The 112,064-nt window shown below is 66.4% G+C and carries 103 protein-coding genes, 1 tRNA gene and 1 pseudogene (2 of these 105 only partly in view); 58 read left to right on the top strand and 47 right to left on the bottom strand.

Features of this window, described 5'->3' with window-relative positions; genetic code table 11:
* Nucleotides 1-163, bottom strand: the 5' portion of a protein-coding gene (locus AC1RB9_RS01800) for a hypothetical protein (RefSeq protein WP_003102900.1). It extends 932 nt beyond the left edge of the window; 163 of the gene's 1,095 nt are visible here — the first part of the coding sequence; it begins with the start codon at nt 161-163; its stop codon lies beyond the left edge, outside the window.
* Nucleotides 164-372: 209 nt separating this feature from the next.
* On the opposite strand from AC1RB9_RS01800, the gene AC1RB9_RS01795 reads away from it, so the two are divergent.
* Nucleotides 373-1,524, top strand: coding sequence for a glycerophosphodiester phosphodiesterase (locus AC1RB9_RS01795; protein WP_003459225.1), 1,152 nt, complete (start codon nt 373-375; stop codon nt 1,522-1,524).
* 36 nt (nt 1,525-1,560) lie between these two features.
* Here the strand turns inward: AC1RB9_RS01795 and AC1RB9_RS01790 are convergent, their stop codons facing one another.
* A complete protein-coding gene (locus AC1RB9_RS01790; RefSeq protein ID WP_003102907.1) occupies nt 1,561-1,923 on the bottom strand; it encodes a hypothetical protein in 363 nt (120 codons plus the stop codon).
* Nucleotides 1,924-2,113: 190 nt separating this feature from the next.
* Here AC1RB9_RS01790 and AC1RB9_RS01785 point away from each other — a divergent pair, with 190 nt between their 5' ends.
* Genes AC1RB9_RS01785 through AC1RB9_RS01775 form a run of 3 tightly spaced genes read left to right on the top strand, consistent with a single transcriptional unit; the run spans nt 2,114 to nt 5,703 of the window.
* Nucleotides 2,114-3,499: a DUF2868 domain-containing protein gene (locus AC1RB9_RS01785; RefSeq protein ID WP_003158453.1), complete on the top strand. Its 1,386-nt coding sequence runs from the start codon at nt 2,114-2,116 to the stop codon at nt 3,497-3,499.
* Complete coding sequence (locus AC1RB9_RS01780; protein WP_481864880.1) at nt 3,492-4,871, top strand: GTPase/DUF3482 domain-containing protein; 1,380 nt, start codon at nt 3,492-3,494, stop codon at nt 4,869-4,871. Before AC1RB9_RS01785 ends, AC1RB9_RS01780 begins: the two co-directional genes overlap by 8 nt.
* Nucleotides 4,872-4,905: 34 nt before the next feature.
* On the top strand, nt 4,906-5,703 hold the full coding sequence (locus tag AC1RB9_RS01775; RefSeq protein ID WP_003112965.1) for an FkbM family methyltransferase: 798 nt from the start codon (nt 4,906-4,908) through the stop codon (nt 5,701-5,703).
* Nucleotides 5,704-5,729: 26 nt separating this feature from the next.
* On the opposite strand, the gene AC1RB9_RS01770 is transcribed toward AC1RB9_RS01775, so the two are convergent.
* The 3 genes from AC1RB9_RS01770 to AC1RB9_RS01760 all read right to left on the bottom strand — a co-directional run bounded on the left by AC1RB9_RS01770 (nt 5,730) and on the right by AC1RB9_RS01760 (nt 8,343).
* Nucleotides 5,730-6,524 carry a thymidylate synthase gene (locus AC1RB9_RS01770; protein WP_003110588.1) on the bottom strand — a complete coding sequence of 265 codons (795 nt, stop codon included), beginning with the start codon at nt 6,522-6,524 and terminating at the stop codon, nt 5,730-5,732.
* 205 nt (nt 6,525-6,729) lie between these two features.
* Nucleotides 6,730-7,530, bottom strand: coding sequence for a prolipoprotein diacylglyceryl transferase (lgt, locus tag AC1RB9_RS01765; RefSeq protein WP_003112963.1), 801 nt, complete (start codon nt 7,528-7,530; stop codon nt 6,730-6,732).
* 9 nt (nt 7,531-7,539) lie between these two features.
* Nucleotides 7,540-8,343, bottom strand: a complete 804-nt coding sequence (locus tag AC1RB9_RS01760; protein ID WP_003110587.1) for a sulfite exporter TauE/SafE family protein — start codon at nt 8,341-8,343, stop codon at nt 7,540-7,542.
* Nucleotides 8,344-8,464: 121 nt separating this feature from the next.
* Between AC1RB9_RS01760 and AC1RB9_RS01755 the strand changes: the two genes are divergently transcribed.
* A complete protein-coding gene (locus tag AC1RB9_RS01755; RefSeq protein ID WP_003112962.1) occupies nt 8,465-9,220 on the top strand; it encodes an NRDE family protein in 756 nt (251 codons plus the stop codon).
* A gap of 3 nt (nt 9,221-9,223) precedes the next feature.
* Here AC1RB9_RS01755 and AC1RB9_RS01750 read toward each other — a convergent pair whose 3' ends face one another.
* The 3 genes from AC1RB9_RS01750 to AC1RB9_RS01740 all read right to left on the bottom strand — a co-directional run bounded on the left by AC1RB9_RS01750 (nt 9,224) and on the right by AC1RB9_RS01740 (nt 13,161).
* Nucleotides 9,224-10,261: a sensor domain-containing diguanylate cyclase gene (locus tag AC1RB9_RS01750; RefSeq protein WP_003459222.1), complete on the bottom strand. Its 1,038-nt coding sequence runs from the start codon at nt 10,259-10,261 to the stop codon at nt 9,224-9,226.
* A 118-nt stretch (nt 10,262-10,379) separates the two neighbouring features.
* Entirely contained in the window at nt 10,380-12,659 is a 2,280-nt protein-coding gene (gene ptsP, locus AC1RB9_RS01745; RefSeq protein WP_003084404.1) for a phosphoenolpyruvate--protein phosphotransferase, read from the bottom strand.
* A gap of 22 nt (nt 12,660-12,681) precedes the next feature.
* Entirely contained in the window at nt 12,682-13,161 is a 480-nt protein-coding gene (locus tag AC1RB9_RS01740; RefSeq protein ID WP_003084400.1) for an RNA pyrophosphohydrolase, read from the bottom strand.
* Between the two features lie 203 nt (nt 13,162-13,364).
* Between AC1RB9_RS01740 and AC1RB9_RS01735 the strand changes: the two genes are divergently transcribed.
* Nucleotides 13,365-14,018, top strand: coding sequence for a histidinol-phosphatase (locus tag AC1RB9_RS01735; protein ID WP_003110585.1), 654 nt, complete (start codon nt 13,365-13,367; stop codon nt 14,016-14,018).
* 49 nt (nt 14,019-14,067) lie between these two features.
* Entirely contained in the window at nt 14,068-15,309 is a 1,242-nt protein-coding gene (locus AC1RB9_RS01730; protein ID WP_003459221.1) for an MFS transporter, read from the top strand.
* Here AC1RB9_RS01730 and AC1RB9_RS01725 read toward each other — a convergent pair.
* The 4 genes from AC1RB9_RS01725 to ilvA all read right to left on the bottom strand — a co-directional run bounded on the left by AC1RB9_RS01725 (nt 15,282) and on the right by ilvA (nt 19,193).
* Nucleotides 15,282-15,749, bottom strand: a complete 468-nt coding sequence (locus AC1RB9_RS01725; RefSeq protein ID WP_003158448.1) for a DUF2269 family protein — start codon at nt 15,747-15,749, stop codon at nt 15,282-15,284. The two genes, AC1RB9_RS01730 and AC1RB9_RS01725, sit on opposite strands and share 28 nt — an antisense overlap.
* Nucleotides 15,746-17,017, bottom strand: coding sequence for an SDR family oxidoreductase (locus AC1RB9_RS01720; RefSeq protein WP_003142610.1), 1,272 nt, complete (start codon nt 17,015-17,017; stop codon nt 15,746-15,748). Before AC1RB9_RS01720 ends, AC1RB9_RS01725 begins: the two co-directional genes overlap by 4 nt.
* A gap of 50 nt (nt 17,018-17,067) precedes the next feature.
* On the bottom strand, nt 17,068-17,535 hold the full coding sequence (locus AC1RB9_RS01715; RefSeq protein WP_003112958.1) for a DUF2269 domain-containing protein: 468 nt from the start codon (nt 17,533-17,535) through the stop codon (nt 17,068-17,070).
* Between the two features lie 119 nt (nt 17,536-17,654).
* Nucleotides 17,655-19,193, bottom strand: coding sequence for a threonine ammonia-lyase, biosynthetic (gene ilvA / locus AC1RB9_RS01710; protein ID WP_017001827.1), 1,539 nt, complete (start codon nt 19,191-19,193; stop codon nt 17,655-17,657).
* A gap of 234 nt (nt 19,194-19,427) precedes the next feature.
* On the opposite strand from ilvA, the gene rpiA reads away from it, so the two are divergent.
* Together rpiA and AC1RB9_RS01700 are read left to right on the top strand one after the other, a co-directional pair.
* Complete coding sequence (rpiA, locus tag AC1RB9_RS01705; RefSeq protein WP_003084386.1) at nt 19,428-20,099, top strand: ribose-5-phosphate isomerase RpiA; 672 nt, start codon at nt 19,428-19,430, stop codon at nt 20,097-20,099.
* 122 nt (nt 20,100-20,221) lie between these two features.
* Nucleotides 20,222-20,554 carry a YegP family protein gene (locus AC1RB9_RS01700; RefSeq protein WP_003117874.1) on the top strand — a complete coding sequence of 111 codons (333 nt, stop codon included), beginning with the start codon at nt 20,222-20,224 and terminating at the stop codon, nt 20,552-20,554.
* Nucleotides 20,555-20,596: 42 nt separating this feature from the next.
* Here the strand turns inward: AC1RB9_RS01700 and AC1RB9_RS01695 are convergent, their stop codons facing one another.
* Complete coding sequence (locus AC1RB9_RS01695) at nt 20,597-21,322, bottom strand: CatB-related O-acetyltransferase (protein ID WP_003459220.1); 726 nt, start codon at nt 21,320-21,322, stop codon at nt 20,597-20,599.
* Nucleotides 21,323-21,611: 289 nt separating this feature from the next.
* On the opposite strand from AC1RB9_RS01695, the gene AC1RB9_RS01690 reads away from it, so the two are divergent.
* Nucleotides 21,612-23,555, top strand: a complete 1,944-nt coding sequence (locus AC1RB9_RS01690; protein ID WP_033873973.1) for an autotransporter outer membrane beta-barrel domain-containing protein — start codon at nt 21,612-21,614, stop codon at nt 23,553-23,555.
* Nucleotides 23,556-23,594: 39 nt separating this feature from the next.
* Here the strand turns inward: AC1RB9_RS01690 and AC1RB9_RS01685 are convergent, their stop codons facing one another.
* Nucleotides 23,595-24,560: a calcium-regulated protein CarP gene (locus AC1RB9_RS01685; protein ID WP_003118774.1), complete on the bottom strand. Its 966-nt coding sequence runs from the start codon at nt 24,558-24,560 to the stop codon at nt 23,595-23,597.
* A gap of 327 nt (nt 24,561-24,887) precedes the next feature.
* On the opposite strand from AC1RB9_RS01685, the gene AC1RB9_RS01680 reads away from it, so the two are divergent.
* The 6 genes from AC1RB9_RS01680 (at nt 24,888) to aphB (ending at nt 31,604) form a co-directional block, all read left to right on the top strand.
* A complete protein-coding gene (locus tag AC1RB9_RS01680; RefSeq protein WP_003112954.1) occupies nt 24,888-25,937 on the top strand; it encodes an ABC transporter ATP-binding protein in 1,050 nt (349 codons plus the stop codon).
* Complete coding sequence (locus AC1RB9_RS01675; RefSeq protein ID WP_003112953.1) at nt 25,934-26,863, top strand: ABC transporter permease; 930 nt, start codon at nt 25,934-25,936, stop codon at nt 26,861-26,863. Before AC1RB9_RS01680 ends, AC1RB9_RS01675 begins: the two co-directional genes overlap by 4 nt.
* Nucleotides 26,860-27,648, top strand: coding sequence for an ABC transporter permease (locus AC1RB9_RS01670; protein WP_003117870.1), 789 nt, complete (start codon nt 26,860-26,862; stop codon nt 27,646-27,648). Before AC1RB9_RS01675 ends, AC1RB9_RS01670 begins: the two co-directional genes overlap by 4 nt.
* A gap of 47 nt (nt 27,649-27,695) precedes the next feature.
* Nucleotides 27,696-28,739 (top strand): ABC transporter substrate-binding protein, encoded by a 1,044-nt coding sequence (locus AC1RB9_RS01665; protein ID WP_003084365.1) that lies wholly within the window; start codon nt 27,696-27,698, stop codon nt 28,737-28,739.
* A gap of 420 nt (nt 28,740-29,159) precedes the next feature.
* Nucleotides 29,160-30,554, top strand: coding sequence for an APC family permease (locus tag AC1RB9_RS01660; RefSeq protein ID WP_003112951.1), 1,395 nt, complete (start codon nt 29,160-29,162; stop codon nt 30,552-30,554).
* Nucleotides 30,555-30,569: 15 nt separating this feature from the next.
* Nucleotides 30,570-31,604, top strand: a complete 1,035-nt coding sequence (aphB, locus tag AC1RB9_RS01655; protein WP_003110574.1) for an acetylpolyamine amidohydrolase AphB — start codon at nt 30,570-30,572, stop codon at nt 31,602-31,604.
* Between the two features lie 80 nt (nt 31,605-31,684).
* Here aphB and AC1RB9_RS01650 read toward each other — a convergent pair whose 3' ends face one another.
* From AC1RB9_RS01650 to AC1RB9_RS01635, 4 genes are all read right to left on the bottom strand, one after another.
* Entirely contained in the window at nt 31,685-32,035 is a 351-nt protein-coding gene (locus AC1RB9_RS01650) for a calcium-regulated protein CarO (protein WP_003084357.1), read from the bottom strand.
* Nucleotides 32,036-32,118: 83 nt separating this feature from the next.
* Nucleotides 32,119-33,108, bottom strand: coding sequence for an SdiA-regulated domain-containing protein (locus tag AC1RB9_RS01645; protein ID WP_003121726.1), 990 nt, complete (start codon nt 33,106-33,108; stop codon nt 32,119-32,121).
* A 99-nt stretch (nt 33,109-33,207) separates the two neighbouring features.
* Nucleotides 33,208-33,873, bottom strand: coding sequence for a fumarylacetoacetate hydrolase family protein (locus AC1RB9_RS01640; RefSeq protein ID WP_003110705.1), 666 nt, complete (start codon nt 33,871-33,873; stop codon nt 33,208-33,210).
* 91 nt (nt 33,874-33,964) lie between these two features.
* Nucleotides 33,965-35,359, bottom strand: a complete 1,395-nt coding sequence (locus AC1RB9_RS01635; protein ID WP_003459217.1) for an FAD-binding oxidoreductase — start codon at nt 35,357-35,359, stop codon at nt 33,965-33,967.
* A 203-nt stretch (nt 35,360-35,562) separates the two neighbouring features.
* Here AC1RB9_RS01635 and serA point away from each other — a divergent pair, with 203 nt between their 5' ends.
* Nucleotides 35,563-36,792 (top strand): phosphoglycerate dehydrogenase, encoded by a 1,230-nt coding sequence (gene serA, locus AC1RB9_RS01630; RefSeq protein WP_003112947.1) that lies wholly within the window; start codon nt 35,563-35,565, stop codon nt 36,790-36,792.
* 57 nt (nt 36,793-36,849) lie between these two features.
* On the opposite strand, the gene AC1RB9_RS01625 is transcribed toward serA, so the two are convergent.
* Nucleotides 36,850-37,287 (bottom strand): DUF4399 domain-containing protein, encoded by a 438-nt coding sequence (locus AC1RB9_RS01625; RefSeq protein WP_003084345.1) that lies wholly within the window; start codon nt 37,285-37,287, stop codon nt 36,850-36,852.
* Between the two features lie 292 nt (nt 37,288-37,579).
* On the opposite strand from AC1RB9_RS01625, the gene AC1RB9_RS01620 reads away from it, so the two are divergent.
* Nucleotides 37,580-38,350 (top strand): cystine ABC transporter substrate-binding protein, encoded by a 771-nt coding sequence (locus AC1RB9_RS01620; protein WP_003112946.1) that lies wholly within the window; start codon nt 37,580-37,582, stop codon nt 38,348-38,350.
* Between the two features lie 71 nt (nt 38,351-38,421).
* Complete coding sequence (locus AC1RB9_RS01615) at nt 38,422-39,114, top strand: amino acid ABC transporter permease (protein WP_003084339.1); 693 nt, start codon at nt 38,422-38,424, stop codon at nt 39,112-39,114.
* Between the two features lie 2 nt (nt 39,115-39,116).
* Here AC1RB9_RS01615 and AC1RB9_RS01610 read toward each other — a convergent pair whose 3' ends face one another.
* Complete coding sequence (locus AC1RB9_RS01610; protein WP_003112945.1) at nt 39,117-39,611, bottom strand: 2-thiouracil desulfurase family protein; 495 nt, start codon at nt 39,609-39,611, stop codon at nt 39,117-39,119.
* Between the two features lie 265 nt (nt 39,612-39,876).
* On the opposite strand from AC1RB9_RS01610, the gene AC1RB9_RS01605 reads away from it, so the two are divergent.
* A complete protein-coding gene (locus AC1RB9_RS01605; protein WP_003084327.1) occupies nt 39,877-40,431 on the top strand; it encodes a DUF6160 family protein in 555 nt (184 codons plus the stop codon).
* A 21-nt stretch (nt 40,432-40,452) separates the two neighbouring features.
* Here the strand turns inward: AC1RB9_RS01605 and AC1RB9_RS01600 are convergent, their stop codons facing one another.
* Nucleotides 40,453-41,151 (bottom strand): 2OG-Fe(II) oxygenase, encoded by a 699-nt coding sequence (locus tag AC1RB9_RS01600; RefSeq protein ID WP_003118764.1) that lies wholly within the window; start codon nt 41,149-41,151, stop codon nt 40,453-40,455.
* A gap of 48 nt (nt 41,152-41,199) precedes the next feature.
* On the opposite strand from AC1RB9_RS01600, the gene AC1RB9_RS01595 reads away from it, so the two are divergent.
* Nucleotides 41,200-41,952, top strand: coding sequence for a hypothetical protein (locus AC1RB9_RS01595; protein ID WP_003142590.1), 753 nt, complete (start codon nt 41,200-41,202; stop codon nt 41,950-41,952).
* 19 nt (nt 41,953-41,971) lie between these two features.
* Here the strand turns inward: AC1RB9_RS01595 and bipL are convergent, their stop codons facing one another.
* Complete coding sequence (gene bipL, locus AC1RB9_RS01590) at nt 41,972-42,913, bottom strand: phospholipase BipL (protein ID WP_003459215.1); 942 nt, start codon at nt 42,911-42,913, stop codon at nt 41,972-41,974.
* Between the two features lie 76 nt (nt 42,914-42,989).
* Between bipL and AC1RB9_RS01585 the strand changes: the two genes are divergently transcribed.
* Together AC1RB9_RS01585 and AC1RB9_RS01580 are read left to right on the top strand one after the other, a co-directional pair.
* Nucleotides 42,990-43,601 carry a DUF6436 domain-containing protein gene (locus AC1RB9_RS01585; protein ID WP_004352065.1) on the top strand — a complete coding sequence of 204 codons (612 nt, stop codon included), beginning with the start codon at nt 42,990-42,992 and terminating at the stop codon, nt 43,599-43,601.
* Nucleotides 43,602-43,705: 104 nt separating this feature from the next.
* Entirely contained in the window at nt 43,706-44,209 is a 504-nt protein-coding gene (locus tag AC1RB9_RS01580) for a transcriptional regulator (RefSeq protein WP_003110710.1), read from the top strand.
* Here AC1RB9_RS01580 and AC1RB9_RS01575 read toward each other — a convergent pair.
* Complete coding sequence (locus AC1RB9_RS01575; RefSeq protein WP_003112941.1) at nt 44,188-45,240, bottom strand: AraC family transcriptional regulator; 1,053 nt, start codon at nt 45,238-45,240, stop codon at nt 44,188-44,190. The two genes, AC1RB9_RS01580 and AC1RB9_RS01575, sit on opposite strands and share 22 nt — an antisense overlap.
* 110 nt (nt 45,241-45,350) lie before the next feature.
* Here AC1RB9_RS01575 and hacB point away from each other — a divergent pair, with 110 nt between their 5' ends.
* Complete coding sequence (gene hacB / locus AC1RB9_RS01570) at nt 45,351-47,738, top strand: N-acylhomoserine lactone acylase HacB (protein ID WP_003459214.1); 2,388 nt, start codon at nt 45,351-45,353, stop codon at nt 47,736-47,738.
* A 177-nt stretch (nt 47,739-47,915) separates the two neighbouring features.
* Here hacB and AC1RB9_RS01565 read toward each other — a convergent pair whose 3' ends face one another.
* From AC1RB9_RS01565 to AC1RB9_RS01530, 8 genes are all read right to left on the bottom strand, one after another.
* On the bottom strand, nt 47,916-48,785 hold the full coding sequence (locus tag AC1RB9_RS01565; protein ID WP_003084307.1) for an ABC transporter permease subunit: 870 nt from the start codon (nt 48,783-48,785) through the stop codon (nt 47,916-47,918).
* Between the two features lie 82 nt (nt 48,786-48,867).
* Nucleotides 48,868-49,749, bottom strand: a complete 882-nt coding sequence (locus AC1RB9_RS01560; RefSeq protein ID WP_003121722.1) for an ABC transporter permease subunit — start codon at nt 49,747-49,749, stop codon at nt 48,868-48,870.
* Between the two features lie 26 nt (nt 49,750-49,775).
* Nucleotides 49,776-50,930 (bottom strand): polyamine ABC transporter ATP-binding protein, encoded by a 1,155-nt coding sequence (gene potA, locus AC1RB9_RS01555; RefSeq protein WP_003084303.1) that lies wholly within the window; start codon nt 50,928-50,930, stop codon nt 49,776-49,778.
* 54 nt (nt 50,931-50,984) lie between these two features.
* Entirely contained in the window at nt 50,985-52,082 is a 1,098-nt protein-coding gene (gene spuE, locus AC1RB9_RS01550; protein WP_003084301.1) for a spermidine-binding protein SpuE, read from the bottom strand.
* A gap of 418 nt (nt 52,083-52,500) precedes the next feature.
* On the bottom strand, nt 52,501-53,604 hold the full coding sequence (spuD, locus tag AC1RB9_RS01545) for a putrescine-binding protein SpuD (protein WP_003162095.1): 1,104 nt from the start codon (nt 53,602-53,604) through the stop codon (nt 52,501-52,503).
* A gap of 115 nt (nt 53,605-53,719) precedes the next feature.
* Nucleotides 53,720-55,090, bottom strand: a complete 1,371-nt coding sequence (gene spuC / locus AC1RB9_RS01540) for a putrescine--pyruvate aminotransferase (protein WP_003084297.1) — start codon at nt 55,088-55,090, stop codon at nt 53,720-53,722.
* Nucleotides 55,091-55,155: 65 nt separating this feature from the next.
* Nucleotides 55,156-56,514: a glutamine synthetase family protein gene (locus tag AC1RB9_RS01535; RefSeq protein ID WP_003084290.1), complete on the bottom strand. Its 1,359-nt coding sequence runs from the start codon at nt 56,512-56,514 to the stop codon at nt 55,156-55,158.
* A 40-nt stretch (nt 56,515-56,554) separates the two neighbouring features.
* Nucleotides 56,555-57,307, bottom strand: coding sequence for a gamma-glutamyl-gamma-aminobutyrate hydrolase family protein (locus AC1RB9_RS01530; RefSeq protein ID WP_003112938.1), 753 nt, complete (start codon nt 57,305-57,307; stop codon nt 56,555-56,557).
* Between the two features lie 278 nt (nt 57,308-57,585).
* Between AC1RB9_RS01530 and AC1RB9_RS01525 the strand changes: the two genes are divergently transcribed.
* The 5 genes from AC1RB9_RS01525 to aguA all read left to right on the top strand — a co-directional run bounded on the left by AC1RB9_RS01525 (nt 57,586) and on the right by aguA (nt 63,240).
* On the top strand, nt 57,586-58,962 hold the full coding sequence (locus AC1RB9_RS01525) for a glutamine synthetase family protein (RefSeq protein WP_003112937.1): 1,377 nt from the start codon (nt 57,586-57,588) through the stop codon (nt 58,960-58,962).
* A 255-nt stretch (nt 58,963-59,217) separates the two neighbouring features.
* Nucleotides 59,218-60,279, top strand: a complete 1,062-nt coding sequence (locus AC1RB9_RS01520) for a polyamine ABC transporter substrate-binding protein (RefSeq protein WP_003162097.1) — start codon at nt 59,218-59,220, stop codon at nt 60,277-60,279.
* Between the two features lie 62 nt (nt 60,280-60,341).
* Nucleotides 60,342-61,007: a TetR/AcrR family transcriptional regulator gene (locus AC1RB9_RS01515; RefSeq protein WP_003162098.1), complete on the top strand. Its 666-nt coding sequence runs from the start codon at nt 60,342-60,344 to the stop codon at nt 61,005-61,007.
* Between the two features lie 162 nt (nt 61,008-61,169).
* Nucleotides 61,170-62,048, top strand: coding sequence for an N-carbamoylputrescine amidase (gene aguB / locus AC1RB9_RS01510; RefSeq protein ID WP_003111119.1), 879 nt, complete (start codon nt 61,170-61,172; stop codon nt 62,046-62,048).
* 85 nt (nt 62,049-62,133) lie between these two features.
* On the top strand, nt 62,134-63,240 hold the full coding sequence (aguA, locus tag AC1RB9_RS01505; RefSeq protein WP_003459210.1) for an agmatine deiminase: 1,107 nt from the start codon (nt 62,134-62,136) through the stop codon (nt 63,238-63,240).
* 134 nt (nt 63,241-63,374) lie between these two features.
* Here aguA and AC1RB9_RS01500 read toward each other — a convergent pair whose 3' ends face one another.
* The 6 genes from AC1RB9_RS01500 to desA all read right to left on the bottom strand — a co-directional run bounded on the left by AC1RB9_RS01500 (nt 63,375) and on the right by desA (nt 71,274).
* On the bottom strand, nt 63,375-64,757 hold the full coding sequence (locus AC1RB9_RS01500) for an OprD family porin (protein ID WP_009875698.1): 1,383 nt from the start codon (nt 64,755-64,757) through the stop codon (nt 63,375-63,377).
* A gap of 613 nt (nt 64,758-65,370) precedes the next feature.
* Entirely contained in the window at nt 65,371-66,342 is a 972-nt protein-coding gene (locus tag AC1RB9_RS01495; protein ID WP_003084261.1) for a GGDEF domain-containing protein, read from the bottom strand.
* A gap of 112 nt (nt 66,343-66,454) precedes the next feature.
* Entirely contained in the window at nt 66,455-67,417 is a 963-nt protein-coding gene (locus AC1RB9_RS01490; RefSeq protein ID WP_003128540.1) for a LysR family transcriptional regulator, read from the bottom strand.
* A gap of 52 nt (nt 67,418-67,469) precedes the next feature.
* Entirely contained in the window at nt 67,470-68,426 is a 957-nt protein-coding gene (gene speB / locus AC1RB9_RS01485) for an agmatinase (RefSeq protein WP_003112934.1), read from the bottom strand.
* Between the two features lie 55 nt (nt 68,427-68,481).
* A complete protein-coding gene (locus AC1RB9_RS01480) occupies nt 68,482-69,867 on the bottom strand; it encodes a sodium:solute symporter family protein (protein WP_003144950.1) in 1,386 nt (461 codons plus the stop codon).
* Nucleotides 69,868-70,095: 228 nt separating this feature from the next.
* Nucleotides 70,096-71,274, bottom strand: a complete 1,179-nt coding sequence (gene desA / locus AC1RB9_RS01475) for a delta-9 fatty acid desaturase DesA (RefSeq protein ID WP_003459205.1) — start codon at nt 71,272-71,274, stop codon at nt 70,096-70,098.
* Nucleotides 71,275-71,445: 171 nt separating this feature from the next.
* On the opposite strand from desA, the gene AC1RB9_RS01470 reads away from it, so the two are divergent.
* From AC1RB9_RS01470 to AC1RB9_RS01445, 6 genes are all read left to right on the top strand, one after another.
* Nucleotides 71,446-73,728, top strand: a complete 2,283-nt coding sequence (locus tag AC1RB9_RS01470; RefSeq protein ID WP_003162102.1) for a putative bifunctional diguanylate cyclase/phosphodiesterase — start codon at nt 71,446-71,448, stop codon at nt 73,726-73,728.
* Nucleotides 73,729-73,891: 163 nt separating this feature from the next.
* Entirely contained in the window at nt 73,892-74,074 is a 183-nt protein-coding gene (gene oscA / locus AC1RB9_RS01465) for a sulfur starvation response protein OscA (protein ID WP_003084246.1), read from the top strand.
* Between the two features lie 176 nt (nt 74,075-74,250).
* Entirely contained in the window at nt 74,251-75,249 is a 999-nt protein-coding gene (locus AC1RB9_RS01460) for a sulfate ABC transporter substrate-binding protein (protein ID WP_003459204.1), read from the top strand.
* Nucleotides 75,250-75,410: 161 nt separating this feature from the next.
* Nucleotides 75,411-76,229 carry a sulfate ABC transporter permease subunit CysT gene (gene cysT / locus AC1RB9_RS01455; RefSeq protein WP_003084241.1) on the top strand — a complete coding sequence of 273 codons (819 nt, stop codon included), beginning with the start codon at nt 75,411-75,413 and terminating at the stop codon, nt 76,227-76,229.
* A gap of 10 nt (nt 76,230-76,239) precedes the next feature.
* Nucleotides 76,240-77,109 carry a sulfate ABC transporter permease subunit CysW gene (cysW, locus tag AC1RB9_RS01450; RefSeq protein ID WP_003084239.1) on the top strand — a complete coding sequence of 290 codons (870 nt, stop codon included), beginning with the start codon at nt 76,240-76,242 and terminating at the stop codon, nt 77,107-77,109.
* A gap of 3 nt (nt 77,110-77,112) precedes the next feature.
* Nucleotides 77,113-78,102 carry a sulfate/molybdate ABC transporter ATP-binding protein gene (locus tag AC1RB9_RS01445; RefSeq protein ID WP_003104490.1) on the top strand — a complete coding sequence of 330 codons (990 nt, stop codon included), beginning with the start codon at nt 77,113-77,115 and terminating at the stop codon, nt 78,100-78,102.
* Nucleotides 78,103-78,115: 13 nt separating this feature from the next.
* Here the strand turns inward: AC1RB9_RS01445 and AC1RB9_RS01440 are convergent, their stop codons facing one another.
* Nucleotides 78,116-78,814, bottom strand: coding sequence for an ArsR/SmtB family transcription factor (locus AC1RB9_RS01440; RefSeq protein ID WP_003104488.1), 699 nt, complete (start codon nt 78,812-78,814; stop codon nt 78,116-78,118).
* A 93-nt stretch (nt 78,815-78,907) separates the two neighbouring features.
* On the opposite strand from AC1RB9_RS01440, the gene AC1RB9_RS01435 reads away from it, so the two are divergent.
* Nucleotides 78,908-79,660 (top strand): sulfite exporter TauE/SafE family protein, encoded by a 753-nt coding sequence (locus AC1RB9_RS01435; RefSeq protein WP_003459202.1) that lies wholly within the window; start codon nt 78,908-78,910, stop codon nt 79,658-79,660.
* A 171-nt stretch (nt 79,661-79,831) separates the two neighbouring features.
* Complete coding sequence (gene loiP / locus AC1RB9_RS01430) at nt 79,832-80,590, top strand: metalloprotease LoiP (protein ID WP_003084230.1); 759 nt, start codon at nt 79,832-79,834, stop codon at nt 80,588-80,590.
* Nucleotides 80,591-80,629: 39 nt separating this feature from the next.
* On the opposite strand, the gene AC1RB9_RS01425 is transcribed toward loiP, so the two are convergent.
* A complete protein-coding gene (locus AC1RB9_RS01425; RefSeq protein WP_003107722.1) occupies nt 80,630-81,145 on the bottom strand; it encodes an Mpo1 family 2-hydroxy fatty acid dioxygenase in 516 nt (171 codons plus the stop codon).
* Between the two features lie 75 nt (nt 81,146-81,220).
* Here AC1RB9_RS01425 and AC1RB9_RS01420 point away from each other — a divergent pair, with 75 nt between their 5' ends.
* The 4 genes from AC1RB9_RS01420 to AC1RB9_RS01405 all read left to right on the top strand — a co-directional run bounded on the left by AC1RB9_RS01420 (nt 81,221) and on the right by AC1RB9_RS01405 (nt 85,145).
* Entirely contained in the window at nt 81,221-81,907 is a 687-nt protein-coding gene (locus tag AC1RB9_RS01420; protein ID WP_003107720.1) for a Crp/Fnr family transcriptional regulator, read from the top strand.
* A gap of 108 nt (nt 81,908-82,015) precedes the next feature.
* Nucleotides 82,016-82,786, top strand: a complete 771-nt coding sequence (locus tag AC1RB9_RS01415) for a hypothetical protein (RefSeq protein WP_003107718.1) — start codon at nt 82,016-82,018, stop codon at nt 82,784-82,786.
* A gap of 162 nt (nt 82,787-82,948) precedes the next feature.
* Nucleotides 82,949-84,163 (top strand): cyanate transporter, encoded by a 1,215-nt coding sequence (locus tag AC1RB9_RS01410; protein WP_003459191.1) that lies wholly within the window; start codon nt 82,949-82,951, stop codon nt 84,161-84,163.
* Nucleotides 84,164-84,212: 49 nt separating this feature from the next.
* Nucleotides 84,213-85,145 (top strand): LysR family transcriptional regulator, encoded by a 933-nt coding sequence (locus AC1RB9_RS01405; RefSeq protein ID WP_003459189.1) that lies wholly within the window; start codon nt 84,213-84,215, stop codon nt 85,143-85,145.
* On the opposite strand, the gene AC1RB9_RS01400 is transcribed toward AC1RB9_RS01405, so the two are convergent.
* From AC1RB9_RS01400 to AC1RB9_RS01390, 3 genes are read right to left on the bottom strand one after another with little or no spacing between them, the layout of a single operon-like run.
* A complete protein-coding gene (locus tag AC1RB9_RS01400; protein ID WP_003106257.1) occupies nt 85,142-85,426 on the bottom strand; it encodes an antibiotic biosynthesis monooxygenase family protein in 285 nt (94 codons plus the stop codon). The genes AC1RB9_RS01405 and AC1RB9_RS01400 overlap by 4 nt on opposite strands.
* Before the next feature lie 33 nt (nt 85,427-85,459).
* On the bottom strand, nt 85,460-85,867 hold the full coding sequence (locus AC1RB9_RS01395; RefSeq protein WP_003118713.1) for a cupin domain-containing protein: 408 nt from the start codon (nt 85,865-85,867) through the stop codon (nt 85,460-85,462).
* Nucleotides 85,868-85,878: 11 nt separating this feature from the next.
* On the bottom strand, nt 85,879-86,316 hold the full coding sequence (locus AC1RB9_RS01390; RefSeq protein ID WP_003106260.1) for a carboxymuconolactone decarboxylase family protein: 438 nt from the start codon (nt 86,314-86,316) through the stop codon (nt 85,879-85,881).
* Nucleotides 86,317-86,442: 126 nt separating this feature from the next.
* On the opposite strand from AC1RB9_RS01390, the gene pdxR reads away from it, so the two are divergent.
* Entirely contained in the window at nt 86,443-87,864 is a 1,422-nt protein-coding gene (gene pdxR / locus AC1RB9_RS01385; protein ID WP_003106262.1) for a MocR-like pyridoxine biosynthesis transcription factor PdxR, read from the top strand.
* A 170-nt stretch (nt 87,865-88,034) separates the two neighbouring features.
* Here the strand turns inward: pdxR and AC1RB9_RS01380 are convergent, their stop codons facing one another.
* The 3 genes from AC1RB9_RS01380 to gabD all read right to left on the bottom strand — a co-directional run bounded on the left by AC1RB9_RS01380 (nt 88,035) and on the right by gabD (nt 92,536).
* Nucleotides 88,035-89,234 (bottom strand): HDOD domain-containing protein, encoded by a 1,200-nt coding sequence (locus AC1RB9_RS01380; protein WP_003459184.1) that lies wholly within the window; start codon nt 89,232-89,234, stop codon nt 88,035-88,037.
* 325 nt (nt 89,235-89,559) lie between these two features.
* Nucleotides 89,560-90,840, bottom strand: a complete 1,281-nt coding sequence (gene gabT / locus AC1RB9_RS01375) for a 4-aminobutyrate--2-oxoglutarate transaminase (RefSeq protein WP_481864879.1) — start codon at nt 90,838-90,840, stop codon at nt 89,560-89,562.
* Nucleotides 90,841-91,084: 244 nt separating this feature from the next.
* Nucleotides 91,085-92,536 (bottom strand): NADP-dependent succinate-semialdehyde dehydrogenase, encoded by a 1,452-nt coding sequence (gene gabD / locus AC1RB9_RS01370; RefSeq protein WP_003106269.1) that lies wholly within the window; start codon nt 92,534-92,536, stop codon nt 91,085-91,087.
* Nucleotides 92,537-93,165: 629 nt separating this feature from the next.
* Here gabD and AC1RB9_RS01365 point away from each other — a divergent pair.
* The 9 genes and pseudogenes from AC1RB9_RS01365 (at nt 93,166) to AC1RB9_RS01325 (ending at nt 105,726) form a co-directional block, all read left to right on the top strand.
* Nucleotides 93,166-93,242 (top strand) — tRNA-Arg (locus AC1RB9_RS01365).
* A 1,253-nt stretch (nt 93,243-94,495) separates the two neighbouring features.
* Nucleotides 94,496-95,014 (top strand): Hcp family type VI secretion system effector, encoded by a 519-nt coding sequence (locus AC1RB9_RS01360; protein WP_003083317.1) that lies wholly within the window; start codon nt 94,496-94,498, stop codon nt 95,012-95,014.
* A gap of 181 nt (nt 95,015-95,195) precedes the next feature.
* Nucleotides 95,196-98,255, top strand: a complete 3,060-nt coding sequence (gene vgrG2b, locus AC1RB9_RS01355; protein WP_270922066.1) for a type VI secretion system spike protein VgrG2b — start codon at nt 95,196-95,198, stop codon at nt 98,253-98,255.
* A gap of 3 nt (nt 98,256-98,258) precedes the next feature.
* The gene (tli3, locus tag AC1RB9_RS01350) at nt 98,259-98,756 is read left to right on the top strand and encodes a type VI lipase immunity protein Tli3 (RefSeq protein WP_003107070.1); all 498 of its coding nucleotides are present in this window, start codon (nt 98,259-98,261) and stop codon (nt 98,754-98,756) included.
* Nucleotides 98,753-100,903: a type VI lipase effector Tle3 gene (gene tle3, locus AC1RB9_RS01345; RefSeq protein WP_003158516.1), complete on the top strand. Its 2,151-nt coding sequence runs from the start codon at nt 98,753-98,755 to the stop codon at nt 100,901-100,903. Before tli3 ends, tle3 begins: the two co-directional genes overlap by 4 nt.
* Nucleotides 100,903-102,495, top strand: coding sequence for a type VI lipase adapter protein Tla3 (gene tla3 / locus AC1RB9_RS01340; RefSeq protein ID WP_277610319.1), 1,593 nt, complete (start codon nt 100,903-100,905; stop codon nt 102,493-102,495). Before tle3 ends, tla3 begins: the two co-directional genes overlap by 1 nt.
* Nucleotides 102,496-102,536: 41 nt before the next feature.
* Nucleotides 102,537-103,681, top strand: a pseudogene (locus AC1RB9_RS01335) (IS3 family transposase); the annotation flags it as partial.
* A 262-nt stretch (nt 103,682-103,943) separates the two neighbouring features.
* Entirely contained in the window at nt 103,944-104,876 is a 933-nt protein-coding gene (locus AC1RB9_RS01330) for a hypothetical protein (RefSeq protein WP_003106171.1), read from the top strand.
* Nucleotides 104,877-105,039: 163 nt separating this feature from the next.
* Nucleotides 105,040-105,726, top strand: coding sequence for a YoaK family protein (locus AC1RB9_RS01325; RefSeq protein ID WP_003106170.1), 687 nt, complete (start codon nt 105,040-105,042; stop codon nt 105,724-105,726).
* A 19-nt stretch (nt 105,727-105,745) separates the two neighbouring features.
* Here the strand turns inward: AC1RB9_RS01325 and AC1RB9_RS01320 are convergent, their stop codons facing one another.
* Nucleotides 105,746-106,168: a hypothetical protein gene (locus AC1RB9_RS01320; RefSeq protein WP_003118121.1), complete on the bottom strand. Its 423-nt coding sequence runs from the start codon at nt 106,166-106,168 to the stop codon at nt 105,746-105,748.
* Between the two features lie 196 nt (nt 106,169-106,364).
* Between AC1RB9_RS01320 and hudA the strand changes: the two genes are divergently transcribed.
* The 6 genes from hudA (at nt 106,365) to AC1RB9_RS01290 (ending at nt 110,770) form a co-directional block, all read left to right on the top strand.
* Nucleotides 106,365-107,855, top strand: a complete 1,491-nt coding sequence (gene hudA / locus AC1RB9_RS01315; RefSeq protein WP_003459121.1) for a UbiD family decarboxylase HudA — start codon at nt 106,365-106,367, stop codon at nt 107,853-107,855.
* 40 nt (nt 107,856-107,895) lie between these two features.
* On the top strand, nt 107,896-108,372 hold the full coding sequence (locus tag AC1RB9_RS01310; protein WP_017148901.1) for a MarR family winged helix-turn-helix transcriptional regulator: 477 nt from the start codon (nt 107,896-107,898) through the stop codon (nt 108,370-108,372).
* Nucleotides 108,373-108,463: 91 nt separating this feature from the next.
* Nucleotides 108,464-108,751, top strand: a complete 288-nt coding sequence (locus AC1RB9_RS01305; protein ID WP_003123838.1) for a hypothetical protein — start codon at nt 108,464-108,466, stop codon at nt 108,749-108,751.
* A 264-nt stretch (nt 108,752-109,015) separates the two neighbouring features.
* The gene (locus AC1RB9_RS01300) at nt 109,016-109,657 is read left to right on the top strand and encodes a suppressor of fused domain protein (protein ID WP_003161829.1); all 642 of its coding nucleotides are present in this window, start codon (nt 109,016-109,018) and stop codon (nt 109,655-109,657) included.
* 154 nt (nt 109,658-109,811) lie between these two features.
* Complete coding sequence (locus AC1RB9_RS01295; RefSeq protein ID WP_003112686.1) at nt 109,812-110,246, top strand: CBS domain-containing protein; 435 nt, start codon at nt 109,812-109,814, stop codon at nt 110,244-110,246.
* A 77-nt stretch (nt 110,247-110,323) separates the two neighbouring features.
* Nucleotides 110,324-110,770 (top strand): GNAT family N-acetyltransferase, encoded by a 447-nt coding sequence (locus AC1RB9_RS01290; protein WP_003145042.1) that lies wholly within the window; start codon nt 110,324-110,326, stop codon nt 110,768-110,770.
* On the opposite strand, the gene AC1RB9_RS01285 is transcribed toward AC1RB9_RS01290, so the two are convergent.
* Nucleotides 110,767-111,633, bottom strand: a complete 867-nt coding sequence (locus tag AC1RB9_RS01285) for a helix-turn-helix domain-containing protein (protein WP_003123837.1) — start codon at nt 111,631-111,633, stop codon at nt 110,767-110,769. The two genes, AC1RB9_RS01290 and AC1RB9_RS01285, sit on opposite strands and share 4 nt — an antisense overlap.
* A gap of 177 nt (nt 111,634-111,810) precedes the next feature.
* Between AC1RB9_RS01285 and pobA the strand changes: the two genes are divergently transcribed.
* Nucleotides 111,811-112,064: the 5' end (the start) of a 4-hydroxybenzoate 3-monooxygenase gene (gene pobA, locus AC1RB9_RS01280; protein WP_003161832.1), read on the top strand. It continues 931 nt past the right edge of the window; only the first 254 of its 1,185 coding nucleotides appear in the window; its start codon is at nt 111,811-111,813; the stop codon falls past the right edge of the window.

The following is a 112,064-nucleotide window of genomic DNA, read 5'->3' as shown; positions in this document are numbered from 1 at the left end:
AGTCATCGGTAGCGGCCGTCGGCACACGCGCTTCGACACGGGCCGGCGGCGCCACGGCCTGGCCGCCGCCGTGGGCATCGAAGGCCAGCCAGGCGCCCAGCAACAGGCAGGCCAGTTGCAACGACAGGCAGGGAAACGCGGAGGCAGGTTGCGCGGAAGCCATCACCGATCCTCTTATTGTTATGCGAGCGCCGTCACCCTATACCCTGCCCCGGCCGTCCGCCCCTTTCGTTGGATTGGCCGGGAAAACGCCGACGTCGTCACGCTGGCGGCGATTGTCACGGGAATGTCGCGAAACGGGCAAAGAAGTATCACCTGGCTGCGTCAATCTGCTGGACTGGAACACTCCCGAACCGCCGACGAGGACCCGTCATGCAACCAGCCTTCCTGCGCCGCCACCTCGGCGCCGCCTGCCTGATGCTCGCCGCTGGCCTGGCCAGCGCCGCCCACGCCGACACCGGCAACGTACAACGCGCCATCGACTGGGCCCAGGGCCAGGCCTCCGTTCGCCACCCGGCCAGCGACGAACGCTCGCCGCTGGTCATCGCCCACCGGGGCGCCAGCGGTTACGTACCGGAACACACCCTGGGCGCCTACGCCCTGGCGGTGATGATGGGCGCCGACTACGTCGAGCCGGACCTGGTGATGACCCGCGACGGCAAGCTGGTCGCCCGCCACGACAACGAACTGGGCCTGACCACCGATGTCGCCCAGCACCCGGAATTCGCCGACCGCAAGCGCACGCAGAAAGTCGACGGAGTGGAACTCACCGGCTGGTTCAGCGAAGACTTCACCCTCGCCGAACTGAAGACCCTGCGCGCCATCGAGCGCATCCCCACGATCCGCCCGGGCAATGCGCGCCTGGACGGCACCTTCGAGATCCCCACCCTGCAGGAGATCATCGACCTGGTGAAAAGCCTGCAGATCAGCCAGCAGCGCACCATCGGCCTGTACCCCGAGATCAAGCACGGCACCCACTTCCAGCGCCTCGGCCTGGCCATGGAACGCCCGCTGGTGAAGACCCTGCACCGCAACGGCTACCTCGGTCCGCGCGCGCCGGTATTCATCCAGTCCTTCGAGGTGAACAACCTGAAGGAAATCAAGCGCCTCACCGGCATCCGCCTGGTGCAGCTCTACGGCAGCGGCCAGCCCTACGACCAGCAGGCTGCCGGCGGCAGCCTGACCTACGCCGAGATGGCCACCGCCAAGGGCCTGCGCCAGGTGGCGCGCTACGCCTACGGGGTCGGTCCGGACAAGAGCTACGTGATTCCCCGCGATGCCAACGGCAACCTCGGCCAGCCGACCCGCTTCGTCGGCGACGCCCACGCCGCCGGGCTGAAGGTGCATCCCTACACCTTCCGCGCGGAAAACAGCTTCCTTCCGGCGGAGTTCCGCAGCGCCGACGGCAACCCGCAGTCGCGCGGCGACCTGGCCGGCGAGATCAGGGCCTACCTCGACGCCGGCATCGACGGCCTGTTCAGCGACCAGCCGGACGTCGCCGTGCGCCTGCGCGAGCAGCGCTGACGCAGCCCGACCGGCGCTCGTACGCGGGCGCCGGCCTCATGGACACTCGATGTAGCCGTCGAAGGGCTGTGCCTTGCCTTTCTCCAGTGCCTGCCGCCTGATGTTCCGGCAGATCCGCCGATCGCGCTCGTGCATGGCGTCGATCGACGGGTTGCCAGTGGGTTCCATGCCCTTGTGGTCCTTGACGCCAAAGGTCACCAAGGGCTGCTCCGGCTCCACCCGGAAGCGCGACGGCGTTTCCTTCTCCTCCTTGCGCGACGGCGGATCCGCCGCCAGGGTCGGCAACTGGTCGGCCTGCACGCCATAGCGTTGCAGCAAGGAGCCATCGGGCAACTCGTCGGCCAGCGCGCCCGCCATCCCCAGCAACAGCGCCAGGGGGTATCGGCGTACTACCTTCATCTCAGTGTTCCTCTCGCTACCGGCGCCGAACGCTTTCGCCACGGCGCCAGTCAAAATCCCACACCCCGCCGCCAGCCGGCTGGCAAGCCAGCATGAGCCGCCGGGGCGCTTTTGCTATGTTTGGCGCTGATCAGACGCCGTTGGCCGGGCACGATTCACGCTCGGCAGGGAAATCGACACAGGAGGTGACTTGAGTCACACGACGCATCCCGGCCTCGACGCCCTCTGGCTGACCGAGGCCGTTCGCCTGCGCGAGGAGCAGGCCGGTCCGCTGGAAGACAGCGAGGCGGTTCGCCAGGCGCTGGCCCAGGGCGGTTCCCTGCCGCGCCGTATTCTCACCCGCGCCCACTGGCTGGGCCGCCGCGAGGGCCTGCTCGACGCCCAGCGGACCTGGCGCCAGGGTTCGCGGCTGGCGCTGGCCCTGCTGCTGGTGCTGGCCCTGGCCAGCGGCGCCGGACTGGCCTTCGCCGCGCTCGGCGATGGCCAGCGCCCGGTCAACGTGTTCTGGGCGCTGGCCAGCCTACTCGGCCTGCACCTGCTGACCCTGCTCGGCTGGGCCCTCGGCCTGCTCGCCGGCGGCGAGGCCGCGGGCGCGCTCGGCCGGCTCTGGCTGTGGCTCAGCGGCAAGCTGGCGCGCGATGCCCGCGCCGCGCACCTGGCGCCGGCGCTATTGGTCCTGCTCGGCCGGCGCCGGCTGGCGCGCTGGGGCCTCGGCGCGCTGGTCCACGGGCTCTGGCTGCTCGGCCTGCTGACCGCGCTGGCCATGCTCCTCGGCCTGCTGGCGACCCGCCGCTACGGTTTCGTCTGGGAAACCACCATTCTCGGCAGCGATACCTTCATCGCCCTTACCCAGGCGCTCGGCGCCCTGCCGGCGTTGCTTGGCTTCCCGTTGCCGGACGCCGAGCTGATCCGCGCCAGCGGCGACGCCGCCCTGGCCAGCGAAGCCGCACGGCACGCCTGGGCCGGCTGGCTGGTAGGCGTACTGCTGGTCTATGGGGTCCTGCCGCGCGCGCTGCTCGGTCTGCTCTGCCTGTGGCGCTGGAAACGCGGCCTGGCCCACCTCGACCTGGACCTCGACGACCCAGGCTACAGCCTGCTGCGCGAACGCTTGATGCCGGCCAGCGAACGCCTCGGCGTCAGCGACGCGGCACCGGACTGGCTGCCGGAGCCGCAGGGCGGCCAGTCCAGCCAGGAAGCCGCCGGAGCGGTGCTGGTGGCGGTGGAGCTGGACGATCGCCGGCCCTGGCCGCCGAAGCTCGCCGAAGGCGTCGCCGACGCCGGCATCCTCGACGACGGCCAGCAGCGCCGTCGCCTGCTCGAACAACTGACCCGCTACCCGCCGGCGCGCCTGGCCATCGCCTGCGACCCGCGTCGCTCGCCAGACCGCGGCACCCTGGCACTGCTCGGCGAACTCGCCCGCTGCGCCGCCAGCACCCGCATCTGGCTGCTCCAGGCTCCGCCCGGCGAAGCGCTCGACAGCGACCGCCTGGGTGACTGGCACGCCGCCCTGGAACGCCTGCAACTGCCGCACGGCGAGACCTCGCCGCTGGCCTGGCTGGAGACCGGCCATGACTGAGCCGCTGATCCTGGCCGTGGTCGGCCACACCAATACCGGCAAGACCTCGCTGCTGCGCACCCTGACCCGCGACCGCGGATTCGGCGAAGTCTCCCATCGCCCCAGCACCACCCGCCACGTCGAGGGCGCCAGGCTGTCGGTGGACGGCGAAGCGCTGCTGGAACTCTACGACACGCCCGGCCTGGAAGACGCCATCGCCCTGCTCGACTACCTGGACGCCCTGGAGCGCCCCGGCGAGCGTCTCGATGGCCCGGAACGCATGGCGCGGTTGCTGGACAGCAACGAAGCGCGCGGGCGTTTCGAACAGGAAGCCAAGGTGGTCCGCCAGTTGCTCGCCTCCGACGCCGGGCTCTACGTGATCGACGCCCGCGAACCGGTGCTGGCCAAGTATCGCGACGAACTGGCGGTGCTCGCCGGCTGCGGCCGGCCGCTGCTGCCGGTGCTGAACTTCGTCGCCAGCCCGCAGCATCGCGAGGAGGAGTGGCGCGCCGCCCTCGCTCGCCTGGGCCTGCACGCCCTGGTGCGTTTCGACAGCGTGGCGCCGCCGCTGGACGGCGAGCGGCGCCTCTACGAGAGCCTGGCGCTGCTGCTGGAGCGCGCCCGGCCGCAACTCGACCGGCTGATCGCCGACCATGAGACCCAGGCCGCCGCGCGCCTGCGCGCCGGGCAACGGCTGATCGCCGAATTGCTGGTCGACGTCGCCGCCTGCCGGCGCCTGGTGCCCGGCGGCGAAAGCGCCGTGCAGGAAGCCACCCGCGACCTGCACCAGCAGGTGCGCAAGCGCGAGCAGGCCTGCGTGGAAGCGTTGCTGCGGCTCTACGCCTTCGCCAGGGACGACGCCCGCGCCGCCGACCTGCCGCTGCTCGACGGCCGCTGGGGCGACGATCTGTTCAATCCGGAGACCCTGCGCCAACTCGGTATCCGCCTCGGCGGCGGGGTTGCGGCCGGTGCCGCGGCCGGCGCCGGCATCGACCTGCTGGTGGGCGGCGTCACCCTTGGCGCCGCCGCCGTCCTCGGTGCCCTCGCCGGCGGCGCCTGGCAGACCGTCGGCCACTACGGCTCGCGCCTGCTCGGCAAGCTCAAGGGCGCCCGCGAGCTGACCGTCAACGACGCCGTGCTGCGCTTGCTCGCGCTGCGCCAACGGCAGCTCCTGGCAGCCCTGCAAACGCGCGGCCACGCGGCGGTCGAGGCGATCCGCCTGGAAACCCCGGAGGACAAGCAGTGGCGCGAAGGCAAGCTGCCGGAAGCGCTGCGCAAGGCGCGCGCGCATCCGGAGTGGTCGTCGCTGAACGGCAGGCGGGTGGGCGGCAGCGACCGCCAGGAACAGATCGACGCGCTGGCCGAACTGCTGGAGAGCGGGCGCGGGGAATGACAGACTGGGCGACGATCGCCCAAGAGGTAGGCCCATGCCCTTCGTTTCCTACGCGCAGAACCTGGAAGACGTCCGACTCTGGCGGGCCCTGAAACTCTTCCCCAGGGGGTTCTACATCGACGTCGGCGCCAACCACCCGCGGATCGACTCGGTCACCCTGGCGTTCTACGAGCGCGGCTGGCGCGGCATCAACATCGAACCGCTGCCCCACCTGCACCGCGAGCTGGAGCGGGAACGGCCGGAAGACCTCAACCTGAACCTCGCCATTGGCGAGCGCGAAGGCCGCGCCACGCTCTACGAGATGGCCGCCTCGGGTCTCTCCACCCTGGACCCCGAGCTAGCCCGCCAGCGCCAGGCCGAGGGCTGCACGGCTACCCCGCGCGAAGTGAAGGTCAGCACCCTGGACGCGATCTGCGCGGCCCATGTCGAAGGGCCGATCCACTTCCTCAAGATCGACGTCGAAGGGCTGGAAGGCGCGGTGCTCCGCGGCCTCGACCTGAACCGCTGGCGCCCGTGGCTGATCCTCGCGGAAACCCCATTCGACCACGACCCCGAGTGGAAAGCGCCGCTGCTCGCCGCGGGCTACCGTTTCGTCCACTTCGACGGCCTCAACGGCTATTACCTGGCGGAGGAACAGGCACGCCTGGAAGGCGCCTTCGCGCTACCGCCGAACCTGCTGGACGACTTCCAGCTCTGCCATGGCCATGCCATGAGCCATCCGGTCGCTCCGCTGGAGCAGGCCCTGGAACAGGCGCTGCAACGCGCAGAAGATGCGGAGCGGGCTTTGCGGGACTGGCGCGCGCTTCCCTGGTACCGTCGCCTGTTCGGTTGAGCGGAGCCGACGGCTCCGCCGAAGGGTCAGACCGCGACCGGTGCCTTGATGTGCGGATGGGCCTCGTAGCCGACCAGCTCGAAGTCCTCGAAGCGAAAGTCGAACAGATCCTTCACCTCGGGATTCAGCTTCATGCTCGGCAACGGCAGCGGCTCGCGGGTCAGCTGCAGGTCGGCCTGCTCCAGGTGGTTGGCGTACAGGTGGCAATCGCCGCCGGTCCAGATGAACTCGCCCGGCTGCAGGCCGGCGACCTGCGCCACCATCAGGGTCAGCAGGGCATAGCTGGCGATATTGAAGGGTACGCCGAGGAAGATGTCCGCCGAACGTTGGTAGAGCTGGCAGCTGAGCTTGCCGTCGGCGACGTAGAACTGGAACAGCGCGTGGCAGGGCGGCAGGGCCATCTCGTCGATCAGCGCCGGGTTCCAGGCGGAGACGATCAGCCGGCGCGAGTCCGGATTCTTCTTCAGCATCGCCATCAGGTTGGCGATCTGGTCGATGTGGCGGCCGTCCGGCGCCGGCCAGGAGCGCCACTGGTAGCCATACACCGGGCCGAGGTCGCCGTTCTCGTCGGCCCATTCGTCCCAGATCGAGACGCCGTGCTCCTTGAGGTAGGCGATATTGGTGGAGCCCTTGAGGAACCACAGCAGCTCGTGGACGATCGACTTGAGGTGGCACTTCTTGGTGGTCACCAGGGGGAAGCCCGCGGCCAGGTCGAAGCGCATCTGGTGGCCGAACACGCTATAGGTGCCGGTGCCGGTGCGGTCGCTCTTGAAGGTGCCGTGCTCGCGCACGTGGCGCATCAGGTCGAGGTACTGTTTCATCGGAGGCTCGGATCGATATCGGTGCGGCGCCGACGTGGCGGCTCCCACCGAGGGATGACAGAAGGATGGCCAAGTCTACGGCGACGGAGCCTGCATCGCCAGTTCGGCGCGACCGGCGCAAGCCATGCACGCCCTGGAGCGGAAAGCCGGCTGCCCGGAGCGGATGACGCCTGCGACGTTATCCGCCCCGGGCACGAAAAGCGGCTCAGGCCGCCTTCGGCTGCGCCGCGTCGCGGCGGTAGGCCCAGACCATCAGGGCAATGCCGGCCAGCACCATCGGTACGCAGAGCACCTGGCCCATGGTCAGCCAACCCCAGGCGAGGTAGCCGAGCTGGGCATCCGGCACGCGGACGAATTCGACAACGAAGCGGAAGATCCCGTAGCACAGCACGAACAGGCCGGAGACCGAGGCGGTCGGCCGTGGCTTGCGGGTGAACAGCCAGAGGATGACGAACAGCGCCACGCCTTCCAGGGCGAACTGGTACAGCTGCGAGGGATGCCGCGGCAGCGGGCCGCCGTTGGGGAAGACCATGGCCCAGGGCACATCGCTGACCTTGCCCCACAGTTCCGAGTTGATGAAGTTGCCGATGCGCCCGGCGCCCAGGCCGATGGGCACCAGCGGGGCGATGAAGTCCATCAGCTGGAAGAAGCTCTTGCCATGGCGCTTGCCGAACCACCAGACCGCCAGCATCACGCCGAGCAGGCCGCCATGGAAGGACATGCCGCCTTTCCAGACCTCGAAGATCAGCGTCGGGTTGGCGATGTACTCGTCCAGGTTGTAGAACAGCACGTAGCCCAGGCGGCCACCGAGGATCACGCCGCAGGCGACCCAGAAGACCAGGTCGGAAAGGCGCTCCTTGGTCCAGGTCGGGTCGAAGCGCTTCATCCGGCGCGACGCCAGCAGCCAGGCGCCGCCGATCCCGATCAGGTACATCAGCCCGTACCAGTGGATCTTCAGCGGGCCGATGGCCAGCGCAACCGGATCGATCTGGGGATACGTCAGCATCGATAACTCCTACGACAGAAAAGCGAGATCGGGGGTCAGGAAACTTATGCCCACGCTGAACAGCAGCAGGGCGAACAGTCGCTTGAGTACGCGCGGCGACAAACGATGCGCCAGGCGCGCGCCGAAGCGGGCGAACAGCATACTGGTGGCGGCGATGCCGACCAACGCCGGCAGATAGACGTAGCCCAGGCTCCACTCCGGCAACTGCGGGTTGTGCCAGCCGACCGCGATGAACGACAGAGCGCCGGAAATGGCGATAGGAAGGCCGCAGGCCGAGGAAGTCGCCACCGCCTGCTGCATCGGCACGCTGCGCCAACTGAGGAAAGGCACGGTCAGCGAACCGCCGCCGATGCCGAAGATCGCCGAGGCCCAGCCGATCACCGCGCCGGCCAGGGTCAGGCCGCCCTTGCCGGGCACCTCGCGGCTACCCTTGGGCTTGAGGTCGAGAACCATCTGCAAAGCGACCAGGATGGCGAACACCCCGATTATCTTCTGCAACAGCGGCCCCTTGATCTGCGCCGCGGTCAGCGCGCCGAGGGCACTGCCGATGAGGATGCCGAGGGTCATCCAGGCGAACACCGGCCAGCGCACCGCGCCGCGCCGATGGTGTTCGAGAATGGAATTGATCGAAGTGAAGACGATGGTCGCCAGGGAGGTGCCGACCGCCATCTGGGTCAGGACGTCGCCGCCGAAACCGTGCGCGGTGAAGCTGAAGACCAGCGCCGGGACGATGATCAGGCCGCCGCCGACGCCGAACAGTCCGGCCAGCACGCCGGCACAGGCGCCCAGCACGATATAGAGGAGAAACTCCATGCACGCCCCCGTTGGAAAGCCGGCATGGTAACGGAATTGCGCGCCGTGCGGCAGGCGTCGTGCTTGAACGGCGATGGCGGATGCCTTTAGCCTGACGGCCAGCCCATCCCAAGGATCGCGCATGTGCCTGATCGTCTTCGCCTGGCAACCGGGGCACGCCCTGCCGCTGCTGGTCGCCGCCAACCGTGACGAATTCTATGCCCGCCCGAGCCTGCCGCTGGCGGCCTGGGAGGACGCCGAGGGGGTATTCGCCGGACGCGACCTGGAGGCCGGCGGCACCTGGCTGGGGCTCGGCCCGGCCGGCCGTTTCGCCGCCCTGACCAACGTCCGCGATCCGTCGCAGGCTCTCGGCAAGCGCTCCCGTGGCGAACTGGTGGCGGACTTCCTGCGCGGCGGCGGCAACCCGGCCGACTACCTGGCGCAGGTCGCCGGGCGCGCCGCGGACTATTCCGGCTTCAACCTGCTCATTGGCGATCGCCATCAGCTCTGGCACTACAACCCCCGCGTAGGGCCACCGCGCCTGCTGCCGGCGGGGATCTACGGGCTGTCCAACGCGGCCCTCGATACGCCCTGGCCGAAGCTGCTCAAGGCTCGCGCCGCCCTCGCCGAGCGGCTTGCCGAGCCGCATCCGCAGGCCCTGCTGGAGCTGCTGGCCGACGCAGCGCCGGCCGCCGACGGCCAGTTGCCGGATACCGGCGTGGGTCTGGCCACGGAACGCCTGCTCTCCAGCGTGTTCATCGCCAGCCCGAGCTACGGCACTCGCGCCAGCAGCGTCGTACGGGTACACGCCGACGGCACGCGGGAGATGATCGAGCGCAGCTTCGGGCCGTCCGGCGCCCGGCTCGGCGAGGTCAGCCTGGTGCTGCCGCCAGGCTGACCTTCAGCAACAGGCCACGCAATCGCGACGCTGCTTGGCCCGATAGAGGGCGTCGTCCACCCGGCACAGCAGCAGGTCGAGGGTCTCGCCATCATTCAGCACGCCGACGCCAAAGCTGGCGGTCAACCGCTCGCCCATCTCGAAGGACTGCGAGCGAACCCGCTGGCGCAGGCGTTCGGCCAAGGCCGCCGCGGCCTCCAGGCCGGTTTCCGGGAGCAGCAGGATGAACTCCTCGCCACCCCAGCGCGCCAGCACGTCGACCTCGCGCAGCTCGCTGGCAACCAGGCGGCCGAAGGCGACCAGCACGCGATCACCGGTGGAGTGGCCGAACAGGTCGTTGATCCGCTTGAAGTGATCGACATCGATCATCACCAGTGCCGTGGCGCGTCCATGGCGCTGCCGGCGCATCCATTCATGGTGCAGGCACTGCTCGAACTTGCGTCGGTTGTACAGCTCGGTGAGCGGATCGATTTCGCTCAGGCGCTGGGCCTCGGCCATCTTCGAGGCCAGCGCCTGGTTGACCCGGTGCAGCGCCTCGGTGCGCTCGGCCACCAGTTCCTCGAGACGCAGGTTCCAGTCGAACAGTTCCTCGTTGCGCTGCTGCAACTCCAGCTCGACCAGCTTGCGCTGATGGATCTCGTGGTGCGCACCGATCATCCGCCGCGGCTCGCCGCGCTCGTCGAACTCGACGAAACGCCCGCGATCGCTGATCCACAGGTAATCCCCGCTGTAGGTGCGGCAGCGGTATTCCTCGCAGTATTCCGGGCTTTCGCCGTCGAGGTAGGCCTGGAAGCTGGCCATCACCCGCGGATAGTCCTCGGGATGGATGATGTTCTTCCAGGTCTCCACGCTCTCCGGCAGGCTATGCGGCGGATAGCCGAGCATCAGGTACCAGCCGGCGCTGCGGCTGACCTGGTTGGTCGCGATGTTCCAGTCCCAGATCCCGTCGCTGACGATCTCCAGGGCATATCGCAGGGTTTTCTCAAGGTCTTCGCGTGACAGCGGAAGAAGACCTGGCGGCTTCGACGCCCGTTCGTCCATTTTGCGGCAATCCCTCGCACGTTCGACTGGCCAGTGGCCTCTACCGAATGGCAGGCAGTCTATACGCTTGCGGGGAAAGCGTAAGCGCCGCACGACGAAGCGTCCGGCGCGCGGGAAATCAGGGCTGGACGGTAGCCGCCGGGTTGATCACGCGACCCAGGCCGAGGTTGCGCAACGCCAGGTGCAGCGAGCTGTGGATGACCTGCGGGTTGTCGAAGGTGAGCAACTGGCCGAGCAGGTCCCGGGCCTTGTCCAGGGTGATCTGGCGCAGCAGCCACTTCACCTTGGGCAGGTTGGTGGCGTTCATCGACAGGCTGTCGAAGCCCATCGCCATCAGCAGCACGGCAGCCGCGGGATCGCCGGCCATCTCGCCGCAGATGCTCACCGGCTTGCCTTCCAGGTGGGCATCGTCGACCACCTTCTTCAACGCATGCAGAACGGCCGGATGCAGGTAGTCGTAGAGGTCGGCGACCCGCGGATTGTTGCGGTCGACCGCCAGCAGGTACTGGGTCAGGTCGTTCGAACCGACCGAAAGGAAGTCGACCTGGCGGGCCAGCTCGCGGGTCTGGTACACGGCGGCGGGAATCTCGACCATCATGCCGATGGGCGGCATGGCGATGTCCACGCCCTCGTCGCGCACCTCGCCCCAGGCGCGGTGGATCAGGTGCAGGGCCTCTTCCAGCTCGTGGGTGCCGGAGATCATCGGCAGCAGGATGCGCAGGTTGTCCAGTCCTTCGCTGGCCTTGAGCATGGCGCGGGTCTGGACCAGGAAGATCTCCGGGTGGTCGAGGGTGACGCGGATGCCGCGCCAGCCGAGGAACGGGTTGTCTTCCTTGATCGGGAAGTAGGACAGCGCCTTGTCGCCGCCGATATCCAGGGTGCGCATGGTCACCGGCAGCGGGTGGAAGGCACTGAGCTGCTCGCGGTAGATCGCCAACTGTTCCTTCTCGCTGGGGAAGCGGTCGTTGATCATGAACGGCACTTCGGTGCGGTACAGGCCCACTCCCTCGGCGCCACGCTCCTGGGCGCGGGCGACATCGGCGAGCAGGCCGGTGTTGACCCAGAGCGGCATGCGGTGGCCGTCGAGGGTCTCGCAGGGCAGCTCGCGCAGGGCCGCCAGGCCCTTGCTCAGCTCGCGCTCCTCGGCGACCACGTCGCTGTACTGGCGCACCAGCTCGGCGGAGGGGTTGGTGTAGACCTCGCCGTGGTAGCCATCGACGATCAGGTCGATACCGTCGACCTTGGAGTACGGCAGGTCGACCGCCCCCATCACCGTGGGGATGCCCATGGCACGGGCGAGGATCGCCACGTGCGAGTTGCCCGAGCCGAGCACCGAGACCAGGCCGACCAGGCGCCCTTCCGGCACCTCGCCGAGCATCGCCGGCGACAGCTCCTCGCTGACGATGATGGTCTGTTCCGGGTAGGTCAGGTTCTGCTTGCGTTCTTCCTGGAGGTAGGCGAGCAGGCGGCGACCTATGTCCTTGACGTCGGAGGCGCGCTCGCGGAGATAGGCGTCGTCCATCAGCTCGAAGCGCTGCACGTGCTCCATCACCACCTGGCGCAGGGCGCCCTGGGCCCACTGGCCGGTACGGATGATGCGCTTGACCTCGTTGCCGATGGAGGCATCGTCGAGCATCATCAGGTAGACGTCGAACAGCGCGCGTTCTTCCTTGCGCAACTGGCTGGCGAGCTTGCTCGACAGCGCGCGCATGTCGGCGCGAACGCCCTCCAGGGCCTGCTTGAACAGGGCGATCTCGGCGTCGATGTCGTCGACCTGCTTGTCCGGCACCACTTCCAGGTCGGCCGGCGGCAACACCACCACCGCCTTGCCCACCCCGACCCCGGGGGCGCCGGGCACGCCGACGAACTTGGCTTCCTGGATGCCCTTGCCGAGCTTGCCCAGGCCGCGGATCGAACCGGTCGCCTCGGCATGCGCGATGACCCCGGCGAGCTGGGCGCTCATGGTGACGAGGAAGGCCTCCTCGCCTTCGTCGAACTGGCGGCGCTCCTTCTGCTGCACCACCAGCACCCCCATCACCCGCCGATGGTGGATGATCGGCGCGCCGAGGAACGACGCGTAGCGCTCCTCGCCGGTCTCGGCGAAATAGCGGTAGCGCGGGTGGGCGGCGGCGTTCTCCAGGTTGAGCGGCTCCTCGCGGGTGCCGACCAGGCCGACCAGGCCTTCGCTGGGAGCCATGCTGACCTTGCCGATGGAACGCTTGTTGAGGCCTTCGGTGGCCATCAGGACGAAACGCTGGGTCTCGGTGTCGAGCAGGTACACCGAGCAGACCTGGGTACCCATGGCTTCCTTGACCCGCTGCACGATGATGCCCAGCGCCGCCTTCAGATCCTTGGCGGAGTTCACTTCCTGGACGATCTTGCGCAGCGTGTTGAGCATGCTCGGGGCCTTGTCTCCGTGTTCAGTCCCGCGCCAGAAGGCGCGGGGCCAGTTCCTTCAGGGCGCGGCGGTAGACCTCGCGCTTGAAGGTCACCACCTGTCCCAGGGGGTACCAGTAACTCACCCAGCGCCAGCCGTCGAACTCGGGCTTGCTGGTGATATCCATGCGCACGCGCGCCTCGTCGGACATCAGCCGCAGCAGGAACCATTTCTGCTTCTGGCCGATGCACAGCGGCTGGCTGTGGGTCCGCACCAGGCGCTGCGGCAAACGGTAGCGCAGCCAGCCGCGGGTGCAGGCCAGGATGCGCACGTCCCCGGCCTCCAGCCCGACTTCTTCGTTCAACTCGCGATACAGCGCCTCTTCCGGCGTTTCGCGATCATTGATGCCTCCCTGCGGGAACTGCCAGGCTTCCTGATTGATACGCCGCGCCCACAGCACCTGCCCCGCCTCGTTGGCGAGAATGATGCCGACATTCGGGCGAAAACCATCGGAATCGATCACGCTGGGACATCCTCGAAATCGCATGTGCCCGCATTGTTCCATAAAGCTTGTGATAGCGGCAACGCGCGGCTTTGCGACTCGTGCGGGGAGGATACAGGGCCGGCAAAAGCCGGTAGGCTAGGGGCTTTCCCAAGGCCCGGTGGGAGCCTTCGCAAAAGGCTCTCGCGGCCCTTCCGCCACCCGCCAACCGATGGAGTCACCCCGTGCGTCTGGCCCTTTTCGATCTCGATAACACCCTGCTCGCCGGCGACAGCGACCATAGCTGGGGCGAATGGCTGTGCCAGCGCGGCCTGGTCGACGCCGCCGAATACCAGGCGCGCAACGACGCCTTCTATGCCGACTACGTCGCCGGCAAGCTCGACGTCCTTGCCTACCAGGCCTTCACCCAGGCGATCCTCGGTCGCACCGAGATGGCCCAGCTGGAAACCTGGCACCGCCAGTTCATGCAGGAAGTGATCGAGCCGATCGTGCTGGCCAAGGGCGAGGCGCTGCTCGCCGAGCACCGCGCCGCCGGCGACCGGCTGGTGATCATCACCGCCACCAACCGCTTCGTCACCGGCCCGATCGCCGAACGGCTCGGGGTGGAGACCCTGATCGCCACCGAGTGCGAGATGCGCGACGGCCGCTACACCGGGCAGACCTTCGACGTGCCCTGCTTCCAGGGCGGCAAGGTGGTGCGCCTGCAACGCTGGCTCGACGAGAACGGCCTGGACCTGGAAGGCGCCAGCTTCTACAGCGACTCGCTGAACGACCTGCCGCTGCTGGAAAAGGTCAGCCGGCCGGTGGCCGTCGACCCCGATCCGCGCCTACGCGCCGAGGCGGAAAAACGCGGCTGGCCGATCATTTCCCTGCGTTGACCCACTGACAAGCGCGCCGTCCGACGGGCGGCGCCACGGCGGCCCCAGGATGCCCCACACAGCCCCCGCTCCCGGCTCGCTGCGGCCGGTCGTGATCGTCGCCCTGGTCACCGCGCTATGCCTGGCCGGCGATTCGATGCTTTATATCGCCTTGCCGATCTACTGGCACGAGGTCGGCCTGGAGGCGCTCTGGCAGGTCGGCGTGCTGCTGTCGATCAACCGCCTGATCCGCCTGCCCTTCAATCCGCTGATCGGCCGCCTGTACAAGCACCTGGCACTGAAGACCGGCCTGCTCCTGGCGGTCGTCATCGGCGTGCTGAGCACCGCCGGCTACAGCCTGGCCAGCGGTTTCCTGGCCTGGGGGCTGCTGCGCGGACTGTGGGGGATCGGCTGGTCGTTCTTCCGCATCGGCGGACTCTCGGCGGTGGTCTACTGCGCCGCCGACCACCAGCGCGGCCGCGCCATGGGCCTGTACAACGGCCTCTACCGCCTGGGCAGCCTGGTCGGCATGCTGCTCGGCGGGCTGCTGGTGCCGGTCCTCGGCCTGCCGGCGCTGGCGCTGTCCTTCGCGCTCCTGGCACTGCTCGGCCTGCCGCTGCTGGCGAAGGGTTTCGACCTGCCGGAGAGTCCCGCCGGACATGCGCGGACCTCCGCCGCAACGGCAGCCACCAGCGTCGCCAGGCGCCCGCCGCCGCGCGGCCTGGTGATCCTCAGCGGCTTCGCCACCGCGCTCCTGATCCAGGGCGTACTCGCCGCCACCCTGAGCGCGCTGATCGCCCGCAGCTTCGGCACCGAGGTCAGCCTGCTCGGCCTGGCGCTCAGCGCCGCCGGCCTCTCCGGGATCATCCAGGCCCTGCGCTGGTCCTGGGAGCCCTGGCTGGCCGGGCGCTTCGGTGCCTGGTCGGATGGCCCGCGCGGGCGTCGGCGCTTCTACGTGGCTGCGCTACTGGTCGGCGCAATGGGCTTCGGCCTGCTTTCCAGCAGGCTGCCCATTCTCGCCTGGCTGGCCATCGCCCTGCTGGTGATGCTGGTCGCCACCGCCCTCACCACCCTGACCGACGCCCTCGCCGCCGACGTCGCCCGCGCCGGCGACGTGGTCGGCTTCATGACCCGCTATTCCATCGTCCAGGACCTCGGCGCCGCGCTGGGCCCGGCCCTGGCCTTCCTCCTGCTGGAGCGGCCCGGCGGCTTCGCCTGGTTGTACTGGGGCGGCTCCCTGGCGTTCCTGGTCCTGGCGTTGCTCTGGTTGCGCCGAGGGGACTCTCAGACCGGCTTGTTGACCATCAGGTAGAAGATGACCATGAAGGCGATGAAGGCCGGCCAGCCGAGGATGAACCAGGCGTTCATGTAGCGGTACGCCAGCGGTTCGATGGGCCGCGCCTCGCGCAAGGCCGCCTCGGCCATGTCGCGTACGCGGATCTGCAACCACACCACCGGTAGCCAGCAGAGCCCGGCGAACACGTAGAGGCCCAGGCTCCACAGCAACCAGCCCTGGGCCAGCGACCAGCCGGCGACATGCACCATGGCCAGGCCGCTGAGCGGCTGGAACACCGCGGTGGTGGCGATGAACAGCCAGTCGGCGGCGACCAGGTGGCGGAAGGTCACCGCGATCACCGGCAACTGCCCGCTGCGCCAGGCGCGCAGGGCGTAGTAGGCCGACCCCAGGCCGGTGCCGAAGAGAATGGTCGAGGAAAGGATATGCAGGGTTTTCAGCAGCAGGTAAAGGTTCATCCACGGGCCTCCCTGGCTCGAGGTTCGTCACCCAGCAGCCAGAGCGTGGCCACCATCAGCACGATGTTCTTGCCGACCGCCATGTAGGGGTCGTACCAGTAGTGCGGCAGGATCAGGCTGATCGCCAGGCTGTAGCCAAGCATCAGCCAGAACTGCGCCAGCAGCGCGCGCCGGCGCCAGCGGCGGAGCAGCAGGCCGACGCCGAGCGCACCGTCGAGCAGGGCCCCGGCGATCACCGCCAGGCTCGCCGGCCAGCCGTGGATGCCGGCCTCGCCGAGGATCCGCAGGCCCCAACCGTAACCCGGCCCCAGGCAGGCGACCAGGGTACCCAGCCAGATCAGCACCAGGGCCGCCAGCATCAGCGGCCGCATCAGCGCCGCCAGGCTGCGTGCCGCCTGCGGCCAGCCGAGCAGGCGACTGGCCAGCGGCGCGCAACGATAGCCGCAGGCCGCATCGAGGAGTGCCGGGTCGGCCAGGTTGTCGTGGCGCACCAGCTTCAGCATCGATGGACTCAGTGTCCGCCAGCCAGCACGCCGGCCAAGCCCGCCCAACGCATCGAGAAGCGCCGCGGGCGGCACCGCATAGCGGCCGCGCGGCCAACCCTGGGCGCGGCGCAGCTCGTCCAGCAGCTCGCCCTGGGTCAGCGCCTGCGGACCCACCAGCGGAATCACCTGCGCCCGCTCCGGCCAGCAGCGCAGCAAGGCCAGCACCGCGCCGACCAGGTCCTCGACATGCAGCGGTTGCAGGCGCGCGCGATTGTCCAGCAAGGGAATCAGCGGTAGCGGCGACAGGCGTTCCAGCCAGGCGCTGCTGGCGCCGCCCGGCCCCAGCAGCAGGGACGGGCGCAGCACCAGCGCCGGGATGCCCAGTTCCAGCAGGTGGCGGTCGGCCGCCGCCTTGCTGGCGAGGAAGGCCACGTCCGGGTGCGCACCGGCGCCCAGCGCGGAAATCTGCAGGACCTTCGCCCCATGGGCTGCAGCGAGGTCGAAGAGTGTTCGCGCGCCGCTGTCCTGGACGCGAGCCATGCTCGCCTCGTCGAGGCTCATGGTGCCGGCGGCATTGATCAGCAGGTCGACCCCGGCGGGCCAGGCGAAGCTGTCCGGCCTTTCCGCAAGCCGCTCCAGGTCGAGCGCCAGCCAGCGTACGCCGGCAGGCGCATCGACCGGCGGGCGGCGCGCGGTGAGGAGCAGTTCGTGTCCGGCGGCGAGCAGCGCCGGGAGCAGGTGCCGCCCGACGAAACCTCCCGCGCCTACCAGCAGAATACGCATGCGTTCCTACAGAACCGGCGAAAGCCGGTGAAGTCCATTTCGTTGGCGTTTCAGAGCGGCTTGCTGACCATCAGTACCGCCACCGCGATGAAGCTGGCCGCACCGAGCAGGGCCATGACCAGGCCCACCTTGATCTCGCGCAGGGTCTGCTCGCCCAGCGCGGCCCCCGCCGTCTCGGCGGCGCCGGCCTGGTGCTGGACCCGCGCCAGGCGGCCGGCGAGGACCAGCCAGAAGATGCAGCCGAGCAGATAGAGGCAGGCGCCGAACAGCAGCCAGCTCTGGCCCAACGGCCAGCCGGCCAGGTGCACCAGCCACCAGCCGCTGACCGGCAGGGCCAGCAGGCTGAGCCCCAGCAGCGGCCAGCCGATCAGGCGGACCCGCTTGAAACCGCGCGCGACCCGCGCCGCGTCGCCCGTCCGCCAGCTGCGCCAGGCGTAGAACGCCAGGCCGAGCAGGCCGCCGAACAGCAGCACGGTGGCGACTCCGTGGAGAATCTTGATCTGGAGAAAATGTTCCATCAGCGCATCCTTGTCCGTGTTCCCGGCCCGTTTGAGGGGCCGGGGGCGGGCTCAGTTCCCGAGGAAGGAGATCACCTGCCCGTGAAGCTTAGCAGCCCGTGTCGGCGAGCCGCCGCGGGTCAGCCGAGGAACAGCTGGTAGGCCGGGTTGGCGGTCTCGTCCCAGTACGGATAGCCGATCGCCTCCAGGGTCTGCGGGATCAGGTGGCGCTCGTCTTCCGGCACCTGCAACCCGGCCACCACCCGGCCGTCGGCCGCGCCATGGTTGCGGTAGTGGAACATCGAGATGTTCCAGCGCCCGCCGAGCTTGGTGAGGAAGTTGAACAGCGCGCCGGGCCGCTCGGGGAATTCGAAGCGGAACACCATCTCGTCGCTGACTTTCACCGCATGGCCGCCGACCATGTGGCGGATGTGCAGCTTGGCCAGTTCGTTGTCGGTCAGGTCGAGGACCGGGAAGCCCTTCTCGCGCAGATAGGCCACCAGCGCCTCGCGCGGGTCGTTCTCCGGGTGGGTCTGCACGCCGACGAAGATGTGCGCCTCGCTGCCGCTGTGGTAGCGATAGTTGAACTCGGTGATCTGGCGCTTGCCGACCGCCTCGCAGAAGGCCTTGAAGCTGCCCGGCCGCTCGGGAATGGTCACCGCGATGATCGCTTCGCGGCGCTCGCCCAGTTCGGCGCGTTCGGCGACATGCCGCAGGCGATCGAAGTTGACGTTGGCGCCGGAGTCGATCGCCACCAGGGTCTGCCCCTCGGCGCGCTCGCGCTCGACGTACTTCTTGATCCCGGCCACCGCCAGCGCGCCGGCCGGCTCGGTGATCGAGCGGGTGTCGTCGTAGATGTCCTTGATCGCCGCACAGATCTCGTCGGTGCTGACGGTGATCACTTCGTCGACGTGGTCCTTGCAGATGTCGAAGGTGTGCTGGCCGATCTGCGCCACCGCCACGCCGTCGGCGAACAGCCCGACCTGGCCCAGCACCACCCGCTCGCCGGCGGCCATGGCCGCCTGCAGGCAGTTCGACTCGTCCGGCTCGACGCCGATCACCTTGATCTCCGGACGCAGGTACTTGACGTAGGCGGCGATGCCGGCGACCAGTCCGCCACCGCCCACCGGGACGAAGATCGCATCGAGGCGGCCGGGCTGCTGGCGGAGGATCTCCATGGCCACGGTGCCCTGGCCGGCGATGGTGTCCGGATCGTCGTAGGGATGGACGAAGGTGTAGCCCTTCTCGTCGACCAGCTTCAGCGCGTGGGCCAGCGCCTCGGGGAAGGCGTCGCCGTGCAGCACCGCCTTGGCGCCGTGGGCGCGCACCGCCTGGACCTTGATCTCGGGGGTGGTCTTGGGCATCACGATGACCGCCCTGATCCCCTGCCGCTTGGCCGCCAGGGCCAGGCCCTGGGCGTGATTGCCGGCCGAGGCGGCGATCACCCCGCGGGCCTTCTCCTCCTCGGTGAGCTGCGCGACCTTGTTGTAGGCGCCGCGGATCTTGAAGGAAAACACCGGCTGCAGGTCCTCGCGCTTGAGCAGGACCTGGTTGCCGAGGCGTTCGGACAACTGGCGGGCGGGTTGCAGGGGCGTTTCCACCGCGACGTCGTAGACGCGCGAGGTGAGGATCTTCTTGACGTATTGTTCGAGCATCGGAGGCGGTTCGGCGGACTTCACGGAAGCCCGGAGTCTACTCCAGGCCCGCCGGGCGGACTACCGGCGCGCCGCAGGAAAACACCGCGACTGCCGGTCATCCGGGGCAAGACCGGAGGACGCCAGGCCGCTATAATTCGTCCCTTCGTATCGCAGCGGCACAGGACGTGCCGGAAACCCGCCGGGCCGCCCCGGCCGCGCGCACCCTCCGCCTGCGCCGCCGGGACGGCCGGCCAGGCAACCAGACAGGCACCCGGGATGAACCAGGATCAGCTCAAGCAGGCAGTGGCACAGGCCGCCGTCGACCACATTCTTCCGCACCTCGACAGCAAGAGCATCGTCGGCGTCGGCACAGGCTCCACCGCCAACTTCTTCATCGATGCCCTGGCCCGCCACAAGGCCGAGTTCGACGGCGCAGTAGCCAGTTCGGAGGCCACCGCCAAGCGCCTGAAGGAGCATGGCATCCCGGTCTACGAGCTGAACACGGTCAGCGAGCTGGAGTTCTACGTCGACGGCGCCGACGAAAGCAACGAGCGCCTGGAGCTGATCAAGGGCGGCGGTGCCGCGCTGACCCGCGAGAAGATCGTCGCCGCGGTGGCCAAGACCTTCATCTGCATCGCCGATGCCAGCAAGCTGGTGCCCATCCTCGGCCAGTTCCCGCTGCCGGTGGAGGTCATCCCGATGGCTCGCAGCCACGTCGCCCGCCAACTGGTGAAGCTCGGCGGCGATCCGGTCTACCGCGAAGGCGTGCTGACCGACAACGGCAATATCATCCTCGACGTGCACAACCTGCGCATCGACAGCCCGGTGGAACTGGAAGAGAAGATCAACGCCATCGTCGGCGTGGTCACCAACGGCTTGTTCGCCGCCCGCCCGGCCGACTTGCTGCTGCTCGGCACCGCCGACGGCGTCAAGACCCTCAAGGCCTGAGCCCGCTCGCCCCAGGCCGATGACCGGAGCGGGGCGACACTGCAACAAAAGCGGCTACGCTGTGTCTCAGCAGACGGCTGGTCCGTTGCGATCCGCCTCACCCTGTGAACAAGGAGCTAGACATGGCAGCCAAATTCCATCTGAAGAAAGCGAAAGACGGCCAGTTCCACTTCAACCTGCATGCCGCCAACGGCGAGATCATTCTCACCAGCGAACTGTACAAGGCCAAGGACTCGGCGCTCGGCGGCATCGAGTCGGTGCGCAAGAACTCCCAGCGCGACGGTGCCTTCGAGGTCAAGCCGGCCAGCAACGGCAAGTTCCACTTCGTACTCAAGGCCACCAATGGCCAGGTCGTCGGCCAGAGCCAGCTCTATGCCAGCCAGGCCAACGCCGAAGCCGGCGTGCAGTCGGTGAAGCGCGCAGCGCCGGAAGCCGGTCTCAGCGACGAAAGCTGACCCAGCCCTGGCCGCCGTCGACACCGGCGGCGGCTGCGGGCCTCAGGACAGCCATTCGATGGCGAACGGCTTGTGCCGGATGCGCAAGCGCTGCGCCTCCTGGCACGCCTGCGGCGGCCGACGCTCCAGCGCCTCGACGCAGGCCTGCGGATCGTCCAGCGGCAATTCGCCAAGCACGTCCAGCGGCAACTCCCACCAGCGACTCGCCAGCAGTCGCTCGATCAGCTCCGGCGCGAAGCGATAGCGGAGCACCCGCGCCGGCGAGCCCGCCACCACCGCGTAGGGCGGCACGTCGCGATTGACCAGCGATTGCGCGCCGATCACCGCGCCGGTGCCGATCTCCACCCCATCGAGGATCAGCGCGTCGCGCCCGATCCATACATCGTGGCCGATCCGCGCCGGGGTCGCTTCGCGCTCGGGCTGCAACGGCTTGCGCAACAGCTTCGGATTGGCGGTGAAGGCGTGGGTGCTCAGCCAGTGCATTGGATGCGAGCGGCGCGGCTGACCGATCACCACCCCGGTGGCGATCGAGCAGAAGCGGCCGATGCTGGCCACCTCCAAGAACTCGCAGCCGCTGACCACGTCGGTATAGGCGCCGACCTCCAGTGCCGGCGAATGGATCTTCGCCTTGCCCAGCTTCACGTTCGGCTCCAGCGTCACCTGCGTGCCGTCGCGCAGCGTCTCGACCCCGCTGGCCATGCGGCAACCGTGACGTGCCAGGGCCTTCTTCAGGCGACGGTTGAGCAGGGCTTCGCGGAAAATGTTCATGCGACGGGTATCCAGGAGATCGGCAGGGCGAGCACTGTAAATCGACCGCTCGCGGTTACCAAGCCCCGAAACGGGAAGTCACGCCCCAATACCGGCCATCGCCGGTAACACTACGTCCAGCACGAAGCTTCCCGCCCATCGCCAGGAGCGACGCTTCTTACAACCTGGCGACACCGCAGGTCGACCAGGCGTCACTTCGTGCCACCGGGACATGAAACGGTCCGCATCCTGCTTTCCGCGGCGCGAGCATCATTCGATGCACCATCGTACCGACACAGAGGAAAGTGCCGTGTTCAAACCATTAGCTGTCGCTGTAGGCCTGGGATGTGCCGCGCTGTCGTTGGGCGCCAACGCCTACCAATACGGGGAATACGCCGGGGAGACCCTGGAGCGCCTGATCACCGACTACCCGGGCCGCTATCGCGGCACCGCCAGCTTCGCCGGCGCCAGCGAACTGATGCAGTCGCGCCTGGGCTTCGGCCACCAGACCAGTCGCCAGGACTTCACCTGGGCCGGCAACCGCAGTTCGCAGAACGTCATCGCCTCGGCGCCCGGTAGCAGCGGGAAGTTCCTGGTACTCGGCGCGCACTACGACACCTACTACGGTCGCCCGACCCTGCAGGGCCTGGACGATAACGCCTCGGGCGCGGCGGTGCTCACCGAGATCGCCCGCAACCTCGGCGGCATCGCCCTGGAGAACGGCCTCGAGGTGGTCGGTTTCGGCGCCGAGGAGGAAGGCCTGCGCGGTTCGCGTGCCTACGTCGAGTCCCTCGACGCCAGCCAGCGCGCCAACCTGCTGGGAATGATCAACCTCGACAGCCTGGTCACCGGCGACAAGATGTACGCCCATGCCGGCTCCAACAGCGTGTCCAGCCCGGCCCTCGGCGCCTACCGCGAACAGATCCTGCGCATCGCCCGCGAGCTGGACATCCCGTTGTTCACCAACCCCGGCCTGAACGCCGAATACCCGGCGGGTACCGGCTGCTGCAGCGACGGCGAAAGCTTCAACGGGATGGACATCCCGGTGTTGTTCATCGAGGCGACCAACTGGGAACTGGGCGACCTGGACGGCTACGAGCAGACCGACAACCCGGCGATTCCCGGCGGCTCAACCTGGCACGACCCGGCCGAGGACAACAAGGAAGTACTGACCAACGCCCTCGGCCAGGAGCGCATCGAGCAACGCATGCGCGACTTTTCCCGCCTGCTGACGCGCCTGGTGCTGGAGCTGACCAACGCCGACCTGCTGGCCTCCACCGCCTCCGGCGGCGCCCTGGCGCGGCAGATGGAAGACCAGTTGCAGCGCCAGCATCAGGCACTGACCCGCCTGCACGACCGCCGCTGGCTGACCCTGCTCGGCAGCAACCGGCCGGTAGGCAGCTTCGACGGCGAGGTGGGCGCGGAGGGCGAGGTCTCGCCGGACAGCGGTTTCGACATGCCTGGCAATCCGGAGTCCAGGCGCGCCGGCGTGCATCTGCTCGGCGACTACCGCTACAGCGAGGCCCTGACCCTCGGCGGCAGCCTGGCCTTCCAGCGCAGCCGCGACAAGCTGGACCATGGTGGGCGCATCGAGGGCGACACCTGGCAGCTCGGCCTGTTCGGCCTGTACAACGACGGCGGTCCGGAATGGCTGGCCGGCGAGCTGAACCTCGGGCATACCCGCTACGACAGCAAGCGTTCGGTCTACCTCCAGGCCGCCGGCGGGCCGGTGCTGCTCGACCAGCGTCTGTCGGGCGACACCTCGGCCTGGTCCTGGGGCGCCCGGCTGGAAGGCGGCTATGACTTCAGCTTCGGCGAACTGCGGAGCGGGCCGCTGGCCGGCCTCGACTACATGCACTACCGCATCGACGACTTCCGCGAGGACGAGGCCCTGCGTACCGCACTCGGCTACGAGAAGCAGGACTACGACTCGCTGGAGGCGAGTCTCGGCTGGCGCCTGCGCGGCGAGCTGGCGCTGGGCGCGAGAATGCGCCTGCAACCCTACGCCAGCCTGCGCTGGGTCCGCGAGCTGGCGGACGGACGCCTGGACGACATGGACCTGACCAGCCGCGGCGACGGGCGTGTCCGGGTCGCCGACATGGGCGGCGTGGACAAGGATTTCGGCCGCGCCCAGCTTGGCGCGCAACTGGCGATCACCGAGCAGCTCGGGGTCTTCGCCGAAGCCAACAGCCGCTTCGCCCACAGCGAAGGCAACCAGGCGGGCTATTCGCTCGGGGTGAACTGGCAGTTCTGAGCGGGCCAGGGGACGCTCCTGCCGTCCCCGTAGGCCGCGTCAGGGCTGCGCCGGCTCGTCCTTGCTGAACACGTAGAACAGGTTCGGCTCGCTGACCAGGTAGAGCACGCCACGGTCGTCCATCGCCACGCCCTCGGCCTGCGGCACGCTGCGCTTCAGGCCGTGCATGCCGCGCAGCAGCGACAGGGTGCTGACCGGCTCGCCGTCGGTGTCCAGCTCGACTACCAGACGCGACTCGTCGGACAACGCCAGCAGGTGCCCGGTGCCCTCGTCGAACTGCAGGCTGGACAGGTCGCGGACGAACAGGCGCTTGTCGCGCCCGGGGTCGTCCACCACGTGCACGGCGAACGGTTTGTCCGCCTGGGTGTGGGGGAAACCGTGGATCTCGTAGATGCGCACCGGGTCACGCTCCTTGGCGACGAACAGGCGCTTGCCCTCGGCGTCGTAAGCTAGCCCTTCGAAACCCTTGTTGCCGTTGAGGCCGATACCCAGCGAAAGCTGCTGGGCATCGGCAGCGTCGATGAAGCGCGTGTCGTCCTCCAGGCGCACCTTGACCAGGCGTTGCTGGCGCTCGTCGGTGATCACGTAGACGCCGCGGCTGATGTACTCGATGGCCTCGGCGTCGCCGAAGCCGGTCAGCGGGATGGTCCGCAGTACCTTGCCCTGCAAGGACAGCTCGATGATCTGCGCCGGCTGGTTGGTCACGGTGAACAGGGTGCGCCGGTCGGGATCGAAGGTCAGCGCGGAAACGTCGTCGTTCAACCCCTCGATGGGCTGCGCCTCGATCCGCACGCGGTAGTCCGGCAGCCATATCGAGCGCTCTTTCCAGGCATCGGCGTGACGCCACTCCTGGACGGCGAACCAGGCCCGGTCGAAGACCCGGAAGCTCTGGCCGAGAAGGACCAGCGCGGACAGCGCGACCAGCAGGACGGCCAGCAGCAGACGGCGAGGCGTGAAAGCTCGGGACATGGAAAACGGCTCGGGAGTTTGGGCGTGGATAGTCATAGCATAGAGCCTGTACGCTGTATGGAAACGGGCTGCGCCCGACCTTTCCTACGCAAGCTACGGCTCCAGGCTGAAGCCAAGCTTAAAGTCAGCCAGCCGCCCGGGCGACTCGGACAGGTCCGAGTTTCCTGTCCGAAAGAGACGACAAGAGAGCATCCGCAGTCTTCTTCCAGCGCCACCAGATTGGCCTGTTCGATCCCTTATTGGCCGCATCTATCGTTCTGCGCCCGCGGCGCCCCGGTCATTATCGAACCGCAGCAGGTGAAGCGGGCCCCAGAAACCGCAAAACCTCAACAATAACAACTGCTTGACTGCATGGAATTCAGCATGACCAGCGCGATAGCCATCGAGCGGATCTGCATGGAATTCGGTACCCCCGGCCAAGGCCTGAAGGCCCTTGACGATGTGTCCCTGGATATCCACGCCAACGAATTCTTCACCCTCCTCGGCCCTTCCGGCTGCGGCAAGACCACCCTCCTCCGCCTCATCGCCGGCTTCGAACAGCCCAGTTCCGGCAGCATCCGCCTCTATGGCGAACACATGGAAGGCCTGCCGCCGTTCCGCCGCCCGGTCAACACGGTGTTCCAGAGTTATGCGCTGTTCCCGCACATGAGCGTCGCCGACAACATCGGCTTCGGCCTGGAGATGCAGGGCCGCCCGCGCAGCGAGATCGACGCCACCGTGAGCCGCATGCTCGACCTGGTGAAGCTGCCGGAGGTCGGCAAGCGCCGCGCCGACCAGTTGTCCGGTGGCCAGCAGCAACGCATCGCCCTGGCCCGCGCGCTGGCCAGCCGGCCCAAGGTGCTGCTGCTCGACGAGTCGCTGTCGGCGCTGGACCTGAAGCTGCGCAAGGAAATGCAGATCGAGCTGAAGCGCCTGCAGCACGAGACCGGGATCACCTTCATCTTCGTCACCCACGACCAGGAGGAAGCGCTGACCATGTCCGACCGCATCGCGGTGATGAGCAAGGGCAAGGTGTTGCAGGTCGGCACGCCCAGCGACATCTACGAGGCGCCGCTGAACCGGGCGGTCGCCGACTTCATCGGCGAAACCAACTTCCTCGAGGGCCAGGCCGACGCCGACGGCGTGCGCCTGGCGGACGGCCAGCGGCTGGCCGCGACGACCCCGGGCAGCGGCGCTGTGACCCTGGCGATCCGCCCGGAGCGCACCGAACTGGCCGCCGACGGCCAGTTGGAAGGCGTGCTGGAAAACATCGTCTATGTCGGCACCGATACCGTCTACCACCTGAACGTGGCCGGACAGCCGGGCTTCCGCGTGCGCCAGCAGAACCGCGACGGCGCACGCTGCCCGCACAGTCCGGGGGCGAAGGTGCGGGTGCGGATTCCCGCCGCCGCCATCCGGGTGCTCGCCGAATGAGCACCGCCGGCCGACCTACCGCGCAACAGTCGGCCGAACGCCGGCAGCTGCGTCGGCGCCTGCTGCTGAGCAGCCCGGCGATGCTGATGCTGGTGCTGTTCCTGGTGATCCCGCTGGGCATCATGTTCGCCGTGTCGATCCAGCAATCCGGCGACTACGGCGGAGTGAAATGGGGCCAGCACAGCCTGGAGGCCTACCTCAATTTCCTCTGGGAACGCGACCTGGACGACAGCCTGGTGTTCAACGCCGACTACCTGGGCATCTTCCAGCGCTCGTTCTGGCTGTCGCTGCTGACCACCCTCGGCTGCCTGGCGCTCGGCTTCCCCACCGCGCTGTACCTGGCGTTGCAGCCGGAACGCCGGCGCAACCTGCTGCTGTTCCTGGTCACCGTGCCGTTCTGGACCAACCTGCTGGTGCGGGTCTACGCCTGGATCCTGCTGCTGCGCAACGGCGGGCTGGTAGACGCCGGCCTGCAAGGCATCGGCCTGACCGACACCGGGCTGGGGCTGCTCTATACCGACAACGCGGTGATCATCGGCCTCCTTTATACCTACCTGCCGTTCATGGTGCTGCCGATCTACAGCAGCCTGGAAAAGATGGACTGGCGCCTGGTGGAGGCGGCATTCGACCTCGGCGCCAACCGCTGGAAAGCGCTGCGCCGGGTGATCGTGCCGCTGGCGATGCCGGGGATAGTCGCCGGCTGCATCCTGGTATTCATCCCGGCCCTGGGCAGCTACATCATTCCGGAATTGCTCGGCGGCGGTAAGGCGCTGATGATCGGCAACCTGATCCAGCTGCAATTCGGTACCGCGCACAACTGGCCGTTCGGCGCCGCCCTTTCGTTCGCCCTGCTGGCCTTCGTCCTGCTGGCGATGCTGATCTACAACCTGCGCTTCCGGGCCAACGCCGGCGGAGGCCAGCCATGAACGGCCGCAATCCACTCTGGACCTTCAGCGGCGTGCGCCAGGCCGCCTGGCTGTTCTTCGCCTTCCTCTACATCCCGATCCTGGTGCTGGTAGTGCTCAGCTTCAACAGCGGCCAGTCGGCGACGCTCTGGGAGAGCTTCAGCCTGAAATGGTATGTGGTGGTGGCCAACGATCCGGAAATCCTCCGCGCGGCGAAGAACTCGCTGCTCGTCGCCACCCTCGCCACCCTGGCCTCGACCGTCCTGGCCACCCTCGCCGCGCTGGGCATGCGCGGTCGCGCCTTCCGCGGGCAGACCCTGATGAACGGCGTTCTCGGCCTGCCGCTGCTGGTGCCGGAGATCGTCACTGCGGTGGCGACCCTGATGTTCTTCTCCTTCATCGGCCTGAAGCTGTCGTTGTTCACCATCCTCATCGCCCACATCGTGTTCTGCATCCCCTTCGCCTACCTGCCGATCCGCGCCCGCCTGGAGGGCCTGGACCCGCGCCTGGCGGAGGCCGCCGCCGACCTCTACGCCTCGCCGTGGAAGGCCTTCTGGAAAATCACCCTGCCGCTGCTGATGCCCGGCGTGCTGTCCGGGGCGATGCTCGCGTTCATCATCTCGATGGACGATTTCGTCATCACCTATTTCGTCGCCGGCGCCGGCGCAACCACCCTGCCGGTGTACATCTTCAGTTCCATTCGCATGGGCATATCCCCGAAGATCAATGCGATTTCCTCGATCATCCTCATGATTTCCATCGCCTTCGTCGCCCTGTCGTACTACCTCGGCCAACGCCGCCGCTGAGAACCTGCCTCCACGAAGAAAAAACAGAAGATCGCCAGGAGTCCATCATGACCTACCGCACACCGCTCACCCTGCTCTTCGCCGCCGGTCTAGCCCTGGGCGGCCAGGCTCGCGCCGAAGGCACCCTGCACTTCGCCAACTGGTCGGACTACTACCCGCCGGAATTGCTGAAGAAGTTCGAGAAGGACACCGGGATCAAAGCCACCCTCGACGCCTACGACAGCAACGAGACGCTGCTGGCCAAGCTCAAGGCCGGTGGCGGCGCCTACGACGTGGTGGTGCCGTCGGACAGTTTCATAGAAATATTCGTCAAGGAGGGGCTGCTGCAAAAGCTCGACAAGAGCCAGTTGCCGAGCCTGGGCAATCTGAAGGAAAACTTCCGGACCCTTGGCTTCGATCCCGGCCACGACTACAGCATTCCCTATCTCTGGGGCACCACCGGCTACAGCTACGATACGGCGAAGGTGCCGGGCGGCAGGCTGGAAGAAAGCTGGAAGCCGTTCTTCGAACCACCAGCCGAGCTGAAAGGCAAGGTGGTGGCTCTGAACTCCATCGAGGAACTGTTCATTCCCGCCACCTACTACCTCGGCATCGACGAATGCACCGAGGACGCCAGGGAAGCGCAGAAGGTCCTCGACCTGCTGCTCAGGCAAAAGCCGGCGCTGGCCATGTACAACAGCGACGGCACCATCGAGCGCATGGCCGCCGGCGAGGTCGCCATGCACCAGCAGTGGAACGGCGCCTTCCACCGCGCCCACGCCCAACGCGCCAGCCTCGAATACGTCTATCCGAAGGAAGGCATCCGGCTGTTCATCGACAACTTCGCGATTCCGCGCGACGCCAGCAACGTCAAGGAAGCCCACGTCTTCATCGACTGGATGATGCGCCCGGAGAACATCGCCGCCGCCTCCAACTTCGCCAAGTACAACAACGCCATCGTCGGCTCGGAGAAATTCATGGAGAAAGCACTGTTCGACGACCCGGCGATCAACACCCCGCAGGACAAGCTCGACCGCCTGAAGCCGTTCAAGCTCTGCTCGCCGAAAGCCCTGGCGTTGCGCAGCAAGGTCTGGACCAAGCTTAAGAAATGATCGACGCGGCGCTGGCGGCCAGCTCGCGCCAGCGCTGGCCGGCCAGCCAGCTTGGCCATTTCGATCCCTTTTTGACCGTCTACAGGGTTCTCCCCGGCGAAACCGGATTGCTAGAGTCGAACCGCGCCCTCCTCGAGGGGTCGCCCGGAGCCGCGGAAACGGCGCCGGCAGAGCCCAAGGGAACCTCGCGACCGCGAGCTAGAAATCCAACAAGAACGCTTCCTGAGAACGCCATGAACACTATCGACGCCCCAACGCCCGTGCCCGCACACGCCGCGCGCCCTCTCGTCACTGCCATTTCCACCGACCCGGCGGAAACCCCAGCGGTTTTCCACTAGCCCGTCCATTCACCCGGCGCAGGAAAGGTCCGCCCAAGCGGCCGCCTGCGGGATCGATACGGCATTTCGCGAGGAGCGGAACATGGCCAGCGAACGCAACAACGGCATCCTCATCGGCGGCAAGCGCCCCGAGTACGTCCACAGCGCCCAGGGCACCGGCCTGCGGCGCATCCTCGGGCTTCCCGCCCTGGTCTTCTTCGGGCTGGTCTACATGGTTCCGCTGACCATGTTCACCACCTACGGGGTAGTCACCGAGATCACCGGCGGTCGTACCGCCAGCGCCTACCTGATCACCCTGGCGGCGATGCTCTTCACCGCCTTTTCCTACAGCTTCATGGTGAAGAAATATCCCATCGCCGGCTCGGCCTATTCCTATACCAGCCTCAGCTTCGGCCCCTGCGTCGGCTTCCTCGCCGGCTGGTCGCTGCTGCTCGACTACCTGTTCCTGCCGATGATCAACTACCTGCTCATCGGCCTGTTCCTCAACATCGCCTTCCCGATGGTGCCGGCCTGGGTCTTCGTGCTCGCGGCGATCGGCCTGGTCACCGTGCTCAACGTGATCGGCATCAGCTCGGTGGCCGGCATGAGCAACGTGATCGTCGGCGCCCAGTTCGTCTTCGCCGTGGTGTTCGTCGCCATGGCGGTCAAGCACCTGGCCGGCATCCCCTCGCTGGACCTGAGCCTGCCCTTCGTCGGCGACGGCAGCCAGCCGGGCTTCGCCCCGTTGATGGCCGGCGCGGCGGTGCTGTGCCTGTCGTTCCTCGGCTTCGACGCGGTCTCGACCCTGGCCGAGGAAACCCGCGACCCGCAACGCGACATCCCGCGCGCCATCGTCATCACCACGGTCGGCGCCGGCCTGCTGTTCACCGTGCTGGCGGTCTTCAGCCAACTGGTGTTCCCCGGCAGCGTATTCCAGGACGCCGAGTCGGCGGCCAACGAAGTGATGCTGGCGGCCGGCGGCAAGTTCCTCGCCAGCTTCTTCACCGCCGCCTACGTCGCCGGCGCCGCCGGCTCGGCGCTGGCCTCGCAGGCCTCGGTGTCGCGCATCCTCTACAGCATGGGCCGCGACGGCATCCTGCCGCGGCGCGTGTTCGGCAGCCTCTCGGAGCGCTTCAAGACGCCAGTGATCGCGATCCTGGTGGTCTCGGTGATTTCCCTGCTGGCGGTGGTCATCGACCTCACCACCCTGGCCTCGATGATCAGCTTCGGCGCGCTGGTGGCGTTCTCCGCGGTGAACCTGGCGGTGATCCGCAGCTACCTGCTGCTCGACGGCCGCCGCGCCCCGCGCGACCTGCTGCGCTACGGGCTGGTGCCGGCCATCGGCCTGGGCCTGACCCTGTGGCTGTGGACCAGCCTCTCGGCGCTGACCCTGGTGATCGGCCTGACCTGGTTCGCCGCCGGCCTCGCCTACCTGGCGTTGCATACCGGCGGTTTCCGCCGCAAGGCGCCGACCGTGACCTTCTCCGAACAGAACTGAGCCCGGGAGCCCGACATGCTGACCATCTACAGCGACGACCATCGCCTGCACCACGGCCGGCACGAACTGATCGGCGGCCAGTTCACCCCCTGCTTCGAAAAACCCAGCCGCGCCGACATGGTCCTCGACCGCGTGAAGGCCGTCGGCCTCGGCGAAGTCCGCGCACCGCGCGACTTCGGCCTGGAACCGATCCGCCGGGTGCACAGCGAGGGTTTCGTGCGTTTCCTGCAGAACGCCTGGCAGGACTGGCTGGCCACCGGCCGCAGCCACGACATGCTGCCGATCGCCTGGCCGACCCGGCGCCTGCGGCAGACGGAGCCGGACAACATCGACGGTCGCCTCGGCTACTACTCCTTCGACGCCGGCGCGCCGATCACCGCCGGGACCTGGCAGGCGATCACCAGTTCGGCCAACGTCGCCCTCAGCGGCCAGTCCGAACTCGCCAACGGCGCGCGCTCGGTATTTTCGCTCTGTCGCCCGCCGGGCCACCACGCCGCGGCCGACTACATGGGCGGCTATTGCTTCTTCAACAATGCCGCCATCGCCGCCCAGGCCTTCCTCGACCGGGGCGCCGGGCGGGTGGCGATCCTCGACGTCGACTACCACCATGGCAACGGCACCCAGGACATCTTCTACGACCGCGCCGATGTGCTGTTCACCTCGATCCACGGCGATCCGCGCTTCGAATACCCCTATTTCCTCGGCTACGCCGACGAGAAGGGCAACGGCGTCGGCACCGGCTACAACTTCAACTACCCACTGGCGGCCGGCAGCGACTGGGCGACCTGGAGCCAGGCGCTGCAGGCGGCGATCCGGCAGATCCAGGCCTATGCGGCGGACGTCCTGATCGTTTCCCTGGGGGTGGATACCTTCAAGGAGGACCCGATTTCCCAGTTCCGCCTGGACAGCCCCGACTACCTGCGCATGGGCGAAGCCATCGGCAAGCTCGGCCTGGCCACGCTGTTCGTGATGGAGGGAGGCTACGCGGTGGAGGAAATCGGGATCAACGCAGTGAACGTGCTACAGGGTTTCGAAGGGGTTCACCGGTAAGCCCGCCCGCAACTTCGCCCGGTCGGAACGCGAAACGGCCCACCTCCCGGAAGAGAGGCGGGCCGTTTCGATTCAGGGCCTTACTTGATCACTTCGACGAACTCGACGTCGATCTCGCGGCCGACCAGGTCGCGGTCGACTTCGCCGGTCAGCTTGACCCGGGTCTTGTCGTTGATTTCCATCGGCGGGAAGTCTTCGTCGTCGATCTCGACCTTCATGCTGCCGGTGGCATCGCGGAACTCGTAGATGTCGCCCTTGATGCGCTTGACGATGGTGCCCTGGAGGACCACCGGGGTGTCGTCGGCGGCTTCCAGCGCGGCCTTCACCGTGGTGGTGGTCGGGGTAGCGCCCGGGCCGGTATAGCCGGCGGCCAGGGTGACGGTGGAGAACAGGCCGATGGCAGCGATGAGGGGCAGGTGACGAAGTTTCATGGGTAACGCCTCGTAGTTGGTTTCGATGGGTCCAGGCTACGAAGCCTTGCTGAAACCAGGCTTAATCGGCGCTTAAGCGAAGCTTAATCGGCGTCGCTGGTGGCCAGGCGCTCGCCGCTCTTCTTGCGGAACACGTAGAACAGGTTCGGCTCGCTGACCATGTAGATCGTGCCCTCGTCGTCGATGGCCACCCCTTCGGCGCGCGGGATCTTGCTGTCCAGGCCGTTGAAGCCGCCGAGCAGGCTGATGAAGCTGACCGGCTCGCCCTTCTCGTCCAGCTCCAGCAGCAGATGCGATTCGGCCGACAGCACCAGGGTATGGCCGGTACGCGGGTCGACGCTGAGCGCCGAGACGTTGCGCATGTACAGGTCGTCGCTCGGTAGCGCGGTCATCGCCCCGCTCAGGCTCGGCCCGCCGTCGCTCTTCCAGCTGAACAGGGTCATCGGATCGCGCTCCTTGCTCAGCAACAGACGCTGCTGGCGCGGATCCCAGGCGATGCCCTCGAAGCCCTTGTTCTTCTTGCCGATATTGCCCAGCGGGAATTCGGCCAGGCTCTTGGTGCTCAGCTCGGCGGTCTGCGGGTCGACATGGAAGATGGTCAGGGTATTGCGGCGCTCGTCGGTCACCGCGACGTTGCCGTTCTCCAGCACCGCCACGCCTTCGGGATTGCTCAGGCCGAGCAGCGGGATGGTGCGCAGCACGTCGCCGGTGAGCGACAGCTCCACCAGCAGCGGCCGCTTGCCGGTAACGGTGAACAGGGTCCTGGTTGCCGGGTTGTAGGCCAGGTCCGAGGTTTCTTCCTCCTCCAGGCCCTGCAACGGCTTGGCGTCGATCACCACCCGATAGCCCGGCAGCCAGATGCTTTCGTCGCGCTGCTGCTGGCTGGCCTGGCTTTCCTTCCACCAAAGGCCGGCGCGATCGTCCCAATGCATGACGATGGTCAGCACCACGCCGACGAGCACGACGAACGCCGGCAGCAGCCAGCGGAAACGGGGAAGCTTGGAGGCAAGGGACATGGGCGAGGCTCGACTGTTTGGCCAGGTGTTTTCTTGGGCGTCGCCATGAAAGGGCATTGCCCCCGGCCTGTCAATCGAAGCGTCGGCCAGCCGACCGACAGTCGCTTCCGCTGCCGGCGCTAGGGAAGTCGGCCGCCCCCCGGCGGCCGCAGCGGTTCAGAGCACGCGGGTCTCGAAACGGCTGGCGCCCGGCAATTCGAGCAGCAACTCGTCGCCGCTGTTCAGCGGCCCGACCCCGGACGGCGTGCCGGTCAGCACCACATCGCCGGCCTGTAGCGAGAAATGCCCGGCGATGTGCTGGATCAGCGGCACGATCGGATTGAGCATGTCGCGGCTGTTGCCGTCCTGGCGCACCTCGCCGTTGATGGTCAGGCGGATGCCGATGTCGGTCGGGTCGGGAAACTGGTCGGCGTTCACGAACGGCGACAGCACGCCGGCGCCATCGAAGCTCTTTGCCAGCTCCCAGGGCAGGCCCTTTTCCTTCAGTTTCGCCTGGACCTCGCGCAAGGTCAGGTCCAGCGCCGGCGCATAGCCGGAGATCGCGTCGAGGACCTCCTCGCGGTTCGGCTTGCGCGACAGCGGCTTGCCGATCAGCACGGCGATTTCCGCCTCGTAGTGTACCGAGCCGCGCTCCTGCGGCAGGCTCAGCCCGCCGCTCACCGGCACCACGCAGGAGCCGGGCTTGATGAACAGCAGCGGCTCGGTGGGAACCGGGTTGTTCAGTTCCTTGGCGTGTTCGGCGTAGTTGCGCCCGACGCAGACCAGCTTGCCCAGGGGGAAGTGGATCGGGGTGCCGTCGATATATTGATGCTGGTAACTCATTTACCGACTCCTGAACGGGTGGAAAGGCATCCGTGGCGCCCGCCACAGACGAGAAGGGCCGGATGACCGGCCCTCTGCGTTGCGACACCTGCTACTCGGCGAAGATCTTGCCGGGATTCATGATCCCGTTGGGGTCGAACACCGCCTTCAGTGCCTTCATATAGGCAATTTCGGTTTCCGAGCGGGTGTAGGTCAAGTAGTCGCGCTTGGTCATGCCCACGCCATGCTCGGCGGAAATCGAGCCGTTGTACTTCTCGACGGTCTCGAACACCCACTTGTTGACGGTCGCGCACTTGGCGAAGAACTCGTCCTTGCCGAGGTTTTCCGGCTTGAGGATGTTCAGGTGCAGGTTGCCGTCGCCGATGTGGCCGAACCACACCACCTCGAAGTCCGGGTAGTTGGCCTCGACGATGGCGTCGATGTCCTTGAGGAAGGCGGGCACCCGGGAAACCGTGACCGAGATGTCGTTCTTGTACGGCGTCCAGTGGGAGATGGTCTCGGAGATGTACTCGCGCAGCTTCCACAGGTTCTGCAACTGCTGCTCGCTCTGGCTCATCACCCCGTCCAGCACCCAGCCCTGCTCGACGCAGTGCTCGAAGGTGGCCAGCGCCTCGTTGGCGACGTCCTCGGTGGTCGCCTCGAACTCCAGCAGGGCGTAGAACGGGCAGTCGGTTTCGAACGCCCGCGGTACGTCGCCACGGGCCAGGACCTTGGCCAGGGCCTTGTCGGAGAAGAACTCGAAGGCGGTCAGGTCGAGCTTGCTCTGGAAGGCATGCAGCACCGGCATGATCGAGTCGAAGTCGGGCGTGCCGAGGACCATCGCCGTGAGGTTCTTCGGCGTGCGCTCCAGGCGCATGGTCGCCTCGACCACGAAGCCCAGGGTGCCTTCGGCGCCGATGAACAGCTGGCGCATGTCGTAGCCGGTGGCGTTCTTGATCAGGTCCTTGTTCAGCTCGAGCAGGTCGCCCTTGCCGGTGACGACCTTCATCCCGGCCACCCAGTTACGGGTCATGCCGTAGCGAATGACCTTGATCCCGCCGGCATTGGTGCCGATATTGCCGCCGATCTGGCTGGAACCGGAAGAAGCGAAGTCAACCGGGTAGTACAGGCCGTTTTCCTCGGCGAAGGTCTGCAGTTGCTTGGTAACCACGCCCGGCTGGCAGACTACGGTGCGGTCGAAGGCATTGAAGTCGAGTATCCGGTTCATGTAGTCGAAGGCCACCACGACTTCGCCGTTGGCCGCCACGGCCGCGGCGGAGAGCCCGGTACGACCACCCGACGGGACCAGACCGACCTTGTGCTGGTTGGCCCAGCGGACGATCGCCTGGACCTGCTCGACGCTCTTGGGGAACACGATGGCCAGCGGCGCAGGGGCGAAATGCTTGGTCCAGTCCTTGCCGTAGGCGTCCAGGGAGGCGGCGTCGTCGAGCAGCTTGCCAGGCTCGACCAGGGGCTTGAGCGATTCGATCAGGGCTTCGCGGGTCATTCGGGAACTCTCAAATGATTCATGGTCGTCCTGAGAACAACTCAGGTCGCAACCGGGCAAGGAAAAGGGAGAACATGCTAGCATACGCCCCCCGCGCTTAGTGCCTCTGGGCGCCGAGTTGCGGGTGCCGGCCAGCGCCGGCCGGACCCGCTTCGCGCAGTTCGCTTTCCAGCCACTTCCTCCGGGACAACAGGTTTACGCAGATGAGCAAGACCTCTCTCGACAAGAGCAAGATCAAGTTCCTTCTTCTCGAAGGTGTCCACCAGAACGCCGTGGACACGCTGAAGGCCGCCGGCTACACCAACATCGAGTACCTCAAGACCGCGCTTTCCGGCGACGAGCTGAAGGAAAGGATCGCCGATGCGCACTTCATCGGCATTCGCTCCCGCACCCAGCTGACCGAAGAGGTCTTCGACTGCGCGAAGAAACTGATCGCGGTCGGCTGCTTCTGCATCGGCACCAACCAGGTCGACCTCAACGCCGCCCGCGAACGCGGTATCGCCGTGTTCAACGCGCCCTACTCGAACACCCGCTCTGTGGCTGAGCTGGTACTGGCCGAGGCGATCCTGCTGCTGCGCGGCATCCCGGAAAAGAACGCCTCCTGCCATCGCGGCGGCTGGATCAAGAGCGCGGCGAATTCCTTCGAGATCCGTGGCAAGAAGCTCGGCATCGTCGGCTACGGCTCGATCGGCACCCAGCTCTCGGTACTCGCCGAGGCCCTGGGCATGCAGGTGTTCTTCTACGACACCGTGACCAAGCTGCCGCTGGGCAACGCGGTGCAGATCGGCAGCCTGCACGAGCTGCTGGGCATGTCCGACATCGTCTCGCTGCACGTTCCCGAACTGCCCTCCACCCAGTGGATGATCGGCGAGAAGGAAATCCGCGCGATGAAGAAGGGCGGCATCCTGATCAACGCCGCGCGCGGCACAGTGGTCGAGCTGGACCACCTGGCCGCCGCGATCAAGGACGAGCACCTGATCGGCGCCGCCATCGACGTGTTCCCGGTCGAGCCGAAATCCAACGACGAGGAATTCGCCAGCCCGCTGCGTGGCCTGGACCGGGTGATCCTGACCCCGCACATCGGCGGCTCCACCGCCGAGGCACAGGCCAACATCGGCCTGGAAGTGGCGGAGAAGCTGGTCAAGTACAGCGACAACGGCACCTCGGTGTCCTCGGTCAACTTCCCCGAAGTGGCCCTGCCGTCGCACCCGGGCAAGCACCGCCTGCTGCACATCCACGCCAACATCCCCGGCGTGATGAGCGAGATCAACAAGGTCTTCGCCGACAACGGCATCAACGTTTCCGGCCAGTACCTGCAAACCAACGAGAAGGTCGGCTACGTAGTGATCGACGTCGATGCCGAGTACTCGGACCTGGCCCTGGAGAAACTCCAGCAGGTCAACGGTACCATCCGTAGCCGCGTGCTGTTCTAAGGCAGCGTCCGGCGGAAAGGAAAAAGGAGGCCCAGCGGCCTCCTTTTTTCGTTTCCGTCACTTGACGGTAACGGTGATCTTCTCCGACTCCACGGTCGGCTCCAGCGGCACGTGGTTCTTGTCGCCCACCAGCAGTTGCAGGGTGTGCTTGCCCGGCGGCAGGGTGATCTCGGTTTCGGTCTGGCCCTTGCCGAAGTGGCGGATGTTGTCGGTCATCGGCAGCGGCAGGTTCATCGCCGGCTGCTCCTTCAGGTCCACCAACAGGTGATGGTGGCCGGTATCCGGCATGTCGACGCCGGCCGGCGCCACGCCCATGCCTTTCAGGCCGAATTTCACGGTGAAGGTCTTGTCGACGGTTGCACCATCGGCCGGCGTGATGAAATACACTTTCGCCCCTTCGGGCGCCTTCGTCCGGGGCAGGTCGGCAGCCATCAGGCTGGCGGATGCGCCGAACATCAGGGCGGCTAGACCGAGGCAAGGCAATGTCACTCTCATGGGAGTCTCCTGTTTTCACTTCCGTTAGCACCCGGGAAACACCACTGGACGGAATTTCCCCGGCACTCTTCGTGCCTTCCGAATCAGGGAAAGGCATCGCTGGCACAGCGATTTCCACTGCGAAGCCCGTGTTAGAGCGGCGCTCGCGCACATAATCCGGGTCAATGCCCGCAACCCCTGGAAAGACCGCATGCAACCCAGTAGGTTCGCGATTGTCCAGGACGCGGGCCCGGCTAAGCTGAACGAACAGCATAGGCCCGACCGACGTTCATTCCCACCCGAGGAGTACTACATGCGATTTCTGCCCCGCCTGCTGATGCTGGTATCCCTGGCCGCTCCGCTGGCCCATGCCGAGCTGCTCGACGACGTCCACCAGCGCGGCGCCCTGCGCATCGCCCTGGAGGGCACCTATCCGCCGTTCAACTTCAAGCAGGGCGGCAAGCTCACCGGCTTCGAGACCGAACTGGGCGAACTGCTGGCCGCCGAACTGGCGGTCAAGCCGGAATTCGTCACCACCGAATGGAGCGGCATCCTCGCCGGCCTGCAGAGCGGCAAGTACGACATCGCGCTGAACCAGGTCTCGGTGAACGAGCAGCGGCGCAAGGTCTTCGACTTCAGCGAGCCATACACCATCTCCAGCGCCCAGTTGATCGTGCGCGCCGACGAAACCCGCCAGTTCAAGTCGCTGGAAGACCTCAAGGGCCTCAAGCTCGGCGTCGGCCAGGGCACCAACTACGCCGACCTGGCGAAGTCGGTGGCCGGCGTCAACGTGCGCACCTATCCGGGCGCCCCGGAATACCTGCAGGACCTGGCCAGCAAACGCATCGACGCGGCGCTCAACGACCGCCTGCTGATCCCCTTCGCCATCCGCGAGGCCAAGCTGCCGGTCAAGCCCGGCGCGGCGGTGGGACCGGTGGCGAACATGGCGATTCCCTACCGGAAGAACAATCCGAAGTTCGGCGAGGCGCTGAATGCGGCGCTGGAGAAGATCAAGGCCGACGGCCGCTTCGCCAAGCTCTCGGAAAAGTGGTTCGGCCTGGACGTCAGCCAGCCGCCGAAGTGAGCTCCCGCCCGAACGGGGGAAGCGGCCGCGCCCGAGAGACGCGGCCGTCGTGTTTGTCGATGGAGTGTTGAATGAATTCGCTGCAGAAATTGCTCGAATGGCTCGCCAACCTGGTCGAGCTGCTCGGGATGGCCTGGCCCTTCCTGCTCCAGGGCGCGATGTATACCGTGCTGTTCGCCGCGGTATCGATGGTCCTGGGCCTGATCCTCGGCTTCAGCGTCGCGGTGGTCCGGGTGACCAAGGTGCCGGTGGTCTCGCAGATCGCCGCGGTCTACGTCAGCGCCTTCCGCGGGACGCCACTGCTGGTGCAGATCTTCGTCCTGTACTACGGGCTGCCGAGCGTAGGCATCGAGTTCACCCCGGTCACCGCGGGCATCCTGGCGCTGACCCTGAATGTCGCGGCCTATCTCTCGGAGTCCATGCGCGGGGCGATCCTCGGCATCGACAAGGGACAATGGGAAGCCGGGCTCTCGGTCGGCCTGACCTGGGGCCAGACCCTGTGGAACATCATCACCCCGCAGGCCCTGCGCCTGGCGGTGCCGAGCCTGTCGAACAGCCTGATCAGCCTGATCAAGGACACCTCGCTGATCTCCGTGATCACCGTGACCGAACTGATGCTGGCGACCAAGGAGGTCATCGCCGAGACCTTCCAGCCGCTGCCGCTCTATCTCGCCGCCGCCGGCATCTACTGGCTGCTTTCGGCACTCTTCGAGCGTGTGCAGAAAGCCCTGGAGAACCGCCTGACCGCGCCGCTGCGGCGCTGAGTTCAGCCGCCGGCGTCGAGGCCGGCCAGGCAGACCGCGGCGCGGTCCAGTTCATCCTCGTTGAATACCAGCACGCCCATGCGCTTGAGGGCGGCGGCGGTAACGCCCTCGCCGGCGACCCGGTTGCCGTTGAAGCGCCCGTCGTAGTTCTCCAGGTTGCCGCAGGAAGGACTGCGCGCCTTGAGCACGGCCATCCGGATGTCATGGCGGCGGACCAGCTCCACTGCCGCCTCCGCACCCAGCAGGAATGCTTCGCTGACATCCTCGCCGTCGACGGTGAAGACCCGGTTCAGCCGGTCCAGCACTTCGCCGCCCTGGCCGCCGGGGATCTCCGCTGGCGGGCGGGGCGTCGGCAGGCCTCCGGCGACCTCCGGGCAAAGGGCGACGATCCGCCCCTGCGCATGCCAGCGCGAGAGCAGGTCGAACGGGCCATGGCTGCCACCGTCGTAGCGCACCAGGTGGCCCAGCAGGCAACGGCTGACCAGAACCTTCTGCATGGATGCTCCACCCCTTTGACAGGCACACAGAGTAGCCCGCCGCTCGCCGATGGTCACGCCCGGTAACAGTAGCCGGGAAGCACCGGGGAAACCCGCCCTCGACCCAACCGGAGTTAGGCCTCGCGGTAGCGCTCCAGCGCCCGTATGGCGGGGACCAGGGCTATTTCTTGCCGATCCTTAGGATAGAACTGCGGGCGGCCCATGGCGAACCTCCGCCGCCCCGAGCAGACTGGCTTCCCGCGCAACCGCGAAGGACCCGCCCATCATGCTCCCGACCCGCTCGCTTCTACCGTTTTTCCTGGCCCCCGCGTTGCTCGCCAGCGCTGCCAGCCAGGCGGCCATGGAGGCCCTGGACAACGACAGTCTCAGCCAGGTCACCGGCCAGGCCGGCATCAGCCTGCGCCTGGACCTGCGCGCCGGCGCGGCCAGGGTCGCCTGGGTGGACGACGGCGGCAGCCTCTCGCTGCGCAACCTGGTGATCGACAACGGCTGCGTGAAGGCCGGCGACTGCCCGGACGGGCGCGGAGGCAACATCCCCCTGGGCGCCGCCCAGCTCGGCCTGAGCCTGCCGATCTTCGGCGTCGAGCAGCCGACCCTGGCACTGGACGTGACCACCGGCAGCGGCGGCGGGCAGCAACTGGCGATCAGCCTGCCGGACCTCGCCACCATCAACGACCAGTTGATCGCCAGCGGCCTGCCGGCGCAGCGCATCCGCCTGCGGGTGGCCAGCGACCTGTACATCGGCGACAACTCGATCGGCCGCATCGAACTGCGCGACATCACCGACCTGCGCGGCACGATCAAGGTCTGGGGTCACTGAGGCGGCGACGCCGCCTAGGGTTCAGGAAAGTTGCAGGAGGGATTCGTTGCGCCGGCGGAACCAGCCGGTCAGCGACAGCCGGTCGCGGCTGGCGGGCAGGACTTCGTGCTCGGTGCCGGCGGACATGAACACCACCAGGCTACCGCCCGTCGGCTGGATGTCCACCTGCCGCTGCGGCAGGTGCAGGCGCAGCGCGCCGCCATGCTCGGGCAACCAGGCATCGTTGAGGTAGAGAACCGCGGAGACGGTGCGTGCGTCGTCGTCGCGGAAACGATCGACATGCTTCTGGTAATAGGCGCCCGGCGGGTACAGCGCGAAGTGGCACTCGAAATCCTCGAGGCCGAGGAACAGCGAGGCGTTGAGCGCCTGGCGCAAGCTGTCCATCACCCCCAGGTATTCGTCGCAGGCCTCGGATTCTCCGGGCTCCAGCCATTGCGTGAGGTCGCCGCGGATGCCTTCGCGGATCACCTGGCCGTCGCCGCGGCCGATCGCCGCCGGGGTCAGGTCGCCCGCGACCGCACGGGTGCGGCACTCTTCGGCCAATCTGGTGGTCAGACGCTCAGGCATGAAGATGCTCTGGTGCGACCAGCCCTGGTCGACCAGTTCATCGACGATGCGATGCAGGAGTGGATGATTGACGTTGATGTGCATTGTCCATTGTAGCGTGCCGCCCCGGTGTCTCGACAAGCGGTCCGCCGCATGTCGACAATAGCGCCCCATGGACGGCACCACCCGAACGACGAGGCTTTCGCCGCCAAAGGAGTATCAATGCGCGCTTTGCTCGCCTTCGCTTTACTGCTGGTTGGTCTGCCCGCCCTGGCCGACCCTTATCAACGCCTGTACCAGGCCGCTGGCTGGCCCGACCAGCGCGCGCATTTCAGCGATGCCCTGGACGCGGCGCAGAAGCGCTACCAGGACAAGCTGCCGCCCGCGCTCTACCAGACCCTGGTGGACAACAGCAATCGCCGCTTCGCCCCGACCGAAGTCGACCAGCGCGCCCTCAACGGCCTGCGCGAGAACCTTCCGGACAGCGCCAGCCCGCTGAATTTCTTCGAGTCGCCGCTGGGGCGCAAGGTGGTCGCCGCCGAGGTGCTCGCCACCCGCCGCGACCAGTTGCTCCAGCACAGCAACGGCCTGCCGCGGCAGACCGCCAGCGAGCCGCGCCGGGCCCTGGTGAAGCGCCTGGCCCAGGTCCTTCCGGCCCGAGAGGCCGGTGCGGAAGTCAGCCTGGCCCTGGCCGGGGTCGCCGCCGACAGCCTCAGCCAGATGCTTCCGGGCCTCCCCGGCCTGCTTGGCGGCGGACAGACCGGCCAGTTGCTGGAAGGCCAGCGCCAGCGCCTGGTGCAGCAGATCGGCGCGGACCTGGAGAATACCCTGCTGTATGTCTACCGCGACCTCTCCGACGCGGAACTCACCCAGTACGTGAACTTCGCCGAGTCGCCGGCCGGCCGCAGCTACTACCAGGCGGCCCTGGCCGCGCTGAAAGCCGGCCTGGCGGTGGACCAGGCGGTCGCCCCCTGATCGCCGCGGGGCCTGGAACTCAGGCCCCCAGCGCGTCGCTCAGGAAATCGAAATAGCGCCGCCGCAGCCCCTCGCTTTCGTTCGCCAGGTGATGGCGCGCCTCTTCCAGCAACAGTATCCGCGGCTCGTCGAATTTCTCCCGCAGCACCTTCAGGCCATGGCGCCAGTCCACCGTCTCGTCGGACTCGCCCTGCACCACCAGGGGGCTCAGGGCACGCCGAGGTGCCCGCTCGATGCGCGGCACCCAGCGGGTCAGCGCGCCGACCCAGGCGGTCGGCAGGGTGCGTGGCTGCAACGGATCGTGCTCGCGGAGGAAGTCGAGGAACTGCGGATCGCTGGAGTTCTCCGAGAAGCGCCGCGGGATCGAGTCGACGAAGGGGCTCAGCAGGCGGTAGCTGAGCTTCGACCAGCCCCAGGCGCGCGGGCGCACCAGCGGCGCCAGGAGAATCGTCTCGCCCAGCTCGGGACGTTCGCCGCCGTGCAGCAGGTAGTCCAGCAGGATCGCCCCCCCGGTGCTTTGTCCGCAGAGGTGCCAGGGCGCCGCCAGGTCGAGTTCGGCAGCCTGGCCCAGCAGGCCCTTGAACACCGCCTGGTATTCGGCGAAGTCGCGGATGCTGGCCCGCTCGCCTTCGGACAGGCCATGCCCCGGCAGGTCGCAGGCGAGCACCGAGAAGCCCATGCCCAGCGCCCAGTCGACCACGTGCCGATACAGTCCCATGTGGTCGTAATAGCCATGCATCAGCAACAGGCTGCCGCGCGCTTCCGGCAGCAGCCAGGCCTGCACCGCCAGGCGGCGCCCGTCGACCGTCATGCTGCCGAGCCGCGCTTGCAGGCGCGGATGGCGGGAGCGCAGGTCCAGGCCGTAGTAGGCCTGGTAGGCGAGGACGGCGGCGTCCGCCTCGGCCGCGGCCAAGGGTCGCAGGTGCTGGCGCAGGTAATCGGGGTTGAAGGCTTCTGACATCGGCGGTTCCGGGCTGCAATCGATTCGTGGCCGGGCCACGGGCGAAACCCAGGGATATTCAGCTGCGCGCGAACACATGGCAAGCTTGGCACCCGTTTTCCGTGTGAATGCCATGACTCCCCGCCGCAAGACGCTCCTCGTCAGCCTGGTCGGCCTGCTCTGGGCCGGCGGCCTGCTCGCCGCCTACTGGTGGTTCGAGATCCGCTACATCCGCCCGTTCAGCGAGCAGACCACCCTGTTCTCCGGCGACAGCCTGCGCCTGCCGGCCGAGCTGGCCGGGCCGGGGGCGATCCGCCTGGTGCATTTCTGGGACCCGGCCTGCCCCTGCAACGTCGGCAACCAGCAGCACCTCGGCGAGCTGATCGAACGCTTCGCCGGCAAGGGCGTGGAGTTCCATGTCCTGCAGAAGCCTGGCAGCCAGGGCCGCCTGCCGGACAACCTGGCCGCCCTGCGCGCCCTCGCCGGTCTGCCCGGTTCCGAGCAGTTGCCGGCCAGCCCGGCCGTGGCGATCTGGGACCGCGACGGCCGCCTGGCCTACTTCGGCCCCTATAGCGAGGGCGCGGTATGCACCTCCAGCAACAGCTTCATCGAACCGATCCTCGAAGCGCTGCTGCAGGGACGTCCGGTGGATGCCACCCATACCCTCGCCGTGGGTTGCTACTGCCCCTGGACCCCGGAAAAAGGCTGACCTGGCTCAACACCGGGCCTTCCGGAGGGGGCGCCGGAAGGCGTAGCGGCTACACTGCCCGGGTCGGCCCACGAGGGGCCGTTGCCGAACCAAGGAGTCGCTGCATGTCCCTACGTCCCACCCTCGCCCTGCTCGCCCTCGTCAGCCTGCCACTGATGGCCGCCCAGAACGACCCTCAGCCCAGCAGCAAGGAACTGATGAAGGAGCACCAGGCGCAGATCCAGAACGACCTGGCCGACGTCGACTACAAGCGCAAGCGCATCGTCGAGGCCAACATGAACCTCACCGACCAGGAAGGCGAGAAGTTCTGGCCGATCTACAACACCTACCGCACCGAGTCGGACAAGCTCAGCAAGGAAACCCTCAGGCTCCTGCTCGACTACGCCCAGGCCTACAACAGCGGCAACGTCAGCGACGACCAGGCGAGCAAGCTGATCGAGCGTGTCGACGACCTCCAGGAGGACCGTCTGGAACTGCGCGACAAGTACGTCAAGCGCATCGCCAAGAACGTCTCGCCCAAGCGCGCCATGCGCTTCCTGCAGATCGAGATCCAGCTCGACGCCATCGCCACCCTGGAGATCGGCCGTCAGGTACCGCTGGTCGAGTAACCCTCTTCCCGCTTCGCCAGCCGCGCCCTGTATTGCTCCGGGGGCGCGGCGTGCCAGCGGCGAAAGGCCCGGTAGAACGGCGACAGCTCGGCGAACCCGCAAGCCTTGGCCACCTCGCGGATGGCGCGACCGGCCAACAGCATCTCGCTCGCCCGCTGCCGGCGAACCTCATCGCGAACCTGCCGGAAACTCGCTCCCCCAGCGGCCAGCGCACGCTGCAAGGCACCGCTGCCAAGGCCCAGCTCCGCCGCGCACTGGCGCAAGCCATAGCCCTCCCCGAGGCGCAGCTCGATCAGGTAGCGCACGCGATTGAGCAAGCGGTTCTCGCTGAGTTCGCGGGACTGTTCTTCCGCGTGGCGGGTCAGCACGTCATGCATGTCCGGATTGGCGTTGCGCGAAGGACGCCGCAGCAAGGCGGCGGAAAACACCAGGGCATCGTGCGGCCGCGAGAACAGCGGCAGCCTGCCGAACAACCGGCGGTGTTCGCCCAGCCGCGGCGGGGCTCGGTGGCGGAACTCGATGCGCTCGGCGACGAACTCGTCGTCGCTGATCAGCGCCAGCAGCTTGAGGAACAGCAGCATCAGGCATTCGATCTGCTGGCGCAGCGAGGCATAGCCCAGGTAGTTGATGTCGAGGATCAGCCTTGCCGTTTCCCCTTCGACCTCGAGGCGCGCGGCGAAACCGCCGGAGAGAATGTGCTGGAAACGCACGAAGCTGCGCAGCGCCTCCTCCAGGTCGCGCGCGGACAGCAGCAGGTAGCCGACCACATCGAGCAGGCGCGGCTTCATTGCCTCGCCCAGGTGCAGGCCGATGTCGGCATCGCCGGTCACCGCCGCCAGTTCGGTCCAGAACAACGGGGCGTTGTCATGCACCAGGCGGCCGCCCAGGGTCGGCGGCGGCAGCGGGATACGCCGGTAGACGCTGCGGTAGACGCGGGTGGGGTCGAGCCCGAGGGCGTCCAGGGCTTCATACAACAGACGCCGCAACGTGGCGGAATGGGTCAGGGGGCTGGTAGACGGGTCGTCCTGCATGGCGGCTCCTCGCGATTGACCAAAGACTTCCAGGGTCCGAGCATTCGGTCAATGCCGCGGGCCGGCGGCATCCGCAGAATGCTCGGCACTACAACAAGGAGAAAGGATCGATGAAACGCACCCTGACCGTGATCGCCGTGGCGGTCGCCGCCGCGGCTGCCGGCGGCGCCTGGTACCTCCATGCCAAGCAGCCGCTCCGCAACGGCTCGCTCGCCGTGGCCCACCTGCAGGCGCCGGTCGACGTGCGCTACGACGAGCGCGGGGTTCCGCACCTGTATGCGCAGAACCAGACCGACCTCTACCGCGCCCTCGGCTACGTGCACGCCCAGGACCGCCTGTTCCAGATGGAAATGCTGCGGCGCCTGGCGCGCGGCGAGCTGGCCGAAGTGCTCGGACCCAAGCTGGTGGATACCGACCGTCTGTTCCGCACCCTGCGCATCCGCGACCACGCCGCCGAATACAGCGCCCGCCAGGACAAGCAGTCGCAGCCCTGGAAAGTGCTGGAGGCCTACCTGGACGGGGTCAACCAGTTCCAGGAAAACAACCCGGCGCCGCTCGAATTCGATCTGCTGGGCATACCCAGGCGTCCCTTCACCCCCGAAGATACCCTGAGCATCGCCGGCTACATGGCCTACAGCTTCGCTGCCGCCTTCCGCACCGAGCCGGTGCTGACCTACATCCGCGACGAACTGGGCAGCGACTACCTGCGCATCTTCGATCTCGACTGGCATCCGCAGGGCGTGCTGACGCCCTCCGGCGCACTGGGCGCCGGCGACTGGAAGGACCTCGGCGCCCTCGCCCGTCTCAGCCAGCAGGCCCTGGAGGACGCCGGCCTGCCGCAGTTCGAGGGCAGCAACGCCTGGGTCGTCGCCGGCAGCCGCACCGCCAGCGGCAAGCCCCTGCTGGCCGGCGACCCGCATATCCGCTTCGCCGCGCCGGCGGTATGGTACGAGGCCCAGCTGAGCGCGCCCGGCTTCGAACTCTATGGCCACCACCAGGCGCTCAACCCCTTCGCCTCGCTGGGCCACAACCGTGCGTTCGGCTGGAGCCTGACGATGTTCCAGAACGACGACCTCGACCTGGTCGCCGAGAAGGTCAACCCGGACAACCCCAACCAGGTCTGGTACCAGGGCGAATGGGTCGACCTGCAGAGCGAGGAGCAGGAAATCGCGGTCAAGGGCGCTGCGCCGGTGAAGCTCACCCTGCGCCGCTCGCCCCACGGTCCGATCGTCAACGACGCGCTCGGCGCCAGCTCCGGCAAGACCCCGATCGCCATGTGGTGGGCTTTCCTCGAGACCGAGAACCCGGTGCTCGACGCCTTCTACCAGCTGAATCGCGCCGATACCCTGGCCAAGGCCCGCGCGGCGGCCTCGAAGATCCATTCGCCGGGACTCAACCTGGTCTGGGCCAACGCCGCCGGCGATATCGGCTGGTGGGCCTCGGCGGCCCTGCCGAAGCGGCCGGAGGGGGTGAACCCGAGCTTCATCCTCGACGGCAGCAAGGGCGAGGCGGACAAGTCCGGCTTCTATCCGTTCGCCGACAACCCACAGGAGGAAAACCCGGCGCGCGGCTATATCGTCTCCGCCAACTTCCAGCCGGTCCCGGCCAATGGCCGGCCGATTCCCGGCTACTACAACCTGGCGGACCGCGGCCAGTGGCTGGATACCCAACTGGCCGACCGCGGCACCAAATGGAACCTGGACAACAGCCGCGCGCTGCAACTCGGCAATCGCACCGGCTACGCGCCACGCCTGCTCGCACCCTTGCTGCCGGTCCTGCGCGAGGTGGTCGACGACGCCGAAGGCAAGCGCCTGGTCGAGCAACTGGCGGCCTGGAACGGCGACTACCCGGTCGACTCGACCGCCGCCACGCTGTTCAACCAGTTGCTGTTCCAGATTGCCGAGGGCGCCTTGCACGACGAACTGGGCGATGCCTTCTTCGACAGCCTGATCGCCACCCGCGCCATCGACAGCGCGCTGCCTCGGCTGGCTGGCGACGCCGACTCGCCCTGGTGGGACGACCGCCGCACAGAACGCCGGGAAACCCGCGCGGATATCGTCAGGACCGCCTGGAACGCCTCCCTCGCGCATCTGCGCGGCACCCTCGGCAACGACCCGTCCGGCTGGCTGTGGGGCAAGGCGCATACCCTGACCCACGAGCACGCCCTGGGCCAGCAGGCGCTGCTCAAGCGCCTTCTCAACGTCGGTCCGTTCGCCGCCCCCGGCACCCACGAGGTACCGAACAATCTGTCGGCGAAGATCGGCCCGGCCCCCTGGGCGGTCACCTACGGTCCATCGACCCGGCGCCTGGTGGACTTCGCCGACCCGACCCACAGCCTCGGCATCAACCCGGTCGGGCAGAGCGGCGTGCCCTTCGACGGCCACTACGACGACCAGGCCGAGGCCTACATCGAGGGCCACTACCTGCCGCAGCACTACGAGGAAAACGAGGTGAAGGCGAACAGCAAGGGCGTGCTGGTGCTGGAGCCGAAGCGCTGAGCCGGCCGGCGTGGGGTCGGGCGAGTAGCCGCATGGTGGTTGTCCGCCGGATACAACGGGCTATCGGCGGATAACGCCTCGGGCGTCGCCCTACGGAGCGTAGCCAGGCATTTCCCGCCACCGACGCGCCAATGAAAAAGGCCACCCGCAGGTGGCCTTTTCTTTTCGGCGGAGGGCTCAGGCCGGGGTCGGCGAGCCTTTCTGCCAGTCGGTCGCGGTCTCTTCCATCGCCTGCTGGATCGCCCGGCGACGCCGCTCCTCGGCCTGGCGGGTGAAGTACCAGGCGAAGAAGGTGAACAGCGAAACGCTCAGCAGGATCAGGCTGGCCACCGCGTTGATCTCCGGCTTCACGCCCAGGCGTACCGCCGAGAACACTTCCATCGGCAAGGTGGTCGAGCCGGGTCCGGAGACGAAGCTGGCCAGTACCAGGTCGTCCAGCGACAGGGCGAAGGACATCATGCCGCCCGCCGCCAGCGAGGGCGCGATCATCGGGATGGTGATCAGCAGGAACACCTTCCAGGGCTTGGCGCCCAGGTCCATCGCCGCTTCCTCGATCGACAGGTCGAGTTCACGCAGGCGCGCCGACACCACCACCGCCACGTAGGACGAGCAGAAGCTGGTGTGGGCGATCCAGATGGTCACGATACCCCGTTCCTGCGGCCAGCCGATCAGTTGCGCCATGGCCACGAACAACAGCAGCAGCGACAGGCCGGTGATCACTTCCGGCATCACCAGCGGCGCGGTGACCATGCCGCCGAACAGCGTACGACCGCGGAAGCGCGGGATGCGGGTGAGGACGAAGGCCGCCAGGGTGCCGAGGAGCACCGAGGAGAACGCCGTATAGAAGGCGATCTCCAGGGAGCGTCCGACCGAGCTGACCAGTTGGGTGTTGTCCAGCAGGCCGACGTACCACTTCACCGACCAGCCGCCCCACACCGTCACCAGCTTGGAGGCGTTGAACGAATAGATCACCAGGATCAGCATCGGCAGGTAGATGAAGAGCAGGCCGACGATCAGCATGACGTTGGAGAAATTCCAGCGCTTCATACCTTGCCCTCCAGTTCTTTGGCCACGCTTCTGGATGGAGAGCCTGTTGAACGGGATACGGAGCGGGATACGCTGTGCTGGCTCATACCTTGCCCTCCAGTTCTTTGGCCTGGTTCTTGTTGAACAGGATGATCGGGATGATCAGGATCGCCAGCATCACCACCGCCAGGGCGGACGCCACCGGCCAGTCGCGGTTGTTGAAGAACTCCTGCCAGAGCACCTTGCCGATCATCAGGGTCTCGGGGCCGCCGAGCAGTTCCGGGATGACGAACTCGCCCACCGCCGGGATGAACACCAGCATGCAGCCGGCGATGATGCCGTTCTTCGACAGCGGCACGGTGATCTTCCAGAAGCTGGTGAAGTTACGCGCGCCCAGGTCGGAAGCGGCCTCCAGCAGGCTCGGGTCGTGCTTCACCAGGTTGGCGTAGAGCGGCAGGATCATGAACGGCAGGTAGGAATAGACGATGCCGATGTACACCGCGATGTTGGTATTGAGGATGGTCAGCGGCTCGCTGATGAGCCCCAGCCCCATCAGTACGCTGTTGAGCAGGCCGTTGTTGGAAAGGATGCCCATCCAGGCATAGACCCGGATCAGGATCGCCGTCCAGGTCGGCATCATGATCAGCAGCAGCAGGACGGTCTGCGAGGACTGGCTGGAGCGGGCGATGGCGTAGGCCATCGGGTAGCCCACCAGCAGGCAGATCAGGGTACTGATGAAGGCCATCTTCAGCGAGCCGAGGTAGGCATCGATGTAGAGCGGGTCATCGGTCAGCATCAGGTAGTTGCCGAGGTTGAGGAGCACCTGCAACTGCTGGTCCGCGTAGGCGAAGATCTCGGTGTAGGGCGGGATGGCCACGTCCGCTTCCGCCAGGCTGATCTTCAGCACGATGGCGAAGGGCAGCAGGAAGAACAGGAAGAGCCACAGGAACGGCACCCCGATGACCGCATGCCGCCCGGTGGGCATGCGCTTTTTCAGGCTGTTGGCGAATTTCATGACTGCAGTACCACGCCGCTGTCGTCGTACCAGCTGATGTACACCGACTGGTCCCAGGTCGGCCGGGCGACGTGGCGCTCGGCGTTGGCCATGAAGGCCTGGACGATCATCCCGGAGGCCAGCTTGATGTAGTACACCGAGTGGCCGCCAAGGTAGGCGATGTCGTAGACGGTGCCCTGGGCCCAGTTGTGCCCGGCGTGTTCCAGGTTGTCCGGCTTCTGCGCGCTGATCATCACTTTCTCCGGCCGCAGCGCGTAGGTGATGCGCTTGTCCTCGGCGCGGGTGCTGATGCCGTGGCCGATGTAGATCGGGTTCTCCAGCTGCGGGCAGGCGATCACCGCATGGTCCTGCACGTCCTCCACCAGCACGCCGTCGAACAGGTTGACGTTGCCGATGAACTCGCAGACCAGGCGGCTCGCCGGGGTCTCGTAGATGTCCATCGGGCTGCCGATCTGCTCGATGCAGCCCAGGTGCATGATGGCGATGCGCTGGGCCATGGTCATGGCCTCTTCCTGGTCGTGGGTCACCATCACGCAGGTCACGCCGACGCGCTCGATGATCTCCACCAGTTCCAGTTGCATCTGCGAGCGCAGCTTCTTGTCCAGCGCGCCCATCGGCTCGTCGAGCAGCAGCAGCTTCGGCCGCTTGGCCAGCGAACGGGCCAGGGCCACCCGCTGGCGCTGGCCGCCGGAGAGCTGGTGCGGCTTGCGCTTGGCGTACTGGGTCATGTGCACCAGCTTGAGCATCTCGGCCACGCGCTCGTCGATCTCGGCCTTGGGCAGGCCGTCCTGCTTGAGGCCGAAGGCGATGTTCTGCGCCACGCTCATGTGCGGGAACAGCGCATAGGACTGGAACATCATGTTGATCGGCCGCTCGTAGGGCGGCAGGTCGGTGATGTCCTGGCCATCGAGGAAGATCCGCCCCTCGGTGGGCCGCTCGAAACCGGCGAGCATGCGCAACAGGGTGGATTTACCCGAGCCGGAGCCGCCGAGCAGGGCGAAGATCTCGCCCTTGTTGATGGTCAGGGACACGGTGTCCACCGCCAGCGTCTCGTCGAACTGCTTGGTTACCCGGTCGATCTTTACCAGCACCTCTTTCGGCTGCTGGTTGCCCTCTAGGGCTTTCTTGTAGGCACCGGAGGCTATCGCCATTACCACAACTCCCAAGTCGTTGAGCCCGGTCACGCTACCGGGCGGAATTTGAACTTATTTGCCGGTCTTGATCCGGGTCCAGGTACGGGTCTGCAGGCGCAGCACCTTGGCCGGCAACACGGCGGAAACGTAGAGCTTGTCGAGCACGGCCTGCGGCGGATACACCTCCTCGCTGTCGCTGACGCTCTTGTCCATCAGCGGGCGGGCCCCCGGTATCGCGTTGGCGTAGCCGACGTAGTCGCTGACCTTGGCGATCACCTCCGGACGCAGCAGGTAGTCGATGAACGCGTAGGCGTTATCGGCGGCCTTGGCATCGGCGGGAATCGCCATCAGGTCGAACCACAGGTTGGCGCCTTCCTTGGGAATCACGTACTGGATGTCGATGCCCTTGCCGGCCTCTTCGGCGCGGGCAGCGGCCTGGAAGACGTCCCCGGAATAGCCGAAGGCGACGCAGATGTTGCCGTTGGCCAGGTCGGAGATGTACTTGGAGGAGTGGAAGTAGCTGACGTAGGGGCGAACCTTGGTCAGGACTTCCTCGGCCTTCTTGTAGTCCTTCGGGTCGTGGGTGTTGGGGTCCAGCCCCAGGTAGTTGAGGGCGGCGGGCAGCATCTCGTCGCCGCTGTCCATGAAGGCCACGCCGCACTTGGCGAGCTTCTTCATGTTCTCCGGCTCGAAGAGGATGGCCCAGGAGTCGATCGGCTGGTCACCGAGGACTTCCTTGACCTTGGCCACGTTGTAACCGATGCCGTTGGTGCCCCACAGGTAGGGAACCGCGTACTGGTTGCCCGGGTCGCTGACCTCCAGTTGCTTGAGCAGCGCCGGATCGAGGTTCTTCCAGTTCGGCAGCTTGCTCTTGTCCAGCTTCTGGAAGGCACCGGCCTGGATCTGCTTGCCGAGGAAGTTGTTCGACGGCACCACGATGTCATAGCCGGAGTGGCCGGAGACCAGCTTGCCCTCGAGGGTCTCGTTGGAGTCGAAGACGTCGTAGCTGACGTCGATCCCGCTCTCCTTGGTGAAGTCCTTGAGGGTGGTGGGAGCGATGTAATCGGTCCAGTTATAGATGTGCAGGCTCTTCTTCTCCGCCTGCACGGGGCCCGCGATCGCCGTAGCCAGAGCGGCTACCAGCAGTGTCTTGCCAATGGAATGTTGCATGTCCGACTCCTGTTCCGGGCCTTTTCACGGCAGCACCCTGCCTGTTCGACCCGTGTTCTTCAAGTGCCGATGTAAGCCCAGATCACTCGGGTTTCATGACAACCCGACGATTCCGCCGGGAAACATGAGTGAGCTGGGTTCCCTACCGGCGTGTTGGTTTCAGGTTTTCCGGGCCCTCGGCCCCGGTGCGAGCGACACGACCGGCCCCGGCGCGGCAGATTGGCGCAGCGCCCATGGCAGCGTCTTCGTCGTCGATACTGCGTCCGGTCGTCGGGCCCCCAGGAGGAAGCGTCTGGACGAACGGGCAAAAGAGTCGAACCTCTTCGCAGGGGAGCGCGGCCGGAGGAAACCCGGCCGCGTTCCGGTTCTCTCGTGCCGGAGCGCCGGCGGCTTCAGGCGCCGCCGGGCTCCTCGCGGATCACTTGCCGGACTTGATCTTGGTCCAGCTGCGGGTCATCGCCCGCTGGGTCTTGGCCGGCAGGTCGGGGAAGGTATACAGCTTCTTCATGACCTCTTCGCTCGGGTAGATGCCCGGGTCGTTGCGGATCGCCTCGGACACCAGCGGGGTGGCCGCCACGTTGCCGTTGGGGAACTGAACCACGTCGGTGATCTCGGCCATGATTTCCGGCTTCATCAGGAAGTTGACGAAGGCCAGGGCGCCCTCGGTGTTCTCGGCGTCCTTGGGAATGGCGACCATGTCGAAGAAGCTGCCGGCGCCTTCCTTGGGAATGTTGTACTTGACGGTGACCTTGTTCTTCGCCTCTTCGGCGCGGGACTTGGCCTGGTAGATGTCGCCGGAGTAGCCGATGGCGACGCAGATGTTGCCGTTGGCCAGGTCGGAAATGTACTTCGACGAGTGGAAGTAGGTGACGTAGGGACGGATCTTCAGGAACAGCTCTTCGGCCGCCTTGAGTTCCTTGGGATTGTCGGTGTCCGGCTTGTAGCCGAGATAGTGCAGGGCCGCCGGGAGAATCTCGGTCGGCGAGTCGAGGAAGCTGACGCCGCACTGCTTCAGCTTCTGGATGTTCTCCGGCTTGAATACCAGGTCCCAGGAATCCACCGGCGCGTTGTCGCCGAAGGCCGCCTTGACCTTGTCCGGGTTGTAGCCGATGCCGATGGTGCCCCACATGTAGGGAATCGCATGCTCGTTGCCCGGGTCGCTGACTTCCAGGGTGTGCATCAGGTCCTTGTTCAGGTTCTTCCAGTTCGGCAGCTTGGACTTGTCGAGCTTCTGGTAGACCCCGGCCTTGATCTGCTTGGCGAGGAAGGAGTTGGACGGCACCACCACGTCGTACCCGGACTTGCCCGCCAGCAACTTGGCTTCCAGCACTTCGTTGCTGTCGTAGACGTCGTAGACGACCTTGATCCCGGTTTCCTTGGTGAACTTCTCCAGGGTGTCCGGCGCGATGTAGTCGGACCAGTTGTACACGTGCAGCACCTTGTTGTCCGCAGCCTGCGCCATACCGGCCACAGAGCCCGCCAAGGTCAGGGCGAGCAGGGTCTTACCGAAACGTTTCATCATGCGGGGTAGCTCCATTTTTGTTGAAGTATCCGGGCGGTGGCGCAACCGATCGCGTCACCACCCGGTGAGCCTGGCCAACGCACTGGCGCAGTCTGGCAAAAGTCCGCTCAGGGACTCAAGCCAGGACGGCGGCGGCGGTCTGATCGAGGCACTTGCGCGCCAGGGTGATCAACTCATCGATCTGCGACGGATCGATCACCAGCGGCGGCGAGATAATCATAGTGTCGCCCACCGCGCGCATGATCAAACCGTTGCGGAAACAATGTTCCCGGCACAGCATCCCGACGCCCTTGTCGGTGAAACGCTCGCGGGTCTTCTTGTTCTTGACCAGCTCCAGGGCGGCGACCATGCCGACCCCGCGCGCTTCGCCCACCAACGGGTGGTCGGCCAGCTCCTGCCAGCGCTTCTGCAAATACGGTGCCGTTTCCGCCTTCACCTTCTCGATGATCTTCTCTTCGCGCAGGATGCGGATGTTCTCCAGGGCCACGGCGGCCGCCACCGGGTGACCGGAATAGGTGAAGCCGTGGTAGAACTCGCCGCCCTGGTTGAGCACTTCGACGATCTCGTCGCGCACCACCACCCCGCCCATGGGGATGTAGCCGGAGGTGAGGCCCTTGGCGATCGGCATCAGGTCCGGGGCGTTGCCGTAGTACTGGCTGCCGAACCACTCGCCGGTACGGCCGAAGCCGCAGATCACTTCGTCGGCGATGAACAGGATGTCGTACTTGGCGAGGATCTCGCGGATCTTCGGCCAGTAGGTGTCCGGCGGGACGATCACGCCGCCGGCGCCCTGGATCGGCTCGGCGATGAAGGCGGCGACGTTTTCCTCGCCCACTTCGAGAATCTTCTTCTCCAGCTGCTCGGCGGCCCAGACGCCGAACTCGTCCGGCGACATGTCGCCGCCCTCGCCGTACCAGTAGGGCTGGGCGATGTGGACGATGCCCGGGATGGGGAAATCACCCTGCTCATGCAACGCCTTCATGCCGCCCAGGCTGACGCCGGCGACGGTGGAGCCGTGGTAGCCGTTCCAGCGGCCGATCACCACTTTCTTCTGCGGCTGGCCCTTGGTCGCCCAATAGTGGCGGACCATACGCAGCACGGTGTCGTTGGCCTCGGAGCCGGAGCCGGTGAAGAACACGTGGTTCATGCCTTCCGGAGCGACGTCGGCGATCGCCTTGGCCAGCTCGACCACCGGCGGGTGGGCGGTCTGGAAGAACAGGTTGTAGAACGGCAACTCGCGCATCTGCCGGGTGGCGGCCTGGACCAGCTCCTCGCGGCCGTAGCCGACGTTGACGCACCAGAGGCCGGCCATCGCATCGAGGATCTTGTTGCCCTCGCTGTCCCAGATATAGACGCCTTCGGCCTTGGTGATGATCCGCGCGCCCTTCTCGTTCAACTGCTTGTAGTCGGTGAACGGCGGCAGATGGTGGTCGCGGCTCAACGCCTGCCACTCACGGGTCTTGGCGTTGGTGATTTGGCTGTTCATGTCACACCTCTTCTATTCAAGACTGTCCGGGAGCGGCGGACCACGCCGGCCGCCCCCGGTCAGGATCAAACGGAAAGCAGGAGGAATTCCCGCTCCCAGGAGCTGATTACCCGCTTGAAATTCTCGTGCTCCGCACGCTTCACCGCGACGTAGCCGCTGATGAACTTGCTGCCGAGATACTGCTCGAGGGGCTTGCAGTTCTCCATGCGCTCCAGCGCCGCTTCGATCGTCAGCGGCAGGCGCAGGTTGCGGCGTTCATAGCCGCGACCTTTGACCTGGGCGCTCGGCTTGATGCCTTCGACCATGCCGATGTAGCCGCACAGCAGGCTGGCAGCCAGCGCCAGGTAAGGGTTGGCGTCGGCGCCGGCGAGACGGTTCTCGACCCGGCGGTTCTCCGGGCTGGAGTCCGGCACGCGCAGGCCGACGGTACGGTTCTCTTCGCCCCACTCGACGTTCACCGGCGCCGAGGTATCGGGCAGGAAGCGGCGGAACGAGTTCACGTTGGGCGCGAACAGCGGCAGCACTTCCGGGATGAACTTCTGCAGGCCGCCGATATGGTGCAGGAACAGCTCGCTCATGGTGCCGTCGGCATTGGAGAAGATGTTCTTGCCGGTCTTCACGTCGACGATGCTCTGGTGCAGGTGCATCGCGCTGCCCGGCTCGCCGGTCATCGGCTTGGCCATGAAGGTCGCGGCGACGTTGTGCTTGAGCGCGGCCTCGCGCATGGTGCGCTTGAACACCAGGATCTGGTCGGCCAGGTCGAGGGCGTCGCCATGACGGAAGTTGATCTCCATCTGCGCGGTGCCTTCCTCGTGGATCAGCGTATCCAGGTCAAGGCCCTGGGCCTCGCACCAGTCGTACATGTCCTCGAACAGCGGGTCGAACTCGTTGGCGGCGTCGATGGAGAACGACTGACGCCCGGTTTCCTGGCGTCCGGAGCGGCCCACCGGGGCCTGCAACGGATAGTCGGGGTCGTCGCTGCGCTTGGTCAGGTAGAACTCCATCTCTGGTGCCACGATCGGCCGCCAGCCCTTGTCGGCATACATCTTCAACACGCGCTTGAGGATGTTGCGCGGCGACAGCTCGATGGGATTGCCGAGCTTGTCGAAGGTGTCGTGGATCACCATCGCGGTGGGCTCGATGGCCCAGGGGACGAGGAACACGGCATTCTCGTCCGGGCGGCAGACCATATCGATGTCGGCCGGGTCGAGCAGGTCGTAGTAAATGTCGTCTTCCACGTAGTCGCCGGTGACGGTCTGCAGCAGAACGCTCTCCGGCAGGCGCATGCCCTTTTCCGCGATGAATTTGTTGGTCGGCGAGATCTTGCCGCGGGCGATGCCTGTCAGATCGGAAATCAGGCATTCCACTTCGGTGATCTTGCGTTCCTTCAGCCAGCTGGTCAGCTGGTCTAACTTGGTAGTCATAAAGACCTCAGGGTTGAGAGTCCGGCCCCAACAGCCGGACTCAACGTTGCCCCGCCCTCTTGCTGCAGGCCTTACCGAAAGCCTGGAAGATAGCGAGATAGTTGGGGTTCGTCAGAACCTGCCACTCCGGGTGCCATTGCACACCAAGAGCGAAGGCTTTTGCACCTTCTACGGAGATGGCTTCGACCAACCCGTCAGGCGCCAGTGCTTCTACTCGAAGGCCCGGCGCCAGACGATCAACGCCCTGGCCATGGATGGAATTGACCTGGAACTCGCTCGGCAAGCCGATACCGGCGAGCACTCCGCCCGGCTGCACATGCATGGCATGGCGCGGCGCGTACTGAACCTCGAGCGGCTGGTCGGCCGGCTCGCGGTGGTCCATGAAGGTTCCGACCTCGTGCACCTTCTGGTGCAGGCTGCCGCCGAAAGCCACGTTCATTTCCTGGAAACCGCGGCAGATGCCGAGGACCGGAATGCCGGCGTCGATGGCGGCGCGGACCAGCGGCAGCGTGGTGGCGTCGCGGTCGGAGTCGTGGAGGGTGCCGGGCTCGCTCGCCGGTCCACTATAATGACGGGGCTCGACGTTCGACGGCGAGCCAGTGAAGAGCAAGCCGTCGACGCTGTCCAGCAGGGCTGCCTGGTCGATCGACTCGCCCAGCGCAGGAATGATCAGCGGGAGACCGCCAGCGCCGTTGACGACGGCACGCAGATATTTGTCGCCGGCAATGTGGTAGGGATGAAGACCGATCTGCTTGGTGCAGGCGGTGACGCCGATTAACGGCAGGCGAGACATGAGACACCCGTTGTTTGTAGATGTTATGGGGTTTGGCCGAGCTTAGCGTTGTTCATTTTTTTACACAATAGGCCTGTAAAAAATTGAACACGCACTCCTGAACCCCCTTCGACGCGAGGTTTTTTTCGGCTTTTCGTCCGGCGAAAATGCCCTGAAAACGGCCTCAACGCCCCACAAGAGGGCGTTTTTGGCGGCTATTGACATCCCACAGGCTTTCGGATTGACTCATAGCCTACCCCCCGCATGATTGAAATTTTTAACAAAAAAGGTGTTGCATCATGTCGGTACCCCAGCGTGCCGTTCAGCTCACTGAACCGAGCGAGTTCCTCAAGGAACATCCCGAGGTCCAGTTCGTCGACCTCCTTATTGCAGACATGAATGGCGTGGTTCGCGGCAAGCGGATCGAACGCAACAGTCTGAACAAAGTCTTCGAAAAAGGTATCAATCTCCCCGCTTCCCTGTTCGCCCTCGATATCACCGGCTCCACCGTAGAGAGTACCGGCCTGGGTCTCGACATCGGCGACGCCGACCGGATCTGCTACCCGATCCCCGGCACCCTCTCCATGGAACCCTGGCAGAAGCGCCCGACCGCGCAACTGCTGATGACCATGCACGAACTGGAAGGCGAACCGTTCTTCGCCGACCCCCGCGAAGTCCTGCGCCAGGTGGTGGCCAGGTTCACCGAGATGGAACTGACCATCGTCGCCGCCTTCGAGCTGGAGTTCTACCTGATCGACCAGGAGAACGTGAACGGCCGGCCGCAACCGCCGCGCTCGCCGATCTCCGGCAAACGTCCGCAGTCGGTGCAGGTGTACTCCATCGACGACCTCGACGAATACGTCGAGTGCCTCCAGGACATCATCGACGGCGCCCGCGCCCAGGGCATCCCGGCCGACGCCATCGTCGCCGAATCCGCACCGGCGCAGTTCGAGGTCAACCTCAACCACGTCAACGACGCCCTCAAGGCCTGCGACCACGCGGTGCTGCTCAAGCGCCTGGTCAAGAACATCGCCTACGACCACGAGATGGACACCACCTTCATGGCCAAGCCCTATCCGGGCCAGGCCGGGAACGGACTGCACGTGCATATCTCGCTGCTCGACAAGCATGGCAACAACATCTTCACCAGCGAGGATCCCGAGCAGAACGCCGCATTGCGCCATGCGATCGGCGGTGTGCTCGAGACCCTGCCGGCCTCCATGGCCTTCCTCTGCCCGAACGTCAACTCCTACCGCCGCTTCGGTTCGCAGTTCTACGTGCCGAACGCGCCGAGCTGGGGCCTGGACAACCGCACCGTGGCCCTGCGCGTGCCCACCGGCAGCCCGGACGCGGTACGCCTGGAACATCGGGTGGCCGGTGCCGACGCCAACCCCTACCTGCTACTGGCAGCGGTGCTGGCAGGCGTTCATCACGGGCTGACCAACAAGGTCGAGCCGGGCGCGCCGATCGAAGGCAACTCCTACGAGCAGATGGAGCCGAGCCTGCCGAACAACCTGCGCGACGCCCTGCGCGAGCTGGACGAAAGCGAGATCATGGCGAAGTACATCGACCCGAAGTACATCGACATCTTCGTCGCCTGCAAGGAAAGCGAGCTGGAGGAGTTCGAGCACTCGATCTCCGACCTCGAGTACAACTGGTACCTGCATACCGTCTGAGGTAGCGGTATCGGCGCGCCGGTCCTGGGCCGGCGCCGTACGCAGCGAAATCCGGGGCGGTTTCGCAGACACTCAACGCGGGGGCGTCTGTGTCTGGGAAACCGCCCCGGTCCTTTTCTCGGAACCGGGAAATGTGCGCCACGGCACAGCCTGCCGCCACGCCTCCCGCCAGACTCGATGCTGGCCTGCATCAATGCCTCTGCCGCCTGGCTCCGGCACCATCGTCCGCTCCGTTCCGTCCAGCGAGAAGATTCCATGCCCCGCCTTTCCGCCCTGCTGTTCCTCGCCCTCGCACCCTGGCTGGCCCAGGCCGAGGAGACCCTGCGCGTCTACAACTGGAACGACTACATCGACCCGCAGGTGCTCGAGTCCTTCCAGAAGGACACCGGCATCCGCGTCGAGTACCACACCTTCGCCACCGCCGAGGAACTGGACAAGGCGCTGCGCAGTGGCGAGGCGATCGACGTCGCCGTCCCCTCCCACGACACCCTGCCGGCCCTGCTGAAGGACAACCTGCTGCGGCCGCTGGACTTCACCCAGCTGCCCAACCGCAGCCATCTCGACCGTCAATTGCTGAGCAAACTGGCCGCGGTCGATCCTGACAATCGCCACGCCGTCCCCTATCTATGGGGTGCCGTAGGCCTGGCCATCAATACCCCGCAGGCCGAAGCCGCCTATGGCGGGCCGCTGCCCAACAGCTGGAGCCTGCTGTTCGACACCAGCCAGAGCCAGCGCCTGAAAAGCTGCGGCATCAGCCTGCTGGACGCGCCGGACGAAACCCTGGCGATCCTCCTCAACTACCAGGGCCGCAACCTCGGTCGTACTGCGCCGAGCCAGGTACGCCGCGCCGCCGAGGCGCTGCACGGACTGCGACCGAACCTGCGCTACGTCGACAGCGAGCGCTACATCGCCGACCTCGAAGGCGGTCGCCTCTGCCTGGCCATGGCCTGGGTCGGCGACGCCCTGCGCGCGGCCAAGGCGGGCCAGCCGGTAAGTTTCGAGGTACCGCAGGAAGGCTCGGTGCTGTTCATCGACAACCTGGTGATCCCGGCCGGCGCCCAGCATCCACGCGAGGCGCACCGTTTCATCGACTACCTGATGCAACCGAAGATCGCCGCACAGATCACCGCCGCCACCCTCTACCCCAGCGGCAACGCCGACGCCGCCGGCTTCCTCGATCCCGCCCTGCGCCAGCAACCGGGCCTGTATCCGGACCGCGACACCAGCCGCCGCCTGTTCGCCCTGGAAACGCCGCCGGAAAAGCTCCGGCCGGTGGTCGACGAGATCTGGAAGGCCTTCCGCGGCGCCAGCCACTGAGCGGCTTGCCCCGGTCGCGTGAGCTGGCGTCCAATAGCCGCTCACGCCCGGAGACCCGCCACATGCAGCCCACCTCGCCCACCCGCAAGCCCCGCGCCAGCAGCCAGGCCCGGATCGCCGCGATCCTCGACGCCGCCCGCGACCTGCTCGCCGACGAAGGCATCGGCGGCCTGTCCATCTACAGCGTGGCCGAACGCGCGGAAATGCCACCATCGTCGGTCTACCACTTCTTCCCCAGCGTGCCGGCCCTGCTCCAGGGGCTGACCGGCGAGGTCCACGCCGCCTTCCGCGCGTGCCTCGAACAGCCGGTGGACCATGCAGGCCTGCGCTGCTGGCGCGACCTGTCGCGGATCGTCGAGGAGCGCATGCTGGCGGTCTACGCCCGCGACGCGGCGGCCCGCCAACTGATTCTCGCCAGCCACGGCCTGGCCGAAGTCACCCAGGCCGATCGCCAGCATGACGTGCAACTCGGCCAGGCCATGCGCGCCCTGTTCGAGCGGCATTTCCTGCTGCCACCGCTGCCGACCGATATCGAGATCTTCAGCCTGGCCATGGAGCTAGGCGATCGCGTCTACGCATTGTCGGTCCAGCGTCACGGGATCATCGACGCACGCCTGGCGGAAGAAGGCATGCGGGTGTTCGACGCCTACCTGGGGCTCTACCTGCCGCCGATCCTGGAAAAGCGTAGCGAACCATTATCCGGATTTATATCCGATTTAAATCGATAGAAAATCCATAAAACCCTCTTAAACCGCTTCACAGTCCGATTTTTATCGGATATAAATCCGCCCATCACTCGATTGGGCGCGACACCCCGTTCCCGCCCGCCCGACCCACAACCGGCCGCCGCCAAGCCCGGCAGCCATCCGAGCCAGCACACGAGGTGCTCCATGACCCGCAACGTCACCGTCGCCGCCACCCAGATGGCCTGCTCCTGGGATCGTCCGGCGAACATCGCCCGCGCCGAGAAACTGGTGCGCCAGGCCGCCGCCAGGGGTGCGCAGATCATCCTGATCCAGGAACTGTTCGAGACCCCCTACTTCTGCCAGAAGCCGAACCCGGACTACCTGCAGCTGGCCACCACGGTCGAGGAGAACGCCGCCATCGCCCACTTCCAGGCCCTCGCCCGGGAGTTGCAGGTGGTATTGCCGATCAGCTTCTTCGAACGCGCCGGGCGCGCCCGCTTCAACAGCATCGCGGTCATCGACGCCGATGGCGGCAACCTCGGGGTCTACCGCAAGAGCCACATCCCGGACGGCCCGGGCTACCACGAGAAGTACTACTTCAATCCGGGCGACACCGGCTTCAAGGTCTGGCAGACCCGCTACGCAAGGATCGGCGTCGGTATCTGCTGGGACCAGTGGTTCCCCGAATCGGCGCGCAGCATGGCCTTGCTCGGCGCGGAACTCCTGTTCTACCCGACCGCCATCGGTAGCGAACCGCACGACGCCAGCATCAGCTCGCGCGATCACTGGCAGCGCGTGCAGCAAGGCCATGCCGGAGCCAACCTGATGCCGCTGGTGGCTTCCAATCGCATCGGCCGCGAGGAGCAGGATGGCTACGACATCACCTTCTATGGTTCTTCGTTCATCGCCGACCCGTTCGGCGAGAAAGTCGAGGAGCTGAACCGCACCGAGGAAGGTATCCTTGTCCACACCTTCGACCTCGATGCGCTGGAGCGCACCCGCAGCGCCTGGGGCGTGTTCCGCGACCGCCGGCCGAACCTCTACGGTCCGCTGAAGACCCTGGACGGTTCGCTGGAGTCCTGAGGCCTCGGGAAACGATCCGCGCGGGGACGCCCCGCGCATTCCGCGCCGGCGTCCGCCGCGCATAGCAACGATTTCAGGAGCAGCGATGAGCAACCCGACCAGCACCCCACGCGCCGACGGCTTCCGCATGCCCGCCGAATGGGAACCCCACGAGCAGACCTGGATGGTCTGGCCGGAACGCCCGGACAACTGGCGCAACGGCGGCAAGCCGGCCCAGGCGGCCTTCGCCGCGGTGGCCAAGGCCATCGCGCGCTTCGAGCCGGTCACCGTCTGCGCCAGCGCCGGGCAGTACGAGAACGCGCGCGCACGCCTCGACGACGGCAACATCCGCGTCGTGGAAATCAGCAGCGACGATGCCTGGGTCCGCGACACCGGCCCGACCTTCGTCATCGACGACAAGGGCGATGTACGCGGCGTCGACTGGGGCTTCAACGCCTGGGGCGGCTTCGAAGGCGGCCTGTACTTCCCCTGGCAGCGCGACGACCAGGTGGCACGCAAGATCCTCGAGATCGAACGGCGCGCCCGCTACCGCACCGACGACTTCGTCCTCGAGGGCGGCTCGATCCACGTCGACGGCGAAGGCACGCTGATCACCACCGAGGAATGCCTGCTCAACCACAACCGCAACCCGCACCTGAGCCAGGCGGAGATCGAGCGGACCCTGCGCGACTACCTTGCGGTGGACAGCATCATCTGGCTGCCGAACGGCCTCTACAACGACGAGACCGACGGCCACGTCGACAACTTCTGCTGCTACGTGCGTCCCGGCGAGGTGCTGCTGGCCTGGACCGACGACCAGGACGACCCGAACTACCTGCGCTGCCAGGCCGCCCTCCGCGTGCTGGAAGAAAGCCGCGACGCCAAGGGACGCAAGCTGGTGGTGCACAAGATGCCGATCCCCGGCCCGCTGTACGCGACCCAGGAAGAGTGCGACGGCGTGGATATCGTCGAGGGCAGCCAGCCGCGCGATCCCTCCATTCGCCTGGCCGGCTCCTACGTGAACTTCCTGATCGTCAACGGCGGCATCGTCGCGCCAAGCTTCGACGATCCCAAGGACGCCGAGGCCAGGGCGATACTCCAGCGGGTGTTCCCCGAGCACGAGGTGGTGATGGTCCCGGGGCGCGAGATCCTCCTCGGCGGCGGCAACATCCATTGCATCACCCAGCAGCAACCGGCGCCGCGCAAGGCCTGACGGGCATCCCGCAGGGCGGATGGCCAGCCGCGGCGCTGTTCGCCCTGGCCGGCCCGGCACGCCGAGTGGCGCCATGAATGAAAAAAGCCCGCGTCCTCCAGGAGGACGCGGGCTTTTTCCTGTCCGGCCGGAGCTTACAGCAGCGGCAGGGTGTAGCTGACGATCAGGCGGTTCTCGTCCTGGTCGCGCTGGTTGTTGCTCGAACCGGCGGCCGGCAGGCCGCTGCGGAAGGAGGCGTTCTTCCAGGTGAAGCCCAGGCCCTTGAAGGTGCCGTCCGGGATCACGTAGGCCAGGGAGATATCGCGTTCCCACTCGCTCTGGTCGCCGCGGGCGGTCTTGATCTTGTCGCCGCTCAGGTAAATGGTGTTGAAGGTCAGGCCCGGCACGCCGACGGTGGCGAAGTCGTAGCCGTAGCGGACCTGCCAGGTGCGCTCGCCGGCACGCTGGAACTTGCCGATCTGCACGTCGGTGATCAGGTACGCGGTGGAACCTTCGCCATCGCCACGGTTCAGGAACGGGAAGTCGCTGTCGCCGTTGAGGATCTGGTAGCCGGCGCCGATGCTGTGGCCGCTGACGGTATAGGTGAAGAGACCGCTGAAGGCGCGGTTGTCGACTTCGCCCTTGGTCACGCCGCTGCCGTAGTAGCCGCTGCTGACGTAGCCGTCGGCACGGCCGGAACGGCTGCCGTTCTTGCCGTCGGAGCTGCTGTCGAAGGCACGCAGGTCGGTCTTCAGGACGCCCGGGCCAATCTGCCAGTTGTGGATCAGGCCGAGGAAGTGCTGCTTGTAGAAGTCGTCCAGGTTGCCGTAGTAGTACTGCAGGGTCAGGTCCTTGTTGACCTTGTAGTCGCCACCCGCGTAGTAGAACTTGTTGCTGTCGCGCGAGCTGGCGCTGCTGCCGTTGGCGCCGGCGATGCTCAGGCTGCGGTTGTCGGTGGAGTTACGGCCCTTGGAGTGCTCCAGTTGGCCGGCAACCAGGGTGAAGTCCTTGAGATCGGTCGAGGTGACCTGGCCGCCCTCGAAGGTGACCGGCAGCAGGCGGCCGTCGTTGTAGGTGACCACCGGCAGCTTCGGCTGCAGGGTGCCGTAGCGGAACTCGGTGTTGGACACCTTGGCCTTGGCGGTCAGGCCCAGGCTGGCGAAGTCGTGCACCGGCTCACCGTTGCTTTCCAGCGGGAACACGGTGCCCGGCTGGCGGTCCAGGCCGCTCTTGCCGGCACGGCCGCCGCCGTCCAGGCGCACGCCGAGCAGGCCCAGCGCGTCGACGCCGAAGCCGACGGTGCCCTGGGTGAAGCCCGACTGGTAATTCAGGATGAAGCCCTGGCCCCACTCTTCCTGCTTGCTCGGCGAGGCGCTGCCATTGCGGTTGTCGGTATTGATGTAGAAGTTGCGCAGGGTCAGCGATGCCTTGCTGTCCTCGATGAAACCGGCGGCGACCGCCTGTTGCGCCAGGGCACCGAGGGTACCGGCAGTGATGGCCAGGGCCAGTCGTGACTTGTTGATCTTGCGACTCTTCATTGGTCTTTTCCCCATTGGTATTGCTAATTGTCTTCCGGTCGGGGGAAGTGGAACGCGTGGGCCCGACCGGTCGTTGAAACACTGAGCGCCGAACCATCCCGGAAGATGGCGCGCGCGAAACTCGGCATTCGATGGATCAGGAAACGGCGCAACCCGCGACGATGGAACGACGGGGCAGGCAAGCAGGCAGGGAGGCAGCGAACGGAAGCGTGTGCATGGGTGTACTCGTGTCTTGTTATTGTGCGGCGGGTGTCTCGACCCACCGCCAGTGAAGGCAATTTGTAAGCCAATCTTTCCATCGGGCTCCGCCTTCGCGTCCTCTCGGGCTTCCTGCCCTTCTCCCGGCTGACGGGCCGGAGGGTATCGGCAGAAAACCGCCTATTACAGCTTCCTTTCTGGCGAGTTACCGCCACGTTTCAGAAAATCGTTATTTCCTGCGCTTTATAGCGCGTGGGTAATAAACAGTAAAATATCCGCAATAAACCTAAAAAGAATTAATTATTCGTATTTAATAGCTTTAAGGAATATTGTACCGCAGCCGCAGCCTGCCGGTCGCCTCCCCAAAGAGGTATTCCGTGGCGCCGTCGACAAAACGGAAACGTTTGCCCAGCGGTCAGCCCACGACGATGCAGTCCTTGCCCTGGCGCTTGGCCGAGTACATCGCGGCGTCGGCCCGGCTGTAGAGGGCACCGAGCCCCTCGTCATCAGCCTGGAGGACCGTCAGGCCCTGGCTGACGGTGATCCCGAAGCTTTGTTCGCCCTCCTGGAAGCGCAGGCGTTGCACCTCGCGCTGCAGGCGTTCGCCGATCTGTCGCGCGGTCTGCTCGTCGCAGCCGGGCAGCAGCACGGCGAACTCCTCGCCGCCGATCCGCCCGAACAGGTCGCCACGGCGCAACGCGGCACTGCCGCTCTGGGCGATACGCTGGAGGACCTGGTCGCCGACCTGGTGGCCGAAGCGGTCGTTGATCTTCTTGAAGTCATCGACGTCCAGCAGCAGGAACGCCAACGGTATCCCCTCGCGGCGACACTCCTTGAAGGCCGCCTCGGCACTGTCGAAGAAATAGCGACGGTTGCTGCTCTGGGTCAGCACATCGGTGGTGGCCAGCCGTTGCAGCTCGCTCTCCATGTGCTTCTTGTCGGTGATGTCCTCGGCGATGCCCACCACCATCAGCGGCAGTCCCGCCTCGCCCTGGCGGCTGACGAAGCACTTGTCGTTGAGCCAGCGGACCTCGCCGTCGCCACGCACGATGCGGTATTCGCGTTGTTCCACGGCGCCACGTTCGAGCACCTGCAGCAGGCTGCTGTCGGCGTAGTCGAGGTCGTCCGGGTAGATGCTGTTGCGCCATTCCTCGTAGTCCGCCAGCAGCAGCGCCGCGGAACGGCCGAAGATTTTCTCGTAGGCGGGGCTGACGTAGACCATTCGCCGGTTCTGCCAGTCGTAGGCCCAGAGCACCGAGTTGACGCTGGCCAGCAAGGCGCTGAAGAGTTGCTCGCGCTCCTTCAGCCGGGCCACTTCGGCACGGCTGTGCAGCAAGGCCAGCGCGGCCTCCTGCGGGTCTTCGGGAATGCCGGTTAGGTCGTCCATGGATCGTCGCTCTGCTCGCGGAACGGGTTCGACCGCCAACTTAGCGCAGGGGTCGCGGCGATACAGAAATGCCCGCCGAACGGCAGGGAAAGGCTCCAGCCAGTGCGCTCGGTCACAATTGCCGAGCGATGCCGTTCGTATTCGCCGGAGCCTGCACGCCCAGTTGTTTCTGCGCCTCGAACAGCGAGCGCAGGAACAGGGTCAGGGTCGGTCGTTCTTCGTGTCCCTGGCGGGTAATGCAATGGAATTCCGAGTCGTAGGCCAGTTGCCGTGGCCGGATCGCCCGCATGCGCCCTTCGGCGACCCAGGTGGCGGCATAGTGCGTCGGCAGGTAGCCGATGTAGGTACCGCTGAAGACCAGGGTAGCGATGGCCTCCATGGTGTAGGCGTCGGTTCCCTGGTTGAAGCGCAGGTCGTGCGGGCGGTGGTTTTCCGCCATGTAGCCGCGGCCGACATAGTCGGCGGCGCAGATCTCGTCCAGCGCCGGTTCGTCGTCCGCCCGGGCGAAGAAGGGGTGCGCGCTGCCGCAATAGAGGTTCTGCTCCTCGCGGAACAGGGGTTGGTAGTAGAGCCCGGACAACCGGTGGTGGAAGGCCCCCACCGCCAGTTGCAGGCGCTCTTCCAGCACCGCGTGCTCGAGTTCGTCGGGACGCCGCGTGTGCAGCTTGAGCAGCACCTCCGGGGCGCGCTGGCGAAACAGCCGGATGGCCAGCGGCAACGGTAGGCAATGCTGGCCGATGACGCCATCGACGCAGCCCAGGTGCAACGCCTCGCGATCGCGCCCGCCGAGGCCACGGACCTGCTCGCGGAAACGGGCGATGTCGCTGAACAGGCCGAGCGCGGCGTCGTAGAGCTCCTGCCCCTCCTCGGTCAACTGGAAACCGCCGTTGCCGCGCCGGCACAGGGAATAGCCCAGGCGCACCTCCAAGTCGCGCACCAGCACGCTCAGGCGCGACAGGCTGGTGTTCAGGCGCGCCTGGGCGGCAGTGAAGCCGCCGGCCTCGACGATGGCGCAGAAGGTGCGCAGCATGCGCAGGTCGATGTCGTTGAGGTTGCCCAGCATTCCCGCCCCCATGGCGTTCGGTCCGCCTTCGTTATAGCGCCAAAGCCGGGCCGGCGGAACGCCGTCAGGCGCTTCGCGCGGCCGACTCGGCAAGCAGGCAGAGCAGCTCGAACATCATGGTCGCCCCCACCAGCGCCGTGGCGCCGCCGACATCGAACGGCGGCGAGACTTCCACCACGTCGGCGCCGACCAGGTCCAGCCCGCGCAGGCCGCGGACCAGCTGCTGGGCCTGGAGGCTGGTCATGCCGCCGATCTCCGGGGTGCCGGTGCCGGGCGCGAAGGCCGGGTCGAGCACGTCGACGTCGAAACTCACATAGGTCGGCCCGGCGCCCACCACCCGCCGCGCTTCGGCCAGGGTCGCCTCGACGCCCAGTTCGACGAACTCCTCCATGTGGATCACGCGGATGCCGCACTCGCGGGCGAAAGCGTCGTCGTCCGGCGAATACACCGAGCCGCGGATGCCGATCTGCACCGTGCGCAGCGGATCGAGCAGGCCTTCCTCGATGGCTCGGCGGAATGGCGTGCCGTGGGTGTAGGGGTTGTCGCCGAAGTAGCGGTCGTTGGTATCGGAATGCGCATCGAAATGCACCATGCCCAGCGGCCGCTCGCGACCCAGGGCGCGAAAGATCGGCAGGGTCACCAGGTGGTCGCCACCGACCGACAGCGGCAGGGTACCGGCGGCATGGACCTGGCGATAGAAGCCTTCGATGCGGCGCAGCGAATCGAGCAGGTCGATGGGATTCACCGGCGCATCACCGAGGTCGCCGACCCGCACCAGGTCGTAGGGCGCGATGCGGCTGACGTGATGCACCTTGCGCATCAGGCTGGACAGGTTGCGCACCTCGCGCGGGCCATGGCGGGCACCGGCGCGGTTGGTGGTGCCGCCATCCCAGGGCACGCCGATCAGGCCGACCTGCAGCGCCGCCGGGTCGGTGAACGCCGGCAGGCGCATGAAGGTCGGGATACCGGCGAAGCGTGGAATCTCGGCGGCGTCGAGGGGCTGCGGATGGTCGTTCGACATGGGGCGTCTCCGTGTGGCGGGAAGAAAGCGCCGGGCGCCGCCCGGCGCGGTGAGTTCATTCCGGCTGGGCTCGCAGGCTGGCGGCAGGACGGGTAGCCAGGCTGACCGCGACGAAGGTCGCCAGGCTGGCCAGCAGGCCGTAGACGATCGGCGAGTTGGCGAGCAGGCCGTCGCGGGCCATGCAGACGATCACCGCCAGGCAACCGGCGACGATGCTGGCGATCGCTCCCTGCGGACTGGCCCGACGCCACAGCAGCGCGCCGACGATCGGCACCAGCAGGCCGCCGACCAGCAGGTTGTAGGCGATGCTCAGGGCCGCGATGACATCGTTGACCAGGCACGCCAGGACCAGCATCGCCACGCCCATCAGCAGGGTGATGCAACGGCTCAGGCGGATGTCGCTGGTGGTACCGGGGCGCAGGAAGCGCGCGTAGATGTCTTCCTGCAGCACGGTGGCCGCCGCCAGCAGGCACCCACTGGCGGTGGACATGATCGCCGACAGCGCGGCCGCCACCACCAGGCCGCGTAGGCCCGGCGCCAGTACCTCGCGAGTGATCTCGGCGTAGGCGTTCTCCGGCACCGCCAGGTCCGGCAGGAGGACCCGCGCCGCCGCGCCGATCAGCGCGCAGGCGGCGCCGTAGAGCATGCAGTAGACGCCGGCGCCAAGCCCGGCGTAGCGCACCACCGTCTCGCTGCGCGCGGTGAACACCCGCTGCCAGATGTCCTGGCCGATCAGCGCACCGAAGAAGTACAGGAGGAAGTAGGTGAGTATGGTATCCAGGCCGATGTGGCCGAGGTCGAAGAAGCCCGCCGGCAGCACCTCCTGCATGCGCGCCAGGCCACCGGCGCCGTCGATCGACAACGGCAGCAGGACCAGGAAGATACCGACGGTCTTGATCACGAACTGGATGATGTCGGTCAGCGTAAGGGACCACATGCCGCCGATCACCGAATAGACGATGACGATCCCGCCACCGCAGAGGATCGCCGGGATCCGCGGGATGCCGAATACCACCTCGGTGACCGAGCCGATGGCGATGGTCGCGGTGACCGCCACCATCAGGTCGTAGGCGACCATGACCACCCCGCCGATCAGGCGCGAGGAGGCCTGGTAGCGCTGCTCCAGCACCTGGGTCACGGTGAACACCCGCAGGCGCGCGATCTGCCGCGAGAACACCAGGCTGAGGACGATGATCCCCAGGCCGAGCATGAACACCAGCCACAAGCCGGACAGGCCGAACTGGTAGCCGAGCTTGACCGTACCGATGGTCGACGCGCCGCCGAGCACCACCGCGGCCATGGTCCCCAGGTAGAGGCCGGGGCCGAGGCGGCGTCCGGCGACGAGGAAATCGCTCTGGCTCTTCGCCTTGCGCATTCCGTACCAGCCCAGGCCCAGCATGGCCAGGGCGTAGACCAGCATGATCAGGTAATCCAGCAACATCGCCCGCGCTCCTTTTCTTGTTGTTCTGCGTGACGCCCGGCGTGGCGCCTGGGCACGCCGAAGATAGGCCGGGCGCCGCCCGGGCTGAATCCCGGATCGGGCAAGTCGACTTGCGGAGGAAGAGAAGTATCGGCGGGGCGTCGCATTGGCGACGCCGAAACGCAACGCGCCGGCAGGAGCCGGCGCGTTGCAGAGGCGGCTGACGCACCCGCGAGGGCGCGCCAGGCGTCAGGCGGGACGCAGCGAGTAAGTCTTCAGTTGCGCGGCGAACTCCTTCAGCGACTGGATACCGCTGGCTTCCGCCTCATGCACCCAGTCCTTGATCGCCGCCAGCATGTCGTGGCCGTTGGCGCTGGTCTTGGCCCAGATCTGCTGCAACGCCAGGCGCTTCTCGTAGATCACCTTCAGCGCCTGGCTGTGGGCGAGCATCGAGTCGATGCGCACGTGGTGGCGGTCCTGCAGCAGGCTGGTCTCGCGCGACAGCAGGCGCTTGGCGCGGCGGAACAGGTGGCGCACCGACTCGTCGGCCTTGGCCACTTCCTGTTTGACCAGCGGCGCGATCACCAGCTTGCGGTACTGCGCCATGATCTGGAAGCGGTTGTTGAGGATCGCCATGGCGGTATCCATGTCCAGGCTGTGCTTGCCTTCGACCCGATGGGCGATCGGCGCGACCCGGGCGACCCTGGCCAGGCGCAGGAAACTGAACAGCTTGATCCAGGCCCAGCCCAGGTCGAATTCCCACTTCTTCACCGACAGCTTGGCCGAGTTCGGGTAGGTGTGGTGGTTGTTGTGCAGCTCTTCGCCACCGATGAGGATGCCCCAGGGCACCAGGTTGGTGGCGGCGTCGCGGCATTCGAAGTTGCGATAGCCGACCGCGTGGCCGAGGCCGTTGACCACGCCGGCGGCCCAGAACGGAATCCATACCATCTGCACGGCCCAGACGGTCAGGCCAAGGGCGCCGAACAGGGCCAGGTCGATGAGCGCCATCAGCACCACGCCGCCGATCGGGAAGCGCGAGTAGAGATTGCGCTCGATCCAGTCGTCCGGGCAGTTCTTGCCGTAGATGCGCAGGGTGTCCTGGTTCTTCGCCTCGGCCTTGTACAGCTCAGCGCCTGCGCGCAGGACGGTGAACAGGCCCTTGTGCACCGGGCTGTGCGGATCCTCGACGGTCTCGCACTTGGCATGGTGCTTACGGTGGATCGCGGTCCATTCGCGCGTGTTCATCCCTGTGGTCAACCACAACCAGAAACGGAAGAAGTGCTGCAACGCAGAGTGCAGGTCGAGTGCACGGTGGGCGGAATAGCGATGCAGGTAGACGGTCACGCTGACGATGGTGATATGCGTCAGCACCAGGGTAACTGCCACCAGTTGCCAGGGCGACAGGTCGAGAAAACCGTTGAACCACATAGGCGGTACTGAACCTCGGGGGGATTTGGGAGTGATGAGGGCCTTGTCTGACAAAACCTGGGGGCATTATCACCAAGCGGCTGGGGATTACCATCCGTTCTTTTAGATATGAACAGGGCCGGATGGCCATCATTTATACTGCCCGGCCAATAATTGCCCACTGAAAATCCCATGAGCCCCCGCCTGAGTGCCCTTCGCCTGAGCCTGGCTTATCTCGCAATCGCCATCGCCTGGGCGTTCCTGAGCGATCATTTGTTACAAAACCAGGTCCAGGACCACGACCAGCTGGTGTTCTGGATGACCGCCAAGCGGCTGTTCTTCTTCGCCGCCACCGGCCTGCTCCTGTACCTCTACCTGGTACGCCAGTTTCGCCGCAAGGCCCAGGCCTACGACGAACTGCACGGCAGCGAGCAGCGCCTGAACCGTGCCCTGGAAGCGGTGCGCGACGGACTCTGGGATTGGGACCTGGTGACCGACCGGATGTTCGTCTCGCCGGGCTACGCCGCGCTGATCGGCCTCGCCCCGGAGGAACTCGGCGACCCCATCGAGACCTGGAAGAAGCGCCTGCACCCGGAAGAGTACGCCACCGTGCTGGAGGCCCACCGCAACCACCTGCAGGGCCTGACCGACAATCTCGACCACATCTACCGCCTGCGCCACAAGGACGGCGACTACCGCTGGATCCACTCGCGCGGCCGGGTCCTCCGCGATGCCCTGGGCAAGCCGCTGCACTACACCGGCGTGGCCCGCGACATCACCCTGCAGCGGCTCAAGGAAGACCACCTGCGCCAGGCCGCGGCGGTATTCGACAGCACCCGCGAGGGCGTTCTGGTCACCGATGCCCAGGCGGTGATCGTGCACGTCAACCCTTCCTTCGAGCGCATCACCGGCTACCGTTCCGAGGACGTGCTCGGCAAGACCCCGGCGATCCTCCGCTCCGGCCGCCAGGACCAGGCGTTCTACCAGCGCCTGTGGCTGGCCCTGCGCGAGCAGGACGTCTGGAGCGGAGAGATCTGGAACCGTCGCAAGAGCGGCGAGATCTACCCGCAGTGGCTGCACATCCGCGCGGTGCGCAACGACCAGGGCCAACTGACCCACTACGTCGGGGTGTTCTCCGACCTGAGCAGCATCAAGCGCTCGGAGAACGAGCTGGACTTCCTCGCCCACCACGACTCGCTGACCGGCCTGCCCAACCGCGTGCTGCTGCGCGAGCGCATCGAGCAGGCGCTGGAGAACGGCAAGGACCGGACGGTGGCCGGGGCCCTGCTGCTGATCGACCTCGACCACTTCAAGCACATCAACGACAGCCTCGGCCATACAACTGGCGACATGCTCCTCAAGGAGGTCAGCAAGCGCCTGCAACACCAGCTCGACGAGCGCTGCCTGCTGTCGCGACTGGGCGGCGACGAATTCGCCATCCTCGTCGAGAACGACGACCCGGAAGCCGTCGCGCGACTCTCGCAGCGCATACTCGACGGTTTCAACGCGCCGTTCGACATCCACTGCCAGCCGATCTATATCAGCGCCAGCCTCGGTGTCAGCCTCTACCCGGAAGACGCCAGCGACGTCGACCACCTGATGCAGCATGCCGACGCCGCGCTGTTCCAGGCCAAGGACAGCGGGCGTAACGCCTACGCCTTCTACACCCGCGTGCTGACCGCCCGGGCCCGCGCCCATGTCCAGGTGGAATCGGCCCTGCGCCATGCGCTGGATCACGACGAACTGCGCGTCCACTACCAGCCGGTGCACGACCTGGCCAGCGGGCGGATCGTCGGCGTCGAGTCGCTGGTGCGCTGGCAGCATCCCGAGCGCGGCCTGGTGCCGCCAGGCGAGTTCGTCCCGGTGGCGGAGGAATGCGGGCTGATCGCCGCGCTGGACAATTGGGTGCTCAAGCGGGCCTGCCGGCAGATGCGCGAATGGCAACAGCGCGGCGTCGAACTGGAGTTCGTCGCGGTCAACGTCTCCAGCCGGCTGTTCAACCGCGGCGGCCTGGAGGAAAGGATCGCCAACGCCCTGGAAGAGTCCGGGCTGGAGCCCCGCTACCTGGAGCTGGAAGTCACCGAAAGCGCAGTGATGGAGGACTTCGAGCAGTCCCTCAACCTGCTCTGCCGCCTGCGCATCCTCGGCGTGAACCTGGCCATCGACGACTTCGGCACCGGCTATTCCTCGCTGATGCGCCTCAAGCGGCTGCCGGTACACAAGCTGAAGATCGACCAGGGCTTCGTCGCCGGCCTGCCCGGCGCGGTGGACGACGCCGCGATCGCCCGTGCGATCGTTGCCCTGGCGCAAAGCATGGGCCTGCGGGTGGTTGCCGAGGGTATCGAGCACCAGGACCAGGCGCTGTTCCTGCGCGAACATGGCTGCGACTTCGGCCAAGGCTACTGGTACGGACGGCCGCAACCGGCGGAAGCGCTGCGCTTCGACCTGCCGCCCGTGGCGTTGCCGGAAGACTGAGCCTGGCGGCGAAGCCGGGCCGCTTCGCCGTCTTATAACCACTTTACCTATAAAGATTCTTAAACAATATTTTTAAGAATATTGCCCACTGCTTACTATGCGCCTCACGCCGCCTCCACTTCGTCGAGCAACGCGGCACCTCGAGCCACAGGAGCAGAGACCCATGAGCGCAACCCTCAGAAGCCTGGATGGCCAGGACGAAGCCACCATCCTGCGTGAAATCCAGAGTGCCCTGCGCGGCCTTCGCTTCGGCGCCGTCGAGATCACCGTGCACAACGGCCAGGTGGTGCAGATCGAGCGCAAGGAAAAATTCCGTCTGCAGCAACCGGCCGTCAAGCAGGCCTGAAGCACACGACCCGACTGGACCACCGGAGGCGTCTCGCCATGAACATCCGTTCGATACCCCATCCGCACCGGTACTGCAGCTGTCGGCCGCGAATGCGCGCCTGACGCCCCGTGTTCCCGTCGTTCCGCCAACACCCCATTAGAACAATCGAAACAGCACACACCTAGGAGCTGCACATGTCCCTTCGTCATTTCGCCCTGGCCGCACTCGCCAGCGCCCTGGTCTCCGGCCCGGTTGCCGCAGCCACGCAACTGCTGAACGTTTCCTACGACCCGACCCGCGAGCTGTACCAGGCCTACAACGCGGCCTTCATCAAGCACTGGAAGGCCCAGGGCGGCGAGGACCTGACCGTCCAGCAGTCCCACGGCGGCTCCGGCAAGCAGGCCCGCGCGGTGATCGACGGGCTCAAGGCCGACGTGGTGACCCTGGCCCTGGCCGGCGACATCGACGAACTGCACAAGCTCGGCAAGCTGCTGCCGGCCGACTGGCAGGCACGCCTGCCGGACAACAGCACCCCCTACACCTCGACCATCGTGTTCCTGGTGCGCAAGGGCAACCCCAAGGGAATCAAGGACTGGGGCGACCTGACCAAGGAAGGCGTGGAAGTCATCACGCCGAACCCGAAGACCTCCGGCGGCGCGCGCTGGAACTTCCTCGCCGCCTGGGCCTGGGCGAAGAAGCAGTACGGCAGCGACGAGAAGGCCAAGGACTACGTGCAGGCGCTGTACAAGCACGTACCGGTGCTCGACACCGGCGCCCGCGGCTCGACCATCACCTTCGTCAACAACCAGATCGGCGACGTGCTGCTGGCCTGGGAGAACGAGGCGTTCCTGGCGAAGAAGGAACAGGGCGGGGAAAACTTCGAGATCGTCGTACCCTCCATCTCCATCCTCGCCGAACCGCCGGTCGCGGTGGTCGACAAGGTGGTCGAGAAGAAAGGCACCCGCAAGGTCGCCGAGGCCTACCTGCAATACCTGTACAGCGAGGAAGGCCAGCGCATCGCCGCACAGAACTTCTATCGGCCGCGCAACCAGAAGGTCGCCGCCGAGTTCGCCACGCAGTTCCCGAAACTGAACCTGGTCACCGTCGACTCCGATTTCGGCGGCTGGAAGACGGCCCAGCCGAAGTTCTTCAACGACGGGGGCATCTTCGACCAGATCTACCAGGCGCAATGATCGCGACGGCAGACCCGTCGCCCGAACCACGGCCCCTCTCCCAGACCCTCTCCCGGACGGGCGAGGGGGCTAGCAGGCCCGGTCCCGTACCGGGCCCACTGCCGGAAGGAACCGGCACCGGGAGAGCCACCAAGCGTTCCAACGCAGAGTAAGGACAGAACATGTCACGACGCATTTCCCCGGTCATACCCGGCTTCGGGCTGACCCTGGGATACACCCTGGTGTACCTCAGCCTGCTGGTCCTGATCCCGCTGGGGGCCATGTTCCTCAAGACCACCCAGCTCAGCTGGGAGCAATTCTGGGCCATCATCAGCGCGCCGCGGGTGCTCGCCGCGCTCAAGCTGAGCTTCGGCACCGCGCTCGCCGCCGCCGTGCTCAACGGCTTGATCGGCACGCTGCTGGCCTGGGTCCTGGTGCGCTACGAATTCCCCGGACGGAAGATCATCGATGCCATGATCGACCTGCCCTTCGCCCTGCCCACCGCCGTCGCCGGTATCGCCCTCACCGCGCTCTATGCGCCGGCCGGCCTGGTCGGCCAGTTCGCCAGCGACCTCGGCTTCAAGATCGCCTATACCCCCCTGGGGATCACCCTGGCGCTGACTTTCGTGACCCTGCCGTTCGTGGTCCGCACGGTGCAGCCGGTGCTCGCCGACATTCCCAAGGAAGTCGAGGAAGCCGCCGCCTGCCTCGGCGCCAGGCCGCTGCAGGTGTTCCGCCATATCCTCGTGCCGGCGCTGCTGCCGGCCTGGCTGACCGGTTTCGCCCTGGCCTTCGCCCGGGGCGTCGGCGAATACGGCTCGGTGATCTTCATCGCCGGCAACATGCCGATGAAGACCGAGATCCTGCCGCTGCTGATCATGGTCAAGCTGGACCAGTACGACTACACCGGCGCCACCGCCATCGGCGTGCTGATGCTGGTGGTGTCCTTCATCCTGCTGCTGCTGATCAACCTGCTGCAGCGTCGCATCGAAACCCCGTAAGGAGGGCGCCATGTCCAGTGCAAGCATTTCCGCTGCCACCGCCAGCGCCTCCCGCCGCGGCAACGCCGGCGGCCGCCTGGCCCTGATCGTCCTGGCCTGGCTGGTCTTCGCCCTGTTCCTCCTGCTGCCGCTCTACGTGGTCCTGAGCGAGGCGCTGAAGCAGGGTTTCGGCACCTTCTTCGAGGCGATCCTCGAACCCGACGCGCTGGCCGCGCTGAAGCTGACCCTGATCGCGGTGGCCATCTCGGTGCCGCTCAACCTGCTGTTCGGTGTCGCCGCCGCCTGGTGCGTGAGCAAGTTCGAGTTTCGCGGCAAGAGCATCCTGGTGACCCTGATCGACCTGCCGTTCTCGGTCTCGCCGGTGATCGCCGGCCTGATCTACGTGCTGTTGTTCGGCGCCCAGGGCTACTTCGGCGAATGGCTGAGCGACCACGACATCCAGATCGTCTTCGCGGTGCCCGGCATCGTCCTGGCGACCCTCTTCGTCACCGTGCCCTTCGTCGCCCGCGAACTGATCCCGCTGATGCAGGAGCAGGGCACCCAGGAGGAGGAAGCCGCCCGCCTGCTCGGCGCCAACGGCTGGCAGATGTTCTGGCACGTGACCCTGCCGAACATCAAGTGGGGCCTGATCTACGGCGTGGTGCTCTGCACCGCGCGGGCGATGGGCGAGTTCGGCGCGGTGTCGGTGGTTTCCGGGCATATCCGCGGTGTCACCAACACCCTGCCGCTGCACGTCGAGATCCTCTACAACGAATACAACCATGTCGCCGCCTTCAGCGTCGCCAGCCTGTTGCTGCTGATGGCGCTGGTCATCCTTCTGCTCAAGCAGTGGAGCGAATCCCGCATGTCCCGACTGAAAAGCAATGCTGACGAGGAATGAACCATGAGCATCGAAATCCGTAACGTCAGCAAGAACTTCAACGCCTTCAAGGCCCTGGACAACATCAACCTGGATATCCAGAGCGGCGAGCTGGTGGCCCTGCTCGGCCCCTCCGGGTGCGGCAAGACCACCCTGCTGCGGATCATCGCCGGGCTGGAAACCCCGGACGCCGGCAACATCGTGTTCCATGGCGAGGACGTCTCGCAGCACGACGTGCGCGACCGCAACGTCGGCTTCGTCTTCCAGCACTACGCGCTGTTCCGCCACATGACGGTGTTCGACAACGTCGCCTTCGGCCTGCGCATGAAGCCCAAGGGCGAGCGGCCGGGCGAGTCCGCGATCAAGGCCAAGGTCCACGAGCTGCTCAACATGGTGCAGCTCGACTGGCTCGCCGACCGCTATCCCGAGCAGCTCTCCGGCGGCCAGCGGCAGCGTATCGCCCTGGCCCGCGCGCTAGCGGTGGAGCCGAAGATCCTGCTCCTCGACGAACCCTTCGGCGCCCTCGACGCCAAGGTACGCAAGGAGCTGCGCCGCTGGCTGGCGCGCCTGCACGAGGAGATCAACCTGACCTCGGTGTTCGTCACCCACGACCAGGAAGAAGCGATGGAAGTGGCCGACCGCATCGTGGTGATGAACAAGGGCGTGATCGAGCAGATCGGCTCGCCCGGCGAGGTCTACGAGAACCCGGCCAGCGATTTCGTCTACCACTTCCTCGGCGACTCCAACCGCCTGCAACTGGGCAACGACCAGCACCTGCTGTTCCGCCCCCACGAAGTGTCGCTGTCGCGTTCCGCGGTGGCCGAGCACCGCGCCGCCGAGGTCCGCGACATCCGTCCGCTGGGGGCGATCACCCGGGTAACGCTGAAGGTCGACGGCCAGGACGAACTGATCGAAGCCGAAGTGGTGAAGGACCACGACAGCCTGGCCGGCCTGGCCCGCGGCGAGACCCTCTACTTCAAGCCGAAGGCCTTCCAGCCGGTGGCCAATCTCTGATCCCGCGGCGGGTTCAGCCCGCCGTGCGCTCCGCCAGGCCGCGCAGTCCCGCGCGGCCCTTCGACGACACCTGCAACGCCCGCGAGCCGTCCTGCGGCCGCAACCAGCCCTGGCGCAGACAGGCCTCCAGCAACGCCGCCCCCAGCGCGCCGCCGAGGTGCGGCTTGCGTTCGCTCCAGTCGGGGCAGGCGCAGGCGAACTGCCGACGGCGGCGGCGGACCTCCGCCAGGTCGATTCCCAACCTGGCCAGCCCGGCCTCGCCGGTCGCGCTCAGGCGCAGCGTCCTGCCCTCCTGCTCGATCCAGCCGGCATCCAGCATCCGTGCGAACACACCGACCGCGAGTTCGCCGGCCAGGTGGTCGTAGCAGGTCCGCGCCTCGCGCAACGCCGACGGCGTGCCGTGGCTCGGCGGCAGGCTGCGCCGCTGCGGCTGCAGGGCCAGGGAGGCGCTGGCCAGCGCTTCCACCGCCTGTCCCACTTCCGGCCCGGCCAGGCGATAGAAGCGATTGCGCCCGCGCGCCTCCAGGCTCAGCACGCCGCCCTCGACCAGCCGTCCCAGGTGGCCGCTGGCGGAGGACGGCGAGACGCCCGCCAGCAGCGCCAGCTCGCTGGCCGGGCGGGCGCTGCCATCCATCAGTGCCCAGATCATCTGCGCGCGGCCGGGATCGGCGAGCAGCGCCGCCAGCGAACTGAAGCCGGGATTGAATTGCATGCTTCACCTCCGGATGAAACATTGCCTGTCGACGACGAGAGATACTGGCCGCCATCGCCCGTTCGCGCCAGCCCGAGACAAGGAAGAACCCGCATGTCCGTCGACCTCCACGCCCTGATCCCACTGATCGCCCTCACCTTCCTTCTCGCGGGCTTCGTCAAGGGCGTGGTCGGCCTGGGCCTGCCGACGGTCTCGGTGGGCCTGCTCGGCCTGGCCATGCCGCCGATGCAGGCGGCGGCGCTGCTGATCGTGCCGTCGATGGTGACCAACCTCTGGCAGCTCGCCTGCGGCCCGCGCTTCCTCGGCTTGATGAAGCGCCTGGCCGGCCTGCTGCTCGGGGTGATCGTGGGCACCCTGCTGGTCGGCGCATGGCTCGGCGGCGACGCACCAAGGCAGGCCACCGGCGTGCTCGGCCTGGCCCTGGCGGCCTACGCGCTGCTCGGCCTGGCCGCGATCCCGCTGCACCTGCCGGCACGCCACGAGCCCTGGGCCGGCCCGCTGGTCGGGCTGGCGACCGGCGCGCTGACCGCGGTCACCGGGATTTTCGTGATTCCCGCGGTGCCCTACCTGGGAGCCCTAGGATTGCAGCGCGACGAACTGGTCCAGGCCCTCGGCCTGTCGTTCAGCGCCTCGACCCTGGCCCTGGCGGTCACTCTCGGCGTGCATGGCGACCTGCTCGAACCGCAGATGCTCGGCGCCTCGCTGCTGACCCTGGTCCCGGCGCTGGGCGGGATGCTCCTCGGCCAGTGGCTGCGCCAGCGGATCAGCGCGACGCTGTTCAGGCGCTGCTTCTTCGTCGGTCTCCTGCTGCTCGGCGCCGACCTCGCCTGGCGCGGTTTCCACTGACGCCAGGGACGCATTGCGCACCCGCCAGGGCGGGCCTGCGGCCTTCGCGGGACTTCCGACGAACGGCACAAGTCGCTATCATCCGCCGCCGCGCGACCCCCACCGGGCGCGCGGCACCGGGCGGAACACGCCCGTCCGGCACGGAACGCCACCTATCGCAAGGAGCACACGATGAAGACCCGTCTTTCCCTTTCCGCCCTGGCCCTCGCCTGCGCCACCCTGGCCGGCTGCCAGAACCTGCCCCAGGGGGACCTCATGCAGCACGGCATGATGGCGGTGAAGGCTGCAACCCTGAGCGACGCCGAGGTCCGCCAGGTCGCCGACCAGGCCTGCGCCGAGTCCGACCAGCAAAACCGCATCGCCCCGGCCAACAGCAAGTACGGCCAGCGCCTGGACAAGATCGCCAAGGCCCTGGGCGACCAGATCGACGGCGTGCCGGTGAACTACAAGGTCTACCTCACCGAGGAGGTCAACGCCTGGGCCATGGCCAACGGCTGCATCCGCGTCTACAGCGGGCTGATGGAGCTGATGAGCGACAACGAGATCGAAGGCGTACTCGGCCACGAGATGGGCCACGTCGCCCTCGGCCACACCCGCAAGGCCGCCCAGACCGCCTACGCGGCCGCCGCGGTGCGCGGCGCCGCCGGCGCCTCGAAGAGCGGCGCGCTGGCCGCCCTGTCCGGCTCCCAGCTGGGCGAACTCACCGAATCGCTGGTCAACGCGCAGTTCTCCCAGTCCCAGGAATCCGACGCCGACGATTTCTCCTACGAGCTACTGAAGAAGCGCGGAGTGAACACCCAGGGCCTGGTCACCGCCTTCGAGAAGCTGGCCAAGCTGGGCGGCGGCGACAGCAGCATGTTCGATTCGCACCCGGGCTCCCAGGCCCGCGCCGATCACATCCGCCAGCGCATCGCTGCGGATCGCAAGTAACGCTCCCACCCCGGTCTCCCGCGCTCGCGGGAGACCGCCTCACGCCGCCCGCTTGTGCTCGCGAATGCAGGTCGGGCCGGCGCGCTCCTCGACCTCGCGCTGCACGTCGCCGCGCAGCCCCAGCAGAAAGGCCAGTTCCGCCAGCACGAAGAGCGGACCGACGATCAACCCGCTGAGATCGTCGACGAAGGCCGGCTTGCGCCCTTCGTAGTAATGACCGACGAACTGGATGATCCAGCCGACCACGAACAGGCCGACGCCCCAGCCCAGCCAGGCCGCGGTAGTCCCCGCCGCCAATTGCGCAGCGCCCCACACCGTCAGCGCCAGCAGCGCCGTCATGGCCACGCCGAAGCGCAGGTCCAGGCGCAGGTAGAACAGCGCCGCGGCGAGCGCCAGCAGCAGCGCCGGAGACAGGCCGAACCCCAGCGCCGGCCGCGCCAGCAACACGGCGATGGAGAGGACGATCATCGGAATGCCGATGAAATGGCTGAAGATGTTGCGCCGGTCGCGGTGGTAGGCGGCGTATTGCGCAAGGTGATCGACTAGGGTTTTCATTGTTGTGGTCTCACGCCAGGGTTCTCGCATCATCGCGCCGCCCCGGTTTTCCACTCTGTCAGCTAGACGACAAACATGAACGAGCGTACCGACTACCGTTCGCAACTCCAGGCCGGCCGCTGGTTCCAGGGTTTGCCGGAGGCCTTGCAGACGCACCTGCTGGCACTCGCCCAACCGCGCCAGTTGCCGCCGGGCCAGCGCCTGTTCGCCCGCGGCGACGCGCCCTGCGGACTGTACTGCGTGGTCGAGGGCGCGATCCGTATCAGCGCGGTCAGCGAGAACGGCAAGGAGGCGCTGCTGATCCTGGTGGAAGCGCCGCACTGGTTCGGCGAGATCGCCCTGTTCGACGGCCAGGCGCGCACCCACGACGCCTACGCCGAAGGCCACACCCAGCTACTCCAGGTGCCGCAGGCGGCGCTGCTCGAACTGCTTCGCCGCGAGCCGCACTACTGGCGCGACGTGGCCCTGCTGATGAGCCACAAGCTGCGCCTGGCATTCATCGCCCTGGAAGAGATGGCCCTGCTGCCGGCCGCACAACGCCTGGCGCGGCGCCTGCTGATGCTCGCCGAGGGCTACGATAACAGCCGCAGCCGGCAGGTCCTGCACCTGCCGCAGGAACAGCTGGCATTGATGCTGTCGCTGTCACGGCAGACCACCAACCAGATCCTCAAGGACCTCGAAGCCCAGGGCATCCTCCAGCTCAGCTACGGCGGCATCGAGATTCTCGACCTCGCTGGCCTGCGCGCGGCCACCCACGGCTGAGCGCGAATCACACTTTCGAACGCTTGCAGGCGCGCCATGGCCGGCTACCGTGTGCAGGGCACCTGCCCTCGGTGCGGATATCCATAACGACAACAACAGGATCTCCCCATGCTCCGTCCCGCGCTTCCCGCTGTCCTCTGTCTTTACTGCCTGCTGCTGGTGCTGCCGGCGCGCGCCGCCCTCGACGACCAGCAACGCGCCCTGCAACAACTGCAGGTCCAGGCCTGTCGCGCGGTGGGCAGCCTGTTGTTGCTGCGCGGCGAGGGTTTCCAGGAACAGCACGCGGCGCAACTGGAGAAGGACCTCGCCAGCCTCGACCGCGCGCTCGCCGCCGCCCCCGAGGGGGTGCTCCTGCGGCAAGACGAAAAGACGCTGGTGGCGCGCATCCGTGAAGGCGCGGCCTACGGCCCCCGCGAAGAGGACCTGCCCTGGCGCTACCCGCAGCAACTGAGCCGCGCCCTGCGTGACTTCCTCAACCTGGTGGAACGCCAGGTGCCACCGCCCCCGCCAGGCCAGCCCCTGCCGCTCTGGCAGTTGCCGGTGCGGGTCGAGTACCTGTCCCTGCAATACCTGGCGCGCGCCTACCTGGGCGGGCTGGAGACTGCCCGCGAGCAGCCCCGGGACTATCTCGGCCAGGACGAGAGCGTGCTGGTCCCGCTGATCGACCGGCGCATCGCCCTGCTGGTGGCGCAAAGCGCCAACCCGGCGGGACTGAAGAAACTGGAAAACCGCTGGGAGTACCTGAGCCAGGCCCTGCGCGACCTGAACAGCAAGAGCAGCGCGCTGGTCAGCGCTTCCGGCAGGCCCTGGGCGCCGATCATCGTCGACCGCCACGCGCGTGCCCTGAGCGAAAGCCTGATGCGCTTGAGTGCGGAGTGAGGCCACGCGCCGCACGGGGCGGATAACCTCGCGACTCGCAACGTTGCGCCAGCGTCCGCCCCGACTCCCTGGCCAGCGCATTTTTTCGAATCCGCCCTGCGGATTTTGATTTGCCGCCACGCCCTGGCGCAGGCGCAATGGTGCTCCCGAAAGGAGATCGCCATGCCCACTGCCAACCCACCCGGCCGCACCCTCTGGCTGATGGCCGCCATCGTCCTGGTCGGCCTCAACCTGCGGCCCTCCATGGCCGCCGTCGGCCCACTGCTGAACGCCATGCGCGGCGAGATCGCGCTCAGCTTCGGCGACGTCTCGCTGCTGACCGCCCTGCCGGTGCTGACCCTCGGCCTCGGCATGTTCTTCGGCCTGGGCATCGCCCGCCGCGTCGGCGAGTGGCGTTCGGTGGCCCTCGCCCTGCTGCTGATCGGCGCCGCCAGCGCCCTGCGCCTGGGCAGCCGAGGCCTGCCCGACCTGCTCGGCAGCGCCATGCTCGCCGGTCTCGGCATCGCCCTGATCCAGGCGCTGATGCCGGCCCTGATCAAGGCCCGTTTCGGCGCGCGCACGCCGCTCTGCATGGGGCTCTACGTCACCGCCATCATGGCTGGCGCGGCGCTGTCCGCCAGCGCCGCGCCGACCCTGGCGGAGCACGCCGGCTGGCGGCTCGGCCTCGGTGCCTGGGCGGCGCTCGCCGCGCTCGCGCTGCTGGCCTGGTGGCTGCAACCCGGCACCCGCCTGCGCCTGCCCGACGCGCAGCCGGGCAGGAGCCTCCTGCGCTATCCGCGGACCTGGCTGCTGGTCCTGTTCTTCGGCCTCGGCACGGCCTGCTACACCTGCGTGCTGGCCTGGCTCGCACCCTATTACCTGGAACAGGGCTGGAGCGCCCAGGAATCCGGGTTGCTGCTCGGTTTCCTGACGGCCATGGAGGTGCTCTCCGGGTTGCTCGCGCCGGCCCTGGCCAGCCGCTCGCGGGATCGCCGCCCGGTGCTGGTCGGGCTAACGGCGCTGATGCTGGCCGGCTTCCTCGGCCTCGCCTGGGCGCCGGCCAGCCTGCCGCTGCTCTGGGCGCTGTGCCTCGGACTGGGCATCGGCGGGCTGTTCCCCATGGGCTTGATCGTCTGCCTCGACCACTTCGACGCGCCGCAACGCGCCGGTCAACTGGCTGCCCTGGTACAAGGCGCCGGCTACCTGATCGCCGGGGTCTCGCCGTGGATCGCCGGGCTGCTGCGCGACAGCCTCGGCAGCTTCACCGGCGCCTGGCTCGGACTGACCGCGGTGGCGGCGCTGCTGCTGGGACTGGGCCTGCGCTTCGACCCGCGGCGCTATGCGGCACTGTTCGCCGAGCGGCAGGCGCGAGGCGTCGGCGCCGAAAGCTTGCGCTGAGGAAGGGGACGGGTTCTGATGGCGCTCCCGACGCCGTCAGGACGCCCCGATGCTGATCGCCAACGGCCTGCGCAAGGTCGACATGCAGGACCTGCTGGTCTTCCTCCAGGTCCACCAACGACAGAACCTCGTCGAGGTCGCCGAACACCTGAGCCTCAGCCCGTCGACGGTCAGCTACTGCCTGAAGAAGCTGCGCCAGGCCTTCGACGACGAGCTGTTCATCGCCACCCGCGGCGGCATGCAGCCGACCCACAAGAGTCGCGCCATGCTGCCCCACGTGGAGGAAATGCTCGCCCGCATCAACGCCTGTCACGCCGCCCAGGGCAGCTTCGACCCGCGTGGCGAGCCGCGTACCTTTACCCTCTGCGCGCCGGAATACGTCGAGCTGCTGATCCTTCCGGCACTCCTGCGACGGCTCGCCGCCAACGGCCCGAGGATCGGCCTGGACACCCGCCGCCTGGGTCCCGAGCTGCCCACCGAAGCATTGCTCGACGGCCAGGTCGACCTGGTCTTCGACTTCGGTCCCGAGTACCACCGACCGGCACCGGAGCTACAGGCGCTCGCCCTGTTCAGCGACGAACTGCTCTGCGTGCAGGATCGTGCCCAGCCGCGCCACGAGCGCCTGGAACTGGACGAGTTCTGCCGGCGCCGCTTCGTCTTCCCGACCCCGCTCGACGCCAGCAACGCCAACCTGGTGGACACGTGGCTGCGACGCCAGGGCCGCAGCCGCGAAGTCGCCGCGCGCGCCAACAGCTACGTCGCCGCCCTGCAACTGCTGTCGGGCAGCGACTTCGTGCTGATGCTGCCGCGACGTATCCACGCGCTGCTCGACGATGGCCGCCATCGCGCCTGCCTCGCACCGTCAGGGCTGCCGCCGTTCGCCCTGCACCTGTCATGGAGCCGCGCCGCCGACCAGCACCCGGCGAACCTCTGGCTGCGCGAACAGGTGCTGATCGTCTGCGCCGAGCTGGGTTTGCTCTAGCCTGCGTCATCCTGCACTTCGAGGCTCGCCGCCAGGGAGCGCCAGAGCACTTCGGCGAATACCTGCTGGATGCCGCCGGCCAGGTAGTCGAACATCTGCTGCGCTTCCCGCCACTGGCTGCACACCAGCCAGAGATCCGGCTCGAGGGCGTCCCTGCGCACCTGGTACTCCAGGCAACCCGGCGCCTCCAGCCCCGGTTCGACCAGTTGTTGCAGGCGCAGGCCAAGCCGTTCCGACTGACCGTTGCGCGCGCGAATACGGATGACCTGGCTGGCGCTCATGACGGACGCTCCTCCGGGCGAACGAGCGACGCCTCAGTGGGCGCCGCGCTCCAGTGGCTTGAGGATCGGGTCGCCCTCCTTGAGCAACTCCCAGACCAGCAACTTGGCCGGCTTCATCGGATCGGGATTGCGTGCCAGCAGGTGCGGCACGTTCGCCGGCTCGTACCAGCTCTGGCCCACCGTGTAGGTCTCCACCGGGCCGCCTTCCAGTTGCGTCTGCACGGTGCCTTCGAGCACGTAGACGAACACCGAGCCGGGATGCACATGGGGCGCGGAGACCTGGCCGGGCTTGAACGACACCGTCAGCATCAACCCACGATGGCCGGGAATCTCGGCCAGGGCCTGGTCGTGCAGGGTTTCCACCTTCTCCGCAACATGGGCGCTGGCCAGCGTCGGCAGCGCGGCGAGCAGCAGGCAGGCGATCGATCGATTGGCCTTCATCGCCGTCCACCTCATTCCGGTTGCATGCCCATGCCGACGCCGAAGCGGTTCCAGGCGTTGATGGCCGAGACCGCCAGGGTCAGTTCGGCGATCTCCTTGTCGTCGAAGTGCTCGCGCAGTTCGTCGAGCAGGCCGTGCGGCAACGCCCCCTGACTGAGGCGGGCGAGTTGCTCGGTCCAGGCCAGGGCGGCGCGCTCGCGCGGGGTGAAGTAGGGGGTTTCCTGCCAGACGCAGAGCGCTTGCAGACGCTGCTCGGTCTCGCCGGCCTTGCGCGCGTCGTTGGCATGCATGTTCACGCAGTAGGCGCAACCGTTGATCTGCGAAGTGCGCAGGTAGACCAGTTCGATCAGCGGGCGTTCCAGGCCGGCCTTGGCCAGGGCCTTTTCCAGGCCGAGCATGGCGGCATAGGCGTCGGGGGAGGCTTTGGCCCATTCGAGGCGGGTGGTCATGGCGAATCTCCTTGGCTGATTGGCAGCCGCGAGGGTGGAAAGCGGCGCGGCATGGGGTAACACTAAGCCTGCCTTTGGCTTCCACGAAGAGCCAATTACCAGAAATACCAGGTAGCCAATTTCGCCATGGAACTGCAACTGATCCTCGACGGCCGCCACGACCTGGTCGGCCAGCTCTATCGCCAGCTGCGCGACGCGATCCTCCACGGTCGCCTGGCCACCGGCGATCGCCTGCCAGCCACGCGCTACCTCGCCGAACGCCTGGAAGTGTCGCGCAAGACCGTCAGCGAAGCCTACGAGCGCCTCGCCAGCGAGGGCTTCCTCGAAGGCCGGGTCGGCAGCGGCACCTTCGTCGCCCGCGGGCCCGCCGGGGAAGCGCCGCCGCAGCGCGCCGACGGTCCGTTGCGGCCGGCCGCGCGCTGGGCACGCATCGAACCGCAGTCCGGTCTGATGGACCAGCGAGCACCGCTCCGCTACAGCTTCGCCGGCGGCACGACCGACAAGCGCCGCTTTCCCTTCGATACCTGGCGTACCTGCGTGCTCCAGGCGCTACGCCTGCAACAGCGCTCGCCGGCGTTCTACAAGGAAACCGAAGGCGACCCCGAACTGCGCCTGGCGATCTCCCGCTACCTGGCGATCAACCGCGCCGTGCAGTGCGACTGGAACGCCCTGATGGTCACCCAGGGCGCCCAGCAGGGACTCGACCTGCTGGCCCGGGTGATGCTCGACCCCGGCGACCTGGCGGTGGTCGAGGAACCCGGTTATCCGCCGGCCCGCGCCAGCCTGCTGGCCACCGGCGCCGAGGTGCGCGGAGTGCCGGTGGACGCCGAGGGGCTGCGCGTCGACCTGCTGCCGGACAACGCCAAGCTGGTCTACGTCACCCCGTCGCACCAGTTCCCGCTGGGCATGCCGATGAGCCTGGAGCGGCGCCTGCAGTTGCTGGACTGGGCGCAGCGCCACCGGGCGCTGATCATCGAGGACGACTACGACAGCGAGTACCGCTTCGACGGGCGTTCGCTGGAGTCGCTGCGCAGCCTCGACCGGAACGGCCAGGTGGCCTACCTCGGGACCTTTTCCAAGACCCTCTTCCCCGAGCTGCGCCTCGGCTACCTGCTGCCGCCGGCAAGCCTGCGCGAAGCGGTGCTGGCGGCGCGCAAGCTGGTCGACCGGCACAGCGAGACCTTGCAGCAACGCGCCCTCGCGCTGTTCATCCAGCGCGGCGACTTCGCCCGCCATACGCGCCGCCTGCAACGCGAATACGCCCAGCGTCGCGGACGCCTGCTGGAACGCCTGCACGGCGACCTGAGCCCCTGGCTCGAAGCGCTGCCGGCGGTGGCCGGGATCCACCTCGCGGCGCGCTGTCGCGAACCGCTGGATGTGCTGCGCATCGCCCGTCATTTGCGCCAGCAAGGCCTGGAGGTCGGCACCCTGCCGCCCTTCTACGCGGAAACCCCGGCACAGGCCGGCTTCCTCTTCGGCTTCGGCTGCATCGAACGGGACGACATCGACCCGGCGTTGGACCTGTTGCGCGCCGAGCTGCGGCGCTAGGCGCGCTTCCGCCCATCCACGGCCGGCAACTCGGCGGCGCGCAGGTAGGTGCCGATCTCCCCGGCCAGAGGCTCGATTGCAACCGCGCCCCATGCCCAGCGGCGCATGACGCGCCGCGTTACCCGCCCTACGGGAGGCGCCGCCCCTTGCAAAGGCACGGCGAGGACGGCTCAGGGCTGCAGCAGTTTCACCAGTCGTTCGCCGTCCAGGCCGAGCATGCGGGCAGCCTTGCTCTCGGCCAGTTGCTCCGCGTCGTCCTCGGGCAGGCTGGCGGCCTGGGTCGCCAGGCTGAGGATCAGCTCTTCGCGGGAAAGCACGCCACCGAACTGGTACGCCGCAGCGATCAGCCGGCGCAGCTCCAGCGGCAGCCGCCAACGCGCCCGCAGGGCCGAGCCGAAGCTGGCGCCGAAACGCCCCAGCAGCTCGTCGAGCCGCGCCTCGTCCAGCGCGCCGCCGCCATCGCACCAATCCTGCAATGTCCGCAGCAGCGCCAGGTCGCCCAGGCGATGCAGCAGCCCTGCGGTATAGCAGCGCTCGACGTCCGCGCCGAGGGCGTCGGCCAGTTCCCAGGCGATGTCCGCGCAACGTTGCGAAAGATCCCAGAAGTGCATGGCGCGCTCGGCCAGCAGCGGCTCGCCGAGCTGGATGGCCCGCTGCAGACTGAAACCGAGCACCAGGTTCAGGCTGTGCCCGAGTCCCAGCCGCCGCAGGGCCTGGCCCAGGGTCTGGCAGGCCGGACCGACGTGCCGGGCGGCGCTGTTGGCGGCGGCGATCAGGCCAGCGGTGATCTGCGGATCGCGGCCGAACTCATCCTCCAGCACGCGCAGCGGATGCTCCTCGGCGCTCAGGCAACGATCGCTGGCGGCACGCACGTCGGCCAGCAACGGCGCCCCCTCCGCGGAGTCGCGCGTGCGTTCGAGAAAAGCCTCCAGGTTCTCGCCCGCGTCCCGCTCCGGCAGCGGACAGGCGACCACTTCGTCGCCCTTCAGCAACAACCCTCGCAGGCGTTGCATCAGGTTCTCGGCCTGGAACGGCTTCACCAGGTAGGCGGTCGGCGCCAGTGCCACGGCGGCGCGCACGCTGGCCTGGTCGGCGCGGTCGCTGATCAGGATGAACGGCTGCTCGGCGACCGAGCGGCGCAGGCGCGCTTCGCGCAGCAGCTCGAAGCCATCCACCTGCGGCAGGTTCAGCTCGGCCAGGATCAACGCGAAGCGCCGGCGCCGGCAATGCGCCAGCGCTTCTCCGCCATCGCCGCAGAGGACCAGCCGGGCATCGCAACGCACGCCGAGGACCAGTTGGCCAAGCAAGTCGCGACTCCAGGGGTCCGGGTCGGCAATCAGGATGACGGGGGCCTTTTTCGCGGCACTCATGGCGTTCCTCTTCGAACCTGGCGAACCGAGCGGGACGCACCAGGCATGACAGGCGGGCACGACACGGCCCGCGGGCACACAAGGGTATGACGGACGAACACGGTGCGCCTCTAGGACCTGTCCTAATCGCCACGAACGGAACGACCGGAGGAATGCGGGAGGATTCGTATGCGCCAGGCGCCCAAGGGTAACAGGCGAAAACCGTTCGTCGGGCGTTTCGCGGAAAACCCTGGCAGAAAAAAGAGGCTTCCGTTTCCGTGAAGCCTCTGAAAGAAAGGCCCGCGCGGACGCGCGGGCCTCGGGGGTATCGCTTTGCCGGTGAAGCTTAAGCGAGTTCGTCGAAGCACTCGGCCAGGATGGCCAGGCCCTTCTCCAGTTGCGCGTCGGGGATGGTGACGGGCATGAGGAAGCGGATGACGTTGTAGTAGGTGCCGCAGGAGAGCAGGATCAGGCCCTTCTCGCGCGCACGGACGACGATCTTGCTGACCAGCTCGGCGGCCGGCTTGTGGGTATCGCCGCCCTCGAACAGCTCGATGGCCACCATCGAACCCAGGCCACGAACGTCGCCGATCACCTTGTGCTTGGCCTGGATCTCGCGCAGGCCGGCCTTGAGGCGCTCGCCGACGGCTTGCGAACGTTCCAGCAGCTTCTCTTCCTCGAACACCTTCAGCACGGCCAGTGCCGCGGCGCAGGCGATCGGGCTGCCGGCATAGGTGCCGCCCAGGCCGCCGGGCGCGATGGCGTCCATGATCTCGGCCTTGCCGGCCACGCCGGAGATCGGGAAGCCGCCGCCGACCGACTTGGCGAAGGTGGTCAGGTCAGGAACGATGCCCAATTGCTCGGTAGCGAAGAAGGTGCCGGTACGGCCGGCGCCGGTCTGCACTTCGTCGGCGATCAGCAGGATGCCGTGCTGGTCGCACAGGGCGCGCAGGCGCTGCATGAAGGACTTGGAGTTGACGTAGAAGCCACCCTCGCCCGGCACCGGCTCGATGATGATCGCGGCGATGTCCTGGGGCTGGGCATCGTTCTTGAAGATGCGCTCGATGCTGGCGATGGAGTCGTCCTCGCTCACGCCGTGCAGCTCGCAGGGCGCCAGGGCGCGGAAGATGCCGCCCGGCATCAGGCCCATGCCGGCGGAGTACGGGACCACCTTGCCGGTCAGGCCCAGGGTCATCATGGTGCGGCCGTGGTACGCGCCGGTGAAGGCGATCACGCCAGCGCGGCCGGTGGCGGCGCGGGCGATCTTGACGGCGTTCTCCACGGCTTCGGAGCCGGAGGTGACCAGCAGGGTCTTCTTCGGGAAGTCGCCCGGCACGCGCTTGGCGATTTCCTCGGCCAGCTCGATGTAGGGTTCGTAGGCCAGCACCTGGAAGCAGGTGTGGGACAGCTTGCCCAGTTGCTCCTGGACCGCGGCGATCACCTTCGGATGCAGGTGGCCGGTGTTCAGCACGGCGATGCCGCCGGCGAAGTCGATGTACTCGCGGCCTTCCACGTCCCAGACGGTGGAGTTCTCGGCGCGCTCGGCGACGACCGGGTGGATCTGGCCCACGCCGCGGGGTACCGCGGCCTGGCGACGCTTCAGCAGGGATTCGTTGGTCTTGCTCATGGCTTCCTCAGTGGCCGCTCATCGGGTCGGCCGGGTCAAAGGATGAAGGCGGGAAGGAAGCTCCCCAAGGCAGCATGCGATGATCGACTGCCTCGGGACTTGCAGGCCCGCCAGGGCTCGGAGCCGCTTCGCGATCGGCGACCGCGTCTCCCGGTTCGTCCGGTGCCACCACCGGCAACGTCGACACCGGACGGCGCAGCTCTTGCCTGCCGTCCGGCCCCTCCGGATGCGTTCCTCGCCGGGCTCAGATACCGCCCAGGCAGAGGTACTTGATCTCGAGGTAGTCCTCGATCCCGTACTTGGAACCTTCGCGGCCCAGGCCCGAGGCCTTGATGCCGCCGAACGGCGCCACTTCGTTGGAGATCAGGCCGGTGTTGATGCCGACCATGCCGTACTCCAGTTGCTCGGCGACGCGGAACACGCGGGCCAGGTCGCGGGCGTAGAAGTAGGACGCCAGGCCGAACTCGGTGTCGTTGGACATGGCGATGACCTCGGCCTCGTCCTTGAAGCGGAACACCGGCGCCAGCGGGCCGAAGGTCTCGTCCTTGGACACCAGGGCGTTCTTCGGCACGTCGACCAGGATGGTCGGCTCGAAGAAGGTGCCGCCGAGGGCGTGCGGCTTGCCGCCGGAAACCACCTTGGCGCCCTTGGAGACCGCGTCGGCGATGTGTTCCTCGACCTTGGCCACGGCCTTGGCGTCGATCAGCGGACCGGTGGTCACGCCGGCTTCCAGGCCGTTGCCGATGTTCAGCTTGGCCACGGCGGCCTTCAGCTTGTCGACGAAGGCGTCGTACACGCCGTCCTGCACGTACAGGCGGTTGGCGCAGACGCAGGTCTGGCCGTTGTTGCGGTACTTGGAAATCAGCGCGCCCTCGACGGCGGCGTCCAGGTCGGCGTCGTCGAACACGATGAACGGCGCGTTGCCGCCCAGCTCCAGGGACACCTTCTTGATGTCCTGGGCGCACTCGGCCATCAGTTGGCGGCCGATTTCGGTGGAACCGGTGAAGGTCAGCTTGCGCACGATCGGGTTGCTGGTCAGCTCGCCGCCGACTTCGCCGGCGCTACCGGTGACCACGCTGAACACGCCCTTCGGAATGCCGGCGCGCTCTGCCAGTTCGGCCAGGGCCAGGGCGGAATACGGGGTCTGCGAAGCAGGCTTGAGCACCATGGTGCAGCCGGCGGCCAGGGCCGGGCCGGCCTTGCGGGTGATCATCGCCGAGGGGAAGTTCCACGGCGTGATGGCCGCGGTCACGCCGATCGGCTGCTTGATCACGATGATGCGCTTGTCCGGCTGGTGGCCGGGAATGGTGTCGCCGTAGATGCGCTTGGCTTCTTCGCCGAACCATTCGAGGAAGGAGGCGGCGTAGGCGATCTCGCCCTTGGCCTCGGCCAGCGGCTTGCCCTGCTCGATGGTCATCAGGCGGGCCAGGTCGTCCTGGTTCTCGATCATCAGGTCGAACCAGCGGCGCAGCTTGTTGGCGCGCTCCTTGGCGGTCAGCGCACGCCAGGCCGGCAGGGCCTTGTCGGCAGCCTCGATGGCGCGGCGGGTCTCGGCGGCGCCCATCTTCGGCACGCTGCCGATGATCTCGCCGGTGGCCGGGTTGTTCACCTTGATGGTCTGGCCGTTGTCGGCATCCACCCAGGCGCCATCGACGTAGGCTTGTTGACGGAACAGCTTGGCATCTTTGAGTTGCATGACCTGTCTCCTTCGAGGAATGCCGTGAGCAGCGGGTCTACCTCGACTACCCCGCGTGCCTGGTTGTCTGGTTCGGTTGTAACCGGAAAGTGTTGCCTGCTGGTTATTCGAAAGGGCCAGCGCCCCGGTGTTCCATTTCCTGCGCCCTGTGCCAGCGGCGTCGCCGTTACCGGCCGGCCACCATGCGCAACGGGCGGACGCGGACGAACGCGACCGCCGGCAGGCGTCGGGGAGGATACGAAAGGCTCGTGCGGAAAAGGGATCGCGGACGAAACGCCACGCCGGCACCACGGCGGCCCGGCAGCGCGAAAGGCCGGACGAGCGACGGGCAGGTCAGAAAGAGGTCATTCCAGGGGCACGCGGCCGGCTGAACTGATGCCAATTCCCCGGTCTCCTGTTGTTGTGGCTTTGGGGGCGTTTGAAATCTCAAACGAATCCTAGGGCCACCACTGACAAAGGGCAATACCCCGTTCGATAAAATCAACGAAAGTCGGAAAATTCTGCTGCTTTTCTGAGCATATCCTCGACGGACGGTCGTTTTCGTTCGAAATCACGAACGTACGCACATGGAATGGACTCCCGCCGACGAGATGCGTATGATTGCGGCCTGCCGCGCGAGCCGCGGCGCTGCATCCGTAGCTCAGCTGGATAGAGTACTGCCCTCCGAAGGCAGGGGTCGTGGGTTCGAATCCCGCCGGATGCGCCATACAAATCAAGCACTTACCAAAAGTCATTAGCCACAAGCCACCTCTCATGGGTGCATGGTGGGTGCAGTAAGCCTAAAGGAAAGCCCCGTCCTGAATCGCTCAGGCGGGGCTTTTTTATGCCGGCCAGCTCAAATGTCTGTCGTCATTTCCAGCAGGGCAACCGGGTGGCCTGCGTCGCTCCCGGTAAGTTCGATCCCCTGGCGATTGGTCAGGCAAGGTGGGATTTCCTCACTTCCCCCATTGGTGGTTGTGAGATAGCGCCGCGTTAGCCCATGGCTCAGTTCGGAGCCATCGCTGGTCGCGCCAAGGGGCGCACTTGAAATGCGCCCCTTCCCGGTAACGCGATCAACGTTAGTCCACCGTTAGCCAACGTTGCTCCAACGTTAATGCCCGAGGCCGTAACTCAGCGGGGTCGCCATCTCCACAAAATTGCGGCCACGGTCGCGCGATCATCTCCTGAAAAATCAGGGCATGTTCACTACGAATATTTTGTAGTGGCGGCTTCAGCCGGTGGCTGGAGTGAGAGTTTTACGAGACTCTCGTAATACCCCGAATCTGGGGGATTTTGTGCGTCCGAAATTCGGACGCACAAAACACCGACTGACGACGAATTTCGTCCGCAGTCAAAAGGACGTTTTGCGTACTTTTGAAGCCGGGTTTTCAAATGCGGGATATTCCCGTATTTGCGCTTGAACGCAGCGAGCCTTTGCCTGCAATGCAGGAGATCCAAAACCGGCGATTTGCCGGTTTTGAGGTCAGACTATCCGACTTCAAGCCGGCCACCCGCATTTGAACGGCGGTTGGCCCCCATTGGGGGAATACCGGCTGAGGGAGAGGTCACGCATACGGTGGAAAGGTGAGCTTGTACCGGCTGGGCTTGGTGAACGTTTGGACAATCAGACTACGCGTGCTGAAGCGTTGTTTGGATAGGGGCAGAGGCAGAAAATACTCCGACCATTCAGCCTCACAATCCAAAAGCCATTGTGCAACTTTTTGGTGGATAAAGCTGTGGATAGAACGCTAGGGAACAAACACCCAAAGGGCTCCGAGAAAATGCGCAACTTTTTGCAAGCGGTGTGCAAAAAGTTGCACAATTTTCAGTGTTCTTCCCATGAGAATCGCCAGCGAATTTTTGGCTTCCCCCAATAACGCCTTGATGGAAAAGAGTTTCAAGACTAGTGGCACGGTTCTTGTCTAGCACCGATGCCCCCGGCATATCGCCTGGGCACTTTCAACGACAAGGAACGTATCCATGGCAACCCCCGCCTACATGTCCATCACCGGCACCAAGCAGGGCCTGATCACCGCCGGCGCCTTCACCGAGGATTCGGTCGGCAACACCTACCAGGAAGGCCACGAGGACCAGGTGATGGTCCAGGGCTTCAACCACGAAGTGATCATCCCGCGCGACCCGCAGTCCGGCCAGCCGACCGGCCAGCGCGTGCACAAGCCGGTGGTCATCACCAAGGTCTTCGACAAGGCCTCGCCGCTGCTGCTGGCCGCCCTGACCTCCGGCGAGCGCCTGACCAAGGTCGAGATCCAGTGGTACCGCACCTCCGCCGCCGGCACCCAGGAGCACTACTACACCACCGTCCTGGAAGACGCGATCATCGTCGACATCAAGGACTACATGCACAACTGCCAGGACCCGGGCAACGCCCACTTCACCCACCTGGAAGACGTGCACTTCACCTACCGCAAGATCACCTGGACCCACGAAGTCTCCGGCACCTCCGGCTCCGACGACTGGCGCTCCCCGGTCGCAGGGTGAGTTGACAGGCACACCGGTCGTACACCTGTACGGCCGGTTCTCCGTCGAGCCGAAAATGTCCGCTACTTCGCGAAATAGACACCGAGCCAAGACTTTCGGCAGCGGCTGAGCAAGAGTAACGTGGGGCTCGCTTCTCCAACGGATGGGGGAGGAACCGCCCGCCAGGAACAAGGAACGATCCATGCGTCAAAGGGACCTGAAATTCACCTTCGTCGTCGGCGAAGGGAAACTCGCGTTCGATGTCGTCGAGTTCGAACTGGAAGAAGCGCTCTGCGAGCCTTTCCGCCTGAACCTGAAGCTGGCCAGCGACAAGAACGCCATCGATTTCAGGCAGGTACTCGACCAGCCGGGCACCTTCACCCTCTGGCAGGACGGCCGTCCGGCCCGCTACGTCCATGGCATCGTCAGCCACTTCACCCAGGGCAGCTCGGGTTTTCGCCGGACCCGCTACGAACTGCTGCTGGAACCGCAGTTGGCGCGCCTGGAGCTGTGCTGCAACTGGCGGATATTCCAGGAGAAGAGTGTTCCGGAGATTCTCCAGGCGCTGCTCAAGGAGCACCGGGTGCTCGACTACGAACAGCGTATCTACCACGAGCACCTGCCACGCGAATACTGCGTGCAGGCCGGCGACAGCGATCACTACCTGCACGACCGGCTGGCCTTCGAGGAAGGCCTGGTCTACTACTTCCGCTTCGACGAACACCGCCACACCCTGGTCTGCAGCGACCGGCTCTACGTCCAGGAGCGTATCGTCGGCGGCCCGGTACTGTTCAGCGCCCAGCCGGAGGGCGACAACCCGCAGCCGGTGCTTCATTCTTTCCGCTACAGCGAAAATGTTCGTACGGCTCGACAGACCCAGCGGGACTACAGCTTCAAGCGCCCGACCTACGACCAGGAGCATCATCTCGCTGGCGAGGCGCTCGAGCATCAGGACTCGTCTTACGAGCGCTACGACTACCCCGGTCGCTACAAGCGGAGCGGCGCGGGCCGGCCTTTCAGCGAAAGCCGCCTCAGAGGACATCGGCGCGATGCACGGGTGGCATCGGTCAGCGGCGACGACCCGAGGCTGATCCCGGGCCACGCCTTTGCCCTGGAAGGTCATCCGCGTGCCGACTTCAACGCCTGGTGGCGGCCGGTGCGGGTGGTCCATCGCGGCACCCAGTATGCCGGCCAGGAGGAAGAGTCCGCCGACGCCCCTCTGGGGGTGAGCTACGACCTGCGCGCCGAACTGGTGCCCGAGGACGTCGAATGGCGTCCCGCACCGCTGCCTCGGCCGCGTATCGATGGTCCGCAGATCGCGACGGTAGTCGGCCCGGCAGGGGAAGAGATCCATTGCGACGAGTGGGGACGGGTGAAAGTCCAGTTCCCCTGGGATCGCGAGGGACGTCACGATGAATTCAGTACCTGCTGGATACGGGTCGCGCAGAACTGGGCAGGTGCCGACTGGGGGCACATGGCGATCCCGCGGATTGGCCAGGAGGTGATCGTCGATTACCTGGACGGCGACTGCGACCAGCCGATCGTCACCGGGCGCACCTACCGGGCGACCAACCGACCGCCCTACGCGCTGCCCGACCACAAGATCCTCAGCACCATCAAGAGCAAGGAGTACAAGGGCAGTAGGGCCAACGAGCTGCGCATCGACGACACCACGGCGCAGATCAGTGCGGCGCTGATGAGCGACCACGGTGCCAGCGCGCTGCACCTGGGCTACCTGACCCATCCTCGGCCCGAAGGCGGCAAGCCGCGCGGCGAGGGCTTCGAACTGCGCACCGACGAACATGGCGCGGTGCGTGCGGCCAAGGGGCTGCTGCTGAGCACCGAGGAGCAGCTCAGGGCCGGCGCCGGCCATCTCGACCGAGGCGTCGTGGTGCAGGTGCTGGAGGCCGCGCTGGAGCTGGCCCGCGAGCTGGGCGACTACGCCGGGGAGCACCAGGGCGTGGGGCACGACGCGGCGCCGCAGCAAACCCTCCAGGAAGCCGTGCGCGACCTCGGCCACGGCGCCAACGACGAGTCCGGCAAGAGCAACGGAGGCAAGCCGGCGATCGCCTTGAGCGGTCCGGCAGGGATCGCCGCGGCGACGCCGGCGAGCCTGACCCTGGCCGCCGGCGAGCACGTCGACAGCGTGGCCCGGCAGAACCAGCAGGTGACCGCCGGGCAGAAGGTGGTGATCAACGCCGGCAGCGACATCGGCCTGTTCGCCCAGGGCGGCGAGCTGCGCCAGATCACCCACCAGGGGCCGATGCTGCTGCAGGCGCAGAAGAACGACATCCGCCTGGAAGCCGAGCAGAGCGTGGAGGTCAGCGCCAGCCAGCAGCACGTGCTGGTCACCGCGAAGGAGCACATCACCCTGATGTGCGGCGGCGCCTACCTGACCCTCAAGGGCGGCAACATCGAGCTGGGCATGCCCGGCAACTTCGTGGTCAAGGCGGCGAAGCACAGTCATGTCGGCGCGGCCAGCCTGGAAGCCGAGCTGCCGCAGTTCGAGGTGGGCGAGACGCAGCGGCGGTTCGTCCTCAAGCAACTGGACGGGCAGACGGCCATGCCCAACGTGCCCTATACCATCACCATGGCCAACGGCGAGGTCATCGAGGGCGTCACCGACGCCGAAGGCGCTACCCAGCTACTGCAGAAGGATGCGATGAACATCGCCAAGGTCGATATGAAACACACGAAATCGCCCGCCTCCGCAGTTGCCGGGATAGCAGCGGCGGTTGGCGCGGCGGTTGCAGTCGGCAAGCTCCTGAGTGGCCCCGACGCCGAGGCCGGACGTGCTCTCAGCGAAGGGGAAATCAGCCTGGCGAAAGGCGTATTCGGCGATTCCATCGACTATTCCACGGTCCGCCTGCGCGACGAGGACTATGTCCCCTGGCAGGGCAAGGACTACGTGATGGCGCCGAACGGCCACATCTACTTCGGCGAGGAGTTGCGCGGCGTGGCGGACTGGAGCCTGGAGAGCCTGCAGCGCCAGGGTCTGTTCATTCACGAAATGACCCATGTCTGGCAGCACCAGCATGGCGTCAACGTCCTTCTGGTGGGGGCCTACCAGCAAGCCAGGCAGTTTCTCCTAGGCGACCAGTACGCCTACCGGTTGGAGCCGGGAAAGACGTTGAAGGACTACAACATCGAACAGCAGGGAGACATCGTTCGAGATTATTTCTTCGAGAAGAACGAGTTCGGGGAAGCCTCTGCGAACAGCAGGTTCGCTGGCGTACTGAAAAACTTCCCAACGGGATACTGACCAATGAAATGCAAGACCTTGCTCATTGCCTGCCTGTTCGGCCTGGGAAGCGCCCAGGCCCTGGCCGTTTCCAAACTGCCACCGCAGATCCCGGTACACGCCGGCTCCGGGCGCGTGACACTGGATCTACGCCCCTTGCTGGCGGAAACCAACGACGTCGAGATCACCCGTGTTTCGGTATGTCGGCGGGTCGGCAGCCATTGCCAGGAAACGCTGTGGCGGATCGAGCTCCCGCCCGGGTGGCGTGCCGGGGAGATCGAGGTCTTCGGCGACTATCCCGGCTCCAGCGTGCTCCTGCGCCGGCCGGAGCGCTTGCAGCCAGATGGGAGCTACAACGCATTCGTTCATTTCAACGAGCGTAGCCGTCGGCACCGGCAAACGGTTTCCAGCATTGCCGTCGAATTCTGCCTGGCCGGCGAACCTGGCAACTGGATGCTGCTCGACGAAGCGACCTGCCTGGCACGACGCAACGCCGAGGAGCGGCAAGGAGAGAAGCCATGAACGATAGGGTTCGGTCGAGGACGATCGTCTCTGCCCAGTCCATCACCTTGCCCAAGGGCGGCGACGTGCACCTGGTGCCGCCTCCGCCCAAGCCTTGCGTGACCATCGTGGTGCATGGCGTCAACGATCTCGCGGGTTGCTACGAACGGATCGAGCGAGGGCTCTGCCAGGGGCTCAACGAACGCCTGGACATGCCGCCGACCTTGCCCGGCGGGCAGGCCAATCCCGGCTACCTGACGCCGGCGGGCTACAGCCTGCCGGCGGACGACGAAGGCAAGGCGGAGAACCCCGACGCCGTCTACTACCGGCGCAAGTTCGCCAGTGGCGCCGGCGGGGCCGCCGTACGCAGCGTAATCGTACCTTTCTACTGGGGCTTCCGCGAGGAAGAGCAATACATCAACAAGACCGCGGCCCACGGCGAATGGCTGGACCGCAACGGCAACCGGCTGGACAAGTCCGGCACCAAGGAAGGCGGGCAGTTCGTCAATGCCACCACCAACCTGCCGGACATGTGGGGCCAGGGTTTCAACGGCAAGCTGTTCGGTTTCATCTCGCTGGACTGGTTCGGCGGCACCATGACCCATCCGCTGTTTTCGGCGGCAGGGCGCAAGTACATGGTCCTTGCGGCCATGCGCCTGGCCATGTTGATCAAGATCATCCGCAAGCGTTACCCGGACGACACCATCAATGTCGTCGGGCACAGCCAGGGCACCCTGTTGACCCTGCTGGCACATGCCTTCCTCAAGGATGACGGCGTGGCGCCGGCGGACGGGGTGATCATGCTCAACTCACCCTACGGCCTGTTTGAACCCCTCAACGAGAAGCTCCAGGGCTGGAGCAGCCAGCAGACCAGAGAGGCGCGGCTGGCCACGCTCAAAGGTATCCTCGAGTTCATCTGCGGCCGGCGCCATCCGGTCCCCGCGCTGAGCAGCGTCGCGTTGCGCAACTGCCAAGGCTACGGCGCGATAGGCGGCCCCGGCTGGGTGGGTGGCCAGGGCTGCCAGACGACCATCGACGGGGAACGGCTCAGCTTCGATGAGCGCGACAATCGCGGCAGTGTCTACCTGTATTTCACGCCCCAGGACCAGACGGTGGGACTTGCCAACGTCCAGGGTATCGGCTGGCGCGGCATTGCTGAGCAGGTCAAGGGGCTCCCGGGAAGGACCGGGCTGCCGCAGGGTTTTCACCAGCGCATCTTCACCGTACGCAAGCGCAATGGCGAGAAGGAAAAGATCGGCGGGCACGCCCCTCCCCATGTCTATCCTCTTCTGCTGGCCGGCGAGAAGACCTGGGAAGACACCGGGCTGGGCGGCAAGGACAGATTCGGCCGGGCGAACTTCGACCAGGGCGACAGCGTGCTGCTGACCGCGCCGCGTCTGCCGTTGCCGACGGAAGCGCGATTCGATTTCGACGGAGCCGTCACGGCGCCGGGAGAGAACTCCGCCAGCGGCGTCTATCAGGTGCGCGATACCCTCGATCCGATCGACGCCGCCATCGGCGTAAGCAACGGCGGCTGGAAGGAAAAGGACAGCGGGCACGCCGTCGCGCAACAGGTGGACGCCGCGCTGGCGTACCGCTACGGGCGCGACGCGCGCAGCGTGGAGAGGGCGTTGAACGAAGGCAAGGAATTGGCCCAGCAGACCCATGTGTTTTCCGCTCGTGAACTGGGCACCGGCATGGTTCTGGTCACCCGCGCGGAAACTCCCTACGAGGCCCGGCTGCGCCTGCAGACGGCGGAGGGCCATCTGGAGCCCTTGTCGTTCCACTCGGCCATACCCAACAACCCGGAGCATAACCGGCGGGTACTGGCCTATGACCTGGCCATCGGGGCCGGGGACAGCGTGGATGATGTGGTTTTCTATCAGTATCTGTGTCGGGTGGCGGATTGGCGGTTGGATTGGAAGGCTAAGGACAAGGGGCTAAATGGCCAAGCAAATGACGAAATACATATTCCGAGCGAAGAGGTGCAAGCCTTGTATCACGCGGAAGAGCCTAAAAATAGCGAGCTAATAGACGCCACTGTAGTCTACCGCAAGAGTGGCAAACTCCCTGTGGCAGTAGGAGACAGCCTGCCTTCCTTGGTGGCGACACAAACCATCGAAGACCGCTATTACAGCCGGCCGGTGCGTTTTGGAGGAGCGAGCTGATGCGTTTGACGTTCTCAACACTCTCTCTCGTCGGTTTGCTTTTGAGCAGTTCTGCTGGGTATGCCGCCGAGTCACTTTTGTCTTCGATGCGTTGTTTCGTTAATCCAGCGACGTCCGTTACCGCTTACACCCCGGCCAAGGAGGCCGCCATGTCCGCTGATGCTTATCACGCTCCGAAAACTTCGCCGCGCCTGGAAACCCTGGATGTGCTCAGCATAGGCATGAGCCTGGATGTGTTTCGCCAGGGTCAGGTATGGAAGGCCTTGCAGGAGCAGAATGCTGTACAGGCCGAGGCCTTGCATGTCGGCAGCATCCTGCCGATGGACCCGAAGAAGTATCCGACGTCTGCGGATGACAAGGATATGGCGTATGAAAAGCGCCAAGCGGACGCCCTGGAACTGGGGCTGAAAAACTTTCTGGAGAAATGGCCGATACCAACGGTGACGGTGGTGCGTAGTTGGGATCCGAGCACTCCTAACCTACGCTTCACTCCGGAGGAGACGCGGGAAAGCCTGTCAGTAAAAGTCAATGATCTCCGTGTTCCGGCTGGACTGCATTGGCATCGGATTGCCAATTTGCAGGATGGCATTATCTGTAACGATACGCCTGAAGGAGTACTGGAGGCGTTGTTCAGTTTGTTCGAACGCAACCCAGACTTGCCAGCAGTGTTGGTGTACGCCAACGAAGGCTTCAATATGGCCGGTTCCTTATCGAGTCGGGATGTACCTTTAAAATCATTAGGGGGAGGTTCTGGCCCACGTGTACCGGGGACCTTGACAGACACCATGGTCGCCCTGATCGTCGGCCGCCCCGAGCGGGTCGACTGGCTACGCCAGTTCGCCCCCTACACCAAGGTCAACGAAAACCGGATCGACCCCGAGTTCCGTGGCTGGGGCTGGCGCAAGCCGCCGGTGGAGTTCCGCCCCACGCCGTTCATTCCCCAGCCCTGGACCGAGCGGGCTCTGGAGCAGTGGGATGCGTTGCCGGTGCTGGCCAGGCTGCATCGGCCGGTGAGTGTGCCGCTGACCCGCCCGGATACCGGCGAACGGCTCAAGCGCGAAGCTCTCACCGCACAACTGGCCGCTGCCTGGAAGACGGCCAGTGCCGGGCTCAGGCCGGCGCCCGCCCGGCTGTTCTACGACGGCGGGTTGAACGCCACGCCGCTGGCCGAACTCACCCCGGCGCTGGGCGCCGCGCAGAGTTCGCTGGACTTGCTGGACTCGCGGGAAAGCTACGACCTGACCCAGCGCCTGGGCGACACCGGCGCGGCCTCGCCCTTCGTTGGCATCGCCCTGGCGACCATGGCCAGCTACCTCAACGGCGACAGCAGCATGGTGATGCCGTTGCGGCGCAAGGACCAGGCGACCCTGATCGGCATCAGCTCGCCGACGCCGGGGAAGAAGCCCGTTCACGACCCGTTCGGCGTCGACCTGCTGCCGCAGACCGCCAGCGGCGACGGTCCGCCGCCATCGGCCGACCCGGTGGCGCCCGCCAGTCGGCTCACGACCCGGTTGCCGCCCGGCGAAGACTATGCCCTGGAAGAGTTCCTGAGCAGCCTCAAACCCAGCACCGACTGGCAGGACGATTTGTAGGTCGATGGTGTCCCGCGCCAGATGGAGTTTTCGTCAGATGACAAGGACCGGTGACCTACAAGCAGGCCCAGGTGCGGTATGGCATCCAGGGCCGGTCGACGGTTCTGGTATGGTTGCGCAAGCATGGTCGGCAGGATTGGAGCCAAAGGGCGTCGATTCGGGCCGAGAGGAGTTGCGCGATGTCTGACCCCAAAACGCTCACTCCAGAGCAGCGGATCAAAGAGCTTGAGCAGCAGCTTGAGTTGATGAGCCAGAAGGCTCAGTTCTTCGAGACCGTCGTCGATGTCCTGAAAAATGATTACGGTGTATCGGTCGTAAAAAAGCGATCCGGCAAGTCCTCTCGCAAGGTCAAGTCGCAGGACTGAGCATTGCCAGGGCTTGTCAGTTTCTTGGCATGAGCCGACAGGCTTACTACAAGCGCAATCGAGCTGCTGATAGCAAAGCACGCCAGGCAGATCGGGTTGTCGAATTTGTTCAACAAATCCGGATACGTCAGCCACGACTAGGCACACGAAAGCTGCACTATCTGCTGCATTGCCAGCCTGATAGGCGGCTCCAAATTGGCCGAGACCGACTATTTCAGGTCCTGGGAAAGCGCCGTTTGCTGGTGTTGCCCAAGCGGGCGTATCACAAGACAACACAAAGCTTTCACCGCTTCTACCGCCATCCGAACCTACCCAAGTCAGGCCCGAACCAGGTTGTCCCGTCAGGACCGGAGCACGTTTGGGCGGCGGACATTACTTACCTGCCAGCCAGTAGCGGCCCGCTGTACCTAAGCCTGGTAACGGATGCGTATTCCAGAAAAATTGTTGGCCACCATGTGCATGAAAGCCTGCATGCCAAGTCAGTTGCACAAGCCTTTAGGCAGGCCTTACGCAAACGGCAGCGTCGCCAGTCACTGGTCCACCACTCGGATCGCGGTATTCAATATTTCTCGGCGCTGTATCAGTCACTGCATGCACGGAATGGCGTCCAGTGCTCGATGACTGACGGATATGACTGCTACCAGAACGCGCTAGCTGAGCGCATCTACGGGATCCTCAAAACAGAGCTGCTGCTGAGTAGCCCTGAAAATCTGGAGCAGGCAAGGAAGATGGTTGCTGAAGCCGTGCAGATCTACAACACAGAGCGGCCTCACATGGCCCTGAAAAACAAAACGCCCGATGCGGTGCATCGGGCGTTTTGAGGCCTATCGGCCTACCTGAGCAGGTGTAAACCTATTTCAGGACTAGACAAGACCTGCCTCACCGCCACCCGCTCCGCCGAGCAGCGCCTGTCCCTCGCCGCGAGACCAGAGCAACCGATCCTGTCCGGCCGGGAATGGCACCCAAGGCCGGGGCCAGATGAAGGGTCGATCGGCGGATAGTTCCTCGGGGCTGGCCGTTTCACGTCTATAGTTCTGCATGCTCGGATGCCGTTCCTACCAGGACTCCCACAGGAGCAACAGGATGCGCTCATGGCATGGCGTAGTCACGAAAATCGCCAAGCAAGGCAAGGGCGCCGTGGTCAAGAATCGACTCGGCCCGGAAGAGCTTCTGGTGCCCTTCACAGTGAGTACGCTCGTCGAGGTCGACCTGGACGCAAGGATCTACGGAACGGATGTGGACGACACGCCCTGGGCGGAGGGCGACGAACGAAAGGAGGTGCTGGTCGGTACCGAAGTAGAACTGCTGACCGATACGGATACCTTTCCTACCCATGCGTCCCAGGTGCTCAGCGCCAATTTCCGTTTCGCCCTCGACATCGTCAAGGGAGGGCTCAGCGGCCCGGTCAGGAAAGGGGCGGTCCTGGTCATCTACCACGACTTCCAGCAGGAGATCCGGAGAGGCGACTCCGGCAGCGCCTTCGCGGAGGCGGTCGTCGCCTATGCGCGGAACAAGCTCTACAAGCCGGCCTTCGCGATCAAGGCAGATACCAACTACGCCCAGTTGGTTCGGGATCTAGGCAAGGTTGCCGCGGAGAGCGGCGAACAGTACTTCATCGATACGATCCTCATCGCCACCCACGGCACGGCTGGCCAACTCTGGCTGGGCAACCCCCACGGCGAGAGCACCGCGGACGTCATGGCCCGGCGTGTCCAGGGCAAGCAGTTCGTCGAGCCCCAGGCCTTTGGTGCGACCCTTCTCGAACTGTTCGGCAAGGAACTGGCCATCGCCCTCTACGGGTGCGACTTCGCCGGGGACGAGGACGGAGAAGCGGCGGCCCTCGAGCTGCGCATCGCCGCCAACGCGAGAGCGGTCTACGCCGGCAAGGGCACGGTGTATCTCAATGCCAGCAAAGAGGGTCGTTCCACGGTGACCTGCAGCAAGGCGATGGTGGTCTACCGGACCGACAAGATCGAGGTACTGGGTGGAAACCAGGTACCGGTATTCGATATCTGAGGCCCCGCCCCGCACTGTCATTGCCGATTGACCAGGATCTTCGGCCCCAGACGCTCCGCCTCGCCCCTGGCCTTTTCCCTGGGGAGAGCCTTAAGATCGGGAGTCCGCACTGGGGCGGACCTTCTCTTCCTGCGGGTGGTTTCTCCGGATGCTTCCAGACAGCATGGTGGGTAGCAGCGCGCGGCGCCTTCGTTTGCGGCGGACGCGCGGGCGTGTCGGGCTCGGCCTGGTGGCCGGGCTGTCGGTACTGGCAGGCATGACCGACGCCATCGGTTTCCTCGCCACCGGCGACTTCGTTTCCTTCATGAGCGGCAACACCACGCGCCTGGCGGTATCGCTGGGCGAGGGCGACTTCGGCGGGCTGGTGCGGCTGAGCGTCGCCCTGGCCAGTTTCGTCGTCGGCAACGCGCTGGGAGTGATACTGGCGCGCTTCAGCGGGCGCCGGGCGGCGCCGATCCTGGTCTGCTGCGCGATGCTGCTGGCGTTGTCGGCGGTCTGGCCATTCGACTGGAACGTGCCGGCGCTGGTCGCCGCCATCCTCGCCATGGGCATGCTCAACGCCGTGGTCGAGCAGGTCAACGGCCTGCCCATCGGCCTGACCTACGTCACCGGCGCCCTCTCCCGCTTCGGCCGCGGCCTCGGCCGCTGGCTGCTAGGCGAGCGGCGCAACGGCTGGCGGGTGCAACTGGTGCCCTGGAGCGGCATGTGCGTCGGCGCGGTGCTCGGCGCCCTACTGGAACAGCAACTGGGCCTCGCGGCGATGGCGGCGAGCGCAGCGCTGGCGGCTCTTCTCGCGTTGCTGGCACTGGTGATTCCGCGGCCATGGCAGATGGACTATATGGTGCGTTGAGCGGCCGGGAGCTGTCCCATCAAGATTTCAGAAAATCGTTCAGGTAAGCCTGGGAAAGCAGATCCCGGGCGATGGCGCAGGTCATTTGCCCTTCGAATGTACATTTCTCATGAACGAAATGAGCCTGGCGCCAGATTCGCTCATAGGCTTTCATTCGCTTCCGCGACACCAGCTCGCGCATGACCATGTAGCTTTTCACGCACCGATAAAAACGCTCTGCGGCCTGGTCGATCTCGTCCTTGTGCGTCTGGTAACCCCATATCACCGGCAGATTGGGAAACCCGTAGGCGTAGTCCACCAGATCGGCCTTCCACGCCAATATCGCTTTCTGACGCTCTTGCCGGCGCCACGAAAACAATGCTGCCCACGCCACCAGAAGGGTGAGTACGCCGGTGACAGCCGTGATCGCATCCATAATGCCCGCTGTATCGCACGCTTCCATGTTTCCTCCACGACGGCGCTCGCCGATCCTGTGCCGCGACTGCGCAAGGAAGCTTGCCAGGGCTTCCAACCAGCCATATATCTTGCCTAGGTGGCGACCTTCCGGCCAGCCCGCGAACCGACCGGGCTCCGCTTGCCTAAAGAACGCATCAGCACATAAGATGCATGCACACGCACTTATATGGAGTGGCGAGCCGATGAACCGCAGCGCCCTGGATTTCCGCCACTTCGTCGACCACCTGCGTCGCCAGGGTGACCTGGTGGACGTGCACACCGAGGTCGACGCCAACCTGGAGATCGGCGCCATCACCCGCCGGGTCTACGAACGCCGCGCACCCGCCCCGCTGTTCCACAACATCCGCGACAGCCTGCCCGACGCGCGGGTACTGGGCGCGCCGGCCGGCCTGCGCGCCGACAGGGCCCGCGCCCATTCGCGCCTGGCGCTGCATTTCGGCCTGCCGGAACACAGCGGGCCGCGGGACATCGTGGCCATGCTGCGCGCCGCGATGCGCGCGGAACCGATCGCGCCGCGCCGGCTGGAGCGCGGGCCGGTGCAGGAAAACGTCTGGCTCGGCGAGCAGGTGGACCTGACCCGCTTCCCGGTCCCCTTGCTCCATGAGCAGGACGGCGGGCGCTATTTCGGCACCTACGGTTTCCACGTGGTACAGACGCCGGACGGCAGTTGGGACAGCTGGTCGGTGGGCCGGCTGATGCTGGTGGACCGCAACACCCTGGCGGGTCCGACCATTCCCACCCAGCACATCGGCATCATCCGCGAGCAGTGGCGCCGCCAGGGCAAGCCAACGCCCTGGGCGATGGCCCTCGGCGCACCGCCGGCGGCACTCGCGGCGGCCGGCATGCCGTTGCCGGAGGGGGTCAGCGAAGCCGGCTACGTAGGCGCCCTGGTCGGCGAGCCGGTGGAGGTGGTGCGCACGCAGACCAACGGCCTGTGGGTTCCGGCCAATGCCGAGATCGTCCTGGAGGGCGAGATCAGCCTCGACGAAACCGCGCTGGAAGGCCCGATGGGCGAATACCACGGCTATTCCTTCCCCACCGGCAAGCCGCAGCCGCTGTTCCACGTCCATGCGCTGAGCTTCCGCGACCAGCCGATCCTGCCGATCTGCGTCGCCGGCACGCCACCGGAGGAAAACCACACCATCTGGGGCACCATGATTTCCGCGCAACTGCTGGACGTGGCGCAGAACGCCGGACTGCCGGTGGACATGGTCTGGTGCTCCTACGAGGCGGCGACCTGCTGGGCCGTGCTGTCGATCGACGTACAGCGCCTGGCGGCCCTGGGCACCGACGCCGCGGCCTTCGCCGCACGGGTCGCCGAGACCGTCTTCGGCTCGCATGCCGGACACCTGGTGCCGAAGCTGATCCTGGTCGGCAACGACATCGACGTCACCGAGATCGACCAGGTGGTATGGGCGCTGGCGACCCGCGCGCATCCGCTGCACGACCATTTCGCCTTCCCGAAGATCCGTGACTTCCCGATGGTTCCCTACCTCGATGCCGAGGACAAGGCACGAGGCAGCGGCGGTCGGCTGGTGATCAACTGCCTGTACCCGGAACAGTTCGCCGGGCAAATGCGTGCCGCTACGGCGTCGTTCCGCCACGCCTATCCGACGGCGCTGCGCAGGCGAGTCGAAGAACGCTGGAGCGACTACGGATTCGGCGACGCCTGAGCGCTACAATCCCCGCCCTGGCGAAAGAGGATCGAGGAAGGTGACCGGGCCAATGACCGAGACGAACGCACTGGGGCTGCCCCAAGGCCCGCTGTACCTGATGACGGAGATCGTCCGCCAGCGCGAACGGCAACTCACCGCCCTGCTTGCCCCTCTCGAACTGGGGCTGCATGAATGGCGTGCGTTGCGGATCATCCACGCCTTCGACGGTGACGTGCCGATGAGCGTGCTCATCGAGCACTCACAGACCGACCGCACTGCGCTGGGCCGGACCATCGAACGGCTGGTGCGGCGCGGCTGGGTCAGCCGCCTGCCGGATCCGGACGACGGGCGCGCCGTGCTGGTGCGCCGCAGCCCCGCGGCACAGGCGGTGTTCGAGCAGGCCCTGGCACAGGTCGCAGGGCTCGACGAAAGGCTGCTGGCGGGTCTCGGCGCCGGCCCGGAAGAAGAGGCGCTGACCCTCGTCCTGGGCAAGTTGCTGCGGGCCTTCGACGGGCTTTCCCGCGTGAGGCAATAGCCTTTCGAGGGCATCTCCGGGTTTGCGAAGCAACTCTCATCCCGGTCATGGACTGTCCATCCGGCCCCCTATTTGCTGGCCGATTGATAGCATGGGCGGCCTTCGCAAGCCCATTCGACCCGCAATGCCACGACACCCGCACACCACCCTGCTCCTCTGCCTTTGCCTGACCCTGCCCGGTTGCGAGAGCGGCCGCAGCTACAGCCTTTCCGAAGGCGCGCCTGTCACAGGCATCCGCATCCAGCGCGACGACCGCTCGCCGTTGCAGCGCCTGCGGGACTGCGAACGCCAGGGTTGCAGCGAGCGGCAGAAGATCGACCCGTTCACCCCCGATCCTGACTACCTGCGCGCGGAAGGCCACTTCCCGCTGCCCTGGTAAGCTTCCCTCTTCGCCCGTTCCCGACGGGCTTTTTTCCGTTCCCGACAGATACCCTCAGCTGCCCTCAGCGCTTTCCTACGCACCAAGAAGGAAAGCCTCTCGCCTCTCTCGGAACGAGCCGATTTCTCGGCAGTCGCCGTTCGCATTCCATTGGTCACCCAACGGCAACCAGGATCAGCCATCACTGGTCTGCCCTCGCATGGAAACGGCCGCGCCCCCGGCGCCCCATGTCCGGCCCCACCCGCTAAGTCCAGAGGACCGAAGATGAACGACTACATCGCCCGGCTGCGCGAGAAATACGACGCCCATTTCGGTTGTGCGCCCGCCATGACCCTGGATTGCCGGGACTTCTGGAGACACTGCGTAGCGGTGCCGGAAATGGCGGTCTTCGCTTATCGCCTGGAAAGCACCCGGCGGCCGCACCATGTGGTGATCACTGCCGGGATGAGCCAGGCACCGATGCATTTCGCGCCCTACATGGGCAAGGCGCGCTGGTCCGCCGAGCTGATCTGCTATCTCGACGAACTGGGCGGCGATGACCTGCGCCACCTGCAATGGCTCGCCGGCCTGCCATTCCACGAGCGCCTCGCCCTGGGACATGGACATGCGGTGGCGTTCGGCTTCCCGCTCTACGAGCAGAGCCTGCTGCGGCACTTCCTTCTCCTCCCGGCGCCGCTGGAGGAGGATGCCTCCCTGTTCGACGGCTTCGCCCTGTCGGCGCATCCGGTCGACCTGCTGTGGGTCGTGCCGTTGACCGAGCAGGAATACCAGGTGAACGTCAAGGAACACCTCGAGGGCATCGCCAGGCTGCTGACCGACGCCGGCCACCCGCTCAGCCTCGACCGGCACCGCCATTGCTACGTCACCGGCCAGTCGCCGGAAGGGCTCGCACGGGTGCTGCACTAGCCCCGCAGGGAAAGACTAATAGCGCGGGCCCTACCTTCGTCGGGAAAGCGATGATGACGTTTTTCAATCGGTTCGATGCCGTTTTCCCCGCTTGCCGATCCGCTCGCCGTCTACGATTCTTGCTGGACGTGAGAACGGCTCCGGAGGGGCGCGTATGAAAACCGTGGCACAACTGTTGAACGCCAAGCAGAACCAGCAGGTGTACACCATCGGGGCGGACGAGATGGTGCTCGACGCCCTGCGCCTGATGGCGGAAAAGAACATCGGCGCGCTGCTGGTGGTGAACCATGGCGAGGTGGTAGGGGTGGTCAGCGAGCGCGACTATGCGCGCAAGATGGTCCTCAAGGGCCGTTCGTCCATCGGTACGCCGATCAGCGCGATCATGAGCGCGCCGGTGGTCAGCGTGGACTCGAAGCAGAGCGTCGACACCTGCATGAACCTGATGACCGATCGCCACCTGCGCCACCTGCCGGTCGTGGAAGACGGCCAGTTGCTCGGCCTGCTGTCCATCGGCGACCTGGTCAAGGCGGCGATCGCCGAGCAGGCCGAGCTGATCCAGCAACTGGAACAGTACATCCGCGGCGACTGAAGCGTACATGCCGGACCTACCCTTTTCCCGCCGGCTCACGCGATAATCCGCGGCTGTTCCCGTTGCGAGCTGCCGCCATGTCCTCTCCGCTGAAAATCCGCCGCTACATTCCCGCCGACCGCGATGCCACCCTGGCCATCTGGCTGGAGGCCTCGCGCGTCGGCCACGGTTTCCTCGGCGAAGCCGAGTTGCAGAAGCAGAAGGCACTGGTTCGCGATCATTATCTGGATGCCTCGGAAACCTGGCTGGCGCTGGACGGCGATACGCCGCTGGGCTTCATCGGCCTGCTCGATGCCTTCATCGGCGGCCTTTTCGTCGCTCCGGCGGCCCACGGGCGCGGGATCGGCCGGCAACTGGTGGAGCACGCGGCAACCCTGAAGGGCGCGCTGGAAGTCGAGGTCTACGCCGCCAACCGCGAGGCGCTGGGGTTCTACGCGCGCTGCGGCTTCGTCGAGAGCGGCCGACGCCCGCGTGATGACGAGGGACGCGCGCTGGAGATCGTCCAGTTGCGCCGCGAACACTAGTCGCCCTTGCGGAAAGCGCTCGGCGAGACGCCGCTCAGGCGCTTGAAGAAACGGGTGAAGTAGGCCGGCTCGCTGAAGCCGAGGCGGTCGGCGATCTCGTTCACCGTCATCGCCGTGTAGACCAGGTCGCGCTTGGCCTCCAGCAGCAGGCGCTGGTGCACGATGCCCAGTGCGGTCTGCCCGCTGAGGCGGCGCGCCACGCTGTTCAGGTGTGCCGGGGAGATGCCCAGGCGACGCGCGTACTCGTCGATTCCCAGGTGCTCGCGGAAATGCCGCTCGACCAGTTGCGAAAAGGCCGATAGGTATTCCTGACCACGACCCGGCCGTGCCTCCGCCCGCCGGACCATCACCTGCCGCCCCAGCCACACCGCCAGCACGCCGATCAGCGACTGCAACAACAGCTCGCGCGCCGGCGCAGCGCCGGCGTACTCGCCGTCTATGGCGTCGAACAGCGTGTCGATATAGCGCCGGTCCGCGCCCACCGGGTACAACCCCGGCGCCTCCAGCGCCTGGCGCTGCGCGCCGAGGTGCGCCTGCAGGCGGGCCAGCAACGGTGCGGCGAGCGTCAGCACGTAGCCGTCGATGCGCTCGGAGAACTGGAAGCCATGGATGCACAACGGCGGTACGAACTGGATGGAAGGCTGCTCGACGCGAGTCGGCTCGCCCTCGACCTGGAGCTGCGCCCAGCCCTTGCGCACGTAGAGCAACTGAGCGAGATCGGCGTGCCGGTGCGGCTTGATCTCCCAGTCGTGCAGACGACTGCGGGCGGGGATCGACTCGCAGTGCAGCAGGTCCGGGGTCGGCCATTCGAGGGGAGCGCCGTAGAGCTTGAACACCGGGACGTCGCGGATGGAATCCGTCATCGAGCCCTCCGAGCGAAATGGCCGATTGCCGAACAGACTTTATAAAAGTCCAGAAATAGATCGGCAATTTGCCTTCTATAGCACTCCACGGCAAACAAAAATACAGCCACCTCCAGACAAGATCAGCGCCGGCGCATGCGCCGCCGGCCAGCCATAACAGCGAGAGGGCTATCCGCAATGAAGACTCAAGTCGCCATCATCGGCGCCGGTCCGTCCGGCCTCCTGCTCGGCCAGTTGCTGCACAAGGCCGGCATCGACAACGTGATCCTCGAACGCCAGACCCCGGACTACGTGCTCGGCCGCATCCGCGCCGGCGTGCTGGAACAGGGTATGGTCGACCTGCTGCGCGAGGCCGGCGTCGACCGGCGCATGGCGCGCGACGGGCTGGTCCACGAAGGCGTGGAGATCGCCTTCGCCGGGCAGCGCCGGCG

The organism is Pseudomonas sp. 20-5 (assembly GCF_056782835.1).
This window is presented reverse-complemented; position numbering and strand designations above follow the sequence as displayed.

Excerpts from the sequence above, each read along its gene's own strand:
- AC1RB9_RS01795 (WP_003459225.1), top strand. The coding sequence starts at position 373 with ATGCAACCAGCCTTCCTGCGCCGCCACCTCGGCGCCGCCTGCCTGATG.
- AC1RB9_RS01790 (WP_003102907.1), bottom strand. The coding sequence starts at position 1,923 with ATGAAGGTAGTACGCCGATACCCCCTGGCGCTGTTGCTGGGGATGGCG.
- AC1RB9_RS01780 (WP_481864880.1), top strand. The coding sequence starts at position 3,492 with ATGACTGAGCCGCTGATCCTGGCCGTGGTCGGCCACACCAATACCGGC.
- AC1RB9_RS01775 (WP_003112965.1), top strand. The coding sequence starts at position 4,906 with ATGCCCTTCGTTTCCTACGCGCAGAACCTGGAAGACGTCCGACTCTGG.
- AC1RB9_RS01770 (WP_003110588.1), bottom strand. The coding sequence starts at position 6,524 with ATGAAACAGTACCTCGACCTGATGCGCCACGTGCGCGAGCACGGCACC.
- lgt (WP_003112963.1), bottom strand. The coding sequence starts at position 7,530 with ATGCTGACGTATCCCCAGATCGATCCGGTTGCGCTGGCCATCGGCCCG.
- AC1RB9_RS01760 (WP_003110587.1), bottom strand. The coding sequence starts at position 8,343 with ATGGAGTTTCTCCTCTATATCGTGCTGGGCGCCTGTGCCGGCGTGCTG.
- AC1RB9_RS01755 (WP_003112962.1), top strand. The coding sequence starts at position 8,465 with ATGTGCCTGATCGTCTTCGCCTGGCAACCGGGGCACGCCCTGCCGCTG.
- AC1RB9_RS01750 (WP_003459222.1), bottom strand. The coding sequence starts at position 10,261 with ATGGACGAACGGGCGTCGAAGCCGCCAGGTCTTCTTCCGCTGTCACGC.
- ptsP (WP_003084404.1), bottom strand. The coding sequence starts at position 12,659 with ATGCTCAACACGCTGCGCAAGATCGTCCAGGAAGTGAACTCCGCCAAG.
- AC1RB9_RS01730 (WP_003459221.1), top strand. The coding sequence starts at position 14,068 with ATGCCCCACACAGCCCCCGCTCCCGGCTCGCTGCGGCCGGTCGTGATC.
- AC1RB9_RS01725 (WP_003158448.1), bottom strand. The coding sequence starts at position 15,749 with ATGAACCTTTACCTGCTGCTGAAAACCCTGCATATCCTTTCCTCGACC.
- AC1RB9_RS01720 (WP_003142610.1), bottom strand. The coding sequence starts at position 17,017 with ATGCGTATTCTGCTGGTAGGCGCGGGAGGTTTCGTCGGGCGGCACCTG.
- AC1RB9_RS01715 (WP_003112958.1), bottom strand. The coding sequence starts at position 17,535 with ATGGAACATTTTCTCCAGATCAAGATTCTCCACGGAGTCGCCACCGTG.
- rpiA (WP_003084386.1), top strand. The coding sequence starts at position 19,428 with ATGAACCAGGATCAGCTCAAGCAGGCAGTGGCACAGGCCGCCGTCGAC.
- AC1RB9_RS01700 (WP_003117874.1), top strand. The coding sequence starts at position 20,222 with ATGGCAGCCAAATTCCATCTGAAGAAAGCGAAAGACGGCCAGTTCCAC.
- AC1RB9_RS01695 (WP_003459220.1), bottom strand. The coding sequence starts at position 21,322 with ATGAACATTTTCCGCGAAGCCCTGCTCAACCGTCGCCTGAAGAAGGCC.
- AC1RB9_RS01685 (WP_003118774.1), bottom strand. The coding sequence starts at position 24,560 with ATGACTATCCACGCCCAAACTCCCGAGCCGTTTTCCATGTCCCGAGCT.
- AC1RB9_RS01680 (WP_003112954.1), top strand. The coding sequence starts at position 24,888 with ATGACCAGCGCGATAGCCATCGAGCGGATCTGCATGGAATTCGGTACC.
- AC1RB9_RS01675 (WP_003112953.1), top strand. The coding sequence starts at position 25,934 with ATGAGCACCGCCGGCCGACCTACCGCGCAACAGTCGGCCGAACGCCGG.
- AC1RB9_RS01670 (WP_003117870.1), top strand. The coding sequence starts at position 26,860 with ATGAACGGCCGCAATCCACTCTGGACCTTCAGCGGCGTGCGCCAGGCC.
- AC1RB9_RS01665 (WP_003084365.1), top strand. The coding sequence starts at position 27,696 with ATGACCTACCGCACACCGCTCACCCTGCTCTTCGCCGCCGGTCTAGCC.
- AC1RB9_RS01660 (WP_003112951.1), top strand. The coding sequence starts at position 29,160 with ATGGCCAGCGAACGCAACAACGGCATCCTCATCGGCGGCAAGCGCCCC.
- aphB (WP_003110574.1), top strand. The coding sequence starts at position 30,570 with ATGCTGACCATCTACAGCGACGACCATCGCCTGCACCACGGCCGGCAC.
- AC1RB9_RS01650 (WP_003084357.1), bottom strand. The coding sequence starts at position 32,035 with ATGAAACTTCGTCACCTGCCCCTCATCGCTGCCATCGGCCTGTTCTCC.
- AC1RB9_RS01645 (WP_003121726.1), bottom strand. The coding sequence starts at position 33,108 with ATGCCCTTTCATGGCGACGCCCAAGAAAACACCTGGCCAAACAGTCGA.
- AC1RB9_RS01640 (WP_003110705.1), bottom strand. The coding sequence starts at position 33,873 with ATGAGTTACCAGCATCAATATATCGACGGCACCCCGATCCACTTCCCC.
- AC1RB9_RS01635 (WP_003459217.1), bottom strand. The coding sequence starts at position 35,359 with ATGACCCGCGAAGCCCTGATCGAATCGCTCAAGCCCCTGGTCGAGCCT.
- serA (WP_003112947.1), top strand. The coding sequence starts at position 35,563 with ATGAGCAAGACCTCTCTCGACAAGAGCAAGATCAAGTTCCTTCTTCTC.
- AC1RB9_RS01625 (WP_003084345.1), bottom strand. The coding sequence starts at position 37,287 with ATGAGAGTGACATTGCCTTGCCTCGGTCTAGCCGCCCTGATGTTCGGC.
- AC1RB9_RS01620 (WP_003112946.1), top strand. The coding sequence starts at position 37,580 with ATGCGATTTCTGCCCCGCCTGCTGATGCTGGTATCCCTGGCCGCTCCG.
- AC1RB9_RS01615 (WP_003084339.1), top strand. The coding sequence starts at position 38,422 with ATGAATTCGCTGCAGAAATTGCTCGAATGGCTCGCCAACCTGGTCGAG.
- AC1RB9_RS01610 (WP_003112945.1), bottom strand. The coding sequence starts at position 39,611 with ATGCAGAAGGTTCTGGTCAGCCGTTGCCTGCTGGGCCACCTGGTGCGC.
- AC1RB9_RS01605 (WP_003084327.1), top strand. The coding sequence starts at position 39,877 with ATGCTCCCGACCCGCTCGCTTCTACCGTTTTTCCTGGCCCCCGCGTTG.
- AC1RB9_RS01600 (WP_003118764.1), bottom strand. The coding sequence starts at position 41,151 with ATGGGGCGCTATTGTCGACATGCGGCGGACCGCTTGTCGAGACACCGG.
- AC1RB9_RS01595 (WP_003142590.1), top strand. The coding sequence starts at position 41,200 with ATGCGCGCTTTGCTCGCCTTCGCTTTACTGCTGGTTGGTCTGCCCGCC.
- bipL (WP_003459215.1), bottom strand. The coding sequence starts at position 42,913 with ATGTCAGAAGCCTTCAACCCCGATTACCTGCGCCAGCACCTGCGACCC.
- AC1RB9_RS01585 (WP_004352065.1), top strand. The coding sequence starts at position 42,990 with ATGGCAAGCTTGGCACCCGTTTTCCGTGTGAATGCCATGACTCCCCGC.
- AC1RB9_RS01580 (WP_003110710.1), top strand. The coding sequence starts at position 43,706 with ATGTCCCTACGTCCCACCCTCGCCCTGCTCGCCCTCGTCAGCCTGCCA.
- AC1RB9_RS01575 (WP_003112941.1), bottom strand. The coding sequence starts at position 45,240 with ATGCAGGACGACCCGTCTACCAGCCCCCTGACCCATTCCGCCACGTTG.
- hacB (WP_003459214.1), top strand. The coding sequence starts at position 45,351 with ATGAAACGCACCCTGACCGTGATCGCCGTGGCGGTCGCCGCCGCGGCT.
- AC1RB9_RS01565 (WP_003084307.1), bottom strand. The coding sequence starts at position 48,785 with ATGAAGCGCTGGAATTTCTCCAACGTCATGCTGATCGTCGGCCTGCTC.
- AC1RB9_RS01560 (WP_003121722.1), bottom strand. The coding sequence starts at position 49,749 with ATGCCCACCGGGCGGCATGCGGTCATCGGGGTGCCGTTCCTGTGGCTC.
- potA (WP_003084303.1), bottom strand. The coding sequence starts at position 50,930 with ATGGCGATAGCCTCCGGTGCCTACAAGAAAGCCCTAGAGGGCAACCAG.
- spuE (WP_003084301.1), bottom strand. The coding sequence starts at position 52,082 with ATGCAACATTCCATTGGCAAGACACTGCTGGTAGCCGCTCTGGCTACG.
- spuD (WP_003162095.1), bottom strand. The coding sequence starts at position 53,604 with ATGATGAAACGTTTCGGTAAGACCCTGCTCGCCCTGACCTTGGCGGGC.
- spuC (WP_003084297.1), bottom strand. The coding sequence starts at position 55,090 with ATGAACAGCCAAATCACCAACGCCAAGACCCGTGAGTGGCAGGCGTTG.
- AC1RB9_RS01535 (WP_003084290.1), bottom strand. The coding sequence starts at position 56,514 with ATGACTACCAAGTTAGACCAGCTGACCAGCTGGCTGAAGGAACGCAAG.
- AC1RB9_RS01530 (WP_003112938.1), bottom strand. The coding sequence starts at position 57,307 with ATGTCTCGCCTGCCGTTAATCGGCGTCACCGCCTGCACCAAGCAGATC.
- AC1RB9_RS01525 (WP_003112937.1), top strand. The coding sequence starts at position 57,586 with ATGTCGGTACCCCAGCGTGCCGTTCAGCTCACTGAACCGAGCGAGTTC.
- AC1RB9_RS01520 (WP_003162097.1), top strand. The coding sequence starts at position 59,218 with ATGCCCCGCCTTTCCGCCCTGCTGTTCCTCGCCCTCGCACCCTGGCTG.
- AC1RB9_RS01515 (WP_003162098.1), top strand. The coding sequence starts at position 60,342 with ATGCAGCCCACCTCGCCCACCCGCAAGCCCCGCGCCAGCAGCCAGGCC.
- aguB (WP_003111119.1), top strand. The coding sequence starts at position 61,170 with ATGACCCGCAACGTCACCGTCGCCGCCACCCAGATGGCCTGCTCCTGG.
- aguA (WP_003459210.1), top strand. The coding sequence starts at position 62,134 with ATGAGCAACCCGACCAGCACCCCACGCGCCGACGGCTTCCGCATGCCC.
- AC1RB9_RS01500 (WP_009875698.1), bottom strand. The coding sequence starts at position 64,757 with ATGAAGAGTCGCAAGATCAACAAGTCACGACTGGCCCTGGCCATCACT.
- AC1RB9_RS01495 (WP_003084261.1), bottom strand. The coding sequence starts at position 66,342 with ATGGACGACCTAACCGGCATTCCCGAAGACCCGCAGGAGGCCGCGCTG.
- AC1RB9_RS01490 (WP_003128540.1), bottom strand. The coding sequence starts at position 67,417 with ATGGGGGCGGGAATGCTGGGCAACCTCAACGACATCGACCTGCGCATG.
- speB (WP_003112934.1), bottom strand. The coding sequence starts at position 68,426 with ATGTCGAACGACCATCCGCAGCCCCTCGACGCCGCCGAGATTCCACGC.
- AC1RB9_RS01480 (WP_003144950.1), bottom strand. The coding sequence starts at position 69,867 with ATGTTGCTGGATTACCTGATCATGCTGGTCTACGCCCTGGCCATGCTG.
- desA (WP_003459205.1), bottom strand. The coding sequence starts at position 71,274 with ATGTGGTTCAACGGTTTTCTCGACCTGTCGCCCTGGCAACTGGTGGCA.
- AC1RB9_RS01470 (WP_003162102.1), top strand. The coding sequence starts at position 71,446 with ATGAGCCCCCGCCTGAGTGCCCTTCGCCTGAGCCTGGCTTATCTCGCA.
- oscA (WP_003084246.1), top strand. The coding sequence starts at position 73,892 with ATGAGCGCAACCCTCAGAAGCCTGGATGGCCAGGACGAAGCCACCATC.
- AC1RB9_RS01460 (WP_003459204.1), top strand. The coding sequence starts at position 74,251 with ATGTCCCTTCGTCATTTCGCCCTGGCCGCACTCGCCAGCGCCCTGGTC.
- cysT (WP_003084241.1), top strand. The coding sequence starts at position 75,411 with ATGTCACGACGCATTTCCCCGGTCATACCCGGCTTCGGGCTGACCCTG.
- cysW (WP_003084239.1), top strand. The coding sequence starts at position 76,240 with ATGTCCAGTGCAAGCATTTCCGCTGCCACCGCCAGCGCCTCCCGCCGC.
- AC1RB9_RS01445 (WP_003104490.1), top strand. The coding sequence starts at position 77,113 with ATGAGCATCGAAATCCGTAACGTCAGCAAGAACTTCAACGCCTTCAAG.
- AC1RB9_RS01440 (WP_003104488.1), bottom strand. The coding sequence starts at position 78,814 with ATGCAATTCAATCCCGGCTTCAGTTCGCTGGCGGCGCTGCTCGCCGAT.
- AC1RB9_RS01435 (WP_003459202.1), top strand. The coding sequence starts at position 78,908 with ATGTCCGTCGACCTCCACGCCCTGATCCCACTGATCGCCCTCACCTTC.
- loiP (WP_003084230.1), top strand. The coding sequence starts at position 79,832 with ATGAAGACCCGTCTTTCCCTTTCCGCCCTGGCCCTCGCCTGCGCCACC.
- AC1RB9_RS01425 (WP_003107722.1), bottom strand. The coding sequence starts at position 81,145 with ATGAAAACCCTAGTCGATCACCTTGCGCAATACGCCGCCTACCACCGC.
- AC1RB9_RS01420 (WP_003107720.1), top strand. The coding sequence starts at position 81,221 with ATGAACGAGCGTACCGACTACCGTTCGCAACTCCAGGCCGGCCGCTGG.
- AC1RB9_RS01415 (WP_003107718.1), top strand. The coding sequence starts at position 82,016 with ATGCTCCGTCCCGCGCTTCCCGCTGTCCTCTGTCTTTACTGCCTGCTG.
- AC1RB9_RS01410 (WP_003459191.1), top strand. The coding sequence starts at position 82,949 with ATGCCCACTGCCAACCCACCCGGCCGCACCCTCTGGCTGATGGCCGCC.
- AC1RB9_RS01405 (WP_003459189.1), top strand. The coding sequence starts at position 84,213 with ATGCTGATCGCCAACGGCCTGCGCAAGGTCGACATGCAGGACCTGCTG.
- AC1RB9_RS01400 (WP_003106257.1), bottom strand. The coding sequence starts at position 85,426 with ATGAGCGCCAGCCAGGTCATCCGTATTCGCGCGCGCAACGGTCAGTCG.
- AC1RB9_RS01395 (WP_003118713.1), bottom strand. The coding sequence starts at position 85,867 with ATGAAGGCCAATCGATCGATCGCCTGCCTGCTGCTCGCCGCGCTGCCG.
- AC1RB9_RS01390 (WP_003106260.1), bottom strand. The coding sequence starts at position 86,316 with ATGACCACCCGCCTCGAATGGGCCAAAGCCTCCCCCGACGCCTATGCC.
- pdxR (WP_003106262.1), top strand. The coding sequence starts at position 86,443 with ATGGAACTGCAACTGATCCTCGACGGCCGCCACGACCTGGTCGGCCAG.
- AC1RB9_RS01380 (WP_003459184.1), bottom strand. The coding sequence starts at position 89,234 with ATGAGTGCCGCGAAAAAGGCCCCCGTCATCCTGATTGCCGACCCGGAC.
- gabT (WP_481864879.1), bottom strand. The coding sequence starts at position 90,840 with ATGAGCAAGACCAACGAATCCCTGCTGAAGCGTCGCCAGGCCGCGGTA.
- gabD (WP_003106269.1), bottom strand. The coding sequence starts at position 92,536 with ATGCAACTCAAAGATGCCAAGCTGTTCCGTCAACAAGCCTACGTCGAT.
- AC1RB9_RS01360 (WP_003083317.1), top strand. The coding sequence starts at position 94,496 with ATGGCAACCCCCGCCTACATGTCCATCACCGGCACCAAGCAGGGCCTG.
- vgrG2b (WP_270922066.1), top strand. The coding sequence starts at position 95,196 with ATGCGTCAAAGGGACCTGAAATTCACCTTCGTCGTCGGCGAAGGGAAA.
- tli3 (WP_003107070.1), top strand. The coding sequence starts at position 98,259 with ATGAAATGCAAGACCTTGCTCATTGCCTGCCTGTTCGGCCTGGGAAGC.
- tle3 (WP_003158516.1), top strand. The coding sequence starts at position 98,753 with ATGAACGATAGGGTTCGGTCGAGGACGATCGTCTCTGCCCAGTCCATC.
- tla3 (WP_277610319.1), top strand. The coding sequence starts at position 100,903 with ATGCGTTTGACGTTCTCAACACTCTCTCTCGTCGGTTTGCTTTTGAGC.
- AC1RB9_RS01330 (WP_003106171.1), top strand. The coding sequence starts at position 103,944 with ATGCGCTCATGGCATGGCGTAGTCACGAAAATCGCCAAGCAAGGCAAG.
- AC1RB9_RS01325 (WP_003106170.1), top strand. The coding sequence starts at position 105,040 with ATGGTGGGTAGCAGCGCGCGGCGCCTTCGTTTGCGGCGGACGCGCGGG.
- AC1RB9_RS01320 (WP_003118121.1), bottom strand. The coding sequence starts at position 106,168 with ATGGAAGCGTGCGATACAGCGGGCATTATGGATGCGATCACGGCTGTC.
- hudA (WP_003459121.1), top strand. The coding sequence starts at position 106,365 with ATGAACCGCAGCGCCCTGGATTTCCGCCACTTCGTCGACCACCTGCGT.
- AC1RB9_RS01305 (WP_003123838.1), top strand. The coding sequence starts at position 108,464 with ATGGGCGGCCTTCGCAAGCCCATTCGACCCGCAATGCCACGACACCCG.
- AC1RB9_RS01300 (WP_003161829.1), top strand. The coding sequence starts at position 109,016 with ATGAACGACTACATCGCCCGGCTGCGCGAGAAATACGACGCCCATTTC.
- AC1RB9_RS01295 (WP_003112686.1), top strand. The coding sequence starts at position 109,812 with ATGAAAACCGTGGCACAACTGTTGAACGCCAAGCAGAACCAGCAGGTG.
- AC1RB9_RS01290 (WP_003145042.1), top strand. The coding sequence starts at position 110,324 with ATGTCCTCTCCGCTGAAAATCCGCCGCTACATTCCCGCCGACCGCGAT.
- AC1RB9_RS01285 (WP_003123837.1), bottom strand. The coding sequence starts at position 111,633 with ATGACGGATTCCATCCGCGACGTCCCGGTGTTCAAGCTCTACGGCGCT.